General features: G+C 67.7%; 112 protein-coding genes, 3 tRNA genes, 1 rRNA gene and 1 pseudogene. 67 read left to right on the forward strand and 50 right to left on the reverse strand.

Annotation, left to right across the window (positions count from 1 at the left end; all coding sequences use genetic code 11):
* A partial coding sequence (locus GWG54_RS20665; RefSeq protein WP_209438360.1) for a hypothetical protein occupies positions 1-185 on the forward strand: 185 nt, incomplete at its 5' end.
* Positions 186-197: 12 nt separating this feature from the next.
* Here GWG54_RS20665 and GWG54_RS09100 read toward each other — a convergent pair.
* The gene (locus tag GWG54_RS09100; RefSeq protein ID WP_167937475.1) at positions 198-584 is read right to left on the reverse strand and encodes a cox cluster protein; all 387 of its coding nucleotides are present in this window, start codon (positions 582-584) and stop codon (positions 198-200) included.
* Between the two features lie 79 nt (positions 585-663).
* On the opposite strand from GWG54_RS09100, the gene GWG54_RS09105 reads away from it, so the two are divergent.
* The 3 genes from GWG54_RS09105 to GWG54_RS09115 all read left to right on the forward strand — a co-directional run bounded on the left by GWG54_RS09105 (position 664) and on the right by GWG54_RS09115 (position 5522).
* On the forward strand, positions 664-1509 hold the full coding sequence (locus GWG54_RS09105; protein ID WP_167937476.1) for a heme-copper oxidase subunit III: 846 nt from the start codon (positions 664-666) through the stop codon (positions 1507-1509).
* Positions 1510-1621: 112 nt separating this feature from the next.
* Positions 1622-3976, forward strand: a complete 2355-nt coding sequence (locus GWG54_RS09110; protein WP_167937477.1) for a heavy metal translocating P-type ATPase — start codon at positions 1622-1624, stop codon at positions 3974-3976.
* A 475-nt stretch (positions 3977-4451) separates the two neighbouring features.
* Complete coding sequence (locus GWG54_RS09115; protein WP_167937478.1) at positions 4452-5522, forward strand: thioredoxin domain-containing protein; 1071 nt, start codon at positions 4452-4454, stop codon at positions 5520-5522.
* A gap of 108 nt (positions 5523-5630) precedes the next feature.
* Here GWG54_RS09115 and GWG54_RS09120 read toward each other — a convergent pair whose 3' ends face one another.
* The 5 genes from GWG54_RS09120 to GWG54_RS09140 form a co-directional block, all read right to left on the reverse strand.
* The gene (locus tag GWG54_RS09120) at positions 5631-5969 is read right to left on the reverse strand and encodes a hypothetical protein (protein ID WP_167937479.1); all 339 of its coding nucleotides are present in this window, start codon (positions 5967-5969) and stop codon (positions 5631-5633) included.
* A gap of 141 nt (positions 5970-6110) precedes the next feature.
* Complete coding sequence (locus GWG54_RS09125) at positions 6111-6383, reverse strand: hypothetical protein (RefSeq protein WP_167937480.1); 273 nt, start codon at positions 6381-6383, stop codon at positions 6111-6113.
* Positions 6380-7174, reverse strand: a complete 795-nt coding sequence (locus tag GWG54_RS09130) for a succinylglutamate desuccinylase/aspartoacylase family protein (RefSeq protein ID WP_167937481.1) — start codon at positions 7172-7174, stop codon at positions 6380-6382. Before GWG54_RS09130 ends, GWG54_RS09125 begins: the two co-directional genes overlap by 4 nt.
* 101 nt (positions 7175-7275) lie before the next feature.
* Positions 7276-8376 carry an ATP-binding protein gene (locus GWG54_RS09135; RefSeq protein WP_167937482.1) on the reverse strand — a complete coding sequence of 367 codons (1101 nt, stop codon included), beginning with the start codon at positions 8374-8376 and terminating at the stop codon, positions 7276-7278.
* 37 nt (positions 8377-8413) lie between these two features.
* On the reverse strand, positions 8414-9862 hold the full coding sequence (locus GWG54_RS09140) for an ATPase domain-containing protein (RefSeq protein ID WP_167937567.1): 1449 nt from the start codon (positions 9860-9862) through the stop codon (positions 8414-8416).
* A gap of 203 nt (positions 9863-10065) precedes the next feature.
* On the opposite strand from GWG54_RS09140, the gene GWG54_RS09145 reads away from it, so the two are divergent.
* Together GWG54_RS09145 and GWG54_RS09150 are read left to right on the forward strand one after the other, a co-directional pair.
* Positions 10066-11127 carry a zinc-dependent alcohol dehydrogenase family protein gene (locus tag GWG54_RS09145; RefSeq protein WP_167937483.1) on the forward strand — a complete coding sequence of 354 codons (1062 nt, stop codon included), beginning with the start codon at positions 10066-10068 and terminating at the stop codon, positions 11125-11127.
* A gap of 709 nt (positions 11128-11836) precedes the next feature.
* Positions 11837-12052, forward strand: a complete 216-nt coding sequence (locus GWG54_RS09150; RefSeq protein ID WP_008424567.1) for a hypothetical protein — start codon at positions 11837-11839, stop codon at positions 12050-12052.
* Positions 12053-12092: 40 nt separating this feature from the next.
* Here GWG54_RS09150 and gvpM read toward each other — a convergent pair whose 3' ends face one another.
* From gvpM to GWG54_RS09190, 8 genes are all read right to left on the reverse strand, one after another.
* Positions 12093-12386, reverse strand: coding sequence for a gas vesicle protein GvpM (gene gvpM / locus GWG54_RS09155; RefSeq protein ID WP_167937484.1), 294 nt, complete (start codon positions 12384-12386; stop codon positions 12093-12095).
* Positions 12383-13273: a gas vesicle protein GvpL gene (gene gvpL, locus GWG54_RS09160; RefSeq protein ID WP_167937485.1), complete on the reverse strand. Its 891-nt coding sequence runs from the start codon at positions 13271-13273 to the stop codon at positions 12383-12385. Before gvpL ends, gvpM begins: the two co-directional genes overlap by 4 nt.
* Positions 13270-13614 carry a gas vesicle protein K gene (locus tag GWG54_RS09165; protein ID WP_167937486.1) on the reverse strand — a complete coding sequence of 115 codons (345 nt, stop codon included), beginning with the start codon at positions 13612-13614 and terminating at the stop codon, positions 13270-13272. Before GWG54_RS09165 ends, gvpL begins: the two co-directional genes overlap by 4 nt.
* A 3-nt stretch (positions 13615-13617) precedes the next feature.
* Positions 13618-14151, reverse strand: a complete 534-nt coding sequence (gvpJ, locus tag GWG54_RS09170) for a gas vesicle protein GvpJ (RefSeq protein WP_167937487.1) — start codon at positions 14149-14151, stop codon at positions 13618-13620.
* 131 nt (positions 14152-14282) lie between these two features.
* Positions 14283-15194, reverse strand: coding sequence for a hypothetical protein (locus GWG54_RS09175; RefSeq protein ID WP_167937488.1), 912 nt, complete (start codon positions 15192-15194; stop codon positions 14283-14285).
* Complete coding sequence (locus tag GWG54_RS09180) at positions 15191-15676, reverse strand: Hsp20/alpha crystallin family protein (RefSeq protein ID WP_167937489.1); 486 nt, start codon at positions 15674-15676, stop codon at positions 15191-15193. The genes GWG54_RS09175 and GWG54_RS09180 overlap by 4 nt, the downstream gene beginning before the upstream one ends.
* Positions 15676-15930: a gas vesicle protein GvpF gene (gvpF, locus tag GWG54_RS09185; protein ID WP_008424560.1), complete on the reverse strand. Its 255-nt coding sequence runs from the start codon at positions 15928-15930 to the stop codon at positions 15676-15678. Before gvpF ends, GWG54_RS09180 begins: the two co-directional genes overlap by 1 nt.
* A gap of 2 nt (positions 15931-15932) precedes the next feature.
* On the reverse strand, positions 15933-16559 hold the full coding sequence (locus GWG54_RS09190) for a GvpL/GvpF family gas vesicle protein (RefSeq protein WP_167937568.1): 627 nt from the start codon (positions 16557-16559) through the stop codon (positions 15933-15935).
* Positions 16560-16792: 233 nt separating this feature from the next.
* On the opposite strand from GWG54_RS09190, the gene gvpA reads away from it, so the two are divergent.
* The 5 genes from gvpA to mutS all read left to right on the forward strand — a co-directional run bounded on the left by gvpA (position 16793) and on the right by mutS (position 21848).
* A complete protein-coding gene (gene gvpA / locus GWG54_RS09195; RefSeq protein WP_015322023.1) occupies positions 16793-17074 on the forward strand; it encodes a gas vesicle protein GvpA in 282 nt (93 codons plus the stop codon).
* A 5-nt stretch (positions 17075-17079) separates the two neighbouring features.
* Entirely contained in the window at positions 17080-18114 is a 1035-nt protein-coding gene (gene gvpN, locus GWG54_RS09200) for a gas vesicle protein GvpN (RefSeq protein ID WP_167937490.1), read from the forward strand.
* A 3-nt stretch (positions 18115-18117) separates the two neighbouring features.
* Entirely contained in the window at positions 18118-18669 is a 552-nt protein-coding gene (gvpO, locus tag GWG54_RS09205) for a gas vesicle protein GvpO, halophile-type (RefSeq protein WP_167937491.1), read from the forward strand.
* Between the two features lie 104 nt (positions 18670-18773).
* Positions 18774-19106, forward strand: a complete 333-nt coding sequence (locus GWG54_RS09210) for a CHY zinc finger protein (protein ID WP_167937492.1) — start codon at positions 18774-18776, stop codon at positions 19104-19106.
* A gap of 60 nt (positions 19107-19166) precedes the next feature.
* Positions 19167-21848 (forward strand): DNA mismatch repair protein MutS, encoded by a 2682-nt coding sequence (gene mutS, locus GWG54_RS09215; protein WP_167937493.1) that lies wholly within the window; start codon positions 19167-19169, stop codon positions 21846-21848.
* A gap of 38 nt (positions 21849-21886) precedes the next feature.
* On the opposite strand, the gene GWG54_RS09220 is transcribed toward mutS, so the two are convergent.
* A complete protein-coding gene (locus GWG54_RS09220; protein WP_167937494.1) occupies positions 21887-22366 on the reverse strand; it encodes a DoxX family membrane protein in 480 nt (159 codons plus the stop codon).
* A gap of 557 nt (positions 22367-22923) precedes the next feature.
* Here GWG54_RS09220 and GWG54_RS09225 point away from each other — a divergent pair.
* Positions 22924-23376, forward strand: a complete 453-nt coding sequence (locus GWG54_RS09225) for a YbhB/YbcL family Raf kinase inhibitor-like protein (protein WP_167937495.1) — start codon at positions 22924-22926, stop codon at positions 23374-23376.
* A 1-nt stretch (position 23377) separates the two neighbouring features.
* On the opposite strand, the gene nucS is transcribed toward GWG54_RS09225, so the two are convergent.
* Positions 23378-24118 carry an endonuclease NucS gene (gene nucS / locus GWG54_RS09230; RefSeq protein WP_167937496.1) on the reverse strand — a complete coding sequence of 247 codons (741 nt, stop codon included), beginning with the start codon at positions 24116-24118 and terminating at the stop codon, positions 23378-23380.
* Between the two features lie 110 nt (positions 24119-24228).
* Between nucS and GWG54_RS09235 the strand changes: the two genes are divergently transcribed.
* Entirely contained in the window at positions 24229-24828 is a 600-nt protein-coding gene (locus tag GWG54_RS09235) for a hypothetical protein (protein ID WP_167937497.1), read from the forward strand.
* A gap of 3 nt (positions 24829-24831) precedes the next feature.
* Here the strand turns inward: GWG54_RS09235 and GWG54_RS09240 are convergent, their stop codons facing one another.
* A complete protein-coding gene (locus GWG54_RS09240; RefSeq protein WP_167937498.1) occupies positions 24832-25314 on the reverse strand; it encodes a hypothetical protein in 483 nt (160 codons plus the stop codon).
* Positions 25315-25661: 347 nt separating this feature from the next.
* Here GWG54_RS09240 and GWG54_RS09245 point away from each other — a divergent pair, with 347 nt between their 5' ends.
* Positions 25662-27596 carry a beta-CASP ribonuclease aCPSF1 gene (locus GWG54_RS09245; protein WP_167937499.1) on the forward strand — a complete coding sequence of 645 codons (1935 nt, stop codon included), beginning with the start codon at positions 25662-25664 and terminating at the stop codon, positions 27594-27596.
* 360 nt (positions 27597-27956) lie between these two features.
* Entirely contained in the window at positions 27957-28934 is a 978-nt protein-coding gene (locus GWG54_RS09250) for an EamA family transporter (protein WP_167937500.1), read from the forward strand.
* 111 nt (positions 28935-29045) lie between these two features.
* Here GWG54_RS09250 and nth read toward each other — a convergent pair whose 3' ends face one another.
* The 5 genes from nth to GWG54_RS09270 all read right to left on the reverse strand — a co-directional run bounded on the left by nth (position 29046) and on the right by GWG54_RS09270 (position 32740).
* Entirely contained in the window at positions 29046-29861 is an 816-nt protein-coding gene (nth, locus tag GWG54_RS09255) for an endonuclease III (RefSeq protein WP_167937501.1), read from the reverse strand.
* 81 nt (positions 29862-29942) lie between these two features.
* Complete coding sequence (locus GWG54_RS09260; protein ID WP_167937502.1) at positions 29943-30356, reverse strand: DUF371 domain-containing protein; 414 nt, start codon at positions 30354-30356, stop codon at positions 29943-29945.
* 44 nt (positions 30357-30400) lie between these two features.
* Complete coding sequence (locus GWG54_RS09265; protein WP_167937503.1) at positions 30401-31744, reverse strand: alkaline phosphatase family protein; 1344 nt, start codon at positions 31742-31744, stop codon at positions 30401-30403.
* A 211-nt stretch (positions 31745-31955) separates the two neighbouring features.
* Entirely contained in the window at positions 31956-32084 is a 129-nt protein-coding gene (locus tag GWG54_RS21170; RefSeq protein ID WP_280842095.1) for a hypothetical protein, read from the reverse strand.
* A 125-nt stretch (positions 32085-32209) separates the two neighbouring features.
* Entirely contained in the window at positions 32210-32740 is a 531-nt protein-coding gene (locus GWG54_RS09270) for an inorganic diphosphatase (protein WP_167937504.1), read from the reverse strand.
* Between the two features lie 189 nt (positions 32741-32929).
* Here GWG54_RS09270 and GWG54_RS09275 point away from each other — a divergent pair, with 189 nt between their 5' ends.
* The gene (locus GWG54_RS09275; protein WP_167937505.1) at positions 32930-33289 is read left to right on the forward strand and encodes a PadR family transcriptional regulator; all 360 of its coding nucleotides are present in this window, start codon (positions 32930-32932) and stop codon (positions 33287-33289) included.
* A 78-nt stretch (positions 33290-33367) separates the two neighbouring features.
* Here the strand turns inward: GWG54_RS09275 and GWG54_RS09280 are convergent, their stop codons facing one another.
* Both GWG54_RS09280 and rnhA read right to left on the reverse strand, forming a co-directional pair.
* Complete coding sequence (locus GWG54_RS09280; protein WP_167937506.1) at positions 33368-33982, reverse strand: hypothetical protein; 615 nt, start codon at positions 33980-33982, stop codon at positions 33368-33370.
* A gap of 38 nt (positions 33983-34020) precedes the next feature.
* On the reverse strand, positions 34021-34614 hold the full coding sequence (rnhA, locus tag GWG54_RS09285) for a ribonuclease HI (RefSeq protein WP_167937507.1): 594 nt from the start codon (positions 34612-34614) through the stop codon (positions 34021-34023).
* 162 nt (positions 34615-34776) lie between these two features.
* Between rnhA and GWG54_RS09290 the strand changes: the two genes are divergently transcribed.
* Positions 34777-35739 (forward strand): transcription initiation factor IIB family protein, encoded by a 963-nt coding sequence (locus GWG54_RS09290; RefSeq protein WP_015321996.1) that lies wholly within the window; start codon positions 34777-34779, stop codon positions 35737-35739.
* A gap of 123 nt (positions 35740-35862) precedes the next feature.
* Here GWG54_RS09290 and gfcR read toward each other — a convergent pair whose 3' ends face one another.
* A complete protein-coding gene (gene gfcR, locus GWG54_RS09295; RefSeq protein WP_167937508.1) occupies positions 35863-36513 on the reverse strand; it encodes a transcriptional regulator GfcR in 651 nt (216 codons plus the stop codon).
* Between the two features lie 120 nt (positions 36514-36633).
* Here gfcR and GWG54_RS09300 point away from each other — a divergent pair, with 120 nt between their 5' ends.
* From GWG54_RS09300 to GWG54_RS09315, 4 genes are all read left to right on the forward strand, one after another.
* A complete protein-coding gene (locus tag GWG54_RS09300; protein ID WP_167937509.1) occupies positions 36634-37878 on the forward strand; it encodes an HAD hydrolase family protein in 1245 nt (414 codons plus the stop codon).
* Positions 37879-38099: 221 nt separating this feature from the next.
* Positions 38100-38777, forward strand: a complete 678-nt coding sequence (locus GWG54_RS09305) for a helix-turn-helix domain-containing protein (RefSeq protein ID WP_167937510.1) — start codon at positions 38100-38102, stop codon at positions 38775-38777.
* A 46-nt stretch (positions 38778-38823) separates the two neighbouring features.
* Positions 38824-39948: an acyl-CoA dehydrogenase family protein gene (locus GWG54_RS09310; RefSeq protein ID WP_167937511.1), complete on the forward strand. Its 1125-nt coding sequence runs from the start codon at positions 38824-38826 to the stop codon at positions 39946-39948.
* A 48-nt stretch (positions 39949-39996) separates the two neighbouring features.
* Positions 39997-40527 (forward strand): HAD hydrolase-like protein, encoded by a 531-nt coding sequence (locus tag GWG54_RS09315; protein WP_312854268.1) that lies wholly within the window; start codon positions 39997-39999, stop codon positions 40525-40527.
* Positions 40528-40585: 58 nt separating this feature from the next.
* On the opposite strand, the gene GWG54_RS09320 is transcribed toward GWG54_RS09315, so the two are convergent.
* Positions 40586-40819, reverse strand: a complete 234-nt coding sequence (locus GWG54_RS09320; protein ID WP_167937512.1) for a DUF5822 domain-containing protein — start codon at positions 40817-40819, stop codon at positions 40586-40588.
* Between the two features lie 96 nt (positions 40820-40915).
* Here GWG54_RS09320 and panB point away from each other — a divergent pair, with 96 nt between their 5' ends.
* Entirely contained in the window at positions 40916-41728 is an 813-nt protein-coding gene (panB, locus tag GWG54_RS09325; protein WP_167937513.1) for a 3-methyl-2-oxobutanoate hydroxymethyltransferase, read from the forward strand.
* A gap of 44 nt (positions 41729-41772) precedes the next feature.
* Here the strand turns inward: panB and GWG54_RS09330 are convergent, their stop codons facing one another.
* Positions 41773-42546, reverse strand: a complete 774-nt coding sequence (locus GWG54_RS09330; RefSeq protein ID WP_167937514.1) for an alpha/beta fold hydrolase — start codon at positions 42544-42546, stop codon at positions 41773-41775.
* Between the two features lie 206 nt (positions 42547-42752).
* Between GWG54_RS09330 and GWG54_RS09335 the strand changes: the two genes are divergently transcribed.
* Positions 42753-43001 carry a type III pantothenate kinase gene (locus GWG54_RS09335; RefSeq protein ID WP_167937515.1) on the forward strand — a complete coding sequence of 83 codons (249 nt, stop codon included), beginning with the start codon at positions 42753-42755 and terminating at the stop codon, positions 42999-43001.
* On the forward strand, positions 42998-45265 hold the full coding sequence (locus tag GWG54_RS09340) for a CDC48 family AAA ATPase (RefSeq protein WP_167937516.1): 2268 nt from the start codon (positions 42998-43000) through the stop codon (positions 45263-45265). Before GWG54_RS09335 ends, GWG54_RS09340 begins: the two co-directional genes overlap by 4 nt.
* A gap of 196 nt (positions 45266-45461) precedes the next feature.
* On the opposite strand, the gene bcp is transcribed toward GWG54_RS09340, so the two are convergent.
* The 4 genes from bcp to GWG54_RS09360 form a co-directional block, all read right to left on the reverse strand.
* Positions 45462-45950, reverse strand: a complete 489-nt coding sequence (gene bcp / locus GWG54_RS09345) for a thioredoxin-dependent thiol peroxidase (RefSeq protein WP_167937517.1) — start codon at positions 45948-45950, stop codon at positions 45462-45464.
* A gap of 57 nt (positions 45951-46007) precedes the next feature.
* Positions 46008-47000: a hypothetical protein gene (locus GWG54_RS09350; protein WP_167937518.1), complete on the reverse strand. Its 993-nt coding sequence runs from the start codon at positions 46998-47000 to the stop codon at positions 46008-46010.
* Positions 46997-48172: a DNA primase small subunit PriS gene (priS, locus tag GWG54_RS09355; RefSeq protein WP_167937519.1), complete on the reverse strand. Its 1176-nt coding sequence runs from the start codon at positions 48170-48172 to the stop codon at positions 46997-46999. Before priS ends, GWG54_RS09350 begins: the two co-directional genes overlap by 4 nt.
* Before the next feature lie 110 nt (positions 48173-48282).
* Positions 48283-48759: an N-acetyltransferase gene (locus GWG54_RS09360; protein WP_167937520.1), complete on the reverse strand. Its 477-nt coding sequence runs from the start codon at positions 48757-48759 to the stop codon at positions 48283-48285.
* Between the two features lie 146 nt (positions 48760-48905).
* On the opposite strand from GWG54_RS09360, the gene GWG54_RS09365 reads away from it, so the two are divergent.
* Positions 48906-49325 carry an archease gene (locus GWG54_RS09365; RefSeq protein WP_167937521.1) on the forward strand — a complete coding sequence of 140 codons (420 nt, stop codon included), beginning with the start codon at positions 48906-48908 and terminating at the stop codon, positions 49323-49325.
* A gap of 32 nt (positions 49326-49357) precedes the next feature.
* Here the strand turns inward: GWG54_RS09365 and GWG54_RS09370 are convergent, their stop codons facing one another.
* Complete coding sequence (locus tag GWG54_RS09370; RefSeq protein WP_167937522.1) at positions 49358-51244, reverse strand: polysaccharide deacetylase; 1887 nt, start codon at positions 51242-51244, stop codon at positions 49358-49360.
* Positions 51245-51424: 180 nt separating this feature from the next.
* Here GWG54_RS09370 and GWG54_RS09375 point away from each other — a divergent pair, with 180 nt between their 5' ends.
* Positions 51425-52885, forward strand: a complete 1461-nt coding sequence (locus tag GWG54_RS09375) for an RtcB family protein (RefSeq protein ID WP_167937523.1) — start codon at positions 51425-51427, stop codon at positions 52883-52885.
* A gap of 6 nt (positions 52886-52891) precedes the next feature.
* Here GWG54_RS09375 and GWG54_RS09380 read toward each other — a convergent pair whose 3' ends face one another.
* Together GWG54_RS09380 and GWG54_RS09385 are read right to left on the reverse strand one after the other, a co-directional pair.
* Positions 52892-53122, reverse strand: a complete 231-nt coding sequence (locus GWG54_RS09380; protein WP_167937524.1) for a hypothetical protein — start codon at positions 53120-53122, stop codon at positions 52892-52894.
* 46 nt (positions 53123-53168) lie between these two features.
* Positions 53169-53828 carry a helix-turn-helix domain-containing protein gene (locus GWG54_RS09385; RefSeq protein ID WP_167937525.1) on the reverse strand — a complete coding sequence of 220 codons (660 nt, stop codon included), beginning with the start codon at positions 53826-53828 and terminating at the stop codon, positions 53169-53171.
* A 140-nt stretch (positions 53829-53968) separates the two neighbouring features.
* On the opposite strand from GWG54_RS09385, the gene moaA reads away from it, so the two are divergent.
* Entirely contained in the window at positions 53969-54955 is a 987-nt protein-coding gene (gene moaA, locus GWG54_RS09390; RefSeq protein ID WP_167937526.1) for a GTP 3',8-cyclase MoaA, read from the forward strand.
* On the opposite strand, the gene GWG54_RS09395 is transcribed toward moaA, so the two are convergent.
* Complete coding sequence (locus GWG54_RS09395; protein WP_167937527.1) at positions 54952-55386, reverse strand: hypothetical protein; 435 nt, start codon at positions 55384-55386, stop codon at positions 54952-54954. The genes moaA and GWG54_RS09395 overlap by 4 nt on opposite strands.
* Before the next feature lie 295 nt (positions 55387-55681).
* Between GWG54_RS09395 and GWG54_RS09400 the strand changes: the two genes are divergently transcribed.
* The 16 genes from GWG54_RS09400 to GWG54_RS09470 all read left to right on the forward strand — a co-directional run bounded on the left by GWG54_RS09400 (position 55682) and on the right by GWG54_RS09470 (position 63874).
* Positions 55682-55764, forward strand: a tRNA-Ser gene (locus GWG54_RS09400).
* Between the two features lie 71 nt (positions 55765-55835).
* Positions 55836-56351 carry a 30S ribosomal protein S13 gene (locus GWG54_RS09405; RefSeq protein WP_167937528.1) on the forward strand — a complete coding sequence of 172 codons (516 nt, stop codon included), beginning with the start codon at positions 55836-55838 and terminating at the stop codon, positions 56349-56351.
* Entirely contained in the window at positions 56351-56872 is a 522-nt protein-coding gene (locus tag GWG54_RS09410; RefSeq protein ID WP_167937529.1) for a 30S ribosomal protein S4, read from the forward strand. Before GWG54_RS09405 ends, GWG54_RS09410 begins: the two co-directional genes overlap by 1 nt.
* A gap of 1 nt (position 56873) precedes the next feature.
* Positions 56874-57263, forward strand: a complete 390-nt coding sequence (locus GWG54_RS09415; protein WP_008424468.1) for a 30S ribosomal protein S11 — start codon at positions 56874-56876, stop codon at positions 57261-57263.
* 3 nt (positions 57264-57266) lie between these two features.
* Positions 57267-58016, forward strand: coding sequence for a DNA-directed RNA polymerase subunit D (locus GWG54_RS09420; protein ID WP_167937530.1), 750 nt, complete (start codon positions 57267-57269; stop codon positions 58014-58016).
* 133 nt (positions 58017-58149) lie between these two features.
* Positions 58150-58234 (forward strand) — tRNA-Leu (locus GWG54_RS09425).
* Positions 58235-58308: 74 nt separating this feature from the next.
* The gene (locus GWG54_RS09430; RefSeq protein ID WP_008424464.1) at positions 58309-58662 is read left to right on the forward strand and encodes a 50S ribosomal protein L18e; all 354 of its coding nucleotides are present in this window, start codon (positions 58309-58311) and stop codon (positions 58660-58662) included.
* Entirely contained in the window at positions 58659-59108 is a 450-nt protein-coding gene (locus tag GWG54_RS09435; RefSeq protein WP_167937531.1) for a 50S ribosomal protein L13, read from the forward strand. Before GWG54_RS09430 ends, GWG54_RS09435 begins: the two co-directional genes overlap by 4 nt.
* On the forward strand, positions 59102-59500 hold the full coding sequence (locus GWG54_RS09440) for a 30S ribosomal protein S9 (RefSeq protein ID WP_167937532.1): 399 nt from the start codon (positions 59102-59104) through the stop codon (positions 59498-59500). Before GWG54_RS09435 ends, GWG54_RS09440 begins: the two co-directional genes overlap by 7 nt.
* A 12-nt stretch (positions 59501-59512) precedes the next feature.
* The gene (locus tag GWG54_RS09445; RefSeq protein WP_008424458.1) at positions 59513-59707 is read left to right on the forward strand and encodes a DNA-directed RNA polymerase subunit N; all 195 of its coding nucleotides are present in this window, start codon (positions 59513-59515) and stop codon (positions 59705-59707) included.
* Positions 59708-59709: 2 nt separating this feature from the next.
* On the forward strand, positions 59710-59892 hold the full coding sequence (locus GWG54_RS09450; protein ID WP_008424457.1) for a DNA-directed RNA polymerase subunit K: 183 nt from the start codon (positions 59710-59712) through the stop codon (positions 59890-59892).
* The gene (gene eno, locus GWG54_RS09455) at positions 59889-61100 is read left to right on the forward strand and encodes a phosphopyruvate hydratase (protein WP_167937533.1); all 1212 of its coding nucleotides are present in this window, start codon (positions 59889-59891) and stop codon (positions 61098-61100) included. Before GWG54_RS09450 ends, eno begins: the two co-directional genes overlap by 4 nt.
* Positions 61097-61879, forward strand: coding sequence for a 30S ribosomal protein S2 (gene rpsB, locus GWG54_RS09460; protein WP_008424443.1), 783 nt, complete (start codon positions 61097-61099; stop codon positions 61877-61879). Before eno ends, rpsB begins: the two co-directional genes overlap by 4 nt.
* Before the next feature lie 77 nt (positions 61880-61956).
* Positions 61957-62085 (forward strand): hypothetical protein, encoded by a 129-nt coding sequence (locus GWG54_RS21175; protein ID WP_280842096.1) that lies wholly within the window; start codon positions 61957-61959, stop codon positions 62083-62085.
* A gap of 53 nt (positions 62086-62138) precedes the next feature.
* Positions 62139-63125, forward strand: a complete 987-nt coding sequence (gene mvk, locus GWG54_RS09465; protein ID WP_167937534.1) for a mevalonate kinase — start codon at positions 62139-62141, stop codon at positions 63123-63125.
* A complete protein-coding gene (locus GWG54_RS09470; protein WP_167937535.1) occupies positions 63122-63874 on the forward strand; it encodes an isopentenyl phosphate kinase in 753 nt (250 codons plus the stop codon). The genes mvk and GWG54_RS09470 overlap by 4 nt, the downstream gene beginning before the upstream one ends.
* Positions 63875-63904: 30 nt before the next feature.
* On the opposite strand, the gene GWG54_RS09475 is transcribed toward GWG54_RS09470, so the two are convergent.
* A complete protein-coding gene (locus GWG54_RS09475; protein ID WP_167937536.1) occupies positions 63905-65176 on the reverse strand; it encodes a hypothetical protein in 1272 nt (423 codons plus the stop codon).
* 363 nt (positions 65177-65539) lie between these two features.
* Between GWG54_RS09475 and GWG54_RS09480 the strand changes: the two genes are divergently transcribed.
* Positions 65540-66892: a ribonuclease J gene (locus GWG54_RS09480; protein ID WP_167937537.1), complete on the forward strand. Its 1353-nt coding sequence runs from the start codon at positions 65540-65542 to the stop codon at positions 66890-66892.
* Between the two features lies 1 nt (position 66893).
* The gene (gene idsA3, locus GWG54_RS09485; RefSeq protein WP_167937538.1) at positions 66894-67943 is read left to right on the forward strand and encodes a geranylfarnesyl diphosphate synthase; all 1050 of its coding nucleotides are present in this window, start codon (positions 66894-66896) and stop codon (positions 67941-67943) included.
* Positions 67944-67983: 40 nt separating this feature from the next.
* On the opposite strand, the gene GWG54_RS09490 is transcribed toward idsA3, so the two are convergent.
* On the reverse strand, positions 67984-68394 hold the full coding sequence (locus GWG54_RS09490; protein ID WP_167937539.1) for a response regulator: 411 nt from the start codon (positions 68392-68394) through the stop codon (positions 67984-67986).
* Positions 68395-68616: 222 nt separating this feature from the next.
* Here GWG54_RS09490 and GWG54_RS09495 point away from each other — a divergent pair, with 222 nt between their 5' ends.
* Both GWG54_RS09495 and GWG54_RS09500 read left to right on the forward strand, forming a co-directional pair.
* Complete coding sequence (locus GWG54_RS09495) at positions 68617-69063, forward strand: response regulator (protein ID WP_167937540.1); 447 nt, start codon at positions 68617-68619, stop codon at positions 69061-69063.
* 92 nt (positions 69064-69155) lie between these two features.
* A complete protein-coding gene (locus tag GWG54_RS09500; RefSeq protein WP_167937541.1) occupies positions 69156-70889 on the forward strand; it encodes a glutamate--tRNA ligase in 1734 nt (577 codons plus the stop codon).
* A 53-nt stretch (positions 70890-70942) separates the two neighbouring features.
* Here the strand turns inward: GWG54_RS09500 and GWG54_RS09505 are convergent, their stop codons facing one another.
* Both GWG54_RS09505 and GWG54_RS09510 read right to left on the reverse strand, forming a co-directional pair.
* A complete protein-coding gene (locus tag GWG54_RS09505; protein ID WP_008424424.1) occupies positions 70943-71140 on the reverse strand; it encodes a hypothetical protein in 198 nt (65 codons plus the stop codon).
* Between the two features lie 37 nt (positions 71141-71177).
* Complete coding sequence (locus tag GWG54_RS09510) at positions 71178-71663, reverse strand: DUF456 domain-containing protein (protein WP_167937542.1); 486 nt, start codon at positions 71661-71663, stop codon at positions 71178-71180.
* 77 nt (positions 71664-71740) lie between these two features.
* On the opposite strand from GWG54_RS09510, the pseudogene GWG54_RS09515 reads away from it, so the two are divergent.
* Positions 71741-72462, forward strand: a pseudogene (locus tag GWG54_RS09515) (SDR family NAD(P)-dependent oxidoreductase).
* Between the two features lie 16 nt (positions 72463-72478).
* On the opposite strand, the gene tmcA reads toward GWG54_RS09515, so the two are convergent.
* A complete protein-coding gene (gene tmcA, locus GWG54_RS09520; protein WP_167937543.1) occupies positions 72479-74737 on the reverse strand; it encodes a tRNA(Met) cytidine acetyltransferase TmcA in 2259 nt (752 codons plus the stop codon).
* A 284-nt stretch (positions 74738-75021) separates the two neighbouring features.
* On the opposite strand from tmcA, the gene rpl7ae reads away from it, so the two are divergent.
* The 8 genes from rpl7ae (at position 75022) to GWG54_RS09560 (ending at position 78945) form a co-directional block, all read left to right on the forward strand.
* Positions 75022-75384, forward strand: coding sequence for a 50S ribosomal protein L7Ae (rpl7ae, locus tag GWG54_RS09525; RefSeq protein ID WP_008424415.1), 363 nt, complete (start codon positions 75022-75024; stop codon positions 75382-75384).
* Positions 75385-75395: 11 nt separating this feature from the next.
* Complete coding sequence (locus GWG54_RS09530; protein ID WP_005557920.1) at positions 75396-75620, forward strand: 30S ribosomal protein S28e; 225 nt, start codon at positions 75396-75398, stop codon at positions 75618-75620.
* Positions 75620-75949 carry a 50S ribosomal protein L24e gene (locus tag GWG54_RS09535; protein ID WP_167937544.1) on the forward strand — a complete coding sequence of 110 codons (330 nt, stop codon included), beginning with the start codon at positions 75620-75622 and terminating at the stop codon, positions 75947-75949. The genes GWG54_RS09530 and GWG54_RS09535 overlap by 1 nt, the downstream gene beginning before the upstream one ends.
* Complete coding sequence (gene ndk / locus GWG54_RS09540) at positions 75949-76413, forward strand: nucleoside-diphosphate kinase (RefSeq protein ID WP_167937545.1); 465 nt, start codon at positions 75949-75951, stop codon at positions 76411-76413. The genes GWG54_RS09535 and ndk overlap by 1 nt, the downstream gene beginning before the upstream one ends.
* Positions 76414-76585: 172 nt before the next feature.
* Entirely contained in the window at positions 76586-76957 is a 372-nt protein-coding gene (locus tag GWG54_RS09545; RefSeq protein ID WP_167937546.1) for a hypothetical protein, read from the forward strand.
* A 135-nt stretch (positions 76958-77092) separates the two neighbouring features.
* Positions 77093-77695: a superoxide dismutase gene (gene sod / locus GWG54_RS09550; protein WP_167937547.1), complete on the forward strand. Its 603-nt coding sequence runs from the start codon at positions 77093-77095 to the stop codon at positions 77693-77695.
* A gap of 156 nt (positions 77696-77851) precedes the next feature.
* Positions 77852-78121: a DUF5827 family protein gene (locus GWG54_RS09555; protein ID WP_167937548.1), complete on the forward strand. Its 270-nt coding sequence runs from the start codon at positions 77852-77854 to the stop codon at positions 78119-78121.
* Complete coding sequence (locus tag GWG54_RS09560) at positions 78118-78945, forward strand: ATPase (protein ID WP_167937549.1); 828 nt, start codon at positions 78118-78120, stop codon at positions 78943-78945. Before GWG54_RS09555 ends, GWG54_RS09560 begins: the two co-directional genes overlap by 4 nt.
* On the opposite strand, the gene GWG54_RS09565 is transcribed toward GWG54_RS09560, so the two are convergent.
* Positions 78942-79520: an MBL fold metallo-hydrolase gene (locus tag GWG54_RS09565; protein WP_167937550.1), complete on the reverse strand. Its 579-nt coding sequence runs from the start codon at positions 79518-79520 to the stop codon at positions 78942-78944. The two genes, GWG54_RS09560 and GWG54_RS09565, sit on opposite strands and share 4 nt — an antisense overlap.
* A gap of 119 nt (positions 79521-79639) precedes the next feature.
* Between GWG54_RS09565 and GWG54_RS09570 the strand changes: the two genes are divergently transcribed.
* Together GWG54_RS09570 and GWG54_RS09575 are read left to right on the forward strand one after the other, a co-directional pair.
* A complete protein-coding gene (locus GWG54_RS09570) occupies positions 79640-80821 on the forward strand; it encodes a helix-turn-helix domain-containing protein (protein WP_167937551.1) in 1182 nt (393 codons plus the stop codon).
* Between the two features lie 109 nt (positions 80822-80930).
* Positions 80931-81005, forward strand: a tRNA-Glu gene (locus GWG54_RS09575).
* 300 nt (positions 81006-81305) lie between these two features.
* Here GWG54_RS09575 and GWG54_RS09580 read toward each other — a convergent pair.
* Positions 81306-82157 (reverse strand): hypothetical protein, encoded by an 852-nt coding sequence (locus GWG54_RS09580; RefSeq protein WP_167937552.1) that lies wholly within the window; start codon positions 82155-82157, stop codon positions 81306-81308.
* An 84-nt stretch (positions 82158-82241) separates the two neighbouring features.
* A complete protein-coding gene (locus tag GWG54_RS09585) occupies positions 82242-82421 on the reverse strand; it encodes a hydrogenase maturation nickel metallochaperone HypA (protein ID WP_167937553.1) in 180 nt (59 codons plus the stop codon).
* 234 nt (positions 82422-82655) lie between these two features.
* Between GWG54_RS09585 and GWG54_RS09590 the strand changes: the two genes are divergently transcribed.
* The 4 genes from GWG54_RS09590 to GWG54_RS09605 all read left to right on the forward strand — a co-directional run bounded on the left by GWG54_RS09590 (position 82656) and on the right by GWG54_RS09605 (position 85744).
* A complete protein-coding gene (locus tag GWG54_RS09590) occupies positions 82656-82820 on the forward strand; it encodes a hypothetical protein (protein WP_167937554.1) in 165 nt (54 codons plus the stop codon).
* Between the two features lie 134 nt (positions 82821-82954).
* Positions 82955-84226, forward strand: a complete 1272-nt coding sequence (locus GWG54_RS09595) for an ABC transporter substrate-binding protein (RefSeq protein WP_167937555.1) — start codon at positions 82955-82957, stop codon at positions 84224-84226.
* Complete coding sequence (locus GWG54_RS09600; RefSeq protein WP_167937556.1) at positions 84223-84966, forward strand: ABC transporter ATP-binding protein; 744 nt, start codon at positions 84223-84225, stop codon at positions 84964-84966. Before GWG54_RS09595 ends, GWG54_RS09600 begins: the two co-directional genes overlap by 4 nt.
* Entirely contained in the window at positions 84959-85744 is a 786-nt protein-coding gene (locus GWG54_RS09605; RefSeq protein ID WP_167937557.1) for an ABC transporter permease, read from the forward strand. Before GWG54_RS09600 ends, GWG54_RS09605 begins: the two co-directional genes overlap by 8 nt.
* Before the next feature lie 26 nt (positions 85745-85770).
* On the opposite strand, the gene GWG54_RS09610 is transcribed toward GWG54_RS09605, so the two are convergent.
* On the reverse strand, positions 85771-86601 hold the full coding sequence (locus GWG54_RS09610) for an ABC transporter permease (protein WP_167937558.1): 831 nt from the start codon (positions 86599-86601) through the stop codon (positions 85771-85773).
* Between the two features lie 39 nt (positions 86602-86640).
* Complete coding sequence (locus GWG54_RS09615) at positions 86641-87711, reverse strand: ABC transporter substrate-binding protein (RefSeq protein WP_167937559.1); 1071 nt, start codon at positions 87709-87711, stop codon at positions 86641-86643.
* Between the two features lie 349 nt (positions 87712-88060).
* Here GWG54_RS09615 and GWG54_RS09620 point away from each other — a divergent pair, with 349 nt between their 5' ends.
* Together GWG54_RS09620 and GWG54_RS09625 are read left to right on the forward strand one after the other, a co-directional pair.
* Positions 88061-88963 (forward strand): hypothetical protein, encoded by a 903-nt coding sequence (locus GWG54_RS09620; protein ID WP_167937560.1) that lies wholly within the window; start codon positions 88061-88063, stop codon positions 88961-88963.
* Positions 88964-88969: 6 nt separating this feature from the next.
* On the forward strand, positions 88970-90688 hold the full coding sequence (locus GWG54_RS09625; RefSeq protein WP_167937561.1) for a PQQ-binding-like beta-propeller repeat protein: 1719 nt from the start codon (positions 88970-88972) through the stop codon (positions 90686-90688).
* A gap of 39 nt (positions 90689-90727) precedes the next feature.
* Here GWG54_RS09625 and GWG54_RS09630 read toward each other — a convergent pair whose 3' ends face one another.
* Both GWG54_RS09630 and GWG54_RS09635 read right to left on the reverse strand, forming a co-directional pair.
* Positions 90728-91498, reverse strand: a complete 771-nt coding sequence (locus GWG54_RS09630) for a class I SAM-dependent methyltransferase (protein ID WP_167937562.1) — start codon at positions 91496-91498, stop codon at positions 90728-90730.
* Between the two features lie 7 nt (positions 91499-91505).
* Positions 91506-91808 (reverse strand): amphi-Trp domain-containing protein, encoded by a 303-nt coding sequence (locus GWG54_RS09635; RefSeq protein WP_167937563.1) that lies wholly within the window; start codon positions 91806-91808, stop codon positions 91506-91508.
* 92 nt (positions 91809-91900) lie between these two features.
* Between GWG54_RS09635 and GWG54_RS09640 the strand changes: the two genes are divergently transcribed.
* Together GWG54_RS09640 and GWG54_RS09645 are read left to right on the forward strand one after the other, a co-directional pair.
* Entirely contained in the window at positions 91901-92185 is a 285-nt protein-coding gene (locus tag GWG54_RS09640) for a metalloregulator ArsR/SmtB family transcription factor (protein ID WP_008424367.1), read from the forward strand.
* An 88-nt stretch (positions 92186-92273) separates the two neighbouring features.
* Positions 92274-92831 carry a hypothetical protein gene (locus GWG54_RS09645; protein WP_167937564.1) on the forward strand — a complete coding sequence of 186 codons (558 nt, stop codon included), beginning with the start codon at positions 92274-92276 and terminating at the stop codon, positions 92829-92831.
* A 24-nt stretch (positions 92832-92855) separates the two neighbouring features.
* On the opposite strand, the gene fer is transcribed toward GWG54_RS09645, so the two are convergent.
* The gene (gene fer, locus GWG54_RS09650; RefSeq protein WP_245242771.1) at positions 92856-93338 is read right to left on the reverse strand and encodes a ferredoxin Fer; all 483 of its coding nucleotides are present in this window, start codon (positions 93336-93338) and stop codon (positions 92856-92858) included.
* Between the two features lie 61 nt (positions 93339-93399).
* The gene (locus GWG54_RS09655; RefSeq protein ID WP_167937565.1) at positions 93400-95613 is read right to left on the reverse strand and encodes an AAA family ATPase; all 2214 of its coding nucleotides are present in this window, start codon (positions 95611-95613) and stop codon (positions 93400-93402) included.
* Between the two features lie 155 nt (positions 95614-95768).
* Here GWG54_RS09655 and GWG54_RS09660 point away from each other — a divergent pair, with 155 nt between their 5' ends.
* On the forward strand, positions 95769-96068 hold the full coding sequence (locus GWG54_RS09660; protein ID WP_167937566.1) for a DUF4242 domain-containing protein: 300 nt from the start codon (positions 95769-95771) through the stop codon (positions 96066-96068).
* A gap of 123 nt (positions 96069-96191) precedes the next feature.
* Here the strand turns inward: GWG54_RS09660 and rrf are convergent.
* Positions 96192-96313: ribosomal RNA gene (gene rrf / locus GWG54_RS09665) — 5S ribosomal RNA — on the reverse strand.
* Positions 96314-96433: the final 120 nt, after the last annotated feature.

Here is a 96433-nt window from a genome sequence, read left to right on the forward strand (position 1 = left end):
CGGGTAATACCTGTCGGGCCCCCGTCGGCACCGCGGGTGGGTGGGGCAGGTCGCGGAACGGTCGATCCCTTTTAGGGGCGCGACGAGGGAGGGGAGGTATGTCACGACAGGTGGCGCTCGGACTGCCCCTGGCCGCGGCCGCCGCCGGCGTCTTCGTCAGCGGCCTCGCCGTCGCCGCGTTCTAGACGCCGCGGCGATCACCGCTCGAGTCCGCCGGCGACGACCGGGCCGACGGCGCCGGCCGCGATCAGCAACGCGGCCGACACGAAGACGATTGCGGCCCGAACCGCGATCCCGTCGGTCGCGACGCCGGCGGCGAGCCCGCTCGGGGTTATCGCGGGCGCAACGGCGATCCAGACCGCGGCGCTGATGGCGGCGATTCCCGCGCCGACGATCCGGAGCGGTCGCCACGGTTCCGACGCGTACCCGACCTCGGCGATCATCCCCGCACAGCTCGAGCCGAAGGCTAAGACGCCGCCGACGGCGATCGGTACCAGCCCGAACAGGACGCCGGCTTCGGTCGCGACGATTCCGAGCGCGGCGACCAGCGGCCACGGACTCGATCCCCTGGATTCGTTCGCCATCGAATCGGGATTCGGATCGAAGCGGTATGAATCACCCGCATGGATGACGCTTTTGCGGGTCCGGGTCGTGGGGATCGATATGGAATCCGCCGACGAGCCGAGCGAGGGAGTCGACCATCACCCGCCTGCGCCCGAAGACTGGCCCCGCGGATTCGGCGAAGCGAGCTGGTGGCCGCTTGTGACCGCGATCGGCATCGCGGGGCTGTACTTCGGCGCCGCCCTCGCGACGCTCGCCGACGGCGCCGACCCCCTCGTCGGGTGGCTCCTGCCGTTCGCACTGATCGTCGGCGGGGTCGGGATCTTCCTCGGGAGCCTGTACGGGTGGACCTACCACGGGTTCGTCAGCAGCTACTGGGAGCGGGCGTCGGCCGAGGAGGGCCTCGACCTCAGGTGGGGGATGGTCCTCTTTCTCGCCACCGACGTGATGACCTTCAGCGCCGGGTTCGTCTACTACTTCTTCGTCCGGACGGGGCCGTGGCCCCCCGGCGAGCTCCCGACGCTGCTGTCGTCAGTCGTGGCGATCAACACCGCTATCCTGATTCTCAGCAGCCTAACGTTGCACGTCGCCCACGAGGCGATCCGGGACGGCCACCGTCGTCGGTTCCTCGCGCTGCTCGGGGCGACGGTGGCGCTCGGCGTGATCTTCGTCGGCGGGCAGCTGTTCGAGTACTACGAGCTCCTCGTCGTCGAGGGAACCGGCGTCACCGACGTCTTCGGGAGCGCCTTCTTCGCCCTGACGGGACTGCACGGACTTCACGTCGCCCTCGGGGTCGTCCTGCTGGGAATCGTCCTCGTCCGCGCGCTCGCCGGCCAGTTCTCGGCCGACCGTCACACCGCCGTCGAGACCGTCGCGATGTACTGGCACTTCGTCGACGTCGTGTGGGTGTTCCTGGTCGTGACACTGTACGTCGGCGCGGCGCTGTAGCTGCCGCCGGCGGGGCCGAGCCGGCCCGCGAACGCGCCGTCGACCCCCGCGGGGGCGGGCGATTGGAGGGACAACCCATATACGATCCGTGGACGTACGCCGAGGCGACCAAATGACGACCTGTACCCTCTGCGGGCTCCCCGCGGAGGAGTCGCCGGTTCGCGACGACGCGATCGACGGGGAATTCTGCTGTCGGGGCTGTCTCGAGGTGTACCAGCTCGTCGACGACGCGGACGGGCCAGCGGACCCCACGACGACCCCGACGGAATCGACGGCGTCGTTCGAGCCGGCGACGGCTGAGGACGGCCTCGAGACCGCGTACCTCTCGGTCGACGGGATGCACTGCACGACCTGCGAGACGTATCTCGAGACGACGGCGACGAAGACGCCGGGGATCAGGGACGCGGCGGTGAGCTACGCCACCGAGATGATCCGTCTGGCCTACGATCCGGACGTCGTCGACCGCGAGGAGCTGCCGGCGGCGGTCAGCGGGGCCGGCTACCGCGCCGCCGAACCCGGCGAGGACGGCGAGGAGCGGGACCGATCCACGCTCGAGCGGTACCGGACGGCGCTGGCCGTCATCCTCGCGATGCCGGTTATGGCGCCGTACCTCCTGTTCATCTACCCGACGTACTTGGGGATCTACCCGGAGTCGTTCCTCTACGGGTCGACGATCCGAATGATGGTGTTCGTGCCGCTGACCGTCTGGAGCTCGCTCATCGTGCTCGGGATCGGCTACCCGATCTTCAGGAGCGCGGCCGTCAGCCTCGCGGTTCGCCGACCGAACGTCGACCTGCTCGTCGCGATCGCCGTGCTCGCGGCGTACGGCTACTCGGTCGCGGCCTTCCTGCTCGGCGAGCGTCACCTCTACTTCGACGTCGCAGTGATGATCCTCGTCGTCGTCACCGTCGGCAACCGCATCGAGTCGAAGGTGAAACGGCGGGCCGTCGGTACCCATGCCGACCTGGCGGCGGCCCGCGACGAGACCGTCCGCGTGCTCGAGGACGGGGGCTCGATCTCGGAGGTCTCTCGGACGGAGTGCGAGGGCGGCGACCGCGTCCTCGTCAACGCCGGGGACCGGATCCCCTTCGACGGGACGGTCGTCGACGGGTCCGCGACGGTCGAGGAGGCGCTGGTTACCGGCGAGTCGATCCCGCGCTCGGCGTCGGTCGGCGAGGACGTCATCGGCGGCTCGACGGTCGTCGACGGCTCCCTCGTCGTCGAGGTCGACGACGACGCCTCGAGCACGCTCGACCGACTCGTCGAACTGCTGTGGGAGGTCCAGAGCACCGACGCGGGCGCCCAGCGGCTCGTCACCGCGTTCGCCGTGGCGTTCGTCCCGCTGATCGTCGGCGTCGCGGCGATCGCGACCGCGGGCTGGCTGGCTGCCGGGCGCCCGCCGGAGTCGGCCCTGCTGATCGGGCTGTCCGTCCTCGTCGTCTCGTGTCCGTGTTCGCTCGGGATCGCCACGCCGCTGGCGCTGGCCGCCGGCAGCGATCGGGCGGCCCGGAACCGCACGGTCGTCCTCTCGCCGAACGTCCTCGAGCGGATTACCGACTCCGAGATCGTCGTCTTCGACAAGACGGGGACGCTGACGACCGGCGAGATGACCGTCGAGTCGACGGTCGCGGACGACGCCGAGACGGTCCTCGAGCAGGCGGCGGCCGTCGAGGCGCGGTCGAACCACCCGATCGCCGACGCGATCGTCGCCGCGGCAGGCGGGCCGCCGGACCGAACCGTCGAGGCGTTCGAGCGCGAGCGCCGGTCCGTCTCGGCGCTCGTCGACGGCCGTCGGGTTCGCGTGGGCAACCCGTCGGCGTTCCGATCGTCGGGGTGGGTTCTGCCGGACCGCTTCGCCGAGGCGATCGAGTCGGCCCGCGAGCGCGGGCTCCATCCCACCGTCGTCGGCTGGGACGGCGTCGTCCGCGGCGTCGTCGCGATCCGCGCCGAGCGCCGGGAGCGCTGGGCGGAGGTCGTCGACGAATTGTCCGCCGAGGATCGACGGATCGTGGTACTCACCGGAGACGACGAGCGCGCGACCCGGTGGCTCCGTGACCACCCGAACGTCGACGAGGTGTTCGCCGACGTCCGGCCGGAGTCGAAGGAGGCGATCGTCCGTCGGCTCCGAGCCGAGGGGACGACGACGATGATCGGCGACGGCACCAACGACGCGCCGGCGCTCGCCCGCGCCGACATGGGAATCGCCCTCGAGGGCGGGACCGACCTTGCGATGGACGCGGCCGACGTCGTCGTTCTGGACGACGACCTCGAGGCGATCCCGACGGTGTTCTCGATCTCGCGCTCGACGCGCCGGCGGATCCGCCAGAACCTCGGCTGGGCGCTCGGATACAACGCCGTGGCGATCCCGCTGGCCGTCCTCGGGTACATCAATCCGCTTATCGCCGCCGTGTTGATGGGGCTCAGCAGCCTCCTCGTCGTGCTCAACTCGGGGCGGGACGCGCGGTGATCCGTCCCGAGGCCGACGACACGGACTCCGCCGCAGTTCGGTCGACCGTCGACCCGCCTCGAGGCGGTGCCGAGGTCGACCCGCTCGAGTCGGGGGGTGACTGATCATTCAGACGAGGCGAACCGATCGACCCGCGAGCGGGCGTCAGTTCGTGGTGTTCGATCGCGCGTCTCTCGTCCTCGAGTGACAGTGTGTACCGTTGAAAGTTGAATTAGCCGCGACCGCCCGTCGTACTTACATCAATTCGAAAATCGAAACTCGAACTGGGGTCGGAGTAATCGTTCTCGAGAGCGAACGACGGCGCCGTCTTGCGATTAGCGATCGTAGTTGAGCGGTCGCTGACGAAGCTGAAACAGTACGGTAATCGGTTGCGATTCCGAGAGATGTCTGGAACGGGCGGAACCTTCGTAAATTCCGGGGAAGCGTACAGAACGGCTGAATCCGTTTATACGTCTCCCCTGCGGACCAGGAGTCGATGTCACGGAAGTCGCAGACGACACGTCGAAGCGTACTGACAGCTACGGGGGCCCTCTCGCTGCTCGGACTCGCTGGGGTCGGGTCCGCGGGCACGGCGTCCGACGACGCCGTCCCGGTTCCGGACGATGCCGACGAACGCACGTATCCGACGATCGGAACGAACGCCGACGCGCCGACGGCGACCGTCTACGGCAACTTCAAGTGTCCCTACACGCAGGATTTCGTCTCCGGCAACCTCCAGGAGATCGTCGAGGAGTTCGTCGTTACGGGACGGCTCAACGTCCGCTTCTGTAACCTCGCGTACGAGCCCGGCGACACCTCGCAGCACTACATCTCGGACAGCGATCCGCGGCTCGCGGCCGTCGGACTCGCGATCTGGAACGAGGACTCGAGCAGCTACTGGCAGTTCGTCTCCGAGACGTACGCGAACTCGCCGTCGGGATACGTCGACTACGACGAACTCGAAGACCGCGCGCGTTCGGCCGACGTGACGAACGCCGAGTCCTGCGTCGACCGCGCGGAGGCCGGCGAGTACGACGCGGCGGTCGAGCGGATCGCCGAGATCGCCGACGACGACGGCGTCAGTTTCACGCCCCAGTTCGAGCTGGCCGGCGAGACGACCGCGCCCCACCACGGCACCCAGGCGATCCTCAACTGGATCGAGAGCCGTCTCGAGGACGCCCCCGACGGCGAGACGTCCGACGACGAGGACGGCGCCGAGGAGGAGTCCGACGAGACCGAGACGGACGACGAGGTCGAAGAGCCCAAGGAGGAATCGGACGTCGAGGAGGCCGACGGCGAGGACGCCGATGCGGACGAAACCGACGACGACTCCGAGGGTACTGACTCCGAGGACGCCGAGGATACCTCCGACTCTGAGGACTCCGACTCCGAGGACACCGAGGAAACTGACTCCGAGGATACCGAGGAGACCTCCGACGACGATACCGAGGACGACACCGACGACTCGAGCGACGGGAGCTCCGACTCGAGCGGCGGTATCGGCGCCGGCGAGGACTACGACCTCAGCGACGACCGAACGGTCGACGATCTGCCGGTCGACTGTTAGACCGCCTCGAGGACGCTACCCGTTCGGTTCGAGCCGTCTCGTTTTCGGGCGCCCCTCGCGAAGTTCGAGTGCGAACCGAAGAATCGTCGCTCGGAGCCGTCGCGCCGCTCAGTCCGCCGGCAGCCGATCGACTTCGAGCGCGGTCGCGACGCGTTCGAGCAGCGACTCGAGCTCGCTCCGCTCGAGTTCCCACCACCCGGTCGATCGCTGATACGTGGCGAGTGTGCGCTGGACCGCCTCGAGCTGCGGCTCCGTGAACCGAAGCCGGCCGTCGTCGATCGTATCGAACGCCTGAAACAGCTCGAGGGACGGCGAGTCGACGTCGGTCGCGTCGGCGGCGGTTTCCTCCTGTTCGATCCGGTGGAGCAGGACGTGGTGGAGCGTCCACTGCTCCTTGTGCGATAGCGAGAGGGTGGTCGATCGGGTCGGTCGGGACCTGGATGACATGTCGGTGTACACGCGGAGCTATGAGATCACACACCATAAGCATTGCTAGCAATTCTCATTTAGCGGACGGCGGCGGGTCGTCGGGGAGCGGAGTTGACGCGAGGAGACGGGACGAGGACGGCGGCGGTCGCCGTGTCGCAACTATGTGGTTAGGCGCTCGTACGCGTAGCCGACCGCGACGGAGACGGCGTAACAGCCGGTCAGAAACGGAATCCAGTACGCCCAGAGCTCGAAGCGGGGGGCGACGAGGTTGCCGATCGCCGAGCCGATCGTGTAGAGCAGATATCCCGGTAGCGCCAGCGGCGACAGCAGCGACGTCTTGAGCCAGCCGAGCGCGAGCGGGACGACCAACAGGAGGTAGGTCGCGATCGTCGCGGGCGCGACCAGCACGCGGCGAAGCGACGGCGCCGTCATCGTCCCTCCAGCAGCCCGTGGCGTTCGAGCGCGGCTGCGGTGACGAGACGGGTCATCTCGTTTTTCGTCTCGCGATCGAGCATGAAGTCCGTCGTCTCGAAGAGGTACGACGCGGCGTCGAGTTCGCGCGCGGCCTTGTGGAACAGCAGCGGCCCGGAGAGGTGGCTCTCGTTGGCGACGAAGCGATGCAGCGGGAGGTACCACGGCACCGCGTCCTCGTTGAGCGTCGCCGCGAGGGCGTCCCCCGCCGCGTTCGGCGAGTGGAAGATCGCCTGTCCGACGTACTGCCGGTGAACGCCGTAGAGCCCGAGCGATCGGTGGAGATCCAGCACGACGTCGGGATCGTGGCGCTCGACGGCGTCCCAGATGCCGGCGGCGAGCTCGCTCGTCGGCTCGCCGTCGGCCGGGAACTGGCGGTTCAGGTCTCCCTCGAGACCCTCTCGTTCGTCGTTTTCGACCGCGACCCGGTCGGTTTCGGGAACGACGACGAGCCGTCCGGCGTCCGGCACCCACTCGGTCGCCTCGCGGGCGACGTCGATCCCGTTGTACTCGTCGCCGTGGATGCCCCCGAAAACCATCGCGGTGGGACCGTCCGCCGGAGCGTCGATCTCGTACAGCGGCGTCTCGTGGACCGTTCCGGAAAGGAGCGCCTCCGTACTCGCCTCGTAGTCGCCGTCGGATCGGCGCGCGCTCGCCACCAGATCGTGTTCGCCCGTCGATCGGCTCGCCACGCCGACGGCGGCCGTTCCGACGAGCGCTCCACCGGCGGCCAGGATGCGACGTCGCTTCATCGTTCCCGAGCAGGGACCGCTCCCTAAAGCGCCTTCCCATTCGGACTCGAGAGGGTCGAGACGAAACCGAGCGCCGTCGGTTCCGTCGCGAGCAGCGACGGTCACGCCTCTCCGGCGTCGACCGCCGGAAGGGTAAACGAGAACGTCGAGCCCGACTCGTCGTTCGACTCCACCCAGATCCGCCCGTCGTGGCGCTCGACGATCCGTTTACAGAGCGCGAGCCCGATCCCGCTGCCGTCGTGTTCCGTGTGGCTGTGGAGCCGCTGGAACAGCTCGAAGATCCGGTCCTGGTCCTCCGGATCGATACCGACGCCGTTGTCCGACACCGAAACCTCCCACTTCGGTCCCCGGCGCCGGGCGGTCACCCGTACCCGCGTGGGCTCGTCGTCGCTGTACTCGATCGCGTTCGACAGCAGGTTCTGGAAGACCTGCCGGAGCTGATCCTCGTCGCCGCGGACCCGCGGGAGCGACTCGGCCTCGATCTCGGCGTCGTGTTCGTCGACCTTCATCCGGAGATCAGCCAGCGCCTCGTCGAGGACGTCGTCGAGATCGATCGGCTCGAGCGGACTCCCCCGTGTATCGACCCGGGAGTACTGGAGCAGTCCCTCGATCATGTCCCGCATCCGATCGGCGCCGTCGATCGCGTACCCGAGAAACTCCCGCCCCTCCCGATCGAGGTCGTCCTCGTAGCGCTGTTCGATCAGCTGCAGGTAACTCGAGACCATCCGCAACGGCTCCTGGAGGTCGTGGCTGGCGGCGTAGGCGAACTGCTCGAGCGAGCGGTTCGACTCCTCGAGTTTCGAGACGTAGTGCATCAGCTCCTGGGACTGGTTTCGCCGCACGAGCAGCGTGTTCAGTCGCCGGTAGAGCAGCGTCCGATCGATCGGCGCCTCGACGATGTCGTCGATCAACAGCGGGGAGTCGCGCTCGCGGGGGTTCGGGAGCGGCACCGCGTGGTGGTCGTCGTCGCGACGGACGAGGACGACGGGACAGAACACCGGGTCGCTCTCAGCGACGCGTTCACGAAGCGGGTCGTGGTAGTCGTGAAAGGAGTAGTCGTCCACGAGGTAGAGATCGGCGTCCTCGACCGATCGCTTCGTCTCGACCGCGTAGCGGTCCTCGAGCAGTTCCCGGACCGCAGCGCGGTTCCCGTCGTCGTTGATGAGCACCTGGATCGTCTCCGTGCGGTCGGGTCTGCTCATGCGTGCACTCGTAAACTCGGACTGCGGTGTGATTCCGTCATTCGTTTGCGTCGGTCCCGATCGTCTGCGTCATCGGCGATCCCTGGAGGATGCCGTGGAGCCCGGTCAACGGTTCGCCGACGTAGATGCCGTCGCCGGTGATCTCGAACTCCCGGAGCGTCTTCTCGAAGTCCCCGGTTCGTTTCTTGAGGACGCCGATGACCTTTCGCAGGCTCCCGTCCATCTCGACGTAGCTGACGAACGCGATGTTGTCCGCGATGTAGCTGAGCTGGTTGTTGGTCGCCTCGGAGATCCCGGTGATCTCGGAGATCTCGTTGGTGATGATGACGGTGACACCCTTGTTTTTGAGATACCGCGCCAGCGCGTGAAGCTCCCGGACGAGGTCCTGTTGGTGGCCCTGTATCGAGATCGTGTACCCGTCGATCCCGTCGATCATCACGATATCGGTCTCTGCCGTCTCGACCTGATCGATGACCATGTGGGCGAACTCCTCGCTCGAGAGCGCGAGCGGTTCGACCTCGGTCACCGAGAGGGCCCCGTCCTCGCGAAGCTCCGTGACCGGGATGTCGATCGCCTCCGAGCGGTGGGTGAACGTCTCCAGGTTCTCCTCGAACAGGTAGATCGCGGAGTTGAGCCCGTCACGGGCGGCCTGGGTGAGCAGCTGCGTACCCGTCGAAGTCTTTCCGGCCCCGGTCGGTCCGCTGATGAAGGTGACGGTCCGCTGGTCGAACCCGCCGCCGAGCAGCTCGTCGAGCTCGTCGATTCCCGAGTGGATCAGCTCGGGCGTGAACGCGTGCTCGTGGGGCTCGGGGATGAGACGGGGGAAGATCTCGAGCCCGGTCTCGCGGATCTCCATCCCGTGGTCGCCGCCCCGCTGCCCGAGCGCGCGGTGTTTCGTCGCTTCGACGCGGCGTCCGTCCTCGCCGCGGGTCAGCTTGACGATCCCGTCGCTGAGCGAGCGAAGCTCAGTGTCGTACTCCGGCTCCGAGTACAGCGTCGCCGTCACGAGGACGGTGATCTCGTGTTGTTTGAGAAACCGCATAAACGAGAGGATCCGCTTGCGAAACTGGTACTCGTTGGCCTCGACGTACCGGAGCTGCGAGATCGGATCGAGGACGACCCGCGACGGATTGATCTCCTTGATCGCCTCGTGGATCCGTTTCGTGTAGCGGTCGCGTTCGATGTCGCTCGGTTCGACCAGATCGTAGGAGTCGTCGTCGGTGAAAAAGTCCGATTCCGGGCCGAGATCGAGGAACTCGGCGTCGCTGATGTCGATACTGACCGCCTCGCCGTTGGCCAGGATCTCCCGCCTGGACTCCTCTCCGTGGATGAACAGCACCGTCTCGTCGTTCTGTAGCCCCTCTTCGAGAAAGTGCATCCCGAGCAGCGTTTTCCCGGTGCCGGGCTGTCCGTGGACGAGATACATCCGCCCCTTGGCGAGCCCTCCGTTGAGGATCTCATCCAGGCCGTTGATCCCGCTGTTCATCAGCGTAATATCGGGTGCCACATCTACGGTAGAGGGAGTTGGGAGGTATTAATCAATTGATTCCTCGAGCGCGGATTCTGGATGAATGTCGCCGCAACCGACTCGAGGCGCGTTCAGCCGTTTTTCGGCGCCGCTATGGGGCGGCCCCGAGCGATAGATCGCGGCGCTTACACTTTTGTGCGTGGTGTGTGTACTTCCGGCACATGAGAGCCGCAGTGCTCGAGGATTACGGCGAACCGCTCTCGATCGAGACCGTCGACTACCCGGAGCCCGAACCCGACCAGGTCGTCGTCGAGACGGCGGCCTGCGGGGTCTGCCGGAGCGACTGGCACGCCTGGCAGGGCGACTGGAGCTGGGTCGGCGCGCAGGCCCAGCCGGGACAGATCCTGGGTCACGAACCCGCGGGCGTCGTCGCGGCGGTCGGCGAGGACGTCGAAACGCTCGCGGAAGGCGACCGCGTCACCGTCCCCTTCCACCTCGGCGACGGCAGCTGTCGGCACTGCCGAACCGGTCGGGCGAACGTCTGCGAGACGGTGATTCCGCTGGGATTCGCGAGCGTCGCTCCCGGTGCGTTCGCCGAGGCGTTCCCGGTTCGGGAGGCCGACTTCAACTGCGTGAAGCTGCCCGAGGACGTCGGGTTCGCGGAGATGGCCGGGCTCGGCTGTCGGTTCATGACCGCCTACCACGCGCTGGCCGATCGGGCCGAGCTGCGGGCCGGCGATCGGGTCGCCGTCCACGGCTGTGGCGGCGTCGGACTCTCGGCGATCCACATCGCGAGCGCGCTCGGCGCCCACCCGATCGCCGTCGACGTCCGCGAGGACAAACTCGAGCGCGCACGCGAACTCGGCGCGGTCGACACCGTCGACGCCGCCGCGGCAGACAACCCCGCCAGCGAGGTGAAAGCGCTCGCCGACGGCGGCGCCGATATCTCGATCGACGCACTCGGAATCGCCGAGACCTGTCGCAACTCGGTCGGCAGCCTCGCCAAGCGCGGCACGCACGTACAGGTCGGGCTCACCACCGACGAGGAGGGCGGCGAGATCCCCCTGCCGGTCGACGCAATGACGATGGGCGAGATCGACTTCCGGGGCTCGTTCGGGATGCCGCTGGTTCGCTACGAGGAGCTGTTCCGACTCATCGCGGACGGAACCCTCGAGCCGAGCAAGATCGTCGGCGAGCGCCTCTCGCTCGAGGAGCTCCCGGAGACACTCGCCGCGATGGACGACTACGGGACGGTCGGAATTCCGGTCGTCACCGAGTTCTAGAGCCCGCGCTCGAGGGCGTGGGAACCGGGTGGGGGCGGGAGCCCACCCTGGCGTGAGAGACATGAGCGTACTCGAGGCGGGGGCGAGTCCGCGTCGAGTCCGGGCACGACCGCACGCGATCGGTTGATCGGCGCGTCGGCGTCCGGGCCGAGCGCGTACCCGGCGGGGGGGAATCCCCGCGACCGAGGAGACGGCCGAGAGGACCATTGTTATGCGTCGTCTTGTCGTGCGGTAGCGCGGGTGAACTCTCGGCAGGAACCGGATAACACCTCCGTAGCGGGCGGCTACGACGAGTCCGTCGGTTCGTCTACCGGCGTCGGCACAGCGAGGGTGCAACCGAGACGGTCGATCCGACGGAGCCGCGTTCGATACCGGGAGCGTCGGTCGCCGAGCGTCCGCCCGTCCCGAAGGACTCCCGTCTCGAGCCGGGACTGCCCGCGGAAAGACTCCGGTACCGTCAGTTCCGCCGCCGTACATCGACGCTTGTCCGGTTACTAAGACGAGCGCGACGATCCGAACGATCGCGGTGCAGTCCGGCGATTATGACGCGTTTACTCGGACGCCGATCGCGGCCGAAGCGACCCGGAACGTCGGCGGCCGAAACCGTCGCAGGGCTCGGCTTCGATCGACGAGTAAGACCTGCATAGGTCGCCGCGTCTCGTCGGTTACAAGCCGGATAACTACAACCGATCACGGCTACCTCCCGGGTATGATCACCTGTGCCAACTGCGAGACACCCCAGTTCCTGCAGATCGTCCAGAGCCGCGTCTACTTCGAGGACGGCGAGATGATCAACGAGATCTCCGAGAACTACGAGTGCACGCTGTGTGGCGGCACCGGCCAGTACGTCTACGACGAGGCTCGCGAGGAGGAGTCCGTCTCGGGCGAGGTCGAACTCACGACCGAGCGGCCGACGTTCGCCTGACCGGTCGCCCCCGGAGGAGGGGGCGACGGCCGCCGTACCGCTACTCGAGTTCGTCTCGCTCGCGGCCGTTGACGGTGATCGATTCGGTCCCGTCCTCGCTTTGCCGCCCGTACCGTCTGCGTTCGACCGCCCTGGCACGGCGATCGACGTCCCATTTTTCGAACAGTCCGTACTCGGTCATCGTTTCCATTCCGGCGATCGCCGCCGAGAGTTTGATTCCGATCAACGGTACGTCCGCGACCGAAACGATCACGTCCGCACGCAAGATAGCCCCGTCGCGCAACACGACGTCGAGCAGGTCGACCAGCGCGTCCTCGTCGTTTTGCGGCTTCACGATCCGCTCCCCTCCGTTCCGTCGCCGCCCAGCTCCGGCGCGAACGTGTACGGCGGCCACGGCCCCGTAAAGCGGACCTCGAGCCCGTCGGTCGCCGCCACGTCGTCGAGTATCGAGCCGATCGCCCCCTCGTCGTCCTCGTGGGCCAGCAGCGTGAGCCGACACAGCGTCTCGCCGCCGTCGCCATCGCCGTCGTCGGCGACCTCGTCCGACAGCGACGCCGACGGGGAGCGCTCGAGGGAGTGGACCTCCCGGGCCTCGCCGGCCAGGCGCTGCTCGAGGTCGTCGGTCGCCGACTCCCGGCGGTTCGCCCGCACCGCGGCCAGGCGCTGCTCGAGTTTCTTCTCGAGCAGGAACGCCGTCCCCTCCTCGGAGTCGTCGATCTTTGCGCGAAGCTCCTGCAGCCGATCGTCGCGCTCGATCAGCGCCTCGTCGTCGACGGGGTCGACCTCGACGACCTCGACGCGGTACTCCCAGTGGTCGGCCAGCCCCGACAGCGCGCGCTCGAGGGTCGCCCGCTCGCCGTCGATCCACTCCCGGACGCGCTCGTCGTCGCCCCGGAGGATCGTGTCGAACTGGAACGGGATCGGCGTCCCGAACCGCTCGCTGGCCTCGTCGATGACCGTCTGGTGGCGCACGAGCCAGCGTTTGACCTGCGCGAGATCGGCCGAGTCGTAGATCCCCTCGCAGGCGTGAACGACCGCGCCGATTCCGTCCTCGACGAGGATCGACACCGGCTCGCCGTCGATTCCCTCGATCTCGAGGGCGGCGTCCTCCTCGGCCCGAACCAGACAGTAGAGGTACCGCCCCTCCTCGATCTCGGGGACGTCGTCGGCGTCGACGACCGGTTCGGGGTCGCCCTCGAGATCGCGCTCGTCGGAGCTCACGGCTGGTCACCTCCGAAGACGGAGTAGCCGGGCTTGTCGGTCGGGGTCGTCTCCCCCTGGAGCTGCTCGATCGCGTCCGAGACCAGCCCGTCCAGGTCGTCGCGGAGGTCCTCGACGCCGTCCTCGATCCCCTCGTCGGCCTTGAGCTGGTCGATCTCGTCCTCGATCGTCGCGAGCTGGGTCCCGAGCCGTTCGATCTCCTCGTCGGTGAGATCGCCCGACTCCATGCGTCGAACGGCCTCGCCCTCGAGGGCCTCGATCAGGATCTCGACGACGGCGATCACGAGGGTCATCAGCCCGTCGCGCGCGTTCTCGCCGTCGCCGACGTCGATCGTGGACACGGTTCAGTCCTCCCCCTCCGTTTCGTCGTCGTTCGCCGTCGACTCCGATTCGTCGCCCTCGTCGTCGGCGTCCTCGGCGTCGTCGCTGAGCAGGTCGAACCCGCCGCTGGTCGGCCGATCGGGGTCCGGACTCAGACCCGGGTGGTCGGGCGCCGCGACGTCCTCGTCCTCGTCCTCGCCGTCGGAGTCGGCCCCGCCGCCAGCGGATCCGCTCCCCTCGTCGGCGTCCGACTCGGCCGTCACGTTGACGCCGCGGGTCGGATCGATCGGGGCGGTCGACTGGCGCTCCGCGGCGAGTTCGGGGTCATCGACGGCCTCGGCGAGCCGTTGCATGTCCGTCCCCTCGGGGAACTCGAGGCCGTACTTCGCCGCCGTCTCGAAGGAGGCGATCGCGGCCCGGAGCTGGACCCCCAGCAGCTGGGTGTCGCCGATCGAGACGGCGATGTCAGCGTTGATGACGATCCCCTTGTCGAGCAGCATCTCGACGACCTCGGCGAGGTCGGCCTTCTGGCGGCTGGGCTGGAACTCATCGACCACGGCGACCACCTCCGTCGCCGCGGGTCGACCGTCGGTCCGACCCCGCTACGTGTCTCGACCGAGCGCGGGCGTCGGCGCCCGGTGCCCGGGCGGCAGTCGCCGCTCGTTCCGTCCGGTTGCTGGGTAGGATCTCAGTCATCGTTCTGTTGGCGTCGTTTTCGCTCGAGTTCGAGCTCGAACCGGCGCCCGTAGATGCGCTTGCGGGTCGGCGCCGTCGAGAGCTTGACCTGTTTCGGGACCGTCGAGTGGCGCGTGTCGCTGGTGCCAACGTCCCGTCGCTCGATCGGCAGCGTCGACGCGGCGGTCGGGTTCCGCGAGGACGGGCTCGTGTCCTCCCGGCGCATCTTCTCCCGGTTAGTCTCGTAGAGCTTCTGGAACGTCTCGTGGGTTTCGAGCAGGGCGCCGCGGAAGGCGTCGATGCCCCGCATAGCCTGCTGCTGGATGAACACCTGGTAGGCCTCGGGATCATCCTCGACGTCGGGCGTCCCGAACGCCTCCATCGTGGCCTCCTTCGGATCGACCTCGTCGAGGAACCCGTCGCCGTCGTCGCCGCCGACCAGATCGGTGCCCTCGTCGACGACCGTCTCGGCGGCGTCCTCGAGGGCGCCGTCGTCCTCGCCGTCGCCGAGCGCGTCGGTCGCCTCGTCGAGCTCGCGTTTTTGTTCCCAGATGTCGGTCAGATCCGCCGCGTCCCACACGCTCAGCAGATCGAGCGCCGAGAACAGCTGGGTGAGGTCGATGACGTCGCTTGCGCCGGTTTCCTCCTCGGCGACGGCGTCGGGGATCTCGCCGGCTTCGATCGCCTCGAGCAGCTCCTCGCCGTCGACAGCTTCCGGCAGCTCGCTCAGGTCGAGCGCCTCGACCAGCTCCGCGGTCTCCCGGGCGACCCGGACGAGCGCGTCGACGTCGCCGAGCAGCCCCTCGAGTTCGTCGTCGCCGAGCTCCTCGGGTGCGTCGACGTCCTCGAGTACCGTCTGGAGGTGCTCGAGGCTCGACTCTCCCGATTCGAGCAGCTCCTCGAAGGGCTCTTCCTCCTCGCTCATCGCCGCTCCTCCGTCGGCTCGACGACGACCGTGAGGACGCCGTTTTTGAACGACGCCGTCGCCGTTCGTTCGGCCCACGGAACCTCGACCCGGTCGAGTTCGCTCCTCGAGACGGCGACGACGAGCTCGTCCCCGTCGAACCCGACCGTGACGTCGTCCGAGTCGGCGCCGCCGACGTCGGCCGTGACGAGCAGTTCCTCCTCGTGGTGCCGCGAGGTCATGTGTCCGTCCGGCGAGGAGGGACGGCGGCGCGGTCGTCTCCGGAGTCGATCGTCGTCGATCGGTGTCCGCACCTTGTCGAGCGCTCGGTCGAGTCCGGAGCCGATCGAGACGTCGTAGTTCAGGCGCGTCGAACTCCTGCGTCGGCGACCGGTCACCGACGCGTCGCCGCGCTCGAGCGCCGATAGCAGGCTGGTCAGCCAGTGGTCGGAGTCGCTGCGGTCGTCGTTCGGTTCGGTCGGATCGTTCGCGTGGTTGGACATTATCGTTTCACCTCTACACGGCCGCTCGAGAATCGCTCGTGGACCTCGCGAGCGATCTCGATCTCCTCCTCGAGTTCCTCCTTGCGCTCGCGGTACTCCGACTCGGAGCGCTCGCCGAGTTCGTACAGCAGCTGGTTCTCCTTGAGCTGGTCCTCGAGCTCGTCGAGATCGTACAGCTCGTCGAGCGCGATCGAGTGTAACGCGTCGACGATGCCGATGAACGGTCGAAACAGGAGGTCGTCGAGCACGAACATGGTTACTGGGCGCCGATCTTGACGTCGACGAAGCTGTACGGTGCGAACGGTCCGGTGTACCGGACCATGAGTCGGTCCTCGTATCGGTCCTCGAGGTCGGCGACTGCGTCGTCGAAGGCTTCCCGGTCGTCCTCGTCGACGAGGTACGAGCGGTTGAACACCAGCCGATCGCTGAACAGGTCGTTCGGGACCGACTGGTCGGCGATCGGCTCGAGGACGTCGGCGACGTCCTCCACGATCGCCTCCCGGTCGACCTCGGCGTCTTCCTCCTCGACGAGCTTGAGCCCGAGTTCGATCTTGCCGTCGATATCCCGCAGCGCCCGGCGAAAGGCGGGCTGGGCGTTTCGCAGGACGTTTTTGAGCTCGCGGTCGCCCTCGAAGGCCATCCCGAACCGCATCGGGACGATCGTTTGCCCGCCGTCGTGTTCCATGATCTCCCGGAGCACGTCGTCGTGGCGCTGGGCGTCCTCGTCGGTCTCTTCGGGTTCGGTCGTGTTGATGTCCGAGACGACCGCGGCGTAGCGGCGGTGGGAAACGGTGTAGACCCGATCCGCGTCACCGACCGCGTCGGTCTCGAACTCGACGTCGTCGCTCGCCTCGACGACGCCGTAGACGTACTTGTGGCTCACGACGGCACCACCGTCCGTCGACGCGGCCGTCTCGATGCTCGGAACGAGGCGTGTGTCCATACCATAAGATAAGACCCCACTGGATCGACAACTCGTAGCTCGGGGTACGGCGCCCGCGCGCGTTATGGTGCTGCTTGCAGACGCAGTGTCGGCGAGTACCCCCCACCGCCTTCCGCTAGCTTGCATGCGCAGCGACAGTACTGTTACGGGTCGCGCGAGAACGGCCGGTTACAATGGCATCCCAACGAAGACCTGACGCCTCCAGTCTCGCGGAAGTGCTGGACCGAGTACTCGACAAGGGCGTCGTCATCGACGTCTGGGCACGCGTTTCGGTCGTCGGGATCGAACTCCTGACGATCGAGGCCCGCGTCGTCGTCGCCTCCGTCGACACCTTCCTCCACTACGCGGAGGAGATATCGAAAATCGAACAGGCCACCGCGGAGGGCGATCTCGAGGAGCTCGAGGAGCTCGAGATCGAGGAGCGACCCGAGTCCTCGCCGCAGTCCGCCGAGTAACCGACATGGGGGATTCGTCTTCGCGGGACCGAAAGGTTCGCGGCCGGAAGATCAGGTCGGATCGCAGCAAGAAGAAGCGCCGGAAGGCGAAGAAACAAGCGAAGAAGCGACGCGCGTCCAACGGAACCAGTGGCGGAAGCGGGAACGGCACCGACCCGTCGACGCTGACGAGTCCCGAGGAGATCGCCCCCGACCCGTTCGTCGAGACCAACGCCGTCACCGCGGTGCGAGACCGGATCACGGGCTGGCTCGAGGCCGGCCAGCCGGTCCACCTGATCGGTCCGACGGGCTGTGGGAAGACGGCGCTGGCGCTGTCGGCGGCCGCGGAGCGGGGCCGCCCGGTCGTCTGGCTCAACGGTGACGAGGCAGTCGGCACCGCCGAGCTCGTGGGCACCCACTCCGGCGGCGAGCGCTACGAGGAACGTGACCAGTTCGTCAGCGGCGTCAGCAAGACGACCGAGGTCGTCCGCGAGCGGTGGGTCGACAACCCGCTGTCGGTTGCGGTCAAGGAGGGCGCGACGCTCGTGTACAACGAGTTCTCCCGGAGCGATCCCGCGGCCCACAACGTCTTGCTGGCGGTGCTCGAGGAGGGCGTCCTCGAGCGTCCGGGCAAACACGGCGAGGATCGGACGATCGACGTCCACCCCGAGTTCCGGCTGCTCGTCACCTCGAACGACGTCGAGTACGCGGGCGTTCACGAACAGCAGGACGCCCTGCTGGATCGGTTCGTCGGCGTCCACGTCGACTACCACGACGCGGAGACCGAACGCGAGATCGTCGCCGCCCACGTCGACGCCCCTGAGGAGACCGTCGAGCGCGTCGTCGACGCCACCCGGACGCTGCGGGACGAACTCGACGTCATCGTCGGAACCCGCGCGGCGATCACCGCCGCGGAGGGGCTGACCGTCTTCGCGGCGGACGCCGACGAGGTCGACGACGAGCTGTTGGCGGACGTGTTCACCGACGTACTGGCACCGAAACTCGCCGGCGAGGACGACGAGATCGACGACCTTCGAGAGACGATCACCGACGCGCTGTAAGCTATGGCCGACGCCGAGACGACCGATCAAGAGCAGTGCCGGGCGCGCACCGGGGACGGCCAGCGGTGCTCCCGTCCGGCCCAGGAGGACGGGTTCTGTTACCAACACGACGAGAGTGATCCGACCGTGAGCGACAGCCAATCAGCACAAGAGCAGGACGAACAGGACGACAACCAGGAGGAGCAGGCCGAGGACGACACCCAGGAAGGGGACGTCCAGTCGGCGGAGATGGCCGACGAGGACGCCGCCGACCCCGAGGACGTCGACACCGAGGACGTCGACGCCGACGACCAGCTCGGCGGCGTGCTCGCGATCCGGAAGACGGTCCGGGAAACCGCGGGCAAGCTCGTCGGCCACGAGTTCGACGGCGTCAGCGAGATTTCGCCGATGGACGAGGGCTGGCGCGCGGTCGTCGAGGTCGTCGAGCGCTCGGCGGTCCCCGACACCCAGGACATCATCGGCCGCTACGAGATCGAACTCGACGAGGACGGCGTCGTCCAGGGGTACCGACGACTCGGACGGTACCGCCGCGGCGACACGAAAGCCTTCGAGTAGCGCGCCCATCGCCGCCGGCTCGCTCCGTCGATCACTCTCCAGTCCACCGTTTTCCGCGACGCTCCGTCGAAACCGCCAAGCCGCTGGCCGTCCTCGAGTCGACCGTGCGACTCGTCGGCGAGACGGCCGTGTACGGCCTCGAGGTCGGCCCGGACACCCGCTGTGAGCACTACCGCAGCGAGCGCGACGTCGTCGCGTTCCAGTTTGCCTGCTGCGAGCGGTACTACCCCTGTTTTCGCTGTCACGCGGCCGTCGCCGACCACGACGCGGTCGGCTGGCCCGAGGCGCGGTTCGACGAGCCGTCGGTGCTGTGTGGCGCCTGCGGGACGACGCTGACGGCCCCCGAATACCTCGACTCGGACTCGCGGTGTCCGGCCTGTGAAGCGTCGTTCAACCCGGGCTGCAAGGACCACCTCGAGCACTATCTCGAACGGTGACTCGCGAACTCGAGCGCTGATCCAGCAAGTTATTTCCCCGCCGAGCGGCCGAGTGCGGGTATGGATCCGGCGCTTGGCCCGCCAGACGCGATGGCCGAGAAACGCGACGAGCTGACGCCGATGATGCGTCAGTACCACGACCTCTGTGCGCGCTACGACGACGCGCTCGTGCTCTTTCAGGTGGGCGATTTCTACGAGACCTTCTGCGGCGCCGCCGAGCGCACCGCCCGCTTGCTCGAGGTGACACTGACGAGCCGCGAGGACAGCACGGGGGAGTACCCGATGACTGGGATTCCGGTCGACAACGCCGAATCGTACGTCGAGGAGCTGCTCGAGGCCGGCTACCGGGTCGCCGTCGCCGACCAGATCGAGGAGCCCGGCGAGTCCCCGGGCGTCGTCGAGCGGGCGGTCACCCGCGTCATCACGCCCGGAACGCTCACCGAGGACGAGCTGCTGGCCGGCGACGACAACAACTTCGTCGCCGCGCTGGCACGGGGGGACGGCGACGGCGACGACGAGGAGCTCGCCGTCGCCCTGCTGGACGTCTCGACGGGCGACTTTCTCGCGACGAGCTCGAGTTCGAGGGAGGCGATCGCCGACGAGGTGAGCCGGTTCGCCCCCTCGGAGGCCGTCGTCGGTCCCGACGCGAGCGACGACCCCCTCCCCGAGGACTGCATGGTGACGCCGTTCAATCCCGACGCGTTCGCCCTCGAGCGCGCGACCGAAACCGTCTCGGGGTACTTCGGCGAGCCAGAGGCCCTGCTAGCGGCCGACGCCGAGGTCCGGGCCTGCGGCGCCCTGCTCGAGTACGCCGAGTACGCCCGCGGGGGCGCCGAGAGCGACGCGGACGCCGGCGCGTCCGATCGCGGCGCCCGCCTCGACTATCTCACCCACCTCACGCGGTACGACCCCCGCGAGTACCTGCTGTTAGACGCCGTCGCGCTGCGCAGCCTCGAGCTGTTCGAACCCCGCGCCGTGCGGGCCCGCGAGGACGCGACCCTGATCGGCGTCCTCGACGAGACCGCCAGCGCGCTGGGCGGGCGAGCGCTTCGGGACTGGCTCCGCCGACCGCTGCTCGAGCCCGACCGGATCGAGGCCCGCCTCGACGCCGTCGAGGAGCTAACGGGGTCGGTCCGGACCCGCGAGCACCTCCACGAGCTGTTGCGGGACGTCTACGACCTCGAGCGCCTGATCGGGCGGATCTCCCGCGAACGGGCGAACGCCAGGGACCTGCGCTCGCTGCGGGACACGCTGGCGGTCGTCCCCGAGATCCGCGAGCTGCTCGCCGACGCCGACTGCAACCGACTGCGGGAGCTACACGAGGACCTCGACCCCCTCGCGGACGTCCGCGAGCTGATCGACGACGCCGTCGTCGCGGACCCGCCGATCGAGATCACCGAGGGCGGGATCGTCGCGGAGGGGTACGACGCGGATCTGGACGACCTCCGGGGAACCGCGCGGGACGGCAAGCAGTGGATCGACGACCTCGAGGCCCGCGAGCGCGAGCGGACGGGGATCGACTCGCTGAAGGTCGGCTACAACTCCGTCCACGGCTACTACATCGAGGTGACGAACCCGAACCTCGAGGCGGTACCCGAAGACTACCAGCGCCGCCAGACCCTGAAGAACTCCGAGCGGTTCGTCACGCCCGAGCTCAAAGACCGCGAGGACGAGATCGTCGGCGCCGAGGAGCGCGCGGACGAACTCGAGTACGAGCTCTTTTGCGAGGTGCGAAGCGCGGTCGCCAACGAGGTCGAGCGCGTCCAGGCGCTGGCCGACGCGCTGGCGACGGTCGACGCCCTGGTCTCGCTGGCGACCGCCGCGGCCCAGTACGACTACTGCCGGCCGGAGATCCGCGACCGCGACGCCGACCTCGAGATCGACGTCGAGGGCGGGCGCCACCCCGTCGTCGAGCGCACCCAGGAGTCGTTCGTTCCCAACGGCGCCGTCCTCTCGCCCGATCGGCGGCTGGCGGTGATCACGGGGCCGAACATGTCCGGGAAGTCGACGTATATGCGCCAGCTGGCCCAGATCGTTCTTCTCGCGCAGGTCGGCAGCTTCGTCCCCGCGGAGTCGGCCCGGATCTCACCCGTCGACCGGATCTTCACTCGAGTCGGCGCCAGCGACGACATCGCGGGCGGGCGCTCGACGTTCATGGTCGAGATGGACGAACTCGCGACCATTTTGCGGGAGGCCGACGAGCGCTCGCTGGTCCTGTTGGACGAGGTCGGTCGGGGAACCTCGACGGCCGACGGGCTGGCCATCGCGCAGGCGATCACCGAGCACCTCCACGACGAGGTCGGCGCGCCGACGCTGTTCGCGACCCACCACCACCCGCTGACCGAGCTGGCCGACTACCTCGAGGCCGCGTTCACGCTCCACTTCGAGGTCGAACAGCGCGAGGGCGAGGTGGTCTTCCACCACGAGATCGCCCCCGGTGCGGCGACGGGCTCCTACGGCGTCGAGGTCGCGACCGCGGCGGGGGTCCCCGCCGCGGTCGTCGAGCGCTCCCGGGAACTCGTCGCCGAAAACGCGGACGAGTCGGCGCTCGACGGGCCCGACCCCCAGTCAGGCCCGCCGGGACGAGCGGACGAGTCCCACGTTCCGGCCTCGACCGACGGCGGGAGTCAGGGGCTTCCCGACGACGTCGCCAGCGAGCTCCGCTCGCTCGAGCTGGCCCACCTCACGCCAGTCGAGGCGCTGACGGAGCTCGATCGGTTACAGCGGCTGCTCGAGGAGTAGGTGAACGAACGACCGAAAATCGAGTCAGTTAGCGAACGTTACTCGGAGCGACGGGCAACTCGCGCGAACGCGAGCGCGGCGCCGAACAGCGCGGTGTTTTTCAGGAACTGGATCTGCTCTTGCTGTTTCTCTTCGGGATCGTCCTGGTTCCAGAAGTCGTGCATCACCGGGGTCGTGCCGGCCAGGAAGCCGGCGATCCCGAGCGCGGCCGCGGCCGGAAGCTTCCAGAGGACGACGCCGAGCCCGCCCAGCAGCAGGCCGACGCTCGCTGCGGGGACGGTGCGGTCGGGCTCGGGTGCGCCCTTGAACTCGGCGTAACCGATGCGTTCCTCGAGGTTGCGCAGGTTGTCGATCGCGTTGAACGCGAGGACGCCCCCGAAGAGGACGCGCCCGAGGCGGAAGAGCGCGGAGTCGGTTACCGATCCGTCGTCGTCGGTCGGCTCCGCGACGGTCTCGGTGCGCTCGAGGGGTTCGTCGTCGCTATCGCTGCGGCTCGTGAGTCGAGAGGCAAGTGCCATCACCAGCGCTAGCGGATCGAGCGGGATAAGTCCGCGCTGACACCGATGTTACTGCGCTCCGGTTTGACATCCTCCCGCGACTTTAGGCGCGGGAATCCGCGAAGCGGAGTTCAAGATTGCGCGTTTCCTCGGGAGCGAAGTACGCTTTCGCGTCCTCCCTTCGACAGTACCCGCCCAATTATGACTGAGGGCGTGGATTCCAGCGCGTGCAGCCCTGTCAATGGGGCCTTCCACCTCGGACGCGCCGAGTGGGTCAACGGACCGAATACCGCTCGTCCTCACCAGCGGGGTATTCAGCCCGCGTGGTGCCGCCATTCGCGTCCGACCCGTGAGCCGGGACGTGGCGGAGTGGTTCAGTCGGATTTGTTACCACGCGGGAAGTCACGGCAAAGCCGTGGTGCCGTCGAATACGACGTTTCCCAACATGGGAACTCCGGTACTGCCGTCTTCGGTTCGAAGCGTCATCAAGCTTACACGCGTATCCACGGCCTAAAGGCCGTGACATTGCGCTGTTCCGCCTGTAACTTACTTCGTGGGCGGAGTGGGAGCGTCGAACGATGGCGACGCTCACACTCTCGAGCCCGGCGTTCGGCGACGGCGAACGGATTCCCGATCGGTACGGCTATCACGAGGAAAACGTCAACCCGCCCCTCGAGATCGAGGGCGTTCCCGAGGCGGCCAAGTCGCTCGCGCTGATCGCGGACGACCCCGACGCGGTCGGGCCCGCGGGCAAGGTCTGGGACCACTGGATCATCTGGAACGTCTCCCCGGAGATCGGGACGATCCCCGAGGACTGGACCCCCGACGCGACGGAGGGAACGAACGACTTCGGCGCGGTCGGCTACGGCGGTCCGAGCCCGCCGGACCGGGAGCACACGTATCGGTTCGCGGTCTTCGCACTCGAGACCGCCCTCGAGCTCGGCTCCGAAACCGACGCCGACGCCCTCCGGGAGGCGATGGAGGGCCACGTGCTCGCGGACGCGACGCTCGAGGGGACCGACGCGCCGTAGCTCAATCGGTCGGCTCGAGGGCGACGAACTCGAGGCCGTGCCGGGCCAGCAGCCGATCGGCCCGGTCGGTCACGGAGGGCGCGACGAGGACGCCCCGAACCGAGGCGTCAGCGTGCAGATCCCGTTCTAAGGCGTCGACGTACCGGCGAAGCTGGCTCACCGCGTCGGGGCCGACCCGTCGGCGCTTGAGTTCGACGACGACGGATCGCCCGGCCGCGTCCTCGCCGTAGACGTCGATCGCCCCGGCGGGCGTGTCCCGCTCGGTCGCCAGCGGCGTGAACCCCTCCTCGAGCAGGCCGGGTTCCTCGAGGATCCGCCGGCGGAGGTCCTCCTCGGTGCCGACGACCGCGATCTCGGTCGGGTCCGAGCCCGCGAACGTCGAAACCTGCACCACCAGCTCGAAGCGGACGACCAGCCGTTCGTCGGGCGAGGACCGCACGCTCTCGATCACGAGCGCGCCGTCCTCGCAGCGAACCGAGCGGTCGCAGCCGGGCGGTTGCCAGTTAACGGGCTGTTGGCCCTCATCGGTGTGGACCAGCGCCGCGCCGTCGGGCTTGAGCATGAGGTGGCGGTCGCCCTCCTCGAGCCGGCTCGAGGCCCGACCGTCGTAGTCGACGGTGCATCGTCCGAAGACGGTGATCATCGCCTCGCGGTCGATGCCGTCGGCGATCGCCTCCCGGGCGGTCTCGAGGGCGGGGTGCTCGAGTGTCGTCGCCTGCGGGGGTCGCGTACCGGATGTCACGCGTCGGAGTAACCGGTTCAGGGAGAAAAGGGGCCCGAACGCGGGTCGGCTCGGTGACGGCTCGGCGATCGAAAACCCTTATTCTCGTGGGCAGGCGCGTTCGAACTACGATGACCAGCGAACACGATCGTCGCCGATTCCTTCAGCTTACCGGAACGAGCGCCGCCGCGACGGTGGCCGGCTGCACCGACGTCAATCCGCTGAACGACGGCGGGGACGGCGGCGAGCACGGCGACGTTCTCACCGCCGTCGTCGGCCCGAGCACCGCGGAGATCGAGGAGCTCCGGGAGCGGGTCGCCGAGGAGGAACTCGACATGACCGAGGCCCAGCAGCGCCAGCAGGAACTCGTCGAGGACGCGATCGAGGCGTTCGAGACCCGGGCCGAGGACGACGACGGCCTCTCGATCGAGGACGCGAGTCCCGAGTACGGCCTCTACCGAGTCGACGGCGACGCCGGGACGATCGTCGACGAACTCAACGGGGGATCGATCGCGTCGCTCTCGGAGGGCGCGGCCTACGACCGCATCCTCGCGGAGCGGGAACGGCGGTCGGAAGGGGGCAACGTCGACCCTGACGGCGAGATCGACGCCAACGAGAGCGATCCGGACGGCGAGAGGAACGACGAAAGCGACGACGGCGGGCAGGGTGCGAACGGAACCGAAAGCGACGACGGCCCGACCGACGCGAGCTCCGGCGAGGAAGTCGCGTAACCCCTACTCGACCCCGAAGGGGCTCTCCCGTTCGGTCCAGCTCCAGCCCGGCAGTCGCTCCTGGAAGCCGGCGGCCAGCGCGGCCTCGCAGTCGTCGACCCCGGCGTTCTCGCTCTCGTCGCCGTGGACCCGCAGGTCGGCGTAGTGAAACGTCGCCTCGCCGAGCGTCCGCAGGGGTTGGGCACCCGCGATCGTCGCCGCCAGCTCGCGGCCGAGGATCTCGTCGACGACGAAGCCGGGGTAGTCGCCGTCGACGTCGAGCTCGCGCAGGATCGCGACCATCGCGGCAACGTTGACCGCGAGGTCACCGTCGGCGAAGACGGCGTCGACCTCCTCGCGGTAGGCCGCCTCGGTGACGGGATCGACGTCGGTCTCGAAGATCGATCCGAGGTCCTCGCGCACGTCGTTGACGATCGGGACGACGGCGTCGGCGCGTCCGCGGACCCACTCGTACTCGGCGGCGACGCGGTTCGGCGTGAGGTGCATGTGGTCGCTTCGGCCCGAACCACCCTGGGTTTTGCGAAGGCTTTTATACCACGCAAAGAATAGCCTCGTGTAAGCGGGTTCTCCCTGGAATCTTCCCGCACGAACCAGGATAACCGACTTGGGAGCGTCTTCATCGGGCGAACCACCACACGATGACTCGAGACACCGGACGGAACGGTAGTTCCGTCGTCCGACGGTGCCGTCGCTTGCGGTCCTCAGTACTGCGGCGGGCGACGGCCGTCGACCGACGGGCCGTCGGCGATCCCGGTCCCCGCGGTGGTGCGTTCGTTTCGACGGCTGCGACGTCCCCCACGTCGGCGAGTTCACGCAATCGATAACTGGCGATTATGAGCACTGTAGAGCAGCAACTCGACGATTTGAAAGCAGAGATCACGAGCGAGTTACCGAACGATATCTCGGTTTCCTCGGTGAAGTACGAAGGTCCCGAACTGGTCGTCTACACGCGCGACCCCAAGGAGTTCGCCCAGCAGGGCGACCTCGTCCGACAGCTGGCGAGCAAACTGCGAAAGCGGATCACCGTCCGTCCGGACCCGAGCGTCCTCTCGCGGCCCGACGAGGCCCGCGAGGAGATCATGAACGTCATCCCCGACGACGCCGGCGTCACGGACCTGGACTTCCACGCCGACACCGGCGAGGTCGTCATCGAGGCCGAAAAGCCCGGGATGGTCATCGGCCGTCACGGCTCGACGCTCCGGGACATCACGAAAACCGTCGGCTGGACGCCCGAAGTCGTCCGAACCCCGCCGATCGAGTCCTCGACGGTCTCGAACGTCCGGAGCTTCCTCAAACAGGAACGGGACGACCGACGGGACATTCTGGAACGCGTGGGTCGTCAGATCCACCGCGAGGAGATGTCCGACGACGAGTACGTCCGCATCACGACGCTGGGTTGCTGTCGCGAGGTCGGACGGGCCTCCTTCATCCTCTCGACGCCCGAGACCCGAATCCTCATCGACTGCGGCGACAAGCCCGGCGCCGAGGGCGAGGTGCCGTACCTTCACGCCCCCGAGGCGCTAGGTGCGGGCGCACAGACGATCGACGCGGTCGTGCTCACCCACGCCCACCTCGACCACTCCGCGCTCATCCCGCTTCTCTTTAAGTACGGCTACGACGGACCGATCTACTGCACCGAGCCCACGCGCGACCTGATGGGGCTGCTGACGCTCGACTACCTCGACGTCGCCGCCAAGGAGGGGCGCACCCCGCCGTACGACTCCGAGATGGTCCGCGAGGCGATCAAACACACCATCCCGCTCGAGTACGGCGACGTCACCGACATCGCACCCGACGTCAAACTGACGCTGCACAACGCCGGGCACATCCTCGGCTCGGCCGTCTCCCACTTCCACATCGGCGACGGCCTCTACAACGTCGCGTTCTCGGGCGACATCCACTACGACGACACGCGCCTGTTCAACGGCGCCGTCAACGACTTCCCGCGGGTCGAGACGCTCGTGCTCGAGTCGACCTACGGCGGTCGCAACGACTACCAGACCGACCAGGAGGACTCCGAGCGAAAGCTCGTCGACGTCATCAACGAGGCCTACGACCGCGACGGGAAGGTCCTCATTCCCGCCTTCGCCGTGGGTCGCTCCCAGGAGATCATGCTCGTCCTCGAGGAGGCGATGCGATCGGGGAAGATCCCCGAGATGCCCGTCCACCTCGACGGGATGATCTGGGAGGCGACGGCGATCCACACGACCTACCCCGAGTACCTCCGGGACGACCTGCGGGATCGGATCTTCCACGACGACGAGAATCCCTTCCTCGCCGAGCAGTTCAACCACATCGACGGCGGCGAGGAGGAACGCCAGGACGTCGCCGACGGCGAGCCCTGTATCATCCTCTCGACGTCGGGGATGGTCACCGGCGGTCCGATCATGTCCTGGCTGAGCCACCTCGGCCCCGATCCGGACTCCTCCCTGGTCTTCGTCGGCTACCAGGCCCAGGGGACCCTCGGCCGGCGCATCCAGAACGGCTGGGACGAGATTCCCACCAGCGAGGTCGGCGCGATGGGCAACGGCGGCGGCCGCGGCACGCTCTCGCTGAACATGAACGTCGAGACCGTCGACGGCTTCTCCGGCCACGCCGACCGCGCTGGCCTCGAGAACTTCGTGAAGACGATGAACCCGCGTCCCGAGAAGGTGCTCTGCGTCCACGGCGACGAGCGCTCGACGCAGGACCTCTCCTCGGCGCTGTACCACGACTACAACATGCGGACGTTCGCGCCGAAGAACCTCGAGACGTTCCGCTTCCTGTAGAAAGCCCTCACGACCGCCTGACAGCGGTCGTTCGCCCTTTCAGTCCACCAGATCCGCAACGCGGCGCGGGGATCCCCGCGCCGCGCGGTCGGCCTGCCCTCCCCCGTGACTCGAGCGCGCGACCCGAACGGCGCCGCGCGCTCGAGTTGGCCACGGTCGCTGGACGAGTCCGGATCACCGTTTCGAGGACGGCCTGTCGGAGATCGTGGGACGAAGTGACAGTCGACACTTCTTGCAGGATACTCTTGGAACTCGAGGGACTCGGTCGGAACTGATGGAACGCGACGAGCGCGGCCGTCTCGAGGGCCACGGCACCGATCGGTTTCGAACGCGCGGCTCCCTCCGAGGGGTGAGCCGCCCGTGATCTCGACCTGGTTCCTCTACGCCCTCCTGACCGCGGGGATCTACGCCGTGATCGCGCTGCTCTCGAAGATCGTCAGCGGCGTCGAGATCGACGACCCGCTGACGCTGGCGATCTACAACTGCGTCCCCTTCTACGCCGTCTACGTCCTCGTCGGGCTCGCTCTCGAGTGGCCCGCGATCCGCAATAGCCTCGCCGGGGTCGGCGGCGAGGGAGTGGCGGGCGCCGAGCCCGTCCCGATCGCGATCGCGCTGGGGTTCGGCGTCGTCTCGACGATCGCCTACGGCGTCTACTACTGGGGGCTGGTCAACGGCGACGTCTCGCGGTTCGTCCCCGCGCTGTCGATCGAGACCGTCTTCGTGCTCGTGCTGGGCTTTCTGGTGCTCGACGAGGCCTTTCCCTCCGGCGTCTACGCGGGGGTCGCGCTGGTCGTCTTCGGCGCGCTGTTCATCTCGTACGACCGGGAGGCGGGCTCGATCCGCGAGAGTCTGACCTTCTCGACGGTCGGCGTCGCGATCCTGGCCGCGATCGCCTTCGCCGTCTTCAACACCGGAATGAAGGTCCTCACGGACGGCTTCGGCACCGTCGAGATCCTCTTCTGGATCAGCCTCGGCGGCCTGCTCTCGATCGCCGCGATCGTCCCGTTTCGCGCCGACGGCGGGGTCCAGCCCGACCCGGCCGACCTGCTGGCCGGGCGCGTTCGGCTCACGAAGGGGACGAAGCTGCTGCTGGTCGGCGGCCTGCTCAACGCCGTCGGACTGTTCACGTTCATCCGCGCGCTCGAGAACGGCCCCGTCTCGCTGGCGACCGCGATCACCAAACTCGACGTGATGATGGTCTTCGTCGGCGCGCTCGCGCTCTCGAAGCTCGCGCCCGCCGTCCTCGAGGAGCAGTTCGATCCGTTCACGCTGGCCCAGAAGGCCTCGGCGTCGATGATCGTCCTCGTCGGCTCGGCGCTGATCCAGTTCAGCTACTGAGGTCGCGGCGGCCGCGTCGCCCGTGGGTACAGCGCGACGAACGCTCCGCGAGACGATTGCGGGGAGAACGACTGTTCTGCGATCGCCCGGTACCTCGGTAGGGCGGCCGTATCAGGACTCCGGGGCCTCGGCCGGATCGACGACCTCGCCCGTCGCCGGGTAGACGCCGACCTGCTCGCAGACGTCGGCCATCGGACACGCGTCGGGATCCTCGAGGCAGGCCGGTTTGCGGGCCGTGCAGTACTCGCGGCCGAACTGGATCGAGGCGGTGTGGCCGAAGCCGCACTTCGCGGCGGGGACCTCCCGCTCGAGGACGGCCCGAACCGCCTCGTGGTCGGCGTCGGGCGGGGCGATCCCCAGTCGGCGGTAGATCCGGTGGACGTGCGTGTCGACGGGGAAGACGCCGCCGCGCCCGCCCGAGAATAGCAGGACGCAGTCGGCGGTCTTCGGGCCGACGCCGTGGATCTCGAGCAGCCGATCGCGGACCGCCTCCGGCTCGTCTTCCCTGACGAAGTCGTCGAACCCCGCTGCCGAGCCGAACTCCTCGAGGATCTCCTCGGCGGCGCCGATGATCATCTCCGATTTCTGGTTGTACAGCCCCGCGGAGCTGATCGTCTCGGCCAACTCGGAGCGTTCGGCATCGGCCAGCGCCGCTGCCAAGTCCCGATCCGGGTCGTCGTATCGTTCGATCAGCGCGTCGTGGGCCGGCTGGCTCGCCTTGTCGCTGGTGTTCTGGCTCAGGATCGTCCGGACCAGACAGGTGAACGCGTCCTGCCCGCCGTAGGTCTTCTGCCAGTACAGCTCGCCGAGGCGGTCGACGACGCGCTCGGCACGGGTCTCGGCGGTCGCCGGATCGAACTCGGCTGCGGCTCCGCCTCCGGCGTCGCCGCCGCTGATGTTGACCGACGGCTCTCGGTCGTCACTCATGGCCGCGCGTTTGGGTTCGAGAAGCAAAACCGCCGCGGAAGCGACACCACGGCTCGAGCCGCGGACGGACCGCGGGGACGATCACTCGACGGTGACGCTCACCGTCGTCTCGGCGCCCGCCGCGAGCGCGTCGATCAGGTCGCGATCGAACCCCTCGGCCGCGAACTCGGCGTCGACCAGGATCGTCCGGTCGTCGACGTAGTCGCTGGTTCGCCCGACCGCGCTGCGCTCGTTCGCGAACTCGAGGTCGGGGTCGCCCCGTCCCGCGACGGACTCGCGGTGGCCGTCGGCCTCGATCTCGACGGTGATCGTCGCCTCGGCGTCCCGACAGGCGTCGACGAACTCGGGGTCGAAGTCCGCGGGCGCTCGGTCAGCCTCGATCGCGAGGATGCAATCGCCGGCGGGGGTGAGGTAGTCGTCGGTCGTCACCTCGAACGTGCTCGCGTGGTCGGCGCTGACGTGCTCGTGTCCTCGAGCGCGGATGACTTCCTTCATACCTCCGCGGAACCGCGCCGGGCGGAAAACGGGATCGATCGGGCCTAGAGCAGACTCGCGCCGTCGAGCTCGCTGCGGCTGTACTCGACCTCCAGCAGCTCCAGGATCGTCGGCGCGATGTCGAAGAGGTCGGCGTCGCCGATGGAGGCGTCGGGATCGTCGATGTACAGCGAGGTGTCGTCGAAGCTGTGCATCCCGTTTCGCGGCCCCGTCGTGAAGATCTCGGAGTCGGCCTTGAACCCGGACTTGAGGTCGAATCCCTTGTTCGGGATCGCGACCAGATCCGGCGCAATGTCGTCGTGGTCGCCCCGGAACGCCGCCTCCTTCTCGACGACGCGGTCGACGACCTTCTTCCCGTCGGGACCCTCGAGGGCCTCGAGGTCGGCCTTGAGCTCGTCGCGAACGTCGTCGTACTCGTCTTCGGGGACCGAACCCCGCGGTTCGCGACCCTCGAGGTTGAGGTAGAACCGCCCGGGGATAAAGGAGTAGGCGCGGGTCTCGTCGCTGATGTCGCCCAGCTCCTCGGGCTCGTCCGTCCCGAAGGAGAGCCACCCCTCCTCCCGGAGCCACTCGTTGAAGTGGACCTCGTAGTCGAGGCTCGTGAAGCCGTGGTCGGAGGCGACGATCAGCGTGACGTCCTCGGGCAGGGCCTCACGCAGCCGACCGATGTAGTCGTCGACCTTCTCGTAGAACTCGAAGAACTCCTCCCGGTACTGGCCGTCGCGCTCGTAGTCTTTGAACAGGAAGTGGTTGACCCGATCGGTCGTCATGAAGACGCCGAAAAAGAGGTCCCAGTCGTCCTCCTCGATGTAGTGTTTGAACGCCTCGAAGCGCGCGTCGACGGTCTCGTGGGCGTCCTCGATGAACGCCGCCTTGTCCTCCTCGTGGCCGAGCTTCGGGTTGACGTCGATGCGGTAGTCGAGCCCCTCGAGGTAGTCCCGAACGTCGTCGGGGTAGGCGGCCTTCTCGAGATCGGGCGAGAGAAAGCCCGAGACCATCCGCTGGACGTTGCGCTGGGGCGGGAACGTGACGGGGACGTTCATCACCGTCGCCTTCAGCCCCTCGTCCTGAACGCGGTCCCAGACGCGGTCGGCCTGGACCTCCCGACCCATCGGAACGTACGTGTCGTACGTTCCGACCTCGCGGTCCTGAAAGCCGTAGACGCCGGTCTCACCGGGGTTGACCCCGGTGGTCAGCGACGGCCAGCAGGCGCTTGACTCGGGCGGAACGATGCTCGAGATCTCGCTCGCAGTTCCCTCTTCCGCGATCGCCGCGAAGTTCGGGAAGCGATCCTCGTGTTCGGAGAGCAGACTGTACGGCACGCCGTCGACGCCGATAAACGCGACTCGGGGGTTGTCGTCGCCCCGCAACCGGTCGAACAGACCCATGGGGGGCCGTAGTCCGACCGCATACAAGAAGGTTCGTTTCCGGACACTGTTTTCGACGATCGACGACGGCGAGTCGAGCGCCGTCGGCGCTCTCGTGACGTTCGCTCCCGAAAACGGCGACGATCGGCCCGCCGTTTCCGGAATCGGCGGCTCGTAGACGGCGGCAAAACGGCTCCGGAGCGGGACGCGGCGAGGACGTCGTCCGTCGAACTCACTTCTCGGGCCCGTCCGACTCCGATCGATCGGGTCGGAAGTTCGTCGGGACGACCGTGAGGTGGGCCATCCCCGAGCCGGGTTCGACCGAGTCGGACTCTCGTACGGACGGGTTGGTTGCTGCCATGACGATCGGTAGTATGGCGGCTCGGCCAATAAAATTACCCATGCTCATAACGTATGCGACGGGCGGGCGGAGATAACTCGAGCGTATTCGGGCGCGACGAAACGAAGGCCGGGACGGCGTCGCCGTTAGAAGTGCTCCTCGTAGAGCTCCTGGGCGTGCTCGATCGCGTCGTAGGCGGCCTGCTTATCCTCCCAGCCCTGCGTCTCGACTTCCTTGCCCTCCTCGAGATTCTTGTAGGTCGCGAAGAACTCGTCGATCTCGTCGAGTTGCTGCTGGGGGATGTCCTTGAGGTCCTCGATGTGGTCGTAGCGGGGGTCCTCGCTGGGGACAGCGATGACCTTGTCGTCCTGCTCGCCGTCGTCGTCCATCTTCATCAGCGCGACGGGACGGGCCTCGATGATGCAGCCGGGGAACGTCTGGTCCTCGACGAGGACGAGGACGTCGAAGGGGTCCTCGTCGTCGTAGTAGCTCTGCGGGATGAAGCCGTAGTCGGCGGGGTAGTGGACGTTCGAGTGGAGCACGCGGTCGAGCACGACGCCGGGGACGTCCTTGTCGTACTCGTACTTGTTGCGCTCGCCCTTGAGACACTCGACGACGGCGTAGATCTCTTCGGGTGCGTTCGGTCCGGTCTCTAACTCTTCCCAGAGATTGACCATGTGGCTTGAAACTCCACGGTAGGTCAAAAAGTACTTTCGTAATCGGATCGAACGCTACGACCGACGGTCGCCGAACGATCGACGAGGACGGGCTCGAGGCGGCGGCGTTGACGGCTGGACGCGGTCTGACGAACCGATCGGGCAGAATAGTTGAGAAGTCTTAAATAGTCCGGATACTTTCAGGAAAGTATGTCAGAGGCACAATCAATCAGCGGCGATCAGAGCGTCGCGCGCGAGCTGACGGCGTTCCAGAACAACATCCTCACCATCCTCGCCAAGGAGCCGATGTACGGCCTGGCGATCAAACGCGAGCTCGAGGACTACTACGGCACCGAGGTCAACCACGGCCGACTCTACCCGAACCTCGACGAACTCGTCGAGCTCGGCCTGGTCGAGAAGAGCGAACTCGACAAGCGAACGAACCAGTACTCGCTGACCGACGAGGGCTACGAGGCCGTCCTCGACGGCGTCCAGTGGTCCCTCTCGAAGATCGTCACCGACGACGACCGCGCCGACGAGATCCGCCAGCTCGTCGACGAGAGCTACTGAGCGACAACCGAGGTGTCAGAACCGCCGTTCGCGCCCGATCGCACGCCGAAGTCGTGATCGGGTGCGCCACCGTCCCTTTTATTTGGCCGACGACTTCCGGAGCTCGGGGTGTGGCTCGTCGACCGCCTCGAACGCCAGCCGGATCGACTCCTCGATCGCCTCGCGCTGGGCCGCCGAGGGCCAGGCGTTGCGGACGAAGTACTCGGTTCGAAACTCCTCGAGCTCCGCGGGCGTCGCCGACGCGATCGGCTTCGCGTAGTGGTTGCCGAAAAACGCCGCGAGGGCGTCCGCGTTGTCGCCGTGGACGTCGCCGTGGCGCTCCCGAACCGCGGCGGCGAGCTGGCGGTTTCGCTCGTCGACGGCCCGCCAGTCGTCGGGGTCCTCGGTACCCTCGAGCCGAATCTCGATCGCGCGGTCGATGTCCTCGATGCGGTCGGTTCTGATGACGCCGTCCTCGTGCCACTCCGCGGGGTGGAGCACGAGCGTCGCGTCCTCGTCGTCTCGGACGCGGGCGGTAAACCCGTGCTCGTCGAGTAGGTCGTCGCGGCGCTCGAGCCGGGCTGCTCGCTCGTTCTCGTCGGTCGCGGTGCGGGCCAGTCGGGTCAGCCGTTCGGCCTCCTCGACGACGTCGTCGGGGAGGTCGCCGGACGTTCCGTCCTCGTCCGCGTCCCCCTCGTTCGCGAGGTCGCTCATACCCCTCGTTCGCGCTCGAGGGTTTTTCCCTTGCCGCTTCACGCTCGATCCAGCGCCTCGTTAGCCAGCCCGTCCGCGCGGTCGTTGACCTCCCGGGGAACGTACTCGAGGGTCCACTCGTCGAACCGCGAGAGCAGTTCGCGGGCGGCGACGCGTCGCTCGCGTAGCTCCGGATTGTTGGTGTCGTACTCACCCCGGACCTGTTTGACGATCAGCTCGGAGTCGCCCCGGACGTGGACCTCGCCGTAGCCGTACTCCGTGGCGGCCTCCAGGGCCGTGATCAGCGCCTCGTACTCGGCCCGGTTGTTCGTCGTCCGGCCGATCCGCTCGCTCCCCTCGGCGACGATCCCGTCGCCGGTGACGATCACCCACCCGATCGCCGCGGGGCCGGGGTTGCCGCGGCTGGCGCCATCGAAGTAGACGTGCGCGCGGCCGCCCCCGTCCCGGAGCAGCGACTCGAGTTTGCGGGGCGTCTCGCCCTGGATTACGACCTTCCCGTCGTAGGCGACGGCCGTCGCGCCGTCGCGGCTCGCCCGCCAGCGCTCGTGTTCGGTATTCCCGGCGTCGACGGTGACGCCCGCGTCCTCGAGACGGTCGCGGGCGGCGTCGACGTCGCACTCGATAACCGGCATTCCTGCCGGTGATCGACGAGAACCGAATAAATGTTTTCCGGTTCCAAATCGTAAACCACACCTCTGAACGCCTGTCGGTGGGGATTTCGGGGAATGCTATGATCAAGGAGCGAACGGGACCCCAGAACTTATATATCATAGTAGTACTACTATAAAAGCGCGATGACACGGTCCACCCGCCAGCGGGAGCGAATGCGTGAAACGGACGAATCCGAGGAGCAGGAGGGGGTACGTGCCTGCCCCGAATGCGAGTCGGACAATCTCGTGAAAGACTCCGATCGGGGTGAGCTCATCTGCGAAGACTGTGGGCTCGTCGTCGAGGAGGAGAAGATCGACCCCGGTCCGGAGTGGCGGGCGTTCAATCACCAGGAACGACAGGAGAAGTCCCGCGTCGGCGCGCCGACGACACAGACGATGCACGACAAGGGGCTGACGACGACGATCGACTGGAAGGACAAGGACGCCTACGGTCGCTCGATCTCCTCGAAGAAACGCAGCCAGATGCACCGCCTGCGCAAGTGGCAGGAACGCATCCGAACGAAGGACGCTGGCGAGCGCAACCTGCAGTTCGCGCTCTCGGAGATCGATCGAATGGCGTCGGCGCTGGGCGTGCCGCGATCGGTCCGGGAGGTCGCGTCGGTGATCTACCGGCGCGCGCTCAAGGAAGACCTCATCCGCGGTCGGTCGATCGAGGGCGTCGCCACCTCGGCGCTGTACGCCGCCTGTCGAAAGGAGGGCATCCCGCGAAGCCTCGAAGAAATCTCGGAAGTTTCACGCGTCGAACGAAAGGAGATCGGTCGCACGTATCGGTACATCTCGCAGGAACTCGGCCTCGAGATGCGCCCCGTCGACCCGAAAAAGTACGTCCCACGCTTCTGTTCCGAACTCGAACTCTCCGAGGAAGTCCAGACCAAGGCCAACGAGATCATCGAGAAGACGGCCGAGGAAGGACTGCTCTCGGGCAAGTCCCCGACCGGGTACGCCGCCGCGGCGATCTACGCCGCCTCGCTGCTGTGTAACGAGAAGAAGACCCAGCGCGAGGTCGCCGACGTCGCCCAGGTGACCGAAGTCACCATCCGGAACCGCTACCAGGAACAGATCGAAGCGATGGGAATCCACGGCTAACTCCCCTTCCGTACCGCTTTTTTGCCGCATCGCCCCCTCTCGAGTCGCGACGTCGCTGCCCGGAACGCCGACCGCGGCTCGAGCCCGTCACGGACCGGAACTCGACCCACCTCGTTCAGCGGGTTACTCGTCCTTGCCGACGCTGATGACCTGCAACAGCGAGTAAACGGGGACGCCCTCGATCTCCTCGACGCCCTGCTTGTCCGCGAGGACGACGCAGGCGAGCGGTTCGCCGCCCTCCGATCGAATCGCCGAGATCGTCTCGCGCATCGTCGTGCCGCTGGTGACGGTGTCGTCGACGACGTAACACTCTCGGTTGCGGATGCCCGCGAAGTTCCGCGAGAACGTCCCGCCGAGTTCGTCGATGTCGCCCTCCTCCCACTGGTGTTTCGCGGGCGTGTACGTCGAGAGATCGGTCTCGAGCTCGCTCGCGACCAGCGTCGCGATGGGGCCGCCGGCCTTCTCGATGCCGACGGTGAGATCGACGTCCTCGCCGTGTTTGGCGAGTAAGTCGGCCATCGCCTCTGCGATCGCCCCCATGCGCTTGCTGTCGCGGCCGATCGCCGACCAGTCGACGTGGATGTCCTGCGGTCCGCCGTCCCCCGCCGACTGCTGGGTCGGCTGGTTGGAGGGCTCGGCCGTCGCGCCGCTGCGCTCGACCAGCCAGCTGGCGGTCTCCCGGGAGACGTTCAGCTCGTCGGCGATCTCGCCCTTCGAGAGGCCTTGATCGGCGAGTTCGGCGGCACTCTCGATGAGGTCGTCAACGTTTTTCATGGCTCGAGGTTCGCACGCCGTTTTTATAGTCGTGTCGCAGCCGACGAACGTCGCCTCGAGTCGCTGGAAAGACTCTCATCAGTGGCAAGGATTATCACTCGGCTCTCCGGTATCCCGAGTATGGAACGGTACGATCTCGTCTACCGGCTCTACGACGAGTACGACACGAAGACCCTGCGGGAGTACCAGGAGTTCGTCGACGTCTTCCCCGCCGTCGACTCGCGGGTCGCGCTGGAGCACTGGCAGGAGGCCACCGAGGAGCTCGAGGACCGCAAGGACGAGATCCGATCGGCGTTCGCGTCCGGCGAGACGTTCGCGGAGATCGCCGCGCGAGCGACCCGCGATCAGGCCTTCACCGCGCTCGACCTCGAGGCCAAGTACGGCCGCGGGGTGAACGTGCTCGTACTCGACGTCGACGAGACGCTGCGCTCGGCCGGCGGCACGGACAACGAGATCCCCCGGGAGACGCTGCACGTCCTGACGGAGTTTCACGAGGCCGGCGTCCCGATCGTGATCTGTACGGGCCAGACCTTAGAGAACGTCAAGGGCTTCGCCATCCAGGGGCTGGGCAGCGAAATCGTCCACTCCGGGGAGCTATCGATCGTCTACGAGGCAGGAACCGGCGTGTTCACACCGGGCCACGGCGCCGAGACCAAACAGCTGCTGTACGAGGAGCTCGACGAGGAGATCCGCGAGGTGTTCGACGACCTGCGGACTCGCGTCCTGCCGGAGGCTCCCGACGCGCTCAGGCGGGGCTGTCACCTCCAGGGCAACGAGTTCAACGTCACGATGAAGCCCAACTACGAGACCGGCTCGGCCGACGCCCGCGAGATCATCGACGACGCGCTGGTCTACCTGATCGACCTGCTGGCCGACGCGGTCGGTGAGGCGATCGGATTCGACGGCGAGGCGATCCGCGATCGGACCCGCGCGTTTTACGCCGACCAGGATCCCGAGATCAGGACCGTCCTCGAGGAGGAGGGCGCCTACCCGGACCGGGACGAGGCGACGATCCCCGACGAACTCGCGGACGTCCTCGAGCGGATCGACGTCGCCTACTACGAGGCCGACGCCGCCGAGATCGGGAGCCTCGAGCTGAACAAGGTCGTCGGCGTCGAGCGCGCGCTGGAGGTCCTCGGCGTCGAGGATCCGTTCGCGCTCGTGATGGGCGACTCGAAGAGCGACCGCCGCGTCATGGAGTGGGTCGCCGAGAACGACGCCGGGATCGCGGCCGCGCCGGAACACGCCTCCCAGGACACCCTCGAGCACGTCCTCCGGACCGACGAGCTCGTCTTCGATCGCGGAAAGAGCGTCGACGTCCTTCGAACGGCGTACGCGCTGAATCGCCTCGCCAGGCTCGGGTGAGCCGTATCGATCTTAAATAACCGGAATAGATAGGCCGGTTCATCAACCCGCTCGGAGCTGTGCGTTCGGTCAACACGGTTCGACCGGGGGCGGTTCCCACGTCGGGCGCCCGCGCGTCGAGTCGAGTGATTTGGTATGAATGCATTCGAGTCCCACTCCGAGTTCGGTACCGCCAGCGACCATCGACTGGGCTCGAACCGGGCGATCGGGGTGATCCGCCCGTGACGACGATCGCCGAACTGGCCGTTCCCACGGAGTCGTTCGCGCTGGAGCCGACGATCCGCTCGCTGCCGGAGTTCGAGCTGCGGGTCGAAAGCGTCGTCGTCGACGACTCGGTCCGGACCGCGCCGTTGATCTGGTTCGCGAACGCCGACGCCGCGACCATCGAGACGGCCCTCGCCGACGATCCGACGGTCGCGACGTTCACACGATTGCTCGAGCGACCCGACGGCGAGGCGTGGCTGTTCCGGATCCGGTACGCCGACGAGGCCACGCCGATCTGCAGCGCGGTCTACGCGAACGACGGGACCGTCCTCGAGGCCGAGGTCGCGAACGGCCGCTGGACGGTCACGCTGTTGTTCCCCCACAGGGAAGGCGTCTCGCAGGCCGTCTCCGACTTCGAGGATCGCGACGCGCGCGTCGACATCAGGCGCATGGTCGAGGCCCAGGAGAACGAGGACCTCGAGATGGCGACGACGCTGACCGACCCCCAGCGGGAGGCGATCGCCGAGGCCTACCGCCACGGCTACTACGACGTCCCCCGTGAAATCTCCCTCGAGGAGCTGGCCGACGAGCTCGAGATCTCCCACCAGGCGCTGTCAGAGCGGCTCCGGCGCGCGAACCGCGTGCTCGCGGGCGAGCAGCTCGACCGTTCGGCCGGGGGACTCGGCGGGGGGTGAGCGATCGATGGTGGCCATTTTTGCCGGCCGACTCGAATGAGGACGTATGGAGCTCACCGAGGAGCAGGCGGCGGTGCGCGACGTCGTCCGCGAGTTCGCCCGCGAGGAGATCAGACCGACGGCGCTCGAGGCCGACCGGAACCAGGAGTTTCCCGAGGACGTCTGGGACGGCCTCGCGGAGCTCGACTTGACGAGTCTCACCGTCCCCGAGGAGTACGGTGGCTACGACGCCGACCCGGTGACGGCGGCCGTCGTCAACGAGGAGGTCGCCTACGGCGCGCTCGCGGTCGCAACGGCGCTGTCGGTTCACTCACTGGCGACGTCCTGTATCGCCGAGTTCGGCAGCGAGGACGTCAAGGAGCGGTGGCTACCCGAGATGGCCGACGGGCGTCCCGTCGGTGCGTTCGCGCTCTCGGAGCCCCACGCCGGCTCGAACCCCGCCGAGATGTCAACCGAGGCCCGCAGGGAGGGCGACGAGTACGTCATCGACGGCGAGAAGCAGTGGATCACGAACGGGAAGCGGGCGGGCGTCTACGTGCTGTTCGCGAAGACCGACCGCGACGACCCGGAGTCGGTGACGCAGTTTCTCGTTCCCGGCGACGTCGCCGGGCTCTCGGTCGGCGAGAAAGAAGAGAAGCTGGGGCTCCGGGCGAGCGACACGACGAGTCTCACGTTCGACGGCGTGCGGATCCCCGCGGAGAACCGCCTGACAGAGGAGGGGCGCGGGCTGTCGGCGGCCTTTCACATCCTCACAGGCGGGCGGATCGCCATCGCCGCCCAGTCGGTCGGCCTCGCCCAGTGTGCGATGGACGAAGCGCTCGAGTACGCCGGGGAGCGCGAGCAGTTCGACCAGCCGATCGCCGAGTTCCAGTCGATTCGCCACAAGCTCGCCGAGATGGCGACCCGAATCGAGGCGAGCCGGCTGCTGACCCGCGAAGCCGCCCGAGAGCGCGCGTCGGGCAGCGCCGGGCTGACCGCGAGCATGGCGAAGTACTTCGCCAGCGAGACCGCAATGTTCGTCACCAACGAGGCCGTCCAGATCCACGGCGGCTACGGCTACGTCACCGAGGGCGAGGTCGAGCGGCTCTACCGGGACGCCAAGATCACCGAGATCTACGAGGGGACCACCGAGATCCAGAAGAAGGTCATCGCGCGCCACCTGCTCGAGTGAACCCCGGGGATCGAAGCCGCTATTGGCTCCTTCGCCGTAGCACCGATCGTGAGCGAATACGACGCCATCGTCTACGACCTGGACGGGACCCTGGTCGACCTCGCGGTCGACTGGAACGCCGTCGCGATCGACGTCATCGCGGTGTACGCCCGAGCCGCCGCCGATCCGCCGAGCGAGAACCTCTGGGAGCTGCTCGAGGCCGCGAGCAACTTCGAGATCGCGCCGGCCGTCGAGGAGACGATCGCCGACCACGAACGCGAGGGCGCTCGACGCTCGCGTCGGCTGGCCCGCGCCGACGAACTGCTCGAACGGTCGGTTCCGGTCGGCGTCTGCTCGCTCAACTGCGAAGCGGCCTGTCGGATCGCCCTCGACGAACACGCCCTCGAGAGCGCCGTCGACGCGGTCGTCGGCCGGGATACCGTCGAGACGCGAAAGCCCGATCCCGAGCCGCTGCTCGAAACGGTCCGCGGACTCGACGCGGAGCCAGCAACGACGCTGTTCGTCGGCGACACCGATCGCGACCGACGAACCGCTCGCCGCGCGGGCGTCGACTTCGAGTACGTCGAACCCCTCGAGTAGAGCCTCGTCGGACGCCCGCTCCAGGGGCGTCGCCGAGATCGCGGATTCGAGAGCGGGACTACTCCTGCGTGCGTTTCGCGTACGCGAACACTGCGAGCGCCACGACCAGCCAGACGACGGCGCCGACCCGGACCGCGAACTCGGCGCGGGCGCCCCAGCTCGGGAGGTCGGCGCCGATCGACAGCGCGGCGACGATCGGCGCGCCGACGAGGATCGTCGTCACGAAGGTCGTCTGCATCACCCAGCCGTAGTCGACGCCGTCGGGCGAGGTCGTTTCGACGCGTTCTGGCACGTTCGAACGTGTTTTCCGGGACCTCTTAAGGATCGCGGGTGGCGAGCCGTCGGCGCGGAACGATGGCATTTACTCGCGTGACTCCGATTCAGACGTATGCCCACCGTACGGGAGCTGCGGTCGATGGCCGGGACGGAACCGATCACGATGCTGACGGCCTACGACGCACCGACGGCCGAGATCGTCGACGAGGCCGACGTCGACGTGATCCTCGTCGGCGACAGCCTCGGCAACACCTCGCTGGGGTACGAGACGACGCTTCCGGTGACCGTCGACGACGTGGCCCGCCACGTCGGTGCGGTCTCGCGGGCGACCGAGGAGGCGCTGGTCGTCGCCGACATGCCCTTCCTCTCGTTCGGCGCCGACGAGGCCGACAGCCTCGAGAACGCCGGTCGAATGCTCAAAGAGGAAGGGGCGGCGGCGGTGAAACTCGAGTGTGGCCCCCACACCGTCGAGTTGACCGAGACGATGGTCCAGCTGGGGATTCCCGTGATGGCCCACCTCGGGCTGACTCCCCAGCACGTCAACCAGTACGGCGGCTACCCGCGTCAGGGAACCGACCGCGAGGGCGCCGAGCGGATCCGCGAACTCGCCCGGGCCCACGAGGACGCCGGCGCGTTCTCGCTCGTGCTCGAGCACGTCCCGGCGAACCTGGCCGCGGAGGTCACCGACGTCCTCGAGATCCCGACGATCGGGATCGGTGCAGGTCCCGACTGCGACGGCCAGGTGCTGGTCGTCGACGACGCCGTCGGCCTCAGCGAGTGGTCGCCCTCCTTCGCGAAGCGGTTCGGGAACGTCCGCGAGGAGATGCGCTCGGCCGTCGAGGGCTACGTCGACGCCGTCGAATCGGGGTCGTTCCCCGCCGAGGAGCACAGCCACGAGGAGGACGACCTCGACGAACTGTACTGATTTTCGTCGGATACTGGGCCGCACGATCGAGCCCCGTTCCGCACCTACTCGAGTCCGTCCAGAAAGTCGGCGATCGCCTCGTTGAACGCCGCGGGTTGCTCGAGCATCGTCAGGTGGGCCGCGTCCTCGATCTCGACGAGTTCGGCGTCGTCGATCTCGTCGGCGAGGTACTCGTGGTACTGCGGCGGCGTCAGCTGGTCGTGTTCGCCGTAGACCGCAAGCGTCGGGACGTCGATTCCGTGGAGTTCATCGCGAACGTCGAACCGGTGGGAGGTCAGGAAGTCCCGTTCGGTGACGGCGCGTCCGCAGTCGTACATCTGCTCGGCCGACTCCTCGCGGAGCTCGGGACGGGGATCGTGGAAGAGACGGTCGTCGGCGTGCAGGAACTCGACGGCCCGATCGAAGTCGTCGTCGAGCCACTCGAGCAGGTCCTGTAACACGCCCAGCCGAGCGCCGGTTCCGGTCAGCACGGCGGCCTCGACGTCGGGCTCGCGCTCGAGCAGGAGGTGCATGACGACGGCGCCGCCCAGGGAGTTGCCCGCGAGGACGTCGGCGTCGGTTTCCTCGAGGACGGCCGCGACGTCGTCGGCGTAGGCCGACAGCGTCGTGTACCCGGGGTCGGCGTCGACGTCCTCGGAGTCGCCGTGCCCGCTGAGGTCGACGGCGACGATCGGGTACCGATCGGCGAGTCGGTACTGTGCCTTCCAGGCCGCCCGGGAGCCGCCGCTACCGTGGACGAAACAGATCGTCGGTCCCGTTCCCCCTCGGTCGGCGACCTCGTAGGCCGTTTCCCGGCCGTGGTGTCGAACCGTTTCCATACCCCTTCGGACGCGGGGAACCGTCATAAAGGCTCGAGGCGCCGTCGGCACAACCGGCAGGAACGGACGGATCCGATAGGGCCGTGTGTCCGAGGACCGTACGCTGAACTACGAACAAGCCTCTTCGAAGCTACCCCGATGCCGTCCTGCATTTGGTCGGAGAAATATTTATATATTAGTAGCACTTACCCGTAGTTAGTATCAAAATGACACTCGACCAATTCACCCGTGGAGACGAGCAGATTGCTCGTCGCTACGAGTACGAGGACGAATCGGTGCTGGCCGTCGACTTCGGCACGGCGAGCACCGACGCCGACGTGGACGTCGTCGACGGGACGGTCATCGTCGTCGACGACGACGACCAGTACGAACTCGAGTTGCCCGACGGTGCAGTTGACGCGAACACGTTTATCAGAAACGGCGTGCTCACTGTCGAACTGGAGGACGACCAATGAAACTCACCGTCAAACCCCTGAAACAGAAGGACGCGGGCCGCGGGCTCGCCGCGATCGACCGCGTTTCGATGCGCGAGCTCGACCTCGAGAACGGCGACTACATCGTCATCGAGGGCAAGGGCGACAGCCAGGCCGTCGCGCGCGTCTGGCCCGGCTACCCCGAGGACGAGGGCCGCGGCATCGTTCGCATCGACGGCCGCCTGCGCCAGGAGGCCGACGTCGGGATCGACGACAGCGTCGACATCGAGCCTGCCGACGTCCAGCCCGCGAACTCGGTGACGGTCGCGCTTCCCCAGAACCTCCGCATCCGCGGGGATATCGGCCCGCTCGTCCGGGACAAGCTCTCGGGCCAGGCCGTCACCGAGGGGCAGACGGTGCCGTTCTCGCTGTCGTTCGGCCCGATGGCCAGCTCCGGACAGTCGGTGCCGCTGAAGATCGCGAGCGCCGACCCCTCCGGCACCGTCGTCATCACCGACTCGACGAACATCGAGATCTCCGAGACGCCGGCCGAACAGGTGAGCAGCGACGCCGGCGGCTCGCCCGAGGGCGTACCGAACGTCACCTACGAGGACATCGGCGGCCTCGACGACGAGCTCGACCAGGTTCGCGAGATGATCGAGCTGCCGATGCGCCATCCCGAGCTGTTCCAGCAGCTGGGTATCGAGCCGCCCAAGGGCGTGCTCCTGCACGGCCCGCCGGGCACCGGGAAGACGCTGATGGCGAAAGCCGTCGCCAACGAGATCGACGCTCACTTCGAGACGATCTCCGGCCCGGAGATCATGTCGAAGTACTACGGCGAGAGCGAGGAGCAGCTCCGGGAGGTGTTCGAGGAGGCCGAGGAGAACGCCCCCGCGATCATCTTCATCGACGAGCTCGACTCCATCGCCGCCAAACGCGAGGAGGCCGGCGGCGACGTCGAGCGACGGGTCGTCGCCCAGCTCCTCTCGCTGATGGACGGCCTCGAGGAGCGCGGACGAGTCACCGTCATCGCCGCGACGAACCGGGTCGACGCGATCGACCCCGCGCTGCGGCGGGGCGGCCGTTTCGACCGCGAGATCGAGATCGGCGTCCCCGACAAGGAGGGCCGCAAGGAGATCCTGCAGGTCCACACCCGCGGGATGCCCCTCGATGAGGACATCGACCTCGATCACTACGCGGAGAACACCCACGGCTTCGTCGGCGCCGACCTCGAGTCGCTGGCCCGCGAGGGCGCGATGAACGCCCTGCGGCGGATCCGTCCCGACCTCGATCTCGAATCCGAGGAGATCGACGCCGAGATCCTCGAGACCCTCGAGGTGACCGAGGCCGACGTCAAGGAGGCGCTCAAGGGGATCCAGCCCTCGGCGATGCGGGAGGTCTTCGTCGAGGTGCCCGACGTCACCTGGAACGACGTCGGCGGCCTCAACGACACCAAGGAACGCCTGCGCGAGACGATCCAGTGGCCGCTGGACTACCCCGAGGTCTTCGAGCAGATGGACATGCAGGCCGCCAAGGGCGTCCTCATGTACGGCCCACCGGGAACCGGGAAGACCCTGCTCGCGAAGGCTGTCGCCAACGAGTCCCAGTCGAACTTCATCTCGATCAAGGGGCCCGAGCTGCTGAACAAGTACGTCGGCGAGTCCGAGAAGGGGGTACGGGAGGTCTTCGAGAAGGCCCGCTCGAACGCCCCGACCGTGATCTTCTTCGACGAGATCGACTCGATCGCGGGCGAACGCGGTCAGCGCCAGGGTGACTCCGGCGTCGGCGAACGGGTCGTCAGCCAGCTGCTGACCGAACTCGATGGGCTAGAGGAACTCGAGGACGTCGTCGTCATCGCGACGACCAACCGCCCGGACCTGATCGACTCGGCGCTGCTCCGTCCGGGCCGGCTCGACCGCCACGTCCACGTGCCGGTTCCCGACGAGGAGGCTCGCAGGAAGATCTTCGAGGTCCACACCCGCGACAAGCCCCTGGCCGACGCGGTCGACCTCGAGTGGCTCGCGAGCGAGACGGAGGGCTACGTCGGCGCCGATATCGAGGCTGTCACCCGCGAGGCCTCGATGGCCGCCAGCCGCGAGTTCATCAACTCGGTCGACCCCGACGACATGCCGGACACGATCGAGAACGTCCGCATCAGCAAGGAGCACTTCGAACGGGCTCTCGAGGAGGTCCAGCCGAGCGTGACCCCCGAGACCCGCGAGCGCTACGAGGAGATCGAACAGCAGTTCCAGACCGCCGAACCCGAAGCCGAAGGCGAAGACCAGCTCGGTCGCACCTTCCAGTAGATCGCGCTCCCGTTTTTCCGGTCACCGTTCGAGCCGTCCCTCGAGCGACGACCATCTCCGGGACCGTCGACGGCGCCCGGTAGAGAGCGAAGCCCGACGGGCGAACGGAAAACTCTTCTATCACTTCCGTGGTTCGAGGGAGCTTGCAACGAGGAGGAGATCGTCTACGGATATCGCGTTCTCGCCGCCGAAATTCCTACCGCTCCGGGGTGGCCTGTCCGGCCCGTCGTTCGTCGAGGTCCTCGAGCACCGCCTCGGCGTGGCCGTCGGGCGAGACGTTCTCGTAGGTCGCCTCGATCGTTCCGTCGGGACCGACGACGTAGGTGGTCCGGAAGACGCCGTCGAAGGTGTTGCCGAACATGCGCTTCTCGCCGTAGGCGTCGTACAGCGTCGCGACCTCGCCCTCGGGATCGGACAGCAGGTCGAACCCGAGGTCGTGGTCGGCGGCGAACGACTCGAGGTCGTCGACGGGGTCGTCGCTGATCCCGACGACCGCGACGCTGCGGTCCTCGAACTCCTCGCGAACCGCCTCGAACTCCCGGGCTTCCGTCGTGCAGCCGTCGGTGCCGGCGCGCGGATAGAAGTAGACGACGAGTCGGTCGCCCTCGAAATCCGAGCGGCGAACCGTCTCGCCGCGCTGGTTCGGTAGTGCGAACTCGGGTGCGTCGTCGCCGATTTCGAGCATACCGTCTCTTCGAGGGAGCGAGGGTATGCCTTCCGGTTGCGCGACGGGTCCGACTCCTCAGTCGAGCCGTTCCGCGGCGTCGCGCTCGAGCAGGGGCGAGGCGTTCTGCTCGGGCAGGGTAACGACGTCGTCGGAGGAGAGGGTGTACTCGCGGTCGTCGACCCCCAGAATCGAGCCGACGTCGCGGGTCATCCGAACCGTGACGCGCTCGATGTCGTCGGACCCCGGGGAGGACGCCGCGGCGGGCTCCGAATCCTCGAGCGAATCGCCCGCGGTGTCCTCGTCGAACTCGGGATCGACTGACTCGCCCGGCGGCTCGACGTCGTCCTCGGGGCCATCGGCCGGTGAGGTCGGCTCGGCGTCGGGTCTCGGCGCGTCCTCGCTCGCGTCGCCGACCGACGGTCCGCCGCCCATGACGTCCGCGGCCGTGACGTCGCCGGCGTCCGACGCCCGGGGGTCGTCGTCGGGCTCGAGCGTCGTCGGGTCGACGTCGGCGCCGCGATCCGCGGTCTCGACGGCCGGATCCGGCTCCATCGGCGGGGTCGGCGGCGCGTCGTCGGCCGTCGCCGAGTCGGGTCCGGTCGCCGTCTCGGTTCCGACCGCGTCGTCGGACTCCGGACCCGGCTTCGGCTCGGGCTCGGACGTATCGCTGCTCTCGGCCTCGAGGCCCTCGAGGACGTCGAGGACGCGCGTTTTGTTCGCGTCGATGCGGTCGACGAGGTCCTCGAAGAGGTCAGCCTCCTCGGCGGTGAGGCCGTCGTCGTCGGCCGCCATTCCCGCCGCGGCGAGGCTGGCCTGTTTTACGAGCTTTCCCATTCGTCGCTCGTAGATCGCCTCGACGACGTCTTTGGCAGTCTCGATCTCGTCGGTGAGTCGGCTCACCTCGGGCGAGGAGAAGGGGTCGTCGGCCCGCTCGGCCGCGCGGTCGCGTTCGTCCTCGAGTTCGGCGATGTACTCGCCGACTTCCTGGTAGAACGAGGGGCGCAGGTTCTGGAGGCTGTCCTTCTGGCGCTCCTTGCTCTGGACGGATCGTAGCTCGTCGAGATTCATTCTTTCTCCTTCTCGGCGCGGCCCCGGGCCATGAGGAACACGGCGACGTACTCCGGAAGCGACTGGTCGCCCTCCGGAACCGTAAAACTATCTCCTCCCAGTTCGACCTCGCCGCCGTCGGCGACGTCGACCCGGATCTCGTGGCCCGTGAACGTCTCCGGGACGGCGTCGACCAGCGGGTCGAAGGCGTCGATCTCGTCGCGTCCAAGTCGGACCGTCTCGAGTCCGCTGCCGCCGTGGAGGCTGCCCGGCAGGCGAATGAGTCGGTTCGTGTCCGTGGTCACGGGCTCGTCGATCGGGGCGTTGTCGGCCTCGACCGCCCGCTTTGCGAACCGCTCTGCCAGCTGGGAAACGGCGGTGTGGACGGTGACGTTGCCCGCCTCCAGCCCCTCCCGGTTGTTCCGGGCGGCGTTCAACGTCGCCGTCGCCTTCCCCTCGCCGATGCCCTCGAACTCCCGGAGGCGCTCGAGGGCCGCCTCCTCCTCGAGGGCGAGCAGCTCGTCGACGAAGGCCATGAATCGGGCGTGAGTGCGGGCGCCCCAGCCGCCCTCGGTCCGTAAGGTGCGGCGCTCGGTCGGCGTCTTGCGGCCGAGTCCGGCGACGGTCTCGGTCTCGATCAGCTCCTCGAACTCCAGGCCGATCCCGCGGACGTAGTCGACGACCTCGCGGCGGTGTTCCCGGTCGAGGTGGCGGATCGACTCGTCGCGGACGTGGACGTGGTACCCTCGCCCACCCGAGAAGACGATCTCGAGGTCCTCGAAGGCGAAGTCGTCCTCGAGAAAATCGAGCAGGCGAAGGAGAGCGTCCTTGCACGTCGCGAGCATCTCGGCGTAGGAGTCCTCGCCGAGGGTGACGTTCGGCAGGTGGTCGGCGTCGAGGTCGAAGACGAGATCCGCGGACTGCCACTCCTTCTCGTGCATCGAGCCCGCGCCGGGGTCGCGAAACCGCCCCGCAGAGAAGTAGACGTGGCGGGGTCGCTCGCGGACGAGGAACTCCTCGAGGTCGCCGAGTTCGAGCAGCGAACGGTGGCGGACCATCGTCGTGTCGGGACCCTCGGTCCAGGGGATGTACCCCCACTCGCGCTCGTTGGCCGCGGGCGGGAGCGTCAGCTCCGTACGGCGGTAGTGATCGCGGAATCGACCCCGAAGGTAGGCCCTCGTTCGCTCCTCCATACGACTCGTGTGCTCGTCGTCGCGGCAGTATAATCCTGCCGAAACACCCGGCCCGTGGGGACCCCTCTCGGGCGGTCGCTCTCGACGGCGCGTCCGGCTCTGACGGCGCTCTACCGCCGAACGAACTCCGAGATCCGATCCGCGAGCCCGGAGTCCGAGCCGAGCTTCAGGTAGTAGGCATCGCCGCCGTCCTCGTAGTAGCCGTTGATCCGGCGTTTGACCTCGAAACCGAGGTGTTCGTAGAACTCGAGGGCGTTCTCGTTGCTGGTCCGGGCGTGGCAGGTGATCGACTCGTGGTCGTCGGCGACCCGCGCGACGAGTCGCTTGCCGATCCCCCGGCCGCGAAACTCGGTCGAGACCGCCAGAAAGAGAATGTAGCCATCCCGTCGAACGGCCGCGAACCCGACGAGCTCGTCGTCCTGCAGGTAACAGTGGACCGTCGAGCGCCGATAGGCATCGGTAAAGAACTGGTAACGCTGCTTGAGGACGCCCTCCTGGCTGTTGATACGCTCCTTGAGCTGCCAGGCGTCCTCGACGAGCTCGTCGCTCCCCGGGGCGACGACGCGACTGTCGATGTTGACGCTCACTACCACAGTGTAGCAGGGTCGTCAATATAATTCCACCGGCAGCGCGACCGTTCGCCGAGAACTGTCCCGGTTCGCCGCGCCGGCGCGACCGTCGACGGCGACACGCGAAGCGACGGACATACCTCGCGGGCTCGAGAAGACCGGGTATGAGTTTCGAGCTTCGCGACCACACCGCCGATGTCGGCGTGGCGGCGACCGGGGAGCGTCTCGAGGACGTCTTCGCCGCGGTCGCCGACGGCCTCGCGGCCGCCTCCTGCGACGCGATCCCGGACGACGGCGGCGATCGGTTCTCCGTCTCCGTCGCGGCCGAGAGCCGGGAGGCCCTGCTGTTCGACTACCTCGACGAGCTGATCTACCTGCGGGACGTTCGGATAGCCCTGCCGGTCGACCACCGCGTCGAGCGAATCGACGGATCGGACGACGACGAGTGGCGCCTCGAGGGCAGCGCCTGCGGGGTTCCCCTCGATGCGGTCGACGCCCGCGAGATCAAGGCCGTCACCTACTCGGAGATGCGCCTCGAGGACGTCGGCGACGGCTGGGAGGCCTACGTCGTCTTCGACGTCTGAGCGGCGCCGCGGGCGGTCCGGCGCGGTCGGCGCTACGGGTCGGTGATCGACAGGGTCCAGTTCCCGACGCCCTCGACGTCGAGCCAGACGGGGCCGCCGGCCTTGTACGACCGCGAGTTCGAGAACTCGTCGCTTCGGTTGACCAGAACTTCCCTGTGGCCGTCGGCGCCGTGGCCGTCGACGACGAACGGTCCGTCGCCGTCGTGGGTCGCGACGACCCTGACGTCGCCGTCGGTCCAGAGCGGGCCGACGAACGCCGACCCCGATCCCGACGCCTCGACCGGGAGGTCCTCGAGGTCGTCGCTGTGAACCGCGGGCTGTGTGAGTTCGATCGCCCACGCGCCGTCGGCCGCGACCTCGAGGCGGTAGGCGCCGCCGTCGACGACGGAGACCGACTCCCCGTCGGTTCCGTCGGTACGCGCCAGCGTCTCGTCGATATCGACGCCCTCGTCCCGCACCAGATCGACGGCGATCTCGGACGCGTCGCCGGAGACGGTCGCGACGAGAAGGCCCTCCTCGAGGTCGAACGACGACGTCTCGCCGGCTCCGGAGCCGTCGAACGCGTGGGAGCGACCCTCCTCGAAGACGACTCCGTCCGGGCGCTCCGGCTCCGCCGGTTCCTCGCGGTCGCGCTCGAACGTTCCGTCGACGAGGTCCGAGGGGGTAACGACGTCGAGGCCGCGGTGGTCGATGTGCTCGAGCAACAGCCCGAAGTCGTCGATCGACATCCGGTTCTCGTCGACGCCCACCTCTGCGGCGTCGTCGTCGACGAGTCGCGGCACGCGGATCACGGTGAGCAGGTCGTACTGGTCCGCGAGGTTGACGTGGCGGCGAACGCCGGTGTGAAGCGCCGGTCCCCAGATGTACGGGATCGCGTGCATCTCCGTCGGAGGAACGCCCGTGGTCCCGGAGTTAGAGACGAACGCGGCGTCGTAGACTTCCCGCGCGATCCGGTAGGTCTCCGCGTCGAATCCCTCGTCCGGAACGAACAGGTGCCGGGCGCCGTCGTCGAGCCCCTCCCCTTCGAGGGTCGCCCGTGCGTCCTCGAGGACCTGTCGCTGCCCGTCCGCGGACTGCTCCGGCAGCAACGTCGACGGCTCCGGGAGCGGACAGACGTCCCAGCCGCGGTCGCCGAGATCGCGAAGCTGTTCGCGGGTCATCCGTCCGTTCTCGCCGATTCGCTCGGGGGGAACCGGTACGGCCGCCGTCCAGCCGCGTTCCTCGAGGAGCTCCGCTGCGACGTCGTAGTGGGAGTCGTGGCCGCCGTAGAACGCGAGGATCGCCGCCCCGTTGTCGGCCGACTCCGTCCGACGGAGGTCGTCGACCACCAGTCTGGTCGGGCCGCCGTCCGGCCCCTCGGCGACGACGTCGATACGAGTGACTTCCGAGAGGTCGGGCTCCTCGGCCGGCTTCTGCTGGTAGCCACAGTCGAGCCGAAACCAGCCGTCGAACCCGTCCGGAATCAGTCGGACGCTCGTGAGCCGTTCCTCCTGGCTCGGCGCGACGAACTCGACGCGAATCCGGGTTGCGGACTCGGGTTTGACCGCCAGCGAGACGTCCCACCCCTCGAGGTCGAGGCTGTCCGAGAGCTCCAGTTCCGAGAGGTCGAACCCGTCGGAGAACTCCGCGCTCATCTCTGCGGTCTCTCCCTCGCTTTCCAGAACCGCAGCCTGAGACCCCGTCAGCGCCTCCTCGGGAGCCGCCGACACGGCACCGGTCCGGGCGGTCCACTCCTCGAGATCCTGAAAGTCCGAGAGGACCTCGCCCGACTCGAGGGCCGGCCAGGGTCCGGAGTCGGCGAGGTCGTCGTCGTTCGAGAGGAGATCCGTACAGCCTGCGAGGGCGGTCGACGTGGCCCCGACGGCGGCGAGTAGGCCCCGGCGGGACGGACCGCCTTCCGCGTCGCGTTCGTGTTCCATAGAGATACCTGCGGGCGGGTTCTCGTCGACGGACCGTAAGCGGGGCGACGATTTGCTGACCCAGCAAATCGCGGACGGGGGTCCGGTCGCCGGGATTTACCGGGACCGATCGCGTTCCGACGAACCCGATCGCGGGCTCGAGGCGAACGTTCTTTCCTCGTCGCCCACGGAGTACCGCGTATGACTACCTTCGACGCCGGCGACATCACCCTCGAGAAGGTGCGCGAGTACGTCTGGGAGATCCCCCAGGAGGGGGAGATGCGCACCCCCGCGCGGGTGCTCGCCAGCGAGGCCTTGCTCGAGGAGATCAGCGAGGACAAGACCCTCCAGCAGTTGAAGAACACGACCCACCTGCCGGGGATCACGAAACACGCGATCTGTATGCCCGACGGCCACCAGGGCTACGGCTTCCCCGTCGGCGGGGTCGGCGCGCTCGACGCCGAGAACGGCTGTATCTCCCCTGGTGCAGTTGGTTACGACATCAATTGCGGCGTAAGAATGATGAAAACGAACCTCACCTACGACGAGCTCCAGGGCCGCGAGGAGGAACTCGTCGACTCGCTGTTCGCCAACGTCCCGTCGGGGCTCGGCGGCGGCGGGGTCGTCGAGGCCGGCGTCGACACCGTCGACGAGATCCTTTCTCGTGGTGTGGACTGGGCCCTCGAGCACGGCCACGCCGTCGAGGACGACCTCCTGCACTGCGAGGACGAGGGGACCCGCGAGGGCGCCGACCCCGACAAGGTGAGTCAGAAGGCCAAAGATCGCGGGAAGAACCAGATCGGCTCGCTCGGCTCCGGGAATCACTTCCTCGAGGTCCAGCGCGTGACCGACGTCTTCGACGACGAGGTCGGGGAGGCGTTCGGTCTCGAGGAGAATCAAATCGTCGTCCTCATCCACTGCGGTTCTCGAGGGCTGGGCCACCAGACCTGTAACGACTACCTGCGCAAGATCGAGCAACAGCACAGGGGGCTGCTCGATCGGCTGCCGGACAAGGAACTCGCGGCCGCGCCCGCGGGCTCGCAACTCGCCGAGGACTACTACGCGGCGATGAACGCGGCGATCAACTTCGCGTGGGTCAACCGCCAGCTGATCATGCACCGCACCCGGCAGGTCTTCGAGCGCGTGTTCGACCGCTCGTGGGAGGAAATGGAGATGGACCTGCTGTACGACGTGGCACACAACATCGCGAAAAAAGAGACGCACACGGTGGACGGGGAGGAACGCGAACTCTACGTCCACCGCAAGGGCGCGACTCGAGCCTTCCCCGCGGGCCACCCCGAGGTGCCGAAAGCGTACCGCGACGTCGGCCAGCCCGTCATCATCCCCGGTAGCATGGGCGCCGGCAGCTACGTCCTGCGGGGCGGCGAGCACTCGATGGATCTCACCTTCGGCTCGACGGCCCACGGTGCCGGGCGGTTGATGAGTCGCACCCAGGCGAAAAACGAGTACTGGGGCGGGGACGTAAAGCAGGAGCTACAGGACCAGCAACAGATCTACGTGAAAGCCCAGTCGGGTGCGACCGTCGCCGAGGAGGCCCCCGGGGTCTACAAGGACGTCGACGAGGTCGTCCGCGTCTCGGACGAACTGGGCATCGGCGACAGGGTCGCGCGGACGTTCCCCGTCTGTAACATCAAGGGTTGATTCCGCTCACTTCAGCCGAAACGGGTTCTCGTCGTCCTCGCCGTCCCGATCGCCGCCGTCGTCGCCGTCCTCGCGCTCGTAGGGTTTTCGAGCGGTGATCGTCACGGTCGCCTCGGGGTCGTCCTCGTCGGCCCACGGGCTGTCGTAGGCCGAGAGCTCGAGGTCGGTGACGTCCCAGCCCTCGTTCTCGAGGAGTTCGACGAGCCGTTGCTGGTCCGCGAGCATCTCTCGATCCATGCGGATCCGTTGTCGACCGATCCGGGTAGGCGTTCCGCCGGCGCGCTCACGCCGGGTCGTCCGCGCCGACGGCCTCCTCGACGAGCGCCAGGTGGGCCCGGCGCAACCGCTCGGACAGCGCCTGGTGGGAGATGCCGAGTTCGTCCGACAGCGTCTCCATGTCGATCCCGCGGGGGATGTCGTAGTAGCCGTGCTCGAGGGCCGCGACGAGGGTCTCGTGTTGGGCGTCGGTCAGGTCGAACCGGTCGTAGCGAGCCTCCTCGAGGCGGTTGATCTTCCGGAGGTCGATCGGCACTCCCTGGTCGGTGGCGTACTCGTAGCTCCGGGCCAGCGCCTCGCGGTTCGGAAAGAGGACCCGAAACCGCCACCGATCGCCCTCGAGTCCGGTCTCGAACACCGTCGCCTCCTCCCGGGTCAGCAGTTCCACGAGGTCGACGACCGTGCCGTTCCACCGCACCCGATACCACCGCTCGCCCTCGAGGTCGAGGACCCGGGACGCCGCCTCGACGGTCGGATCCGCGGCGAGGGCCGCGTCGGCGCGCTCGAGCGTCTCCTCGTCGCCGGAAAGCCGCAGGCAGGGCAACACCGCGTCGGGGGGCGCCGCGACGACGGGTTCGATCTCGACCCCCAGAGACGGCGCGCGCTCGATCGTGTGTCCGAGCGCGAACGACTCCGCGGGGACGGTGAACTCGGCGATCGTGCTCATGCGGAGAGCCACCACGCCCGGCCGCAAGAGTATACGCGTCGCCTCTCGCGGGTCGCGCCCCGCGGATACGAAACCGAATTCGGTTACGAGACGGGATCTTCTCCGGCGAACTTAAGCGGTTTCGACCGAAAGTAGGTGGTATGTTAACCGACGAGTTCGGACGCGAGGTCACGGGGGTTCGGATCTCGCTCACCGACCGGTGTAACTTCGACTGCGTCTACTGCCACAACGAGGGGCTTGGGGACACGCGGGGACCGATGGATCCCCAGGACGACGAGATGAGCGCCGACGACGTCGTCCGCTTTCTCGAGGTCGTCGAGGAGTTCGGCGTCGACTCGGTGAAGTTCACGGGCGGGGAGCCGATGCTCCGTCAGGATCTCGAGGAGATCATCGAGCGCACGCCCGACTCGATGGAGGTCTCGCTGACGACCAACGGCACCTTCCTCCCGGGGCGGGCCGAGGACCTCGTCGACGCCGGCCTCGAGCGGGTCAACGTCTCCCAGGACGCGCTCGATCCCGAGGACTTCGCCGCCGTCACGAAAAGCGGCGCCTACGAGAAGGTCCTCGAGGGCGTCCGGGCGGCGGTCGACGCCGGCCTCGACCCCGTCAAACTCAACATGGTGGTTTTCGAACACACTGCGGGATACGTCCCGGAGATGGTCGACCACGTCGCCGAGAACGACGGGCTCCAGCTCCAGCTGATCGAGTACATGCCAGAGCTGACGGGCCGCCCGGAGTGGAACATCGACATCGGGCGGGTCCACGACTGGCTCGCCGAGCAGGCCGCCGAGGTCGAACACCGGGAGATGCACGACCGGAAACGGTACTGGATCGAGAACGACGACGGCGGACGGGGGATGGTCGAGATCGTCGACCCGGTCGAGAACCCCACCTTCTGTGCGAACTGCCACCGCGTGCGAGTCACCCACGAGGGGTACCTGAAGGGCTGTCTCAACCGCAGCGACGACTTACGCTCGATGGGCGAGATGACCGACGCCGAGATCCGCGAGGCCTACCGCGAGGTCGTCGCGAACCGGGTTCCCTACTACGGCGAGTACATGGTCAAAAACGACGACGGCGAGTGGGAGATAAACGACGAGTACGTCGAGGGCTACGCCGAGGTCTAATTCGGTCCGCCGACCGTCGTCGAGAACGTCTCTCCGAAAGCGTGGTGTTCGGTCGCGGCGACCCGACGCAGCCCCTCGCCGACGGTCGCCTCGACGCGGTACCCGTCCACGACGAGATCGTCCGTACAGGCCGACGTCATGCCCGTATCGTCGGCCGCGACGACGAGAACGTCGAGCCGTGCCTGAGAGCTCTCGTAGTCCGCGTGCGCGAGCTCGACCCCGCCGCAGCTGCTCGAGCCGTACTCGATCGTCCCGCGGACGGTGACGTCCTCGCCGTCGACGGTCACGTCGGGCGGATCCTCGGGTCGAAGCTCCGGGTCGGTCGTCTCGAGCGAGGCCTCGATCCCGACGCCCGGAAGCCGTTCAAGACAGCCCGCGGTGGCGGCGAACCCCCCGATCGCCGCCGTCGCGAGGAACGCGCGTCGCTCCATACCGACCGTTTCTGTTAGCATACAAAACAATTGTGGCCGATACGTTCCGTCGCTTCCCGGCTCAGCAACGGGGTCGCCGACGACGGGTCGATCTCGCCCGTCCGCCGAACCCGACGACGATCGACTCGAGGGCGTCGGTGACGAACCGGCGAGTGGGTCCTCCTCTCTCGGCAACGATTCACGCTCCGGGCGCCGCCATTCGTTGCGCTTAAGTACCCGTCGGCGATAGGTGGGAGTGCAATACGTGCAGGGGACGCGGTCCCCGAGTCCGTACGGGCGACGATAGCCAGACCGTGTCGTGGTAGCCAAGCGGCCCAAGGCGCATGGTTGCTAACCATGTGGCGTCAAGCCTCCGGGGTTCAAATCCCCGCCACGACGTCGGCTTACCCGATCGACGCCCAGTCGGTCGGCTTTGCAACGCGCGCACACCAGACACACATTCACCACACATGAGCGAGGAAGAACCTCAAGAGCAAGAGGACGAAGACCTTCAGTACTTCGTCCGCATCGGTCAAACCGACCTCGACGGAACGAAGTCCGTCGAGCGCTCGCTCTCGGAGATGAACGGGATCGGTCGTCGAACCGCCCGACTCATCGCCGAGAAGGCGGGCGTCGACCGAACGGAGACGTTCGGTCGACTCGACGACGACGTCATCGACGAGGTCGTCGAGGTCGTGGAGAGCTACGCCGACGAAGTGCCGGACTGGCTCAACAACCGCCAGCACGACTTCTACACCGGCGAGACGACCCACGAGATCGGCAACGACCTCCAGCTGACTCGGCAACACGACATCAACCGGATGAAGATGATCGACTCCTACAAAGGCTCGCGCCACAAGCGCGGCCAGAAGGTCCGCGGCCAGCGCACCAAGTCCACCGGTCGGACGGAGGGTACCATCGGCGTCAACGTCGAGGAGATCCGGGAGGAGCAGGAAGAAGAGGCCGCCGAGGAGGGTGACGAATAATGCCGCTCGGAACCGACACCAAGCAGTACGAGACGCCGAACCACCCCTACCAGGGTGAGCGCATCGCCGACGAGCACTCGCTGGTCGAGCGCTACGGGCTCTCGAACAAGGAAGAACTCTGGCGAGCCCAGTCCCAGCTTCGCTCCTACCGGCGCGAGGCTCGAGAGCTGCTCGGCCAGGCACAGGACGACGAGACCGTCGTGCGCCGCTCCGAGGAGTTCCTCGGTCGGCTCAAGCGCGTCGGCGTCCTCGACGAGGCCGACGAGCTGGGCGACGTCCTCTCGCTGGAGGTCGAGGACGTCCTCGAGCGCCGGCTCCAGACGGTCGTCTACCGGAAGGGACTCGCGAACACGACCCAGCAGGCCCGTCAGTTCATCGTCCACGGCCACATCGTGGTCGACGGTCAGCGCCACCGGGTCCCCTCCTACGTCGTCGACGTCGACGAGGAGGATCTCGTCGACTTCGAGGAGAACAGTCCGCTCGCGGACGACCTGCACCCCGAACGCGCGGAGGAGCAATAACATGAGCCAGGACGACGACAAGTGGGGCGTAGCCCACGTGCACGCATCGTTCAACAACACGATCATGACCGTCACCGACCTCACCGGGTCGGAGACGATCGCCAAGTCCTCCGGCGGGACCGCGGTCAAGCAGAACCGCGACGAGGCGTCGCCGTACGCGGCGATGCAGATGGCCGAGTCGATCGCCGAGGAGGTCAAGGCCGCCGGCATCACGGGCCTGCACGTTCGCGTGCGCGGCCCCGGCGGCAACCTCCAGAAGTCCCCCGGTCCGGGCGCGCAGGCGACGATCCGCGCGCTCGCACGCTCGGGTATCGAGATCGGGCGCATCGAGGACGTCACGCCGATCCCGCACGACGGATCGCGCGCACCGAAAGGCAAGGGCGGCTACTAGACCATGAGTGAGGAGTACGACGTCGAGTTCGTCGAACGCGGGGATCGAGAGGCTCGATTCCTCGTCCGGGGGATCACGCCCGGGTTCGCCAACGGGATCCGTCGCGCGATGGTCGCCGACGTCCCGACGATGGCGATCGACACCGTCCGGTTCATCGAGAACTCGTCGGTGATGTTCGACGAACAGCTCGCCCTGCGGCTCGGGCTCGTCCCGCTGACGACCCCGCCGGAAGGCGAGTTCGTCGAGGACGACACCGTCACGCTCTCGATCGACGTCGAAGGACCGGCCACCGCCTACTCGGGCGATCTCGTCTCGAGCGACTCCCTCGTGGAGCCGGCCGACGAGAACGTCCCGATCATCGAGCTCAAGGACGACCAGCGCCTCGAGGCCGAGGCCGACGCCCGCCTCGAGCGCGGGAAGGACCACGCCAAACATCAGGGCGGGGTCGCGGTCGGCTACCGACACCTCCAGCGCGTGGAGGTCGTCGACGACCTACCGGAGTTCCAGGAGCCCGAGTCCCAGATCGTCAGGGGTGTCGTCGAGGAGAACGGCGAACTCGTGCCGACCAGCGAGTTCGATCACGATCTCTCGACCCGCCACCCCGGCAAGGAGATTCGCCTGGAGGACGTGCCGAACGCCTTCGTCTTCCACGTGGAGACGGACGGCTCCTTCAGCGTCGAGGAACTGGTCACGCGGGCCGTCGACTCGATCGAGGCGCGCGCGACCGAACTCGAGGACGCGGTACAGCTATAGATCATGATCCGACGCCCCCGAACCCACGCCGCCGACATCCGCCTCGCCAGCGCCGTTGCTAACGAGACTGGCGAGCCGTCGGCAGTCGGAACCGAAAGGGGTTTGAAGGGGCGACGGGTACACGGAAGTGCGAGCAGGGATAGCCAAGTCAGGCCAACGGCGCAGCGTTCAGGGCGCTGTCTCGTAGGAGTCCGCAGGTTCAAATCCTGCTCCCTGCATCACTTCTCACCAACCGATTACACGATCGACGGCACCTCCGAGTCCGTCGATCTCGCAGATTTGGAGGAAACCAATGAGTAGTAAAACCAATCCGAGGCTCAACGATCTCATCGCCGAGCTGAAGTCGACGTCCCGGGAACGGGACGCCGACGTCTGGCGAGACGTTGCGGATCGACTCGAGAAGCCCCGGCGCACTCACGCCGAGGTCAACCTGGGCCGCATCGAGCGATACGCACGCGAGGAAGAGACCGTCGTCGTTCCCGGCAAGGTGCTGGGATCCGGCGCGCTACAGAAAAACGTCACCGTCGCCGCCGTCGACTTCTCGTCGTCCGCGGAGACGAAGATCGAACAGGTCGGTGACACCGTCGCCCTCGAGCAGGTGCTCGAGGACAACCCCGAAGGCTCCAACGTCCGGGTGATTCGATGAGTCTAGCAGAGTTCGACGCGGACGTCGTCGTCGACGCCCGTGACTGCATTCTCGGTCGCGTCGCCAGCCAGGTCGCCCAGCGCACACTCGACGGCGAGCGCGTCGCCGTCGTCAACGCCGAAGACGCCGTCATCACGGGCGACGAGGAGGACATCTTCGGTACCTACCGCAAGCGCCTGGAGCTTGGCTCCGACAGCGGCCCCTACTATCCGAAGCGGCCGGACACGATCTTCAAGCGCTCGATCCGCGGCATGCTGCCGTACAAAAAGCCCCGCGGTCGCGAGGCGCTCGACAGCGTTCGCGTCTACGTCGGCAACCCCTACGAGGACGACGACGACCGCGAGGCCGAGATCCTCGAGGACACGTCGCTGGATCGACTCTCGAACATCCGCTTCGTGCACCTGCACGAGGTCAGCGAACAGTTAGGTGCTAACGTCACATGGTAACGAACACGAGTGGAAAGAAAAAGACCGCCGTCGCCCGCGCAACGGTTCGCGAGGGCGAGGGCCGCGTCCGTATCAACTCGAAACCGGTCGAACTGGTCGAACCGGAGATGTCGCGGCTCAAGATGCTCGAGCCGTTCCGCATCGCCGGCGACGAGCTTCGCGACGAGATGGACATCGAGGTCCGCGTCGAGGGTGGCGGCATCAGCGGTCAGGCCGACGCCGTCCGCACCGCCATCGCCCGCGGGATCGTCCAGCACACGAACGACGCCGAACTCCGCGACGCCTACATGGAGTTCGACCGCTCGCTGCTGGTCAACGACGTGCGCCAGTCCGAACCGAAGAAGTGGGGCGGCCCGGGCGCACGGGCTCGCTACCAGAAGTCCTACCGCTGAGGTGATTCAAGCATGATGGTACCGGTTCGGTGTTTCACCTGTGGCAACGTCGTCGGCGAACACTGGGAGGAGTTCGACGAGCGGGCGAACCAGGGCGACGAGGACCCCCAGAAGGTGCTCGACGAGCTGGGCGTCGACCGCTACTGCTGTCGGCGGATGCTCGTCAGTCACACCGACCTCGTCGACGTGGTTTCACCCTACCAGTAACGATGCAACAGGAACGCCACAACCGATACGAGAAGGCGCGGATTCTGGGCGCTCGAGCGCTGCAGATCTCCTACGGCGCACCGGTGCTGATCGAGACCGACCGGAGCGAGCCGATCCTGATCGCCGCCGAGGAGTACGACGCGGACGTCCTGCCGTTTACGGTACGACGGGGTGGCAAGCGGTGACGCTGGTCACCGACGTCCGGCTCCGCCGAATCCTCGACTCGCGGGGCAACCCCACGGTCGAGGCCGACGTCATCACCGAGAGCGGCGGCTTCGGCCGCGCCGCGGCACCGAGCGGCGCGAGCACCGGCGAGTTCGAGGCGATCGAACTACCGGCCGGCGAGGCGATCGCCGCAGCCCGCGAACACGCCGTCCCGCGGCTCGTCGGCGAGACCTACGCGGGCAACCAGCGCGAGATCGACGCGGCGCTTCGGGCCGCCGACGGCACCGACGACTTCTCGAAGATCGGCGCCAACAGCGCGGTCGCGATCTCGATGGCCGCCGCGAAGGCCGGCGCCGACGTGCTCGGCGCGCCGCTCTTTCAGCACCTCGGCGGGACCTTCCGCGGGAACAACTTCCCGATCCCGCTGGGCAACGTCGTCGGCGGGGGCGAACACGCCGCCGACGCGACCGACATCCAGGAGTTCCTCGCAGCGCCCGTCGGCGCGCCGAGCGTTCAGGACGCCGTCTTCGCCAACGCGGCCGTCCACGGCGCAGTCGCGGACGTTCTCGAGGAGCGCGACCACCCCTCGGGGAAGGGCGACGAGGGCGCGTGGGCGCCCTCGATCGACGACGAGGAGGCCTTCGAGATCGTCGACGAGGCCGTCTCGACGGTCGAAGACGAGGTCGGCTTCGAGATCCGATTCGGGCTCGACGTCGCGGCCGCCGAGATGTACGACGCCGAGTCAGAAACCTACGAGTACGACTCCGCCGGCGTCAGCCGCGACACCGACGAGCAGATCGAGTACGTCGCGGACCTGGTTCGGGAGTACGACCTCGCCTACGTCGAGGATCCCCTCGACGAGAACGACTACGACGCCTTCGCCGAGCTCACCGACGCGGTCGGCGAGCGGACGCTGGTCTGTGGCGACGACCTGTTCGTCACGAACACCGAGCGGCTCCGCGAGGGTATCGATCGCGACGCGGCCAACAGCATCCTGATCAAGCCGAACCAGATCGGGACGCTCTCCGACGCCTTCGACGCGATCGAGCTCGCGAGCGAGCACGGCTACGACTCGGTCGTCTCCCACCGCTCGGGCGAGACCGAGGACGCGACGATCGCACACCTCGCCGTCGCGACCGACGCGCCCTTCATCAAGACGGGCGCCGTCGGCGGCGAGCGAACCGCGAAGCTCAACGAGCTCATCAGAATCGCAGACGACGCGACATGACAGAAAACGACACGACCCAAGAAGGGCTCGACGCCGCCGACGAGGAGATCGACGAGGAGCCGGCCGAAGGGCCCGGCCCCGCCGCCGAACCCGACGAGGACGTCGAGCCAGCAGCCGAACAGCCCGCCGACGCCGACGAGGCCGAGGCCGAAGACAATGCGGGGCCGACCCTCGACGACGACGTTATGAGCGACGAGGAGGCCGACCTGCTGATCCCCGTCGAAGACTACCTGGGCGCCGGCGTCCACATCGGCACCCAGCAGAAGACCAAGGACATGGAGCGGTTCATCCACCGCGTCCGGACCGACGGGCTCTACGTGCTGGACGTCTCGAAGACCGACCAGCGGATCCGCACGGCCGCGGACTTCCTCTCGAACTACGACCCCGAGCAGATCCTGGTCACCTCGAGCCGCCAGTACGGTCGGTTCCCTGCCGAGAAGTTCGCCGAGGCCGTGGGCGCCCGCGCCCGCACCGGCCGCTTCATCCCCGGCACGCTGACGAACCCGAAGTACGACGGCTACATCGAGCCCGACGTCGTGGTCGTCACCGACCCGATCGGCGACGCCCAGGCCGTCAAAGAGGCGATTACGGTCGGCATCCCGGTCATCGCGATGTGCGACTCGAACAACCAGGTCAGCAACGTCGACCTGGTCGTCCCCACGAACAACAAGGGTCGCAAGGCCCTCTCCGTGGTCTACTGGCTGCTCGCCAACGAGGTTCTCGACCGCCGCGGCGCCGAGCCGTCCTACGCGCTCGAGGACTTCGAGAGCACGGTCTAAGGCGTTCGATACCGTTTTTCTCGCCGTCAGTTGGATCGAAGCGATAGGGTTAGGTTCCTCTCGTTCGAAGCGAAGGCATGCTCGAGCACGTCTTCGAGTTCGAAACGGAGAAGATACCGTTGCCGGTGATACTGTCGACGGTCGGCCTGATCGCGATCTTCGCGGTCGGCATCGTCTATCGGCTGGTCGCCGTTCTCCTCCTGTAGCCCGCGCGGGCGACACAGTCAACTATTAACCGTCGTCGTTCGAACGGCCGGGTATGACACGCTCGAGCGCCCCCGGCAAGGTCTATCTCTTCGGGGAGCACGCGGTCGTCTACGGCGAGCCCGCGGTGCCGTGTGCGATCGAACGGCGGGCACGCGTCGGCGTCCGACGACGCGCCGACGGGAAGCTCCGCGTCCACGCGGAGGATCTCAGCCTGGACGGGTTTACGGTCGAGTACGGCGGGAGCGCGGACGGGCAACCCGACGTCGACGTCCCCGAATCGCTGGTGACGGCGGCGATGGGCTACGTCGACGGCGCGATCGAACAGGTCCGAGAGGTTACCGGCGAGAGAGAGGTCGGCTTCGACGTCACCATCGAGAGCGACATCCCGCTGGGCGCGGGACTCGGTTCCTCGGCGGCGGTCGTCGTCGCCGCCATCGACGCCGCGACCAGAGAACTCGGCGTTACCCTCGAGCCCACCGAGATCGCCGAACGCGCCTTCAGGACGGAGTACGAGGTTCAGGATGGACAGGCCTCCCGCGCGGACACCTTCTGCTCGGCGACGGGCGGGGCGGTCCGCGTCGAGGGCGAGGACTGCGGCTCGATCGAGGCGCCCGACCTCCCGCTGGTGATCGGGTTCGACGGCGGGGCAGGCGACACGGGCGAACTCGTCGCGGGAGTGCGACGGCTCCGCGAGGAGTACCCCTTCGCCGAGGACACCGTCGGCGCGATCGGCGACGTCGTCCGCAACGGCGAGGACGCCCTCGAGGCGGGCGACCTCGAGGAGCTCGGCCGACTGATGAACTTCAACCACGGGTTGCTGTCGGCGCTGGGAGTGTCCTCGCGCTCGCTGGACGCGATGGTCTGGGCGGCCCGGGACGCCGGCGCCCGCGGGGCGAAGCTGACCGGGGCGGGCGGCGGGGGCTGTATCGTCGCGCTCGATCCGACCGACGAGACCGAGACCGCCCTCTCGTACACGCCCGGTTGCGAGGAGACCTTCCGGGCGGAGCTCGCCGATTCGGGGGTGAAGCGACTCGAATGATCGTCCTGAAACTCGGCGGCAGCGTCGTCACCGACAAGGACCGGGCCGAGACGCTGGACGGGGAGGCCCTGGATCGAGCCGCGGACGCCGTCGCCGACGCGCTCGCGGCCCCCTCGGAAGCGCTCGCGGAGGGGCTCGTCGTCGTCCACGGCGGCGGTAGCTTCGGCCACCACAACGCCAGCGAGCACGGCGTCAGCACGAGCGCGGGCACCCGCGACCCGACTGCGGTCCACGATATCCACGGCGCGATGACGACGCTGAACCGGTTCGTCCTCTCGCGGCTGCTCGAGCGGGACGTTCCCGCGGTTCCGGTCCACCCGTTCTCGGCGGGCCACCGCGACGCCGCCGGCGAGCTCCACCTGCCGACGGGGCAGGTCGCGACGCTGCTCGCGGAGGGGTTCGTCCCCGTCCTCCACGGCGACGTGATCGCCCACGCCGGCGAGGGCGCGACGATCGTCAGCGGCGACGAACTCGTGGCCGAACTGGCGGCCGACCTTGAGGCCGATCGGATCGGACTCTGCTCGACGGTTCCGGGCGTGCTCGACGCCGACGACCGGGTCGTCGAGCGGATCGAATCTTACGGGACCGTCGCGGACGTGCTGGGCGAAAGCGCGTCGACGGACGTCACCGGGGGGATGGCGGCGAAGGTGCGAGCGTTGCTCGAGCTCGAGGCCGACGCCTCGATCTTCGGGCTCGAGGGGCTGGAGCCGTTTCTCGAGGGTGCGGAGCCGGGGACGACGATCGAGTAGTCGAACCGAGGTCGGAGCCCGCCGTCCACGTCAGCCGTCGAATCGGTCGGCGAGCCGGTACGAGACATCCGTCAGGTAGGTCGTCCCGAGCGTCGCGGCTACGACGGCGCCGACGAGGTTGAACAGCAGGTCGCCGACGGTGTCGTCGATGCCGTGCTGGGCGAGGGCCGCGTGAAATCCGAACCGCTGGGCGGCGAGCCCGAGGGCGAACTCGGCGAGTTCCCAGACGACGCCGACCGCCAGCACCGACAGCAGGATGAACGCGAACATCGTTTTCACTGGGAGGTACACCTCCTCGGTGTGGAGGTCGACCGCGCGCACGATCGTGTACCCCGTCGCCGCCACGAGCGAGGCTGACATCGCGTGGGTGAGGCTGTCCCACTGGCCGAGGATCCCGTACAGTCCGGCGGAGCCGAGCGCGTGGAGAAACGCCGCCGCGGTCAGCCAGACGACGAGTTCGGGTTCGATGGGCAGTCGGTAGTTGCGCTCGAAGAGCGCGGGCAGGTAGGTGACAGCCAGGGCGATGCCGGCGTTGGTGATCGTCGTCACGTCGCGGGCGACGAGTCCGTACGCGAGGAGGGCGGCGAGCGCGAGTTGCATCGCCCACGAGAACTGCCTGATGCGGTCCTCGGAGACGCCGAGCCGATCGCGGACGAGCGACGGCGTCGGATCGGGTTCGTCCTCGGGCGCTTCACGGGAGGCGTCGGCGCTCGCGATCGGAGCGAGCGAGCGCCGGCGGAGATAGCCGGTGAAGAGCACGCCCGCGACCGCGCCGGCACCTGCTGCGTACAGAAAGTCGATCATCATCGCGTGGTTGGCGGCGTCCTGGCTCCGATCGCCCACGAGGTAGGCCGTTCCGAGCGTCGCGTCGGCGATCCACTGGGCGATGTTCCAGGTCGCCCCGACCGCCAGCGTCGCGATGACGACGAGCGCGACCGCGAACGGGCGGTTCATCCGGACCGCCGTGAAGGTGTGGACGTCGACGGCGGCGATCAACGCGACCGCGGCGACGGCGAGGTAGACGGCGATCGGCGAAATGACGCTCTCGCCGAGGATCGCCGCGTCGACGACGGGAATCGCCACCAGCGCCAGCAGTTCCCACGGCGGGACGGCGTACGGATCCCGGAGCGCGACCGCGGGCAGGACCGTCAGCGCGATCGCCAGCGCGCTGAGGAAAAACCAGCGGTACGAGCCGACGGCGCCCTGTCGAACGGTGATCGCTGCGAGAAACGCAACGACGAGCCAACCCATCGCCACGTTCCGCCTTGTCTCTCCCGCGTCGTCGAACCGATCAGCTCCCATGGGGGAGACACGGTTCGGCTTCCCTAATCGGTCCGGGTTTATACGGCAGCGGCCGAACGGTACCCAACCAAGGACCCGGCGAACGGAAGCGATCCGGCGTTTCTGAACCGGTGTAACTGATCGTCGTGTTGACGGAAAACCCAACCCACTGCGTTTTTAACACCCGAGCGTGTAGGTAGGGCTAACGTACCCGCGGGCAAGTGCGTTCGCGGTTCACAGCGTCGCTGTGGACTGTTCGGCACGGAACGCCGCACGAACGCATAGCGGGATGGCCGACGCGCTGTAAGACGCCGGGGCCGCACAACCGGGAGTCCGCGGACCGTTTCAGTGAGAGTCCACACGCGGCTTTCAGTGCTAGCAACTATGGAAATCGAAATTGCAACGATCGGCGGTTACGAGGAAGTCGGACGGCAGATGACTGCCGTTCGCGCCGGGGACGACGTCGTCATCTTCGACATGGGCCTGAACCTCTCGCAGGTTCTGATCCACGACAACGTCGAAACCGAACGGATGCACAGTCTCGATCTGATCGACATGGGCGCTATTCCGGACGATCGGATCATGAGCGACCTCGAGGGCGACGTGCAGGCGATCGTCCCGACCCACGGCCACCTGGACCACATCGGTGCTATCTCGAAGCTGGCCCACCGATACGACGCACCGATCGTCGCGACGCCGTTTACGATCGAACTCGTCAAACAGCAGATCGAGGGCGAACAGAAGTTCGGCGTCGAGAACGACCTCGTGAAGATGGAGGCCGGCGAGACGATGTCGATCGGCGACTCCGGCAAGGTCGACCTCGAGTTCGTCAACGTCACCCACTCGATCATCGACGCGATCAACCCCGTACTCCACACTCCCGAGGGTGCGGTCGTCTACGGGCTGGACAAGCGCATGGACCACACGCCCGTCATCGGCGACCCGATCGACATGGAGCGGTTCCGCGAGATCGGCCGCGAGGGCAACGGCGTCCTCTGTTACATCGAGGACTGTACGAACGCGAACAAGAAGGGACGCACCCCCAGTGAGAACGTCGCCCGCGAACACCTCCGCGACGTCCTCTACAGCATGGAGGACTACGACGGCGGGATCGTCGCGACGACGTTCTCGAGTCACATCTCTCGGGTGACGAGCCTCGTCGAGTTCGCGAAGGACATCGGCCGCCAGCCCGTTCTCCTCGGACGTTCGATGGAGAAGTACTCCGGCACCGCGGAGCGACTCGACTTCGTCGACTTCCCGGACGATCTGGGGATGTTCGGCCACCGCAAGTCCGTCGACCGCACCTTCAAGCGGATCATGAACGAGGGCAAGGAGAACTTCCTGCCCGTCGTCACCGGCCACCAGGGCGAGCCCCGCGCGATGCTCACCCGGATGGCCCGCGGCGAGACTCCCTACGAGCTGGACAACGGCGACAAGGTCGTCTTCTCCGCGCGGGTCATCCCGGAGCCGACCAACGAGGGCCAGCGCTACCAGGCCGAGAAGCTGCTGGGTATGCAGGGCGCCCGCGTCTACGACGACATCCACGTCTCGGGCCATCTTAACCAGGAGGGCCACTACGAAATGCTCGACGCGCTCCAGCCCCAGCACGTCATCCCTGCCCACCAGGACCTGAGCGGATTCTCCAGCTACGTCAACCTCTGCGAGAGCGAGGGCTACCAGATGGGACGGGACCTGCACGTGACGCGCAACGGCAACCTCATCCAGCTTGTCGAGTGATATGACAACTCCCGAGGCACGCGAGGAAGCGGTGCTCGAGGCGGTCGGTCAGCGCCGCGAGCTGGTCAACGAGGCGATCCCCGAGGAACTGCCGATCCAGCGCCCCGAGCGACTCTACGAGGCCTCGCGATACCTGTTGGACGCGGGCGGCAAGCGGCTCCGTCCGACGGTGCTGTTGACGACCGCGGAGGCGCTGGCCGACGTCGAACCGCTCTCCCGCGAGTACCGGGAGTTCCCCACCCTGGACGGGGATCACATCGATGCGATGGCCGCCGCCGTCAGCGTCGAGGTCATCCAGTCATTCACGCTGATCCACGACGACATCATGGACGACGACGACCTCCGCCGGGGGGTTCCGGCAGTCCACCGCGAGTACGACCTCGAGACGGCCATCCTCGCGGGCGACACGCTCTACTCGAAGGCGTTCGAGATCATGCTCGAGACGGGCGCCGAGCCGGACCGGGCGGTCGACGCCCTCGAGGTGCTGGCGACGACCTGTACGAAGATCTGCGAGGGCCAGTCCCTGGACGTCGACTTCGAGCAACGGACCGACGTCACGCCCGAGGAGTACCTCGAGATGATCGAGCAAAAGACCGCCGTGCTCTACGCCGCCTCGGCCGCGCTGCCGGCGATACTGCAGGGCGCCGACGAGGAGACGATCGACGCGCTGTACGGCTACGGGCTCGACATCGGTCGCGCCTTCCAGATCCACGACGACGTGCTCGATCTGACCGTGCCGAGCGAGAAGCTCGGCAAGCAACGCGGCAGCGACCTGGTCGAGGAAAAGCAGACGCTGATTACGGTTCACGCCCGGGAGCGGGGCGTCGACGTCGAGGAGCTGGTCGACACGGAAGACGTCGACGCCGTGACGGAGGCCGAGATCGACGACGCCGTCGGCGAACTCGAGCGCGTCGGCTCGATCGAGTACGCGGCCGACCGCGCACGCGAGCTCGTCGATCAGGGGAAGAACCGACTCGAGGTGTTGCCGGACAACGAGGCCCGCGAACTCCTCTGTGACATCGCGGACTACCTGATCGAGCGCGGCTACTGACCGCACCGATCGTCCTCGGAACCGACGGTGGCGGTCCGTCTCAGTCGGAACAGAACCGTTCGGCGAGACGACGACACTGCTCCGGTTCGGGCGGTTTCAGCACGTACGCCTCCGCTCGCGGCGGCTCCGATCGGATCTTCTCCAGTTCCGGCTGCGTTCCGGTTAACACGACGACCGGGAGGTCACGGAGCTCGGCGTCCGATCTGATCTCGGCCAGTACCGCCGCGCCGTCCGTTTTCGGAAGGTGCCAGTCGAGCAAGACGAAATCCGGTCTGGGCGCGTCCTCGTACGCTCCCCGCCGATGGAGGAACTCGAGCGCCTCGACGCCGTCGCCGACGACGTGGTAGGTACCCTCCAGTCCCGCGGTCTCGAACATCTCCCTCGCGAGTCGGACGTCCCCCGGGTTGTCCTCGGCTAAAAGTATTTCTCCCACACGCTTTGGTCCACCCATACCGAATTGACCGGACCGGGGCACATAAATGATACCACCGGATACGCGCTCGGAAACTCCGCCTCGAGCGGTGAGATCAGTTGGGCCCTACGGACCCTGAGACACACCTCACCCCTCCCTCAAGCGAAAATAGCGTACTCAATTACAGCTAACTGTGTAGGGGAAATCGAGTACCAACTGTGTAGGGACCGCCCTTACACACACGAGTCCCGAATGGAGCGTATGAACGACCACACGCCCACCGAACCGATCGACGTGCTCCTGATCGAGGACAACCCCGGCGACGTTCGACTCACGCAGGAAGCGTTCCGCACGACCGAGAGCGAGATCTCGTTTCGGGTCCTCGGCGACGGCGAGGCGGCGGCGACGTACTTCCGAGGGCTCGAGGACGGGGAGCCCCGCCCCGACCTGGTGTTGCTCGATCTGAACCTCCCGCGAAAGGACGGGATCGGCGTTCTCGAGGTGCTCGAGGAGGAACTCGACTACCCGCCGCCACCGGTGCTCGTGCTCTCGAGTTCGGACGCCGAGGCGGACATCGCCGAGAGCTACGCGAACGCCGCGAACGCCTACCTTTCGAAGCCGGACGTCATGTCGGAGTTCGCCTCGATGGCGGAGGCGATCGAGCGGTTCTGGATCGACACGGCGAAGCAGCCGCCCGCTCCCGCCTGATGACAGTGGAGTGAGCTACCGTTCCCGTCCGCCGAGAGTTCGGGGAGCCGACACCGCTGCGGTTTTGAGCGGGCGGCGAATACCCCACGGTAATGGACGCCGACTTGCGCGAACGGGTCGAACGCGAGGCCGAAAAGCACGCGCTGTTGAACGCGGTGAAACACGAGAGCGACGCCGACGTCGGCGCGATCATGGGGCCGCTGATGAGCGAGAACCCCGCCTTCCGGGAGCACGGGGACGAGATTCCCGGCGTCGTCGGCGGCGTCGTCGGGCGGGTCAACGACCTCGCCTACGCCGAGAAGCGGGACCGCCTCGAGGAGCTGGCTCCCGAGGAACTCGCCGAGATCGAAGCCGAGGACGAGGAGGACGAGCACGAGCTGCCGGACCTTCCCCGCGCGGAGGAGCACGACGAGATCCGGATGCGGTGTGCGCCGAATCCGAACGGGCCGTGGCACGTCGGCCACGCGCGGATGCCCGCCGTTATCGGCACCTACAAGGAGCGCTACGACGGCTGGTTCTGCGTCCGCTTCGACGACACCGACCCCGAGACGAAGCGACCCGACCTCGAGGCCTACGACGCGATCCTCGAGGACCTCGAGTACCTCGGATTCGAACCCGACGCGACGTACAGGGCCAGCGACCGTCTCGAGACCTACTACGATCACGCCCGAAAGCTGATCGACATGGGCGGGGCCTACACCTGCTCGTGTTCGGGCGAGGAGTTCTCGGAGCTGAAAAACGACGGTAACGCGTGCCCACACCGAGAGAAAGACGCCGAGACCGTCCTCGAGGAGTTCGAGGACATGATCGCGGGCGTCTACGACAGCGGCGAGATGGTCCTTCGAGTGAAGACCGACATCGAACACAAGAACCCCGCGCTGCGGGACTGGGTCGCCTTCCGGATGATCGACACCCCTCACCCCCGCGAGGAGGCGAGCGACTACCGGTGCTGGCCGATGCTCGACTTCCAGTCGGCGATCGACGACCACCTGATCGGCATCACCCACATCATCCGTGGGATCGACCTGCAGGACTCGGCCAAACGCCAGGGCTTTCTCTACGACTACTTCGGCTGGGAGTACCCCGAGGTCGTCCACTGGGGCCACGTCCAGATCGACGCCTACGACGTGACGATGAGCACGTCGACGATCGCCGAGCTGATCGAGAACGGGGAGCTCGAGGGCTGGGACGACCCGCGCGCGCCCACGCTGAAGAGCCTCCGGCGACGGGGCATCCGCGGCGAGGCGATCGTCGACGCCATGACCGGACTCGGCACCTCGACCAGCGACGTCGACCTCGCGATGAGTACGATCTACGCGAACAACCGCGAGTTGATCGACGAGGAGACCGACCGCCGGTTCCTCGTCCGCGACGGCACCGAGGTGCCGCTGGGCGGCAGTCCCCCCGACGAGGCGAACCCACCGCTGCACCCCAACCACGAGGACCGCGGCGTCCGCGAGATTCCCGCGGGCGACGCCGTCCTGCTCGAGCCCGCCGACCTCCCCGACCGCGAGGGACGCATCTGGCTCAAGGGGCTGGGCTGTTTCCGGTACACGCGCGACGCACTCCAGTACACCGGCGAGGACCTCGACGTCGTCCGCGAGGGCGAGGTCGACGTGGTCCACTGGGTCCCGGCCGCCGAGAGCGTCCCCGTCCGAATGCGGACGATGGACGGCGACGTGAGCGGGCGCGCCGAACCCGGCGTGGCCGACCTCGCCGCCGACGAGATGGTGCAGTTCGAGCGCGTCGGCTTCGCCCGGATCGATACCCCCTCCGACGAGGCCGACGGAAGCGAGACGATCCTGGCGTACTACGCGCATCCGTAGGCGAGACGGACGGCGGTAGTCCGACCCCAACGGGTCGAGCGGAACGGACCCGATCAGCCGCGTTCCTCGTCACTCTCTCGCGACTCTCCCTCGAGGAGGGCGTCCTCGCTGTCGGGGAGCGGGTCCGCGACGACGCCGTCCCGTCGACCGAGAACGCGGGCGTGGGCCGCGCAGACGAGCCTGTTCTCGGCCCACGGGACGTGGAGTTCGACGCAGGCTCGCCTGTCGCAGTCGTCCTCCGAGCAGTCCATGGGCGCGGTACGAGGGCCGGGGACTCAGTCGTTGCCCTCAGAGTACGAACACGGCGACGAGGAAGCCGAGCAGGATCGACAGCGTCAGCAGGACCTGCGCGGCCGTCGAGGCGAGAACGCCGAGCGTCGTGTACAGCGCCGATCGGGTGCTGGCGTCGACGCCGCCGCCGCGGACGAACTCGAGGGCGAAGACGGTTCCGAACAGTCCGACGAGCAGCCCGATCGGACCGGTGAGCAGCATGAGCGCGACGCCGACGACAGCGGCGGCGCCCGTCGTCGTCCAGGAGGCGCCCCCGGCCCGGGCGGCGATCGAGCCGCCGAAGAACTCGACGAATAGGGTGAGCGCGCCGAGGGTCAGCAACACGAGCAGGGAGACCAGGCCCGGCTCGGCGAAGCCGGAGCCCCACCAGTACAGCACGACGCCGCCGATCGAGAGCAGCCCGCCGGGGACGAGGGGGACGGCGGTTCCGACGACGCCGCCGACGAGCAGGGCGATCGCCAGGAGCGCAACCACGTCGACCATAGGGGATACCAGACGCGACGGCGGCAAAGGCGTGCTGCCTTCGGAACCGTTAGGGACGGCGCGTCGAACGGGTCGCTATGGACCGAGCGCGCGGTGCGATCGTCGTCGGCGCGTCCTCGGGATCGGCGAGGCGCTGGCCCGCGAGCTCGCCGCCGACGGCTACGAGGTGGGACTGGCGGCCAGACGCACCGACCGACTCCGGGAGATCGGCGACGAGCTTCCGACCCGATCGGACGTCGCGACGATGGACGTCGCCGACGCCGAGGACGCCCGCGAGCGGTTCGACGCGCTCGCCGACGCGATGCCGCCCGTCGAACTCGTCGTCGTCAGCGCCGGCACCGCCACCTTGAACCGCGGGCTGGCGTGGGAACCCGAACGGGAGACGATCGACGTCAACGTCCGCGGGTTCGCGGCGATCGCGACCGCGGCCGTAACACGCTTCGAGGAGCGCGGAATCGACGGCCACCTCGTCGGCATCTCCTCGGTGGCGGCCCGCTTCGCTAACGGCGGCGTCCCGGCGTACAACGCCTCGAAGGCGTTCGTCTCGACCTACCTCGAGGGGTTGCGCACCTGGGCTCGCGGACGCGATCCGGACGTGACGACCGTCGAGCCGGGGTTCGTCGACACCCAGCTGGCATACGGCTCGTTCTGGATGTGCTCGCCCGAGACCGCAGCAAAGCAGATCGCGCGGGCGATCCGCGGGGAGCGAACGCACGTCTACGTCACCCGTCGGTGGCGCCTCGTCGCGTGGCTCTTCGATCTCGTACCGAACGCGATCCTGCGGCGAATCCTCTCGTAGCCGTCGCCGCCGCGAGTCAGCCGTCCGCGAACCGATCCCGAACCTCGAGCGCAGGTTCGGTCCCGTAGCGGTCGACCAGCGGGACGAGCGCGTCGCCGAGCGCCCGCATACACTGGCCGGCGGAGTGGTACCCGAGCCGATCGGCGACGGCCTCCCAGTCGCGGCCCTGCAGCGCCCGCACGACGAGCAGGCGCTCCTCGCGTTCGGTCAGCTCGAGGTCCCCGGGGCGTTCGACGAGGAAGCGGACGACCAGCTCGCGGAACGGGCCCGGATCGACGTCGAACAGGCCCGGCCCGTAGGCGGCGCCGGCGACGACCCGCCACTCGTGGGCGGTCAGCTCGAGGGCGGGAGCGGCGTCGGCGGGAACGGTCCGCAGGACCGCGCGGGCGACGTCGGGCTCGAGGTCGCGGAGGGCGTCCGTACAGAGGGCGCCGAACCGCCGCGCGAAGCGAGCGGCGTGACGGTCGCGTAGCTCCCGCCCCGCCTCGGTCGTCGGCGAGAGCATGAGCGCGGAGTACTCGCCGCTGGCGTCGTTTCTGGTCGTCGAGACGTGGACCGCCGCGTAGCCGTTCGCGCGCCAGAACTCGAGGAGGCCGGGGGTCGCGCCGAACCCGGTGCCGAGCCAGTCGACCGCGTCGCCGTACTCCTGGCGGATCTCCGCGAGCAGCCGCGAGCCGAGCCCTCGCGAGCGGACGGCGTGGTGGGTCGCGATGCGGACCACGCGGATCCCCGCGGGTTCGCCCGCCCGTTCGTCCCGCAGCTGACTCGTGAGGACGTCGGGGAGCATGTTCCCGCGGATGCGCCCGCCCTCGTACATCATCGCCCGCTGCTCGGCCGAGAGCTCCCCTTCGCGGGCCAGCAGGGCGACGCTGACGACCCGTCCCTCGTGGACGAGCGCGCGGGCCTCGAGGTTCGGCGCGTCGAGCAGCCGGGCGAGGTCGCTCGGCTCGGTGCGGTAATGGGCGAGCACGAGCAGCCCGAACGCCTCCCGCAGGAGCCCCTCGTCGGCGAGCAGGGCCTCGGGCTCGAGCCGTCGGTACGCGACCGAGTCGGGGTTGGCGTCGGCCACCAGCTGTGCGACGGGCGGGCGAGCGTCGAGCAGCAGGGCGCGGAAGGCCCAGACCTCGAGGGGGTCGCCCGCCGCGTAGCGGATCGGCTCCGCCAGCACCCGTTCGGTCACGGCGTGGTCGCTCTCCGCGAGCCGATCGCGGAACCGGACCGAGAACCCTCGACCCGCACCCTCGTAGCCGTGGACCGTCGTGGCGAAGGTGATCCGCTCGGCCGCAAGCAGGTCCTCGAGGACCGACACCGGGAACGCGGCGGCCTCGTCGACGACGACGACGTCGGCGTCCCCGAGCCGTTCGATCGCCTCGATCGGCTCGCGGTAGCGCACGCGCCCGCCGGCGGTCGTCTCGATCCGGCGTGGCTCGGCGACCTCGACGACGCCGAGCGTCTCGCAGAGCTCCCCCGCCCGGTCGAACACCTCCCGGGCGTTCCGCGAGGCGGGCGCGGTCACCAGCACGTCCTCGTCCGCGGCGGCGAAGGCGCCCGCGGCCAGCCCCGCGGCGCTGGATTTGCCGCGGCCGCGGTCGGCCTCGAGGACGACGGCCGCCGGAGCCTCGAACAGCGCCTCGAACGCGGCGACGGCGTCGACCTGGTCGGCGGTGCGACAGGCCTCGTAGGCCGCGGTCGGAAACCGGTGTTCGGACGGGGGTTCGAGCCCTTCGTCGTCGCCGTCGCGTCTCGGAGCCGGCTCGGTCAGGCCATCGTCGACGACGCCGTCCTCGAGGTCGACGACGCCGATCCCGCGGTGGGCGCGCAGCGTCTCGACGAGCCGACGTCTGAACCGCCCGGTGACGTCCGAGAGCGAGAACGGCGGCACCGCCAGGGACTCGTCGAACCCGTCCCGGCGATCGGGCCAGTCCGCGAGGGGCGGCGTCAGCAACACGAAGAGTCCGCCGCCGTCGATCGTTCCGACCAGCTTTCCCAGGGCGTCGGGCCGGAGCTCGTCGTGAGCGTCGAGGACGACGACGTCCCTGGTCGTCCCCAGCAACTCGCCGGCCCGGCTCTGGGCGAGTCGCTCGCAGCGGAGTCGATCCGCGGGCCCCACCAGCGTCGTCCGGGTGATCGGCACCGCGAGCGCGTCGAGGACGTCCTCGAGCGCGTCGTACCCTCGCTCCCGGTCGCCGGCGAGCACCAGCGCCCGTCGCTCGTTCGTCCGCGCGGCCTCGGCCCGGAGCGACCGGGCGAGCTCGACGGCGTCGTCCGCGATCATGGTCTCGGGTCGTCGTCCGGCGGGTAAGAGGCCACGGTCTCGCGGTCGAGCGCCGCGCTGCGAGTTTCGATCCGAAACCGCCGCTACCGGTCGTGCGGACCGGTCCCACCCGCTCGAGCGTTTGGACACGCTTTTAAGGAGGGCAGCGCTATCCGGTAGTACACCCTACGCGGGGTTGATGATGCTCCTAGCCTCACAGGACTTCCGCCGGCACCGCGCCGGCCCGGGACCCAGCCCGGATGGCAGGGGAGCGCGAGCCCGCGCGTAGGAGAGGTGAACAACCAATGTCAGTCTACGTCACAACCGACATCCCAGCCGACCTCGCCGAGGACGCCCTCGAGGCCCTCGAGGTCGCACGAGACACCGGACGAGTAAAGAAAGGAACCAACGAGACCACCAAAGCGATCGAGCGCGGCAACGCCGAACTCGTCTACGTCGCCGAGGACGTCTCCCCCGAGGAGATCGTCATGCACCTACCCGAGCTCGCCGACGAGAAGGGCATCTCCGTCGTTTTCGTCGAGACCCAGGACGACGTCGGCCACGCCGCCGGCCTCGAGGTCGGCTCGGCCGCCGCGGCGATCGTCGACGCCGGCGAGGCGTCCGACGACGTCGAAGAGATCGCCAACAAGGTCGAGGATCTCGACTGAGGTGACCTGAGATGAGTGCTGAAGAGAACGAAAGCGGATCCACGCCCGCCGAGGTCATCGAGGTCGTCGGCAAGACCGGCATGCACGGCGAAGCCATGCAGGTCAAGTGCCGCATCCAGGAGGGCGAAAACCAGGGACGAATCATCACCCGAAACTGCCTCGGGCCGGTCCGCGAAGGAGACGTACTCCAGCTTCGCGAGACCGCTCGCGAGGCCGACTCCATCGGAGGACAATAATGGTCGAGAAACGCACCTGCGACTACACGGGCGAGGAGATCGAGCCCGGAACGGGCATCATGTACGTCCGCAACGACGGCACCGTGCTCCACTTCGTCGACTCGAAGGCGGAGAAAAACTACAAGCTCGGCCGCGAACCCCGCGACCTCGAGTGGACCGAGGCCGGCCGCGCCGGCAAGGGTCCCGCGGAGGCCGACACGCCCGCCGACGAGGACGCCGACCAAGACGAGGACCTCGAGGCCGAGGCCGACGTCGACGAGGACGAGGACGTTCCCGCCGGCGACGAGACGGTCGACGAAACCGAGGATCTCGAGGAGAGTGAGGCCTGATGGCTGACGCCGAGCGCACCTTCGTGATGGTCAAGCCCGACGCCTTCGCGCGCGGGCTGGTCGGCGAGGTCGTCTCCCGACTCGAAGAGCGCGGGCTCAAGCTCGTCGGCATCAAGATCGAGAACATGCCCCGCGAGCGGGCCGAGGAACACTACGGTGAGCACGAGGACAAGCCGTTCTACGACGACCTCGTCGACTTTATCACCTCGGGTCCGGTCGTCCCGATGGTCTGGGAGGGCCAGGACGCGACCCGGCAGGTTCGCCAGATGATCGGCGAGACTGACCCGCTCGAGGCCGAGCCCGGAACGATTCGGGGCGACTACGCGCTCGACCTCGGTCGGAACGTCGTCCACGCGGCCGACCACGAGGACGAGGGCGCCAACGAGCGGGAGATCTCGCTGCACTTCGACGAGGACGAACTCGTCGACTACGAGCAACACGACGCCGAGTGGCTCTACGAGTAACGAGCCGTCGCCTCTCGGGATCGTCGTCCGCTTCTGGAGCATATTTTTATCCTAGATACTATTTGTTAAATTAGAGTGGCTGCCGGAATACATAGACGGAACATCTAATGTACGGGCTGTAGTAGACGAACCCGGTGGTTTCGAATGGTAACTCACGGTAGGTGGTTCGTGGATGCGTAAGCGAGAACAGGACTCGAGATCGGTTTCGACGACGACTCCCGCGCTGGATCTGATCTTCGATCTGCTCTCGGACCGGCGGCGGCGGTACGCGCTGTACTGTCTCTCCGACCGGACCGACGGCGTCGCGGACGTCGACGAGCTGACCGACGCGATCGTCCGACTGGAAAACGAGACCGGACACGTCGGCCAGACGGAGGCCGATCAGCACCGGCTGACCGTCCGGACGGAGCTGCAACACTCCCATCTGCCGAAGCTCGCCGACACCAGTTTGCTCGAACACGACCCGCGCAGCGACACGGTCCGCTACTGGAGCCAGCCCTCGCTGGAGGAGTGGCTCGAACACGCGAAACACAAAGAGCTGTAGCCGACCGACCGCGCCGTCGTCAGTCGATCCTCGCGCCTGGACGCCGTTCTCGCTTCCGCGCCCTGTGGGGTGGTAGCATTCCCATCCTCAAAGCTTAACAGGCGAGCTGTCGATACGACGCATAGAGGTGTACTTATGACTGATCACGAACTTCCCGAACTTCCGTACGACTACGACGCGCTTGAGCCGGCGATCTCCGAACAGGTCGTCACCTGGCATCACGACACGCACCACCAGGGCTACGTCAACGGCCTGAACGGTGCCGAGGAGGAACTCGCCGAGAACCGCGAGAACGGCGACTTCGAGTCGACCCCGGCCGCGATGGAAAACGTCACCCACAACGGCTGTGGACACTACCTCCACACGCTGTTCTGGGAGAACATGTCCCCCGACGGCGGCGGCGAACCCGAGGGAGACCTCGCCGACCGCATCGAGGAGGACTTCGGCTCCTACGAGGCCTGGAAGGGCGAGTTCGAGGCCGCCGCGAGCGCCGCCGGCGGTTGGGCGCTGCTCGTGTACGACCCGGTCGCCAAGCAGCTGCGCAACCTCAAGGTCGACCGCCACGACCTCCACGCGCTGTGGGGCGCCCATCCCATCCTCGCCTGCGACGTCTGGGAGCACTCGTACTACTACGACTACGGCCCGGACCGCGGCGAGTTCATCGACGGCTTCTTCGACGTCGTCGACTGGGACAAGGCCGCCGACGAGTACGAGAAGTGTCTCGACCACTTCGAGTAAGCGACGACCTGGCAACCCACGTATTTTTTGTCGCCGTCAGCCGCCCAGCGACAGCCCTCGCCTCGCGGGAGCGGCCGCCGACTGGAGGCCGCGCTCGAGCCGATTTCGACGCCGAGACCGGTGCGGTCTTGTGGCGCCGCGCCGATAGCAACGTCCATGCCAGTTCCGAAAGACGAGTTCGACCAGCTCCCGCCCTGTGACTTCTACACGCCCGCGGAGCTGTTCGAGGACGATCAAATGTACACCGTCTACGAGATCGCGCGCCTGCTCCAGGGGATCGAGCCCGACGCGGACATCGACCGCGAGACCGAGGACATCCTGCTGGACTGGGCGATCCCGTGGGTGATGGTAAACGCCGACGACCTCGTGGTCGCTGAGCCCCGCGACGAGGACGAGCCCGGGTTCTACGGACTGAAAGAGGAATGATCCTCCTCGTGGTCGGTGCCGACCGTGTCGACGCCGGCAAGACGACGTTCTCGACCGGGTTGCTCGAGCGCACCGGCGCGGTCGGCGCCAAGCCTCGGGCCGGAAACGACTACTGGTTCGACCACGACGACTGTCGGCGCGCGCTCGCCGAGGGACGGCTGTACGGCAAGGACGCCACGCGGCTCGCGGCCGCGGAGGGTCGGGGACGAGAGCCGGAGCGACTCAACCCCGTCCACCGGCTGTGGCGGCCGAGCCCCGGCGGCGGGACGGGGCTGCTCGGGCAGACCGACCGGGAGTTCGTCGTGGACAGGGTCGGCGGCCCCGACGGATCGACCTACGTTCGCAACGCCACCGTCCCCGTCCCCGATGGGGTCGCCTCGGCGCTGCCCCTCGAGGACGCGATCCCCGTCGAGTCGGTCGACGAGCTCAACGCGGTCATGACCGACCGATACGTGCCGGCCTTCGACGCGCTGGCGGACGAACTCGAGGCGACCGACGTCGCCGTCGTCGAATCCTACGGCGACATCGCCCGACCGCTGCCCGATCTCGACCCCGCGGCGATCGCCGCGGTCGCGGCCGTCGAACCGGGTCGGGCCCGTATCTACCCCGGAGATCGCTACTGCCGGGCCTGCGAGGTCGCCAGCTCGAGCCCGAGAGACGGCAGTCTCGAGAAGCGGGTGCCGACGGTCCTCGACTACCTCGATCCCCTCGAGCGGGTTCGGCTGCCGCCGCTTACGGGCGAGGAACGCGAGGACCCGGAACGGGTCGCGACGGCCTACGCCGACGCCTACGACGCCCTGCTCGAGGCCGCGGGCCGCGTCTAGGCCTGCCGGGCCATCCGCGAGGAGAGCTCGACGTGGTCGTAGGGGTTCGTGGTTACGCTCGGGCCGTGACCCGTGTGCATCTCCTCGAGGTCCGGCGAGAGGCGCTCGAGCAGGCGGTCGATGCTCTCGATCAGCGTCTCGCGGTCGCCCTCCTCGAGGTCGGTTCGCCCGAAGCTGCCGTTCTGGAAGACGAGATCGCCCGCGAGGAGGATCCCCGCGTCGGCCGAGTAGAAACAGAGGTGATCGTCCTTGTGCCCCGGCGTGTGGACGGCGACGTACTCGTGGTCGCCCAGTCGCACGGTCTCCCCGTCGGCGATTCCGTGGTCGACGCCGTCGATCGACGGATCGTACCCCCAGGCCTCGACGTCGAACGCCGATTTGACGGCCTCGAGATTGCCGACGTGGTCGGGGTGGGTGTGGGTGAGCACGACCGCGTCGATATCGTCGACTTCGGACTCGAGACGGTCCACGACGTCGAAGTTCGCGCCGGGGTCGACCACCACCGTTCGCTCGCCGGTAACGAGGAAGACGTTGCTGGTAAACGCCTGCACGCCCTGGGCGAGATTCGTGATCATGGAGGGCCGTACAGCGCCGGGGGGCTTGTGCGTGTCGACCTCGCGTCCCCGACGCGACGGGGAACGACGGACTCGGATATTCACAACCATTTTGAGCTACGGCACGTAGTAGCGGACGAATGACTCGGTCGGTCCCCGTCGGGGTCGGGATCCTCGTCGTTGTCGTCGTGCTCGCCGGTCTCAGCCTCCCGGTGGCGATGGTCGGTTCGGTCGGCGGCGACCAGTCGTCGCTCGCGGCGTCCGAGCCCGCGCCGACGACCCGCTCGCTCGAGCAGCTCGAGCCGCAGGACTTCGACAGCACGGCCTTCGAGATCACCGTCCACGAGAACGGGAGCGCGACCTGGACGTTCCGACACGAGCGGCGGCTCGCGGACGAGGAAGAAGAGGAGAACTTCGCCGCGTTCGCCGAGGAGTTCGAAAGCGAGGAGACCGGACTCTACGAGCGGTTCACCGATCAGTCCAAGGCACTCGCCGACACCGGATCGCAAGCGACCGACCGGGAGATGGAAACGACCGCGTACAACCGCTCGGCGACGACCGAGTACCGTCCCGACGCAGTGGGAGTCATCGAGATGTCGTTCGTCTGGAACGGATTCGCCGACGTCCAGGAGGATCGGATCGTCGTCGGCGACGTCTTCCAGAACCTGTACCTGGGCGCCGATCAGTCGCTCGTGATCGAACCCGAGGGCGACCTCGTGATCACCGCCGCCGAGCCCGAGGGCGAGTACACCGGCACCACGATGGAAAACGCCACCTCGATGACCTGGACCGGCGAGCGCGAGTTCCTCGAGGGCAATCCCCGCGTCGTGTTGCGAGACGCCGACGCCGTCGGCAGCGGCGACACCGCGGGAACGGCCGACGGTTCCGAGGGGTTCCTGCTCTCGTGGCCAGCGCTGCTCGGAACGACCGCGGTCGTCATCGGGGCGGTGATCGCCGTCGCCTGGTACCGGAGCCGAGACGACGAACCGCCCTCGAGCGAGGCGACCGAATCGACCGAACCGATCGGCCCGCAGCCCGAGCCGGAGGCGGCGACCGCGGAGGAGTCGGCGTCGGAATCGCTCACCGAGAACGAACTCCTGACCGACGAGGACCGGGTGATCAGGCTCGTTCAAGACAACGGCGGACGGATGAAGCAGGTCAACATCGTCGAGGAGACCGGCTGGTCGAAGTCGAAGGTGAGCATGCTGCTCTCGGAGATGGAACGCGAGGGGAGCATCAGCAAGCTCCGCGTCGGCCGCGAGAACATCATCAGCCTCGAGGGGTACGAGCCCGAGGCGGCGAAGTCGCCGTTCGACGAGTAGGGGCGCGTTGGGCACCGAGGCCCGTGTTACGACGCGCCAGAGCCGGATCGAAACGGAACGCTTAAACATTACACGGCGTTACGAAAGAGTGCAGGCAGAAGCCGACCGCGCTCCGATGGTGTAGTCCGGCCAATCATATTGCCCTCTCACGGCAATGACCAGGGTTCGAATCCCTGTCGGAGCACTTCTACGACGAACTACTCGATGAGCACCGCAGAGTGTGTGCGAGTCACACCGTGAACTCGATCACGGGATTCGAAGTAGAGAAACGCGAGCGCAGCGAGCGTCTCGCGTGGTTCGAATTCCTGTCGGAGCACTCCTTTCGTTTTCGGTTCTCGATCGAGGAGGACGATTCGCGCTCGAGAGTTCGGTATCGTCGGTGATCCTGCGTTCGTACTGTCGGGTGAAATCGTTCACGTAGCGGTCGCATTCGAACGGTCGCCTCCGGCGACGGTCCGTGAGGCGCGATCGGTTTACGGAGGGATCAGTCAGGGGCGACCGCCGCCCCCTCGGCGGGCTCGAGCGCGTCGATCCAGGACGTCCCCTCGTTTTCCGGAACGGTGACGTCCCCGAGGACCGCCTCGCAGTCCCGACAGGCGGCCCAGGCCGAGACGTGCGTGGGCTGACAGCACGGGTCGACCCGCTCGCGGTACCGATCGACCGCACCGCCGCAGGCCGGACACCGCTCGAGCAGGAGCCGCAGCCGTCGGAGAAGCGCCAGGCGTCGGTCGCGCTCGAGGGCCGTCCAGCCGTCGACGGTCTCCCGGAGGACGGACGCGGCCGCGACGTCGGCGACCAGCGCGGCGTCGGACTCCCACCGGAGGAGGCGGTTGCCGTCGATCGAGTACGCCCGCGAGCCGCGTTCGACGGCTTCGTCCGCGCCGACCAGTGCCGCGACGTCGTCGGCGTCCGGCGCCTCTCGACGCTCGGTCTCGCCGCGGAGCTCCGTCCGGAACCGGTCCGCGAGCGAGAGCGCGCCGTCGGGCGTCCGCTCGGCGACGCCGGCGGCGACGAGGACGTCCCAGGGGTCGTCCGCGTCGTCGTCCTCGAGCGAACGGGTTTCGATCGGTTCCTTCCCGAACAGCTCCAGCACCGACGCCGGCAGGTAGCGTTCGGTGAGTTCCGGCGTTCCGGGAACGAGGTAGCCGCGGAGCGAGACGGCCGTGAGGAACACGACGAGTGCGGCCGCCCCGACCGGGGGGGCCGTGACGGCTCCAAGAACGCCCGCCAGGACGAACGAGATCGCGACGTTCACGGCGGTACACGGCAGACACCGGTTCTCGCCGGTGTACTCGGGCCGTCGGAGCGCTCCGAGTCCCGTGGGAGGTGATCGCATGGCTGAGGTGAGACGAGCTACTACCGGCCTCCGCAAAAACGTTCGTACCGTGCTCCCTCGAGGTCCCGCGTCGAACGCTCGCCGTCAGTCGACGTCGCCGATCGCTCCGGAGTGACACTCGGGACAGCGAAGGGTCCCCTTCGTCGGGGCCGCGGCGTCGCTCCGCGGAAAGGTCGCTCGACAGTCGCGACAGCGGACGGTCGCCCGCTCCTCCGGTTCGAGACGCGCTCTCGGGAGTCGCAGGTCGTCGCCGTAGGGGTCCATGAGTGAGGTATTGACACCCGTGGTAAAAGAACCCTCGGATGGGACGGCTCCCTCGGATGACGTTCATCATTCTTCCCGTTCTCGCCGCAGTGAGTGGGTCTACCACGGCATTCGGTGCATTCGAGACCGGTGAAAAGCGACCGGCGAACGCAACCGCGCTCGTCATCTTTCAGAGGTCCCTTGCTCGAGTGTCGAACGCTTCGAACGTCCCCGTATTCGACCCTGACTACTACTATGAGTTCGAACGATCTACTCGTCGATAAGTGTCCAGTCTGTGAAACGTACTTCGCCGTGACCTCGAGCGCCGACCTCCAGCGGCGGCTCAACGCCCACGAGCTCGAGCAGCACGGAAAGGTCAACCCCTCGCGGGTCGACCACACGGCGACGAACCACCGGTAGCGACCGCCGACTGTTTTGCGGCCCGTTCGGGACGACGAGCGCGCGAGGACCGACAGGGCCCGCGACACCCGGGACCGAGAGCTGACCGGAACCGGGGGTATCCTTATGCGGTCCCACATGATCTGTTACGACGAATGCGTTCGCGAACGTTCTGGGTGCTCGACGACGCGGATCGGCCCGTCGTCGACGACCTCGCCGTCGGGCTGGGACGGACGTCGGCACGGGTTCTGGCGTACCTGTTGTTGCGGGCCGAGCAAGCGGACGACCCCGCGACGACGCTCCGGCTACGGGTCGGGACCGGGCTGAGTCGGTCGCCGATCAGCGACGCGGTCGCCCGGCTCGAGGCCGCCGGGCTGATCGAGCGCTCGACCGTCGACACCGACGCGACGGGGCGTCCCCCCTCGGCGTGGACGCCGACGACCGACCTCGCCGCGAGCCGCCGCCGTGCGTACGACGCCCACGCGACCGCGCTGCTCGAGCGGGCGGAGACGATCTTCGAGCCCTCGGCGACCGGGTCCGAATCCGACTCGGCGCGATCGGGTGTGTCAGAACTCTCGGTCGCGCTGAACTGGCGTCCGAACGGGCTCCACGTCCCCTTTTACGCGGCCGTCGAGACGGGGTGGTACGACGAGTACGGCGCCGACGTCGAGTTCGACCACCGCGAGGGATCCCGGCGCGCCGTCGACGCGGTCGCCGCAGGCGACGCCGATGTCGGGCTCGCCGGGGCCGCGACCGTGCTCCGGGCCAGGGCGGCAGGGGTCCCCGTCGTCCCGATCGCGGTCCTCTACCAGCGTGCGATGGCGGTACTGTACTCCACCCGCGAGGTCTTCGGGACGGAACTCCGGAGCGTCGACCAGCTTCGGGGTCGGCGGATCGGTATGCCCGCCCGCTCGGAGACCGGGGTCCTCGGTCGTCTGTTCGTCTCGCAGGCCGCCCTCGAGGACGACCTCGAGATCGAGGAGACGGGCGGCGAGGAACGGACGGCGCTTTTATCCGGAGACGCCGACGTCGTGACGGGATCGATCACCGACCCGCGGGAGCTCGAGCGGCGGGGGAAGACCGTGGACGCGCTGTTTCCCACCGATCACTTCCCGATCTACGGGCCGACGATCGTCGCCCGCGAGCGGGCGCTCGAGCGACGGCGGCCGTCGCTGGAGGCGTTTCTGTCGGGTACCGTCGGCGGCTGGGCCGAGGCGATCCGCGGCGCCGACCGGGCGGCCGAACGGATCGCCGAACGGGGCGACGACCGGCCTGACCGCGTCCGGGAGACGTTCGAGCGCGCGCTCGAGGAGTTCGGACACAGCGACGACACCCGCGAGCGGGGCTGGGGGTGGCAGCGGGAGCGAACCTGGGACAGGCTGCGAACGGCCCTCGAGCAGGGCGGGTTGCTCGCGAGGGAACCGTGATCGACCTCGAGAACCTCTCGGTGACGTTCGACGGATTCACGGCGGTCGCGGACGTCGACCTCCGGATCGACGACGGGGAGTTCGTCACCGTCGTCGGCCCCTCGGGCTGTGGCAAGACGACGCTCCTTCGGGCGATCGGCGGGCTTCAGGAGCCCACTCGGGGGACCGTCGCTGTCGACGATCGCCCCCCGTCGGCGGCACAGGAGGCGGGCGACATCGGGTTCGTCTTCCAGCAACACACCCTGCTCCCCTGGAAGAGCGCGCTCGAGAACGTCGTCTTCCTCCGGGAGCTGGCCGACGAGCCGCCCGATCGCGAGGGTGCCCGCGCCCTGCTGGAGACGATGGGACTCGAGGGGTTCGAGGACGCGCGGCCCGCCGCGCTCTCGGGCGGGATGAAACAGCGCGTGGCCATCGCGAGGGCGATCCACCTCGGCGCCGACGTGTTGTTGATGGACGAGCCGTTCGGGGAGCTCGACGAGATCACCCGCGACGAACTCGGCGTCGAGATCCGGGCGCTCTGGCGGCGCGAACGGAAGACGGTCGTCTTCGTCACCCACAGCGTTCCCGAGGCGGTGTTCCTCGGGGATCGATGCGTGGTAATGTGCGACCGTCCCGGTCAGATCGAGGCGACGTTCGACGTCGACCTGCCGAGCCCGCGGGACGCGGAGGTGCTGGGGTCCCGGGCGTTTCAGAAGCAGGTCGCGACCGTTCGGCGAACCCTCCACGAGAGCTATGAGTGAACGCGCCGAGACCGGTCGGATCGCGGGAAGCGACGTCGTCTATCCGACCGCCGCGCTCTGTGCTGGCGTCGCGCTCTGGTGGGCGCTCGCACGCCTCCTCGAGATTCCGTCGTTTCTCCTTCCGTCGCCCGGCGCCGTCGCCGCGCGGCTGGCGGGAAACCCCGAGCTGTACCTCGCGAACGCGGTGTACACGCTCGAGAAGGTCGTCTACGGCGGCGCGATCGGGATCAGCGCCGGCGTCGCCCTCGCGGTCTTCGTCGCCTACGTTCCGTGGTTTCGCCGGGCCGTCTACCCCTACCTCGTGACCGTCAGGGTCCTCCCGAAGCTCGCGGTGGCGCCGCTGTTGCTCATCTACCTGGGGACCGGAACGGCGACGGCGATCGTCTTCGTCGCGCTCATCACGTTCTTCCCGCTGGTGTTGAACGCGGCCGCCGGACTCGATCGGGCGCCGGCGGCCCACCGCGACCTGCTGCGATCGGTCGGGGCCGGGCCGCTCGAGCGCCTGCTGTACGTCGACGTCCCGTACGCGATCCCCGACGTCTTCGCCGGGTTGAAACAGTCGGTGACGCTCGCCGTCGTCGGCGCCGTCGTCTCGGAGTGGGTGGTCGCCGACGACGGCCTGGGCTTTCTCATCCTGTCCGGATCGGAGAACGTCCGTCCGGACGTCATGCTCGCCGCGCTGGTCGTCCTGCTGATCGTCGGGCTGGCGCTGTACGGCCTCGTCGCCGTCGCGCAGGGATACGTCTACGACCGACTCGGCCTCGAGGCCCGCGACTGACTGCGCCGAAACCGACGGCGGGGTGGTCACCGCCAGAGCAGGCGCTCGAGGGCGACCGGAACGAGGTAGAAGGCGATTCCGACCAGCGAGAGGACGACGAGGGCGGCGTAGGTCTCGGCCGTTCGGAGGTACGCCGCCGTCTCGAACACCCTGTAGCCCAGCCCGGCGGTGAGCGCGACGAACTCGGCGACGACGGCCCCGACGACCGAAAGCGTCGCGGCGATCTTGAGCCCGGCGAAGACGCTCGGTGCGGCCGCGGGGACGCGGATCCGGACGAAGACGGCGGTCGGCGACGCGTCGACGGTCCGCGCCAGCTCGAGGTAGGACTCGGGCGTCCCGCGGAGGCCGTCGAGGGTCGCGATCGTGATCGGAAACACCGTCAGCGTCGCGACTACCAGCGACCGAGCGGGGATCCCGCGACCGAACCAGAGAAAGAGCAGCGGGGCGATCGCGATCACCGGCGCGATCCGAAGCGCGACGACGTACGGCAGGACAGTCTTGGCCGCCGTCCGGGAGCGGACCATCGCGAAGGCGAGCCCCGCGCCGACGGCGGCGCCGGCGACGAGTCCGATTCCGGCGGTCGCCGCCGTCACGGCGGCGTCGGCCAGCAGCGTCGGATACGTCTCGACCAGCGCCGCGCCGACCTCGGCCGGCGACGGGAGCACGATCGTCGGCACGTCGCGGGCGAGGACGAACCCGTGCCACGCGGCCAGCAGCGCCGCGAACACGATCGACGGCGGAAGGAGCCACACTGCCACCCCATGGACGATCGACCGCGACCGCTCGAGCCCGTCCCGGCCCTCAGGAACGCCCTCGAGCCCGCGGCCGTCGCGTCGGTCGGCGCGCTCGTCGATCATCGCGGGGGGCGATCCGAACCCGCGGGTCCGGCGGTGCGGTCACCCATCGATGCGGTCGGCGAACGCCGAGACGTACTCGTCCTCGCCGTCGAGGTACTCGTTCGTCCAGACCTCGCTCGGATCGACTTCCGACTCGAGGACGCCGGCGTCGGCGAGCACGTCGCGGGTCTCCGCCCAGGGCTCCGGCGCGCTCGCGCCCCACCCCTCGGTCTCGACCGTCTCCGAGACCACGTACCCGGCGTGCATCTCCGACCACTTCTCGTACTGGTTCTCCCGGGTCTCCTCGAGTTCGGGCTGGACGTCGACGAGGTGGTCGATCGCCTCCTCGGGGTTTCGCGCCGCCCAGATGGTCCCCCTCGCGGTCGCCCGGAGGAAGGCCGCGACGGTCTCGGGGTTGTCCTCGGCGAACGACTCCTCGGTCGCGATCAGGTGGCCGTAGGACGGAACGGCGTCGTGGATCTCGAGGACGTCGATCTCCCTGCCCTGGTGACGGGCGTCGACGACGTCGCCGAACACGCCGGCGGCGACGTCGATCTCGCCGGCCAGTAGCTGCTGGACGGTGTCGAACCCGGAGTCGACGTACTCGATGGTGTCGAGGAGGTCGTAGCGCTCGAGGTAGGCCTCGGCCATCGTCCGGACCATTCCGGGGCCGCTCCCGACGGTGGCGCCCTCGAGCCGTTCGGGATCGGCGAGCTCTCCGAACCCCTCGCGGTCGGCGAAGATCACGTTCGGGTTCCGCTGCATGACGATGCCGACCGCACGCGGCGACAGTTCGTTGTCGTTGACCGCCAGGATCTGGTCGGCACTCGAGATGGCGAACTCGGTGTTGCCGAGCCCGGCCTGGTTCGCAGCGAAATCGGAGCCGTCGCCGCTCTCGAGTTCGACGTTCGCGAATCCCTCCGCCTCGTAGAACCCCTCCTCGCGGGCGGCGACGTAGGGCGCGTGGAGGCCGCCCAGGTTCCAGTTGAGCAACAGCGATACCGACTCCCCATCGACTCCCTCGTCCGAGGGCGTCCTCTCGCCTCCGCCGAGCCGGCCGACACACCCCGAGAGGGCGATCCCGCCGCCGACGGCGAGGACGCCGCGTCGTGTATATTGCGTGTGTTTCACACTCTCACCGATAGAGTGTGTCGCGGAAAGTGGATATAAATCATTTGGACGAACGGTTAAGTACCGGTCCTCGGAATCGGAGGACGGTCTCGGATCGTGTCGATACGTCTTCGAGGTGGTATCGACCGCCGGTTGACGTTCTACACTTACCGGCTGTCGAAGCGCGATCGGGTTCGTGAGCGAGCCGGGAGCGGTCTCGAAAAGTCGAGAGCGACGGCTCAAGACAGATAATTCCTCGTACTAGTTGTAGATTTATTATAATAAGGTCTAAGATAGTGTAGGTTGGCCACACACATGGCATGGTAGACGAAAACAAGGGACACGACAGGCGATATCGGGAGTACGAGACATGACGACGGCACAGATCACCGACGAGGCGCAACGCCAGCTCGCACGGACGCTGGACGTCGAACGGGTGGACGACGGCGATCCGTTGACCATCGAGCGGCTTCGGCGGGAAGTGGACGAGGTGGACGATCCCGAGTTCGCCTCGATGGGCGAGGCGATTCGAAGCGACCTCTCCGGACGGGTAGACGCCGAGTTGCTCGAGCGGGAGCTCGAGGCGCTCTCGGACCAGCTCGAGCGACTGCCGGAGGTCCGCGAGCAGGGGATCCCGGAGGGAGAGACCGAGGCGGAGGTGCTCTATCGCGAGCTCGCCGAACCCGGCTGGGAGATCTACGACCACCTCGTCGACGTCGATTTCTTCGAGAGCCTCGAGGCGAACCTGCCGCGGTTCACGCCCGAGCACATCGCGGGGACGGCCCACGAGCTGATCGCCTCCGACGAGCTGACGGCCGAACTCGAGGCGCTCGGGTTCGACGAGCAGGAACGGATCGCGCTGGTGATGGACGTCACGAACAACAACGATCGGCTCGCGCGGTGGGTTCCCACGCGGGAGATCCCCGAGGAGGTGGAGTTCGGCGTCGAACACGTCCCGCCGCTCCACCAGCGGGCGGCGGGCGGAGCGTTGCTGTGGATCGACGCGTTAGACGTCCACCTCTGGCAGAACCGGGTCCTCGTCACCGACGAGATCCTCGACGACGGCTACTGGGACGTCAAGGCGCTGCTGGGCGGGTTCTACCTGCTGGCGCAGGCAGCCCTCGAGATCACCCGGGAGGACGGGCTGACCGACTCGCAGCTGACCGCCGCGATCACCGCCGGGGCGGCAATCACGATCGTCAACCAGGAGGAGATCTGCAAGAACGTGTTCTGGATCACCGAAGAGATGCGCGCGCCATCCGAAGCGAGGTAATCATCAATGTCACTCGAAGAAGACAGGGCCGTACAGGCCGCAAAGGATACGGTTGTAAGGGAGACTGACCAGGGGTTCCGCGTACTGGGTTCCCCCGACAAATCGGTCACGCACCAGCACGACATCGATCGAATCGAGGAGTTCGACGTCACCAACGAGATGATCCAGGAGTCCGGCGATAACCCGGAGGCCTGGCTCACCTACGGCGGCAACTACGGACAACACCGCCGTACGACCGCCGACGTCATCACGCCCGACAACGTCGCCGACCTCGAGGTCGAGTACATCCTCGAGGTCGGCGCCGGCTCGAGCATGGAGGGGACGCCGCTGATCGTGCCGGGCGATCCCCCGATCATGTATCAGTCGAACGGCCCGAACCACGTGAAGGCCATCGACGCCCGCGAGGGCGACATCCTCTGGAGCTACACCTACGCCGTCCCCTCGGACGTCGTACTGTGCTGTGACGACAACAATCGCGGCGTCGCCGCCTACGGCGACAAGGTCTTCATGACGACGCTGGATTCCGGGGTCGTCGCGCTGGATCGCTACACCGGCGAGGAAGCGTGGTACACCTCGACCGCGGACCACGAGGAGGGGTACTCCGCGACCTGGGCCCCGGTCGCGTTCGACGGGATGGTCTTCACCGGCAGCGCGGGCGGGGAGTACGGCGTTCGCGGGTTCCACACGGCGCTGGATGCCGAAACCGGCGAGGAACTGTGGCACACCTGGACCTCGCCCGAGACCGAGTGGGTCGGCGACAGCATCAACCAGTCCTGCGCGACGAACTGGATGAACGCGACGATCGACGTCGAAGAGCGCCGGCTCTACCTCCCGATCGGCAACCCCGGGCCGGACTTCGACGGCTCCGTCCGACCGGGACCGAACCGTAACAGCTGCGGGACGCTGACGCTGGATATGGACACCGGCGAACGGCTGTGGGCCCACCAGGAGGTCGCCCACGACGTCTGGGACTACGACTCCGCGGCGCCCCGGATCCTCATCCGGGACATGGAAATCGAACACCGCAACACGACCAAAGACGTCGTCGTCTCGGCGGGGAAGACCGGTTGGGTCTACACGATGGACGCCGAGACGGGCGAACTCATCGAACGCAGCGAGCCCGGCGTCCAGCAGCTGAACATGTACCGGATGATCCCCCACATCGACGAGGGGCGCCGGATGCCGTTCATGCCGGGCGCGATGGGCGGGAACGACTGGCAACCGCCCGCCTACAACCCCGAGACCGGGCTCGCGTACATGAAGATGAACAACTCGCCCCAGGAGGCCTGGTGGCGCTTCGAGGAGTACGAGGAGGGCAAGAAGTACTGGGGCGGCATCCTCGAGGACCAGACCGAGGCGGTGCCGGACGACTACAACGGAAAGATCAGCTCCATCGTCGCGATCAACCCGGAGACCGGCGAGCGCATCTGGCGCGACTGGATCGAGAGCGAAGCCTACATCTGGGGCGGACTGATGACGACCGAGACCGGCGTCGTCTTCACCGGAACACAGAACGGCGACTTCATCGCCTACGACGGCGAGTCCGGCGATCGGCTCTGGGAGTACGACCTCGGCGAGGCGTCGATCGCCGCCAGCCCGATGAGCTGGTACGACCCCGACACCGAGAAGCAGTACGTCGCGATCCAGGTCGGCGGCAGCGGCTGGCTCCGACGCGGTTCCGGCGGCCGCGACACCCGCCTGGCCGTCTTCTCGCTGCCGGAGTGAGCGATCCGCGGCGTTCGTATTTTTCGAGCCGTCGCCCGATCAGGAATCGGCAGCCGGCCGCGCCACGATGACGACGTACGGCTCCGATCGACCCGACAGTTCGAGGCGCTCGAGGGCGTCGATCTCGAACCCGACCTCGGCGACCCGATCCGACCAGTACGCCTCCGGGTCGGGGTCGCCCTCGACGCCGTCCGGAACGAGCGGCAACTCGAGGATCCCGAGCGTCGCGTCGGGCGCACAGACCCGCCGTAGCTCGGAGAGCGCGGCCGCGGCGCTCTCGGCCGGCAGGTCGTGGAGGACCCGACACGCGGTCGCGACGTCGATCGAATCGGTCTCGAGCGGGAGCGTCGCCGCGTCGGCGGCGATCGGTTCGACCGCCAGGCCGGCGCGGGCGGCGTTTCGACGCGCCAGTTGCGGTCCGTTCCCCAGGATGATGCGGTCGTCGAAGACGTCGAGACCGAGCACCTCGACGCCGTCGGGAACGTGGGGCGCCAGTCCCACCAGGGATCGTCCCGTTCCACAGCCGACGTCGAGGACCCGATCCGACCGATCGAACGGAAGTCGGCTCGCGAGCGCGTCGTACTTCGCGCGCTCGAGCGACCACGGCGGCGGAGAGCCCAGCCGACGGAGCGTCCGCCCGGTGCGGACGGCCGCGACCGTCGCGATCGCAGCCGCGACGAACCGACGCCCTCGACATTGCGTCCGGGCCCCGACGACGGCCGCGACCGCGATCGAGACCGCGTCGACTCCGAGCGATCGGAGCCGGCGACGCCAGTGGTAGACGCCGAAGTAGTATCGCGGCCCGATCACGCCCCGCTCACTCGACCCGCAGGTCGCTCCCCTCCCTGGCCTGCTCGAACTCGAGTTCGATCTCCAGTTCCGAACTGCGCTGGCCGGAGAACTCGATCTCGACCTCGATCGGCTCGCGGTACTCGAAGGGGATCTCCCAGCTGCTCCCCGAGATCGTCAGCGACGCGTCGTCCTCGAGTGCGTCGGCGATCTCGCGAAGGAAACCCGCCGTCTCCGTTCTCGAGAGATAGATCTCCTGCTCGAAGAACCCGTCCGTGATGACCCGTCGCTCGGGCCGTTCGTCGTCCGGAAACTCGACGTTATTCCCCATGGTGTCGACTACCACGCCGTCGATACATAAATGTGCGTGACGGGCCCGGGAGCGACGGTAACACTAACTACCGCGTGCGTGTACGGTAGTTCATGACGCTGCTCGAGGCGTTGGGAAACGCTCGACGCCTGAAGATCATCCGGGAGCTCTCCCGAGAACCGAAGTACGTGTCCGAGCTCGCCGAGGCCGTCGGAATGAACGGAAAGTCGGCGGTACACCACCTCTCCGTTCTCGAGGAGGCGGGACTCGTCGACCACTACCGGCGCGGGAACCGGAAGTACTACCGCCTCGTCAACGACGTCGAACTGTACGCCGCGCCGCCGCCGGAACGCACCTTTATCCTTCAGACGACTGAACAGGTCGAGGAATCGACGTAGCCGTCACGCTCGGTCGGCTTCGTTTCGTTCGTGCTAGAATTGAAATACGAGCTAAAGGTATTTACACGACCGTGTTGATTGTGCCCGTATGCCAGAGTGTACACACTGCGGCGAGGAGTACCCGGCACCGGGGCCGTACAAGAGCCACGTACTCACGTGTACGAACGAGAACGGGGCGGTCTCCACAGACGAGCCCGTCGAGGGGACCGCCTCCGCGTCGTCCGACTCGAGCGAGGAGGCGGATTCGAAGACGACGCCGATCGATCAGCACATCGAACGCGTCGTCGACGACCGACTCGAGACGGTCGAGTCCGAACTCGCGCAGATGTCCGAGGACGTCGACGAACTCGAAAATTTCGCGACGATCAGCCTCGGTGAGCGGCGACTCGACCAGGCCGAGGCGAACCTCTCGGAGTTCTCCCAGTCGCTCACCGACCTCTCCGAGCAAACCCTCGAGCAGGTAAACGAACTCGAGGCCAGACTCGAGTTCCAGACCGTCGTGCTCGCGACGGCGCTCGACGCGCTCGCCGAGGCCGACGTCGACGTCGACACCGAGCCGATACGAGCCTACCAGCAAGAACAGATCGTCACCGATCGCTCTCCCTCGAAGCGACTCGAGGACGCCATCGAGCACCTCGAATCCTGAGTTCGGTGGTCCGCGTCCTCGCGGCTACACCTCTCGGACGCCGATGACCCGATCCTGCAGGTAGTCGAGATACATCGCGTTGTAGACGAGTTTCACCTCGTCGGTTCGGGGGATCGACTGACACGTGAGGACGATCCGTCGCTCCTCGACTTCCTCCTCGGTCAGGATGAGATCCATGTCCATCTCGACGTCGCCCTCGTAGACGATCCCAGCGCAGTTGGCACACGACGCGGCGCGGCACTCGTAGGGCCACTCGTACCCCTGGTCCTCGGCCGCGTCGAGGATGTATCGGCGTCCGCTGACCTCGATCCGTCCGTGATCGACGTCGTCGAGGTCGGCCTCGGCCGCCTTCTCGAAGAGGTCATCGTCTTCGATGTCCCACCCGCGCTGGCTCAACACCTCGTAGTTGAGGTACTCGACGGTCCTGACGGGACCGGCGTCGGTCTCGCCGTCACCGCGTTTCGCGGCGTCCTCGCCGAGCCGAACGTGAGGGAGATTGGGGGACATACACAAGCACTAGCGACGCTCCTACTTAGCATCCGTGGTCGCCGCCTCTCGGTTCGGCGACTCACTCGCCGTCGAGGAACGCGTCGACTTCGCCCTCCCGTCGGACGAACTCGTCCGCTCGTCCCTCGGCCGTCGACTCGAGCGCCCGATCGAAGTGCGCGGCGGTCACCTCGATCGCCTCGGGGCCGGGGACCGTTCCGGCCTCGCCGCCGGTTCCCCTCGAGTCCTCGACGTAGTCGCGAACGGCGTTCATCGCCGCGCCACGACAGAGTCCCTCGATGTCGGCGCCGACGGCGCCCTCGGTTCGCTCGGCGAGCGCGTCGAGATCGACGTCACCGGCGAGGGGACGATCCCGGAGGTGAACCTCGAAGATCTCCCGCCTGGCGGTTCGGTCGGGCTCACCGACGCGAACGTGTCGTTCGAACCGCCCCGCCCGGAGCAACGCGTCGTCGATCCGGTCCGGCCGGTTGGTCGTCGCCAGAACGACGACGTCCTCGAGCGCCTCGAGCCCGTCGAGTTCGGTCAGCAACTGGCTGACGACTCGCTCTCCGACGGCCGTCTCTCCCGATTCGCCGCGGGCTCCGGCGATAGCGTCTATCTCGTCGAAGACGAGTACCGTCGGCGCGTTCTCCCGGGCCGTGCTGAAGACGTTTCGGATCCCGCGCTCGGACTCGCCGACGTACTTGTCGACGAGTTCCGGCCCCTTGACCGAGATGAAGTTCGACCGCGCCTCGTTGGCGACGGCGCGGGCCAGCAGCGTCTTTCCGGTCCCGGGCGGTCCGTACAGCAATACGCCCGTGGCCGGACGCAGCGACACCTGATCGAAGGCCGCCGCGTACTCGAGGGGCCACTGCACGGTCTCCCGGAGCGTCCGCTTGGCGTCGTCGAGTCCGCCGATATCCGCCCAACTCGCGTCCGGAACCTCGACGAACACCTCGCGCATCGCCGAGGGTTCGATCTCGCGCACCGCCGCCTCGAGATCCGATCCGTCGATCTCGATCGCCGCCGTTCGATCGATCGAGAGCTCGATCTGCCTCCCGGGCGACTCCTCGCGCAACCGCCGAAGCGCGTACATCGCACCCTCCCTGATCAGGTTCTCGAGATCCGCTCCCACGAAGCCGTGGGTGCGCTCGGCGTAGCGCTCGAGATCGACGCCGTCGCTCAGGGGGACGTCGGCCGCGTGGATGTCGAGGATCTCCGCCCGCCCGTCGGCGTCCGGCACGCCGATCTCGATCTCGCGGTCGAACCGACCGGGACGACGGAGGGCGGGGTCGATCGAATCGATTCGATTCGTCGTCCCGACCACGACGACCTGCTCCCCGTCGGCTCCATCATCGAGGACGGAGAGTAACTGGGCGACGATCCGGCGTTCGGCATCGCCGACGTCCTCCCGCTTCGGCGCGATCGCGTCGATCTCGTCGATAAAGACGACCGCGGGCGCGTTCGCCTCGGCCTCCTCGAAGATCTCCCGGAGCCGCTGTTCGCTTTCCCCGCGGTACTTCGAGACGATCTCCGGCCCGCGAAGCGTTCGAAAGTGCGCGCCGACCTCGTTGGCCAGCGCGCGGGCAACGAGCGTCTTCCCGGTTCCCGGCGGTCCGTACAGGAGAACGCCCTTCGGCGGGTCGATCCCGAGCCGATCGAACAGTCCCGGATACCGCATCGGTAACTCGACGACTTCCCGAACCTGCTCGAGTTCCTCGTCCAGTCCCCCGACGTCGTCGTACGTCACGCCGACGGCGCCCGGATCGCCCTCCGCGTCGCCGACCGTCGCCGATTCCGGCGAGAGCACGACCGACGTCCAGTCCTCGACGACGGCGGGCCCGGCCGGCTCGAGGTCGACGACCTCGATCGGGACGCTTCGTGTCTCGGTTCCCGATCCGTCGGCCAGCGGAACCGTTACCGTCTCCGCGTCCGAGAGAACCCGCCCGACCAACGCGTCCCGCTGCGAGAGTTCGAGGGCCTCTCTCGAGGGAACGTCCTCGGGAAGCGCGATCTCGACGCGCTCGGCCGATCGAACGTCGGCCGGCTCCGCGCGGACCGTCTCGCCGGGGGCGACGTCGAGCCGCTCCGCGAGCCGGCGGTCGAGACGGACCGTTCGAGCACCCGTCTCCTCGCTCGGTCGCGACGTCACCTCGGCGACGACCGATTCCCCCATCGGTCCCTCGAGCGAGACGTACTCGCCGGGCTCGGTGCCGAGCGCGGTTATCGTCTCCCGCTCGAGAGCGACGACCCTCTCCGTCCGATTCGAAACGAGCGGCTTGACGGTGAGTCTCATTGCGCGGTGTCTTTTGATAACGTGTCACGTGTGAGTGCAAGAACGTTTGGATCGGTCCCGCGCCACCCCGACCCCGAACGAACGGGTCGAGTCCACCTCACCGTTCGATCCCTACGAATGTTTATTGGATATGACGTTGAGAGGTAACACGGACCATGACGAATGACGACCTGGAGGACTACCTTATCCTCCGTGCGCTCGACGACCCGATCAGCGAAACCGACCTCGAAGCCGCCGCCGAGCAGTCAGGCGACGCCCTCGAGGAATTGCGCGACGAGGGCGTCGGCATCCGCTGGGTCGAATCGGAAGTGCTAACGAACGAAGACGGACAGGTCACTGGCACGTACTGTCACTACCGGGCCGAAGACACGGCTGCAGTCCGTGAACATGCCGAGCGAGCGGGGCTTCCCGCTACGCGGATCGACCACAAAGGAGACCCGCTCGAGGGCGAGTAACCGGGAATCGACGGCTCGAACGGATTACTGAGCAGCCCGTTCGTTCATCGACGGACGGCTCGGCCGACGTGGTCGACATCGACGTCTCGAGGAGTTGTAACTAGTTTATGAAAAGGGTATGAATGAGAGCGGCGAATCGGTGTTTCCAGAGGGTCTCCCACTCCAGTACTTGCCGAAACGCAGGCGAGCTTATCTTCCGTGTTCGGGATGGGTACGGGAGGCACCTCGCCGCTGTGGCCGCTGTAACGCCGACCGGCGGAATCGAACCGCCGTAAGACCACTGTCGGTCATCGATATGAGTGGTGGGCGGCGAATCGGTGTTTCCAGAGGGTCTCCCACTCCAGTACTTGCCGAAACGCAGGCGA

It is taken from the genome of Natronococcus sp. JC468 (genome assembly GCF_012163165.1).
Lineage (GTDB): Archaea > Halobacteriota > Halobacteria > Halobacteriales > Natrialbaceae > Natronococcus > Natronococcus jeotgali.

What these genes read in the sequence shown, in the direction of transcription:
- GWG54_RS09100 (WP_167937475.1), bottom strand. Translation starts at nt 584, where the DNA reads ATGGCGAACGAATCCAGGGGATCGAGTCCGTGGCCGCTGGTCGCCGCG.
- GWG54_RS09105 (WP_167937476.1), top strand. Translation starts at nt 664, where the DNA reads ATGGAATCCGCCGACGAGCCGAGCGAGGGAGTCGACCATCACCCGCCT.
- GWG54_RS09110 (WP_167937477.1), top strand. Translation starts at nt 1,622, where the DNA reads ATGACGACCTGTACCCTCTGCGGGCTCCCCGCGGAGGAGTCGCCGGTT.
- GWG54_RS09115 (WP_167937478.1), top strand. Translation starts at nt 4,452, where the DNA reads ATGTCACGGAAGTCGCAGACGACACGTCGAAGCGTACTGACAGCTACG.
- GWG54_RS09120 (WP_167937479.1), bottom strand. Translation starts at nt 5,969, where the DNA reads ATGTCATCCAGGTCCCGACCGACCCGATCGACCACCCTCTCGCTATCG.
- GWG54_RS09125 (WP_167937480.1), bottom strand. Translation starts at nt 6,383, where the DNA reads ATGACGGCGCCGTCGCTTCGCCGCGTGCTGGTCGCGCCCGCGACGATC.
- GWG54_RS09130 (WP_167937481.1), bottom strand. Translation starts at nt 7,174, where the DNA reads ATGAAGCGACGTCGCATCCTGGCCGCCGGTGGAGCGCTCGTCGGAACG.
- GWG54_RS09135 (WP_167937482.1), bottom strand. Translation starts at nt 8,376, where the DNA reads ATGAGCAGACCCGACCGCACGGAGACGATCCAGGTGCTCATCAACGAC.
- GWG54_RS09140 (WP_167937567.1), bottom strand. Translation starts at nt 9,862, where the DNA reads ATGAACAGCGGGATCAACGGCCTGGATGAGATCCTCAACGGAGGGCTC.
- GWG54_RS09145 (WP_167937483.1), top strand. Translation starts at nt 10,066, where the DNA reads ATGAGAGCCGCAGTGCTCGAGGATTACGGCGAACCGCTCTCGATCGAG.
- GWG54_RS09150 (WP_008424567.1), top strand. Translation starts at nt 11,837, where the DNA reads ATGATCACCTGTGCCAACTGCGAGACACCCCAGTTCCTGCAGATCGTC.
- GWG54_RS09175 (WP_167937488.1), bottom strand. Translation starts at nt 15,194, where the DNA reads ATGAGCGAGGAGGAAGAGCCCTTCGAGGAGCTGCTCGAATCGGGAGAG.
- GWG54_RS09180 (WP_167937489.1), bottom strand. Translation starts at nt 15,676, where the DNA reads ATGTCCAACCACGCGAACGATCCGACCGAACCGAACGACGACCGCAGC.
- gvpF (WP_008424560.1), bottom strand. Translation starts at nt 15,930, where the DNA reads ATGTTCGTGCTCGACGACCTCCTGTTTCGACCGTTCATCGGCATCGTC.
- gvpA (WP_015322023.1), top strand. Translation starts at nt 16,793, where the DNA reads ATGGCATCCCAACGAAGACCTGACGCCTCCAGTCTCGCGGAAGTGCTG.
- gvpN (WP_167937490.1), top strand. Translation starts at nt 17,080, where the DNA reads ATGGGGGATTCGTCTTCGCGGGACCGAAAGGTTCGCGGCCGGAAGATC.
- gvpO (WP_167937491.1), top strand. Translation starts at nt 18,118, where the DNA reads ATGGCCGACGCCGAGACGACCGATCAAGAGCAGTGCCGGGCGCGCACC.
- mutS (WP_167937493.1), top strand. Translation starts at nt 19,167, where the DNA reads ATGGATCCGGCGCTTGGCCCGCCAGACGCGATGGCCGAGAAACGCGAC.
- GWG54_RS09220 (WP_167937494.1), bottom strand. Translation starts at nt 22,366, where the DNA reads ATGGCACTTGCCTCTCGACTCACGAGCCGCAGCGATAGCGACGACGAA.
- GWG54_RS09225 (WP_167937495.1), top strand. Translation starts at nt 22,924, where the DNA reads ATGGCGACGCTCACACTCTCGAGCCCGGCGTTCGGCGACGGCGAACGG.
- GWG54_RS09235 (WP_167937497.1), top strand. Translation starts at nt 24,229, where the DNA reads ATGACCAGCGAACACGATCGTCGCCGATTCCTTCAGCTTACCGGAACG.
- GWG54_RS09240 (WP_167937498.1), bottom strand. Translation starts at nt 25,314, where the DNA reads ATGCACCTCACGCCGAACCGCGTCGCCGCCGAGTACGAGTGGGTCCGC.
- GWG54_RS09245 (WP_167937499.1), top strand. Translation starts at nt 25,662, where the DNA reads ATGAGCACTGTAGAGCAGCAACTCGACGATTTGAAAGCAGAGATCACG.
- nth (WP_167937501.1), bottom strand. Translation starts at nt 29,861, where the DNA reads ATGAGTGACGACCGAGAGCCGTCGGTCAACATCAGCGGCGGCGACGCC.
- GWG54_RS09260 (WP_167937502.1), bottom strand. Translation starts at nt 30,356, where the DNA reads ATGAAGGAAGTCATCCGCGCTCGAGGACACGAGCACGTCAGCGCCGAC.
- GWG54_RS09265 (WP_167937503.1), bottom strand. Translation starts at nt 31,744, where the DNA reads ATGGGTCTGTTCGACCGGTTGCGGGGCGACGACAACCCCCGAGTCGCG.
- GWG54_RS21170 (WP_280842095.1), bottom strand. Translation starts at nt 32,084, where the DNA reads ATGGCAGCAACCAACCCGTCCGTACGAGAGTCCGACTCGGTCGAACCC.
- GWG54_RS09270 (WP_167937504.1), bottom strand. Translation starts at nt 32,740, where the DNA reads ATGGTCAATCTCTGGGAAGAGTTAGAGACCGGACCGAACGCACCCGAA.
- GWG54_RS09275 (WP_167937505.1), top strand. Translation starts at nt 32,930, where the DNA reads ATGTCAGAGGCACAATCAATCAGCGGCGATCAGAGCGTCGCGCGCGAG.
- GWG54_RS09280 (WP_167937506.1), bottom strand. Translation starts at nt 33,982, where the DNA reads ATGAGCGACCTCGCGAACGAGGGGGACGCGGACGAGGACGGAACGTCC.
- rnhA (WP_167937507.1), bottom strand. Translation starts at nt 34,614, where the DNA reads ATGCCGGTTATCGAGTGCGACGTCGACGCCGCCCGCGACCGTCTCGAG.
- GWG54_RS09290 (WP_015321996.1), top strand. Translation starts at nt 34,777, where the DNA reads ATGACACGGTCCACCCGCCAGCGGGAGCGAATGCGTGAAACGGACGAA.
- gfcR (WP_167937508.1), bottom strand. Translation starts at nt 36,513, where the DNA reads ATGAAAAACGTTGACGACCTCATCGAGAGTGCCGCCGAACTCGCCGAT.
- GWG54_RS09300 (WP_167937509.1), top strand. Translation starts at nt 36,634, where the DNA reads ATGGAACGGTACGATCTCGTCTACCGGCTCTACGACGAGTACGACACG.
- GWG54_RS09310 (WP_167937511.1), top strand. Translation starts at nt 38,824, where the DNA reads ATGGAGCTCACCGAGGAGCAGGCGGCGGTGCGCGACGTCGTCCGCGAG.
- panB (WP_167937513.1), top strand. Translation starts at nt 40,916, where the DNA reads ATGCCCACCGTACGGGAGCTGCGGTCGATGGCCGGGACGGAACCGATC.
- GWG54_RS09330 (WP_167937514.1), bottom strand. Translation starts at nt 42,546, where the DNA reads ATGGAAACGGTTCGACACCACGGCCGGGAAACGGCCTACGAGGTCGCC.
- GWG54_RS09335 (WP_167937515.1), top strand. Translation starts at nt 42,753, where the DNA reads ATGACACTCGACCAATTCACCCGTGGAGACGAGCAGATTGCTCGTCGC.
- GWG54_RS09340 (WP_167937516.1), top strand. Translation starts at nt 42,998, where the DNA reads ATGAAACTCACCGTCAAACCCCTGAAACAGAAGGACGCGGGCCGCGGG.
- bcp (WP_167937517.1), bottom strand. Translation starts at nt 45,950, where the DNA reads ATGCTCGAAATCGGCGACGACGCACCCGAGTTCGCACTACCGAACCAG.
- GWG54_RS09350 (WP_167937518.1), bottom strand. Translation starts at nt 47,000, where the DNA reads ATGAATCTCGACGAGCTACGATCCGTCCAGAGCAAGGAGCGCCAGAAG.
- priS (WP_167937519.1), bottom strand. Translation starts at nt 48,172, where the DNA reads ATGGAGGAGCGAACGAGGGCCTACCTTCGGGGTCGATTCCGCGATCAC.
- GWG54_RS09365 (WP_167937521.1), top strand. Translation starts at nt 48,906, where the DNA reads ATGAGTTTCGAGCTTCGCGACCACACCGCCGATGTCGGCGTGGCGGCG.
- GWG54_RS09370 (WP_167937522.1), bottom strand. Translation starts at nt 51,244, where the DNA reads ATGGAACACGAACGCGACGCGGAAGGCGGTCCGTCCCGCCGGGGCCTA.
- GWG54_RS09375 (WP_167937523.1), top strand. Translation starts at nt 51,425, where the DNA reads ATGACTACCTTCGACGCCGGCGACATCACCCTCGAGAAGGTGCGCGAG.
- GWG54_RS09380 (WP_167937524.1), bottom strand. Translation starts at nt 53,122, where the DNA reads ATGGATCGAGAGATGCTCGCGGACCAGCAACGGCTCGTCGAACTCCTC.
- GWG54_RS09385 (WP_167937525.1), bottom strand. Translation starts at nt 53,828, where the DNA reads ATGAGCACGATCGCCGAGTTCACCGTCCCCGCGGAGTCGTTCGCGCTC.
- moaA (WP_167937526.1), top strand. Translation starts at nt 53,969, where the DNA reads ATGTTAACCGACGAGTTCGGACGCGAGGTCACGGGGGTTCGGATCTCG.
- GWG54_RS09395 (WP_167937527.1), bottom strand. Translation starts at nt 55,386, where the DNA reads ATGGAGCGACGCGCGTTCCTCGCGACGGCGGCGATCGGGGGGTTCGCC.
- GWG54_RS09405 (WP_167937528.1), top strand. Translation starts at nt 55,836, where the DNA reads ATGAGCGAGGAAGAACCTCAAGAGCAAGAGGACGAAGACCTTCAGTAC.
- GWG54_RS09410 (WP_167937529.1), top strand. Translation starts at nt 56,351, where the DNA reads ATGCCGCTCGGAACCGACACCAAGCAGTACGAGACGCCGAACCACCCC.
- GWG54_RS09415 (WP_008424468.1), top strand. Translation starts at nt 56,874, where the DNA reads ATGAGCCAGGACGACGACAAGTGGGGCGTAGCCCACGTGCACGCATCG.
- GWG54_RS09420 (WP_167937530.1), top strand. Translation starts at nt 57,267, where the DNA reads ATGAGTGAGGAGTACGACGTCGAGTTCGTCGAACGCGGGGATCGAGAG.
- GWG54_RS09430 (WP_008424464.1), top strand. Translation starts at nt 58,309, where the DNA reads ATGAGTAGTAAAACCAATCCGAGGCTCAACGATCTCATCGCCGAGCTG.
- GWG54_RS09435 (WP_167937531.1), top strand. Translation starts at nt 58,659, where the DNA reads ATGAGTCTAGCAGAGTTCGACGCGGACGTCGTCGTCGACGCCCGTGAC.
- GWG54_RS09440 (WP_167937532.1), top strand. Translation starts at nt 59,102, where the DNA reads ATGGTAACGAACACGAGTGGAAAGAAAAAGACCGCCGTCGCCCGCGCA.
- GWG54_RS09445 (WP_008424458.1), top strand. Translation starts at nt 59,513, where the DNA reads ATGATGGTACCGGTTCGGTGTTTCACCTGTGGCAACGTCGTCGGCGAA.
- GWG54_RS09450 (WP_008424457.1), top strand. Translation starts at nt 59,710, where the DNA reads ATGCAACAGGAACGCCACAACCGATACGAGAAGGCGCGGATTCTGGGC.
- rpsB (WP_008424443.1), top strand. Translation starts at nt 61,097, where the DNA reads ATGACAGAAAACGACACGACCCAAGAAGGGCTCGACGCCGCCGACGAG.
- GWG54_RS21175 (WP_280842096.1), top strand. Translation starts at nt 61,957, where the DNA reads ATGCTCGAGCACGTCTTCGAGTTCGAAACGGAGAAGATACCGTTGCCG.
- mvk (WP_167937534.1), top strand. Translation starts at nt 62,139, where the DNA reads ATGACACGCTCGAGCGCCCCCGGCAAGGTCTATCTCTTCGGGGAGCAC.
- GWG54_RS09470 (WP_167937535.1), top strand. Translation starts at nt 63,122, where the DNA reads ATGATCGTCCTGAAACTCGGCGGCAGCGTCGTCACCGACAAGGACCGG.
- GWG54_RS09475 (WP_167937536.1), bottom strand. Translation starts at nt 65,176, where the DNA reads ATGGGAGCTGATCGGTTCGACGACGCGGGAGAGACAAGGCGGAACGTG.
- GWG54_RS09480 (WP_167937537.1), top strand. Translation starts at nt 65,540, where the DNA reads ATGGAAATCGAAATTGCAACGATCGGCGGTTACGAGGAAGTCGGACGG.
- idsA3 (WP_167937538.1), top strand. Translation starts at nt 66,894, where the DNA reads ATGACAACTCCCGAGGCACGCGAGGAAGCGGTGCTCGAGGCGGTCGGT.
- GWG54_RS09490 (WP_167937539.1), bottom strand. Translation starts at nt 68,394, where the DNA reads ATGGGTGGACCAAAGCGTGTGGGAGAAATACTTTTAGCCGAGGACAAC.
- GWG54_RS09495 (WP_167937540.1), top strand. Translation starts at nt 68,617, where the DNA reads ATGAACGACCACACGCCCACCGAACCGATCGACGTGCTCCTGATCGAG.
- GWG54_RS09500 (WP_167937541.1), top strand. Translation starts at nt 69,156, where the DNA reads ATGGACGCCGACTTGCGCGAACGGGTCGAACGCGAGGCCGAAAAGCAC.
- GWG54_RS09505 (WP_008424424.1), bottom strand. Translation starts at nt 71,140, where the DNA reads ATGGACTGCTCGGAGGACGACTGCGACAGGCGAGCCTGCGTCGAACTC.
- GWG54_RS09510 (WP_167937542.1), bottom strand. Translation starts at nt 71,663, where the DNA reads ATGGTCGACGTGGTTGCGCTCCTGGCGATCGCCCTGCTCGTCGGCGGC.
- tmcA (WP_167937543.1), bottom strand. Translation starts at nt 74,737, where the DNA reads ATGATCGCGGACGACGCCGTCGAGCTCGCCCGGTCGCTCCGGGCCGAG.
- rpl7ae (WP_008424415.1), top strand. Translation starts at nt 75,022, where the DNA reads ATGTCAGTCTACGTCACAACCGACATCCCAGCCGACCTCGCCGAGGAC.
- GWG54_RS09530 (WP_005557920.1), top strand. Translation starts at nt 75,396, where the DNA reads ATGAGTGCTGAAGAGAACGAAAGCGGATCCACGCCCGCCGAGGTCATC.
- GWG54_RS09535 (WP_167937544.1), top strand. Translation starts at nt 75,620, where the DNA reads ATGGTCGAGAAACGCACCTGCGACTACACGGGCGAGGAGATCGAGCCC.
- ndk (WP_167937545.1), top strand. Translation starts at nt 75,949, where the DNA reads ATGGCTGACGCCGAGCGCACCTTCGTGATGGTCAAGCCCGACGCCTTC.
- GWG54_RS09545 (WP_167937546.1), top strand. Translation starts at nt 76,586, where the DNA reads ATGCGTAAGCGAGAACAGGACTCGAGATCGGTTTCGACGACGACTCCC.
- sod (WP_167937547.1), top strand. Translation starts at nt 77,093, where the DNA reads ATGACTGATCACGAACTTCCCGAACTTCCGTACGACTACGACGCGCTT.
- GWG54_RS09555 (WP_167937548.1), top strand. Translation starts at nt 77,852, where the DNA reads ATGCCAGTTCCGAAAGACGAGTTCGACCAGCTCCCGCCCTGTGACTTC.
- GWG54_RS09560 (WP_167937549.1), top strand. Translation starts at nt 78,118, where the DNA reads ATGATCCTCCTCGTGGTCGGTGCCGACCGTGTCGACGCCGGCAAGACG.
- GWG54_RS09565 (WP_167937550.1), bottom strand. Translation starts at nt 79,520, where the DNA reads ATGATCACGAATCTCGCCCAGGGCGTGCAGGCGTTTACCAGCAACGTC.
- GWG54_RS09570 (WP_167937551.1), top strand. Translation starts at nt 79,640, where the DNA reads ATGACTCGGTCGGTCCCCGTCGGGGTCGGGATCCTCGTCGTTGTCGTC.
- GWG54_RS09580 (WP_167937552.1), bottom strand. Translation starts at nt 82,157, where the DNA reads ATGCGATCACCTCCCACGGGACTCGGAGCGCTCCGACGGCCCGAGTAC.
- GWG54_RS09585 (WP_167937553.1), bottom strand. Translation starts at nt 82,421, where the DNA reads ATGGACCCCTACGGCGACGACCTGCGACTCCCGAGAGCGCGTCTCGAA.
- GWG54_RS09590 (WP_167937554.1), top strand. Translation starts at nt 82,656, where the DNA reads ATGAGTTCGAACGATCTACTCGTCGATAAGTGTCCAGTCTGTGAAACG.
- GWG54_RS09595 (WP_167937555.1), top strand. Translation starts at nt 82,955, where the DNA reads ATGCGTTCGCGAACGTTCTGGGTGCTCGACGACGCGGATCGGCCCGTC.
- GWG54_RS09605 (WP_167937557.1), top strand. Translation starts at nt 84,959, where the DNA reads ATGAGTGAACGCGCCGAGACCGGTCGGATCGCGGGAAGCGACGTCGTC.
- GWG54_RS09610 (WP_167937558.1), bottom strand. Translation starts at nt 86,601, where the DNA reads ATGATCGACGAGCGCGCCGACCGACGCGACGGCCGCGGGCTCGAGGGC.
- GWG54_RS09620 (WP_167937560.1), top strand. Translation starts at nt 88,061, where the DNA reads ATGACGACGGCACAGATCACCGACGAGGCGCAACGCCAGCTCGCACGG.
- GWG54_RS09625 (WP_167937561.1), top strand. Translation starts at nt 88,970, where the DNA reads ATGTCACTCGAAGAAGACAGGGCCGTACAGGCCGCAAAGGATACGGTT.
- GWG54_RS09635 (WP_167937563.1), bottom strand. Translation starts at nt 91,808, where the DNA reads ATGGGGAATAACGTCGAGTTTCCGGACGACGAACGGCCCGAGCGACGG.
- GWG54_RS09640 (WP_008424367.1), top strand. Translation starts at nt 91,901, where the DNA reads ATGACGCTGCTCGAGGCGTTGGGAAACGCTCGACGCCTGAAGATCATC.
- GWG54_RS09645 (WP_167937564.1), top strand. Translation starts at nt 92,274, where the DNA reads ATGCCAGAGTGTACACACTGCGGCGAGGAGTACCCGGCACCGGGGCCG.
- fer (WP_245242771.1), bottom strand. Translation starts at nt 93,338, where the DNA reads ATGTCCCCCAATCTCCCTCACGTTCGGCTCGGCGAGGACGCCGCGAAA.
- GWG54_RS09655 (WP_167937565.1), bottom strand. Translation starts at nt 95,613, where the DNA reads ATGAGACTCACCGTCAAGCCGCTCGTTTCGAATCGGACGGAGAGGGTC.
- GWG54_RS09660 (WP_167937566.1), top strand. Translation starts at nt 95,769, where the DNA reads ATGACGAATGACGACCTGGAGGACTACCTTATCCTCCGTGCGCTCGAC.